Source organism: Streptomyces sp. NPDC104814, from assembly GCF_055583185.1.
The window spans coordinates 968,717-1,084,059 of record NZ_JBVJOL010000001.1 but is presented as its reverse complement, the minus strand read 5'-3'; the positions used below and the strand labels follow the sequence as shown (position 1 = coordinate 1,084,059).

The 115,343-nt window shown below is 71.6% G+C and carries 83 protein-coding genes (2 of these 83 running past the window's edge); 39 read left to right on the top strand and 44 right to left on the bottom strand.

What is annotated here, in order from left to right; all coding sequences use genetic code 11:
• The 3 genes from ACZ64A_RS04520 to ACZ64A_RS04510 form a co-directional block, all read right to left on the bottom strand.
• Positions 1-5,731, bottom strand: partial view of a hypothetical protein gene (locus tag ACZ64A_RS04520; protein WP_469808158.1) — the 5' portion only. It extends 257 nt beyond the left edge of the window; 5,731 of the gene's 5,988 nt are visible here — the first part of the coding sequence; the start codon lies at positions 5,729-5,731; the stop codon falls past the left edge of the window.
• Positions 5,732-5,819: 88 nt separating this feature from the next.
• Positions 5,820-8,078, bottom strand: coding sequence for a hypothetical protein (locus tag ACZ64A_RS04515; protein WP_469808157.1), 2,259 nt, complete (start codon positions 8,076-8,078; stop codon positions 5,820-5,822).
• 68 nt (positions 8,079-8,146) lie between these two features.
• Complete coding sequence (locus ACZ64A_RS04510) at positions 8,147-14,128, bottom strand: DEAD/DEAH box helicase (RefSeq protein ID WP_469808155.1); 5,982 nt, start codon at positions 14,126-14,128, stop codon at positions 8,147-8,149.
• Between the two features lie 633 nt (positions 14,129-14,761).
• Here ACZ64A_RS04510 and ACZ64A_RS04505 point away from each other — a divergent pair.
• Positions 14,762-16,150: a hypothetical protein gene (locus ACZ64A_RS04505; protein WP_469808153.1), complete on the top strand. Its 1,389-nt coding sequence runs from the start codon at positions 14,762-14,764 to the stop codon at positions 16,148-16,150.
• Positions 16,151-16,875: 725 nt separating this feature from the next.
• Here the strand turns inward: ACZ64A_RS04505 and ACZ64A_RS04500 are convergent.
• From ACZ64A_RS04500 to ACZ64A_RS04460, 9 genes are all read right to left on the bottom strand, one after another.
• Positions 16,876-17,535, bottom strand: a complete 660-nt coding sequence (locus tag ACZ64A_RS04500) for a nucleotidyl transferase AbiEii/AbiGii toxin family protein (RefSeq protein ID WP_469808152.1) — start codon at positions 17,533-17,535, stop codon at positions 16,876-16,878.
• Positions 17,532-17,894, bottom strand: coding sequence for a hypothetical protein (locus ACZ64A_RS04495; protein ID WP_352064295.1), 363 nt, complete (start codon positions 17,892-17,894; stop codon positions 17,532-17,534). Before ACZ64A_RS04495 ends, ACZ64A_RS04500 begins: the two co-directional genes overlap by 4 nt.
• Before the next feature lie 611 nt (positions 17,895-18,505).
• Positions 18,506-20,326 carry a TerD family protein gene (locus tag ACZ64A_RS04490; RefSeq protein ID WP_469808151.1) on the bottom strand — a complete coding sequence of 607 codons (1,821 nt, stop codon included), beginning with the start codon at positions 20,324-20,326 and terminating at the stop codon, positions 18,506-18,508.
• A gap of 185 nt (positions 20,327-20,511) precedes the next feature.
• Positions 20,512-20,964, bottom strand: coding sequence for a DUF3761 domain-containing protein (locus ACZ64A_RS04485; protein ID WP_469808150.1), 453 nt, complete (start codon positions 20,962-20,964; stop codon positions 20,512-20,514).
• Positions 20,965-21,110: 146 nt separating this feature from the next.
• A complete protein-coding gene (locus ACZ64A_RS04480; RefSeq protein WP_469808148.1) occupies positions 21,111-21,437 on the bottom strand; it encodes a hypothetical protein in 327 nt (108 codons plus the stop codon).
• 97 nt (positions 21,438-21,534) lie between these two features.
• Complete coding sequence (locus ACZ64A_RS04475) at positions 21,535-22,890, bottom strand: NAD(P)/FAD-dependent oxidoreductase (protein WP_469808147.1); 1,356 nt, start codon at positions 22,888-22,890, stop codon at positions 21,535-21,537.
• Positions 22,891-22,932: 42 nt separating this feature from the next.
• On the bottom strand, positions 22,933-23,628 hold the full coding sequence (locus tag ACZ64A_RS04470; RefSeq protein WP_469808146.1) for a transporter: 696 nt from the start codon (positions 23,626-23,628) through the stop codon (positions 22,933-22,935).
• A gap of 52 nt (positions 23,629-23,680) precedes the next feature.
• Positions 23,681-25,321 (bottom strand): MFS transporter, encoded by a 1,641-nt coding sequence (locus ACZ64A_RS04465; RefSeq protein ID WP_469808144.1) that lies wholly within the window; start codon positions 25,319-25,321, stop codon positions 23,681-23,683.
• Between the two features lie 17 nt (positions 25,322-25,338).
• Positions 25,339-26,238, bottom strand: coding sequence for a phytanoyl-CoA dioxygenase family protein (locus ACZ64A_RS04460; protein ID WP_469808143.1), 900 nt, complete (start codon positions 26,236-26,238; stop codon positions 25,339-25,341).
• A gap of 213 nt (positions 26,239-26,451) precedes the next feature.
• Between ACZ64A_RS04460 and ACZ64A_RS04455 the strand changes: the two genes are divergently transcribed.
• Entirely contained in the window at positions 26,452-27,063 is a 612-nt protein-coding gene (locus tag ACZ64A_RS04455) for a TetR/AcrR family transcriptional regulator (RefSeq protein ID WP_469808142.1), read from the top strand.
• Between the two features lie 13 nt (positions 27,064-27,076).
• On the opposite strand, the gene ACZ64A_RS04450 is transcribed toward ACZ64A_RS04455, so the two are convergent.
• The 6 genes from ACZ64A_RS04450 to ACZ64A_RS04425 form a co-directional block, all read right to left on the bottom strand.
• Positions 27,077-28,540 carry an aldehyde dehydrogenase family protein gene (locus ACZ64A_RS04450; RefSeq protein ID WP_469808140.1) on the bottom strand — a complete coding sequence of 488 codons (1,464 nt, stop codon included), beginning with the start codon at positions 28,538-28,540 and terminating at the stop codon, positions 27,077-27,079.
• 28 nt (positions 28,541-28,568) lie between these two features.
• The gene (locus ACZ64A_RS04445) at positions 28,569-29,666 is read right to left on the bottom strand and encodes a Zn-dependent alcohol dehydrogenase (RefSeq protein WP_469808139.1); all 1,098 of its coding nucleotides are present in this window, start codon (positions 29,664-29,666) and stop codon (positions 28,569-28,571) included.
• A gap of 69 nt (positions 29,667-29,735) precedes the next feature.
• The gene (locus tag ACZ64A_RS04440; RefSeq protein WP_469808138.1) at positions 29,736-32,183 is read right to left on the bottom strand and encodes an AMP-binding protein; all 2,448 of its coding nucleotides are present in this window, start codon (positions 32,181-32,183) and stop codon (positions 29,736-29,738) included.
• Positions 32,180-32,989, bottom strand: a complete 810-nt coding sequence (locus ACZ64A_RS04435) for a gamma-glutamyl-gamma-aminobutyrate hydrolase family protein (protein WP_469808137.1) — start codon at positions 32,987-32,989, stop codon at positions 32,180-32,182. Before ACZ64A_RS04435 ends, ACZ64A_RS04440 begins: the two co-directional genes overlap by 4 nt.
• Positions 32,986-34,386 carry a glutamine synthetase family protein gene (locus ACZ64A_RS04430; protein WP_469808136.1) on the bottom strand — a complete coding sequence of 467 codons (1,401 nt, stop codon included), beginning with the start codon at positions 34,384-34,386 and terminating at the stop codon, positions 32,986-32,988. Before ACZ64A_RS04430 ends, ACZ64A_RS04435 begins: the two co-directional genes overlap by 4 nt.
• On the bottom strand, positions 34,379-35,041 hold the full coding sequence (locus tag ACZ64A_RS04425) for a hypothetical protein (protein ID WP_469808135.1): 663 nt from the start codon (positions 35,039-35,041) through the stop codon (positions 34,379-34,381). The genes ACZ64A_RS04430 and ACZ64A_RS04425 overlap by 8 nt, the downstream gene beginning before the upstream one ends.
• A gap of 167 nt (positions 35,042-35,208) precedes the next feature.
• Between ACZ64A_RS04425 and ACZ64A_RS04420 the strand changes: the two genes are divergently transcribed.
• The 7 genes from ACZ64A_RS04420 to ACZ64A_RS04390 all read left to right on the top strand — a co-directional run bounded on the left by ACZ64A_RS04420 (position 35,209) and on the right by ACZ64A_RS04390 (position 43,572).
• The gene (locus tag ACZ64A_RS04420; RefSeq protein WP_469808134.1) at positions 35,209-36,186 is read left to right on the top strand and encodes an alpha/beta hydrolase; all 978 of its coding nucleotides are present in this window, start codon (positions 35,209-35,211) and stop codon (positions 36,184-36,186) included.
• A gap of 118 nt (positions 36,187-36,304) precedes the next feature.
• A complete protein-coding gene (locus tag ACZ64A_RS04415) occupies positions 36,305-37,966 on the top strand; it encodes a flavin-containing monooxygenase (RefSeq protein WP_469808133.1) in 1,662 nt (553 codons plus the stop codon).
• Positions 37,963-38,343: a hotdog domain-containing protein gene (locus ACZ64A_RS04410; RefSeq protein WP_469808131.1), complete on the top strand. Its 381-nt coding sequence runs from the start codon at positions 37,963-37,965 to the stop codon at positions 38,341-38,343. Before ACZ64A_RS04415 ends, ACZ64A_RS04410 begins: the two co-directional genes overlap by 4 nt.
• A gap of 7 nt (positions 38,344-38,350) precedes the next feature.
• A complete protein-coding gene (locus ACZ64A_RS04405; protein WP_469808130.1) occupies positions 38,351-39,766 on the top strand; it encodes a flavin monoamine oxidase family protein in 1,416 nt (471 codons plus the stop codon).
• A complete protein-coding gene (locus tag ACZ64A_RS04400) occupies positions 39,760-41,307 on the top strand; it encodes a long-chain-fatty-acid--CoA ligase (RefSeq protein WP_469808129.1) in 1,548 nt (515 codons plus the stop codon). The genes ACZ64A_RS04405 and ACZ64A_RS04400 overlap by 7 nt, the downstream gene beginning before the upstream one ends.
• A gap of 104 nt (positions 41,308-41,411) precedes the next feature.
• Positions 41,412-42,038, top strand: coding sequence for an acyl-CoA dehydrogenase family protein (locus ACZ64A_RS04395; protein WP_469808127.1), 627 nt, complete (start codon positions 41,412-41,414; stop codon positions 42,036-42,038).
• A 313-nt stretch (positions 42,039-42,351) separates the two neighbouring features.
• Positions 42,352-43,572, top strand: a complete 1,221-nt coding sequence (locus ACZ64A_RS04390) for a metallophosphoesterase (protein ID WP_469808126.1) — start codon at positions 42,352-42,354, stop codon at positions 43,570-43,572.
• A gap of 105 nt (positions 43,573-43,677) precedes the next feature.
• Here the strand turns inward: ACZ64A_RS04390 and ACZ64A_RS04385 are convergent, their stop codons facing one another.
• The 3 genes from ACZ64A_RS04385 to ACZ64A_RS04375 form a co-directional block, all read right to left on the bottom strand.
• Complete coding sequence (locus ACZ64A_RS04385) at positions 43,678-43,920, bottom strand: DUF5302 domain-containing protein (RefSeq protein ID WP_469808124.1); 243 nt, start codon at positions 43,918-43,920, stop codon at positions 43,678-43,680.
• Between the two features lie 109 nt (positions 43,921-44,029).
• Positions 44,030-45,433 carry a DEAD/DEAH box helicase gene (locus ACZ64A_RS04380; protein WP_469808123.1) on the bottom strand — a complete coding sequence of 468 codons (1,404 nt, stop codon included), beginning with the start codon at positions 45,431-45,433 and terminating at the stop codon, positions 44,030-44,032.
• A 144-nt stretch (positions 45,434-45,577) separates the two neighbouring features.
• Complete coding sequence (locus ACZ64A_RS04375; RefSeq protein ID WP_469808122.1) at positions 45,578-47,794, bottom strand: serine/threonine protein kinase; 2,217 nt, start codon at positions 47,792-47,794, stop codon at positions 45,578-45,580.
• A gap of 582 nt (positions 47,795-48,376) precedes the next feature.
• Between ACZ64A_RS04375 and ACZ64A_RS04370 the strand changes: the two genes are divergently transcribed.
• From ACZ64A_RS04370 to ACZ64A_RS04330, 9 genes are all read left to right on the top strand, one after another.
• Positions 48,377-48,976, top strand: a complete 600-nt coding sequence (locus ACZ64A_RS04370; RefSeq protein ID WP_469808121.1) for an acyltransferase — start codon at positions 48,377-48,379, stop codon at positions 48,974-48,976.
• A gap of 306 nt (positions 48,977-49,282) precedes the next feature.
• Positions 49,283-50,449 carry a hypothetical protein gene (locus tag ACZ64A_RS04365; RefSeq protein WP_469808119.1) on the top strand — a complete coding sequence of 389 codons (1,167 nt, stop codon included), beginning with the start codon at positions 49,283-49,285 and terminating at the stop codon, positions 50,447-50,449.
• Positions 50,446-51,216 carry a WecB/TagA/CpsF family glycosyltransferase gene (locus tag ACZ64A_RS04360; RefSeq protein ID WP_469808118.1) on the top strand — a complete coding sequence of 257 codons (771 nt, stop codon included), beginning with the start codon at positions 50,446-50,448 and terminating at the stop codon, positions 51,214-51,216. The genes ACZ64A_RS04365 and ACZ64A_RS04360 overlap by 4 nt, the downstream gene beginning before the upstream one ends.
• Positions 51,216-52,475: a nucleotide sugar dehydrogenase gene (locus tag ACZ64A_RS04355; RefSeq protein ID WP_469808117.1), complete on the top strand. Its 1,260-nt coding sequence runs from the start codon at positions 51,216-51,218 to the stop codon at positions 52,473-52,475. Before ACZ64A_RS04360 ends, ACZ64A_RS04355 begins: the two co-directional genes overlap by 1 nt.
• 3 nt (positions 52,476-52,478) lie before the next feature.
• Positions 52,479-53,591 (top strand): non-hydrolyzing UDP-N-acetylglucosamine 2-epimerase, encoded by a 1,113-nt coding sequence (wecB, locus tag ACZ64A_RS04350; protein ID WP_469808116.1) that lies wholly within the window; start codon positions 52,479-52,481, stop codon positions 53,589-53,591.
• A gap of 51 nt (positions 53,592-53,642) precedes the next feature.
• Positions 53,643-54,521, top strand: coding sequence for a Wzz/FepE/Etk N-terminal domain-containing protein (locus ACZ64A_RS04345; RefSeq protein WP_469808115.1), 879 nt, complete (start codon positions 53,643-53,645; stop codon positions 54,519-54,521).
• Positions 54,475-55,971, top strand: coding sequence for an oligosaccharide flippase family protein (locus ACZ64A_RS04340; protein ID WP_469808114.1), 1,497 nt, complete (start codon positions 54,475-54,477; stop codon positions 55,969-55,971). The genes ACZ64A_RS04345 and ACZ64A_RS04340 overlap by 47 nt, the downstream gene beginning before the upstream one ends.
• Positions 55,968-56,900: a hypothetical protein gene (locus ACZ64A_RS04335; protein WP_469808113.1), complete on the top strand. Its 933-nt coding sequence runs from the start codon at positions 55,968-55,970 to the stop codon at positions 56,898-56,900. Before ACZ64A_RS04340 ends, ACZ64A_RS04335 begins: the two co-directional genes overlap by 4 nt.
• 11 nt (positions 56,901-56,911) lie before the next feature.
• Complete coding sequence (locus ACZ64A_RS04330; RefSeq protein ID WP_469808112.1) at positions 56,912-57,703, top strand: glycosyltransferase family 2 protein; 792 nt, start codon at positions 56,912-56,914, stop codon at positions 57,701-57,703.
• Here ACZ64A_RS04330 and ACZ64A_RS04325 read toward each other — a convergent pair.
• Both ACZ64A_RS04325 and ACZ64A_RS04320 read right to left on the bottom strand, forming a co-directional pair.
• Positions 57,682-58,599 (bottom strand): glycosyltransferase family 2 protein, encoded by a 918-nt coding sequence (locus tag ACZ64A_RS04325; protein WP_469808111.1) that lies wholly within the window; start codon positions 58,597-58,599, stop codon positions 57,682-57,684. The genes ACZ64A_RS04330 and ACZ64A_RS04325 overlap by 22 nt on opposite strands.
• On the bottom strand, positions 58,596-60,608 hold the full coding sequence (locus ACZ64A_RS04320; RefSeq protein WP_469808110.1) for an O-antigen ligase family protein: 2,013 nt from the start codon (positions 60,606-60,608) through the stop codon (positions 58,596-58,598). The genes ACZ64A_RS04325 and ACZ64A_RS04320 overlap by 4 nt, the downstream gene beginning before the upstream one ends.
• A gap of 71 nt (positions 60,609-60,679) precedes the next feature.
• Here ACZ64A_RS04320 and ACZ64A_RS04315 point away from each other — a divergent pair, with 71 nt between their 5' ends.
• Positions 60,680-61,336 carry a hypothetical protein gene (locus ACZ64A_RS04315; RefSeq protein ID WP_469808109.1) on the top strand — a complete coding sequence of 219 codons (657 nt, stop codon included), beginning with the start codon at positions 60,680-60,682 and terminating at the stop codon, positions 61,334-61,336.
• Positions 61,337-61,347: 11 nt separating this feature from the next.
• On the opposite strand, the gene ACZ64A_RS04310 is transcribed toward ACZ64A_RS04315, so the two are convergent.
• From ACZ64A_RS04310 to ACZ64A_RS04275, 8 genes are all read right to left on the bottom strand, one after another.
• Positions 61,348-62,394, bottom strand: coding sequence for a glycosyltransferase family 2 protein (locus ACZ64A_RS04310; protein ID WP_469808108.1), 1,047 nt, complete (start codon positions 62,392-62,394; stop codon positions 61,348-61,350).
• Positions 62,395-62,461: 67 nt separating this feature from the next.
• Positions 62,462-66,067, bottom strand: a complete 3,606-nt coding sequence (locus ACZ64A_RS04305) for a DUF4082 domain-containing protein (RefSeq protein WP_469808107.1) — start codon at positions 66,065-66,067, stop codon at positions 62,462-62,464.
• Positions 66,068-66,128: 61 nt separating this feature from the next.
• A complete protein-coding gene (locus ACZ64A_RS04300; protein ID WP_469808106.1) occupies positions 66,129-67,247 on the bottom strand; it encodes a DegT/DnrJ/EryC1/StrS family aminotransferase in 1,119 nt (372 codons plus the stop codon).
• Positions 67,244-67,933, bottom strand: coding sequence for an acetyltransferase (locus ACZ64A_RS04295; protein ID WP_469808105.1), 690 nt, complete (start codon positions 67,931-67,933; stop codon positions 67,244-67,246). The genes ACZ64A_RS04300 and ACZ64A_RS04295 overlap by 4 nt, the downstream gene beginning before the upstream one ends.
• Positions 67,930-69,069 (bottom strand): DegT/DnrJ/EryC1/StrS family aminotransferase, encoded by a 1,140-nt coding sequence (locus ACZ64A_RS04290; RefSeq protein WP_469808103.1) that lies wholly within the window; start codon positions 69,067-69,069, stop codon positions 67,930-67,932. Before ACZ64A_RS04290 ends, ACZ64A_RS04295 begins: the two co-directional genes overlap by 4 nt.
• On the bottom strand, positions 69,066-70,040 hold the full coding sequence (locus ACZ64A_RS04285) for an NAD-dependent epimerase/dehydratase family protein (protein ID WP_469808102.1): 975 nt from the start codon (positions 70,038-70,040) through the stop codon (positions 69,066-69,068). The genes ACZ64A_RS04290 and ACZ64A_RS04285 overlap by 4 nt, the downstream gene beginning before the upstream one ends.
• 53 nt (positions 70,041-70,093) lie before the next feature.
• Positions 70,094-71,143: a Gfo/Idh/MocA family protein gene (locus ACZ64A_RS04280; protein WP_469808101.1), complete on the bottom strand. Its 1,050-nt coding sequence runs from the start codon at positions 71,141-71,143 to the stop codon at positions 70,094-70,096.
• Between the two features lie 59 nt (positions 71,144-71,202).
• Positions 71,203-72,549 carry a sugar transferase gene (locus tag ACZ64A_RS04275; RefSeq protein WP_469808099.1) on the bottom strand — a complete coding sequence of 449 codons (1,347 nt, stop codon included), beginning with the start codon at positions 72,547-72,549 and terminating at the stop codon, positions 71,203-71,205.
• A 438-nt stretch (positions 72,550-72,987) separates the two neighbouring features.
• On the opposite strand from ACZ64A_RS04275, the gene ACZ64A_RS04270 reads away from it, so the two are divergent.
• The 5 genes from ACZ64A_RS04270 (at position 72,988) to ACZ64A_RS04250 (ending at position 79,310) form a co-directional block, all read left to right on the top strand.
• Positions 72,988-73,833, top strand: coding sequence for a glycosyltransferase family 2 protein (locus ACZ64A_RS04270; RefSeq protein ID WP_469808098.1), 846 nt, complete (start codon positions 72,988-72,990; stop codon positions 73,831-73,833).
• Between the two features lie 21 nt (positions 73,834-73,854).
• Positions 73,855-75,207 (top strand): MFS transporter, encoded by a 1,353-nt coding sequence (locus ACZ64A_RS04265; protein WP_469808096.1) that lies wholly within the window; start codon positions 73,855-73,857, stop codon positions 75,205-75,207.
• Between the two features lie 101 nt (positions 75,208-75,308).
• The gene (locus ACZ64A_RS04260) at positions 75,309-76,331 is read left to right on the top strand and encodes a TolB family protein (protein ID WP_469809056.1); all 1,023 of its coding nucleotides are present in this window, start codon (positions 75,309-75,311) and stop codon (positions 76,329-76,331) included.
• Positions 76,332-76,396: 65 nt separating this feature from the next.
• Complete coding sequence (locus ACZ64A_RS04255) at positions 76,397-78,535, top strand: ATP-binding SpoIIE family protein phosphatase (protein WP_469808095.1); 2,139 nt, start codon at positions 76,397-76,399, stop codon at positions 78,533-78,535.
• Between the two features lie 109 nt (positions 78,536-78,644).
• Positions 78,645-79,310 (top strand): DUF1345 domain-containing protein, encoded by a 666-nt coding sequence (locus ACZ64A_RS04250; RefSeq protein WP_469808094.1) that lies wholly within the window; start codon positions 78,645-78,647, stop codon positions 79,308-79,310.
• Between the two features lie 36 nt (positions 79,311-79,346).
• Here the strand turns inward: ACZ64A_RS04250 and ACZ64A_RS04245 are convergent, their stop codons facing one another.
• Positions 79,347-80,063, bottom strand: a complete 717-nt coding sequence (locus tag ACZ64A_RS04245; protein ID WP_469808092.1) for a gamma-glutamyl-gamma-aminobutyrate hydrolase family protein — start codon at positions 80,061-80,063, stop codon at positions 79,347-79,349.
• Positions 80,064-80,091: 28 nt separating this feature from the next.
• Positions 80,092-81,558 (bottom strand): ethanolamine permease, encoded by a 1,467-nt coding sequence (gene eat, locus ACZ64A_RS04240; protein WP_469808091.1) that lies wholly within the window; start codon positions 81,556-81,558, stop codon positions 80,092-80,094.
• A gap of 144 nt (positions 81,559-81,702) precedes the next feature.
• Between eat and ACZ64A_RS04235 the strand changes: the two genes are divergently transcribed.
• The 5 genes from ACZ64A_RS04235 (at position 81,703) to ACZ64A_RS04215 (ending at position 87,319) form a co-directional block, all read left to right on the top strand.
• A complete protein-coding gene (locus tag ACZ64A_RS04235; protein ID WP_469808089.1) occupies positions 81,703-83,067 on the top strand; it encodes a glutamine synthetase family protein in 1,365 nt (454 codons plus the stop codon).
• Positions 83,068-83,153: 86 nt separating this feature from the next.
• Positions 83,154-84,509 (top strand): aldehyde dehydrogenase family protein, encoded by a 1,356-nt coding sequence (locus ACZ64A_RS04230; RefSeq protein ID WP_469809055.1) that lies wholly within the window; start codon positions 83,154-83,156, stop codon positions 84,507-84,509.
• Positions 84,506-85,288, top strand: coding sequence for a 3-oxoacyl-ACP reductase (locus ACZ64A_RS04225; RefSeq protein WP_469808088.1), 783 nt, complete (start codon positions 84,506-84,508; stop codon positions 85,286-85,288). The genes ACZ64A_RS04230 and ACZ64A_RS04225 overlap by 4 nt, the downstream gene beginning before the upstream one ends.
• A gap of 153 nt (positions 85,289-85,441) precedes the next feature.
• On the top strand, positions 85,442-86,764 hold the full coding sequence (locus ACZ64A_RS04220) for a haloacid dehalogenase-like hydrolase (RefSeq protein ID WP_469808087.1): 1,323 nt from the start codon (positions 85,442-85,444) through the stop codon (positions 86,762-86,764).
• A 69-nt stretch (positions 86,765-86,833) separates the two neighbouring features.
• Positions 86,834-87,319: a peptidylprolyl isomerase gene (locus ACZ64A_RS04215; protein ID WP_469808085.1), complete on the top strand. Its 486-nt coding sequence runs from the start codon at positions 86,834-86,836 to the stop codon at positions 87,317-87,319.
• On the opposite strand, the gene ACZ64A_RS04210 is transcribed toward ACZ64A_RS04215, so the two are convergent.
• The gene (locus ACZ64A_RS04210; RefSeq protein WP_469808084.1) at positions 87,291-87,941 is read right to left on the bottom strand and encodes a TetR/AcrR family transcriptional regulator; all 651 of its coding nucleotides are present in this window, start codon (positions 87,939-87,941) and stop codon (positions 87,291-87,293) included. The two genes, ACZ64A_RS04215 and ACZ64A_RS04210, sit on opposite strands and share 29 nt — an antisense overlap.
• A gap of 91 nt (positions 87,942-88,032) precedes the next feature.
• Here ACZ64A_RS04210 and ACZ64A_RS04205 point away from each other — a divergent pair, with 91 nt between their 5' ends.
• A complete protein-coding gene (locus tag ACZ64A_RS04205) occupies positions 88,033-88,464 on the top strand; it encodes a DUF4345 domain-containing protein (RefSeq protein WP_469808083.1) in 432 nt (143 codons plus the stop codon).
• Between the two features lie 634 nt (positions 88,465-89,098).
• Complete coding sequence (locus ACZ64A_RS04200) at positions 89,099-89,908, top strand: pentapeptide repeat-containing protein (RefSeq protein ID WP_469809054.1); 810 nt, start codon at positions 89,099-89,101, stop codon at positions 89,906-89,908.
• A gap of 296 nt (positions 89,909-90,204) precedes the next feature.
• Here ACZ64A_RS04200 and ACZ64A_RS04195 read toward each other — a convergent pair whose 3' ends face one another.
• The gene (locus ACZ64A_RS04195) at positions 90,205-92,100 is read right to left on the bottom strand and encodes an ABC transporter ATP-binding protein (RefSeq protein WP_469809053.1); all 1,896 of its coding nucleotides are present in this window, start codon (positions 92,098-92,100) and stop codon (positions 90,205-90,207) included.
• 150 nt (positions 92,101-92,250) lie between these two features.
• Here ACZ64A_RS04195 and ACZ64A_RS04190 point away from each other — a divergent pair, with 150 nt between their 5' ends.
• Positions 92,251-93,225 carry a lysylphosphatidylglycerol synthase transmembrane domain-containing protein gene (locus ACZ64A_RS04190; protein WP_469808082.1) on the top strand — a complete coding sequence of 325 codons (975 nt, stop codon included), beginning with the start codon at positions 92,251-92,253 and terminating at the stop codon, positions 93,223-93,225.
• Between the two features lie 237 nt (positions 93,226-93,462).
• Entirely contained in the window at positions 93,463-94,227 is a 765-nt protein-coding gene (locus ACZ64A_RS04185) for a crotonase/enoyl-CoA hydratase family protein (RefSeq protein WP_469808081.1), read from the top strand.
• A 79-nt stretch (positions 94,228-94,306) separates the two neighbouring features.
• On the opposite strand, the gene ACZ64A_RS04180 is transcribed toward ACZ64A_RS04185, so the two are convergent.
• From ACZ64A_RS04180 to ACZ64A_RS04170, 3 genes are all read right to left on the bottom strand, one after another.
• Positions 94,307-94,780: a molybdopterin-dependent oxidoreductase gene (locus tag ACZ64A_RS04180; RefSeq protein WP_469809051.1), complete on the bottom strand. Its 474-nt coding sequence runs from the start codon at positions 94,778-94,780 to the stop codon at positions 94,307-94,309.
• Positions 94,781-94,984: 204 nt separating this feature from the next.
• A complete protein-coding gene (locus ACZ64A_RS04175; RefSeq protein ID WP_469808080.1) occupies positions 94,985-96,379 on the bottom strand; it encodes an esterase/lipase family protein in 1,395 nt (464 codons plus the stop codon).
• A 48-nt stretch (positions 96,380-96,427) separates the two neighbouring features.
• Complete coding sequence (locus ACZ64A_RS04170; protein WP_469808079.1) at positions 96,428-100,696, bottom strand: AAA family ATPase; 4,269 nt, start codon at positions 100,694-100,696, stop codon at positions 96,428-96,430.
• 100 nt (positions 100,697-100,796) lie between these two features.
• Between ACZ64A_RS04170 and ACZ64A_RS04165 the strand changes: the two genes are divergently transcribed.
• The 5 genes from ACZ64A_RS04165 (at position 100,797) to ACZ64A_RS04145 (ending at position 107,043) form a co-directional block, all read left to right on the top strand.
• Positions 100,797-101,807 carry a translation initiation factor 2 gene (locus tag ACZ64A_RS04165; RefSeq protein ID WP_469808078.1) on the top strand — a complete coding sequence of 337 codons (1,011 nt, stop codon included), beginning with the start codon at positions 100,797-100,799 and terminating at the stop codon, positions 101,805-101,807.
• Between the two features lie 210 nt (positions 101,808-102,017).
• A complete protein-coding gene (locus ACZ64A_RS04160; protein ID WP_469808077.1) occupies positions 102,018-103,109 on the top strand; it encodes a mechanosensitive ion channel family protein in 1,092 nt (363 codons plus the stop codon).
• A gap of 153 nt (positions 103,110-103,262) precedes the next feature.
• Complete coding sequence (locus ACZ64A_RS04155) at positions 103,263-103,667, top strand: DUF4186 domain-containing protein (RefSeq protein WP_469808076.1); 405 nt, start codon at positions 103,263-103,265, stop codon at positions 103,665-103,667.
• Between the two features lie 133 nt (positions 103,668-103,800).
• Positions 103,801-106,020, top strand: a complete 2,220-nt coding sequence (locus ACZ64A_RS04150) for an NADP-dependent isocitrate dehydrogenase (RefSeq protein WP_469808075.1) — start codon at positions 103,801-103,803, stop codon at positions 106,018-106,020.
• 225 nt (positions 106,021-106,245) lie between these two features.
• A complete protein-coding gene (locus ACZ64A_RS04145) occupies positions 106,246-107,043 on the top strand; it encodes an N-formylglutamate amidohydrolase (protein ID WP_469808074.1) in 798 nt (265 codons plus the stop codon).
• 17 nt (positions 107,044-107,060) lie between these two features.
• Here ACZ64A_RS04145 and ACZ64A_RS04140 read toward each other — a convergent pair whose 3' ends face one another.
• The 3 genes from ACZ64A_RS04140 to ACZ64A_RS04130 all read right to left on the bottom strand — a co-directional run bounded on the left by ACZ64A_RS04140 (position 107,061) and on the right by ACZ64A_RS04130 (position 109,734).
• The gene (locus ACZ64A_RS04140) at positions 107,061-107,525 is read right to left on the bottom strand and encodes a hypothetical protein (RefSeq protein ID WP_469809050.1); all 465 of its coding nucleotides are present in this window, start codon (positions 107,523-107,525) and stop codon (positions 107,061-107,063) included.
• Positions 107,526-107,674: 149 nt separating this feature from the next.
• Complete coding sequence (locus ACZ64A_RS04135) at positions 107,675-108,250, bottom strand: RNA polymerase sigma factor (RefSeq protein ID WP_469808073.1); 576 nt, start codon at positions 108,248-108,250, stop codon at positions 107,675-107,677.
• A gap of 62 nt (positions 108,251-108,312) precedes the next feature.
• Complete coding sequence (locus ACZ64A_RS04130; RefSeq protein ID WP_469808072.1) at positions 108,313-109,734, bottom strand: S8/S53 family peptidase; 1,422 nt, start codon at positions 109,732-109,734, stop codon at positions 108,313-108,315.
• Positions 109,735-109,885: 151 nt separating this feature from the next.
• On the opposite strand from ACZ64A_RS04130, the gene ACZ64A_RS04125 reads away from it, so the two are divergent.
• Positions 109,886-112,450, top strand: a complete 2,565-nt coding sequence (locus ACZ64A_RS04125) for a CHAT domain-containing protein (RefSeq protein ID WP_469809049.1) — start codon at positions 109,886-109,888, stop codon at positions 112,448-112,450.
• A 64-nt stretch (positions 112,451-112,514) separates the two neighbouring features.
• Here ACZ64A_RS04125 and ACZ64A_RS04120 read toward each other — a convergent pair whose 3' ends face one another.
• From ACZ64A_RS04120 to ACZ64A_RS04110, 3 genes are all read right to left on the bottom strand, one after another.
• On the bottom strand, positions 112,515-114,299 hold the full coding sequence (locus tag ACZ64A_RS04120; RefSeq protein WP_469808071.1) for a LuxR family transcriptional regulator AbsR2: 1,785 nt from the start codon (positions 114,297-114,299) through the stop codon (positions 112,515-112,517).
• Positions 114,300-114,501: 202 nt separating this feature from the next.
• Positions 114,502-114,948: a GNAT family N-acetyltransferase gene (locus tag ACZ64A_RS04115; protein ID WP_469808070.1), complete on the bottom strand. Its 447-nt coding sequence runs from the start codon at positions 114,946-114,948 to the stop codon at positions 114,502-114,504.
• 45 nt (positions 114,949-114,993) lie between these two features.
• A protein-coding gene (locus ACZ64A_RS04110) for an NtaA/DmoA family FMN-dependent monooxygenase (RefSeq protein ID WP_469808069.1) crosses the window boundary here: on the bottom strand, positions 114,994-115,343 show its end. 1,027 nt of this gene lie beyond the right edge of the window; 350 of the gene's 1,377 nt are visible here — the last part of the coding sequence; the start codon falls outside the window, past its right edge; the stop codon is at positions 114,994-114,996.

Genomic DNA, 115,343 nt, shown 5'->3' with positions numbered 1-115,343 from the left:
ACTGTTCGGCGCCGCTGCCCTGCTCCAGCCACGACGTCAAGTCTGCCAGCACTCGGTCCTGGTTCGGTCGGTGATCACGCAGTTGCAGCGCCTTGTCCAACAGGTACGGCCAGCCACCGGTCGCCTCCGCCAGGCGCGTCAGCCGTTCCTCCGTCTCGCACAGGCTGTGGCGTTGCGTCCAGTCCTTCAGGCTGCGCAGGTCATGCCGGCGCAGCACCACGACGGTGTCATGGTCGGCGTCGGGATCGGTGAGAAGGCCAGACCAGAAGCCGAGCTGTTCCACACCCGACACGAGGACCACTGAGCGGGTCGCCTCGGCGGCGTCGGGCAGCACGGCCCTGGCCAGGTCGAAGGACTCCCGGCAGGACTTCTCACTACTCTGCGAGAGATCGCTGATGAGCAGTCGCCGCTCGCCGGCGCGGCCGACGGCGAGCTCCCTGCGGAACGCCTTGGCGCTCCCGATCGCGGGCACGGACCAGCCCGCCACCCTGCCGGTCACCTCACGCAGAGTCCGTTCCACATCCGCGACGCCGGTCCCCTGCGTACCGAGAACGACGCGGACTTGGTTGACGTATTCGCCCAGCAGGTAATCAATCTGGTTAACGGTAAGCGGGGCCGACCTGCCGTCAGAGAGGTCCGGACGGCTCTCCAGGACAACGGTCTCCTCCAGCCGGGACTCCGTCTCCGCTCGCAGCAGCCGGGCCTCAATCTCCTGGGCGGTACCGATCATGCGCAGCGCGTTGGGCCCCCGCAGATGCCAGCCCTGCCCGTCGTTGTTCGGCGCCAGGACACCGAGGCCGACCATCTCCTGCAGATAAGCACGGAAACCCTCGCTGTCCAGGTGCTCGAAGCCGCGGGGCCACCAACCGGCACATTCCTCCCGCAACTCCCTGTCACTGAGCCGGGTTTCCAGACCGTTGTCCCGGGCATGCTGGGCAAGGACATTGGCGATGACGTGGTAGCGGTCGTCGAGGGCGAGGGTGTCTTTGAAGGCCGCGGTGATGTCGGAGCGCAGCGAGGTGTCCTGCTCCACCGCGTCGACATCGGACTCCTCGATGGTGTATGGAGGCGCCGCGAGTGGTGCGCGCGCCCGCTTGTCCTGCATGACCTGCACCATCCGGCTGCCGAAGATCTGCAGTAGGAAGGGCTGGTACGAGCAGAATCCGAGCACCCGGTTAACAAGGTCAACGTCGGCGAACTCAAAGCCGAGCGCACGCATCGGGTGCACGATCAGGTCGGCGGCGAACTGCGGGGCGAGCGGTCCGACGACCGTCGGGGTCTGCGCCAAGTGGCTGAACGGGCCGTTCCTGGCGAGCCGGGTGAAACGCTGCACCGAGTGCAGCCCGGCAAAGACCACCTTGGCCCGCCCGCGCGAGTCCTCGCCCAGTCCACGCAGCCGACGGGTCTCCGTGCACTCGGGGACGTCTGCCTCGAAGAAGCGGTCGCACTCGTCGAGGAGGATGAGTAGCCGCCGGTCGGGATCCTGAGCGAGCCACCGTGCGATCCCGTCGGTGACCCGCTGCCATGCCTCCTGTTGTGGACCCCGGCGTCGAGGCTCCTCCAGTACGCCCTGCCTGATCAGCTCCTGGTCCAGCGTGGGCCAGATGGCTTCGGCACCGAGTGCGGTGCCCCGGCCGATACCGATCTTGTCCAGGTTGAGGTAGAGCTTGCGGTAGGACCCCGGCCGCTGCTCCTCGAAACGGTCCCCCGCGTCGGCGAGCAGGGCCGACTTGCCGAGACCCCGGCCGCCATAGAGGATTTGGGTCCCCGCAGGATCGTGGATGCTCTTGCGCTCGCGGTCCCGGCCGTAGAACATCTCCCGGCCGATCTGGCCCCGCTTTTCCTTGATGTACGGGTTCACCGCAGAGAACGGCAACAGCGTCTCGGTCGTGGCGTCCACCCGCCGGTTGCCGTGCGCAATGAGGTAGGCCAGCGCGGCGTCGTCCACGACCATGATCGGCTTGGTGTCCTGGGAGGCAGCGGCCAGCTCATTTCGGGTCCTGCTGTCCAGCGTCCCGAAGTGGACGACCAGCAGACTGCTCTCGTCGGGATCCTGTAGGGCGCGGGTGATGAGCAGTTTGGCCGCGGGCCGGCCCCAGATCAACAGGGCGCGGAGCTTGCCGCCACGGTCCTTGATCTGCGATCCGAAGGCGGGCGCCCAGGCACGGCCGGTGACGTGCACGGGTGCGAGTTCGAAGAAGCGGTAGTCCTTGCCGCGCGGTAGGTCGTCCAGAGGCCGTGCGCGCCGGGCCTCGTATCCGAGGAGGGCCAGAGCCGGATTGAGGCTCTCGCGTGGGTTGATGTTGATACGGTCCTTGGTCGCGGCGAGCGTGCTCCACAACTCCAGAGCTGCGGTCGCCCGTTCGGCTTCCTCCTCCGAAAGTCCTGCGTAGTCCAGCGCGACGTTGTCGCCGTATCGGCCACGGGCGCGGACGGCCGCGATCAGCTCCGCGTCGATGCCGCCCGGCAACGAGTCCGGCACGGCGGGAAAGAAGGCTTCCAGATGCGAGTCCTCAGACCTGATCTCCGGCACCGGCTCGCCCAGTTCGAGGAAGTAGACCAGTTCAGCCGCGGTGGCTAGGCTGTCGGTGTCCAGATTGCGCAGGACTCGTTCGCGATCCTCCGCGCTCACCTCCGTCAGCGCGGCCAGCCGGGCACGCAGCCGGTCAGCGGCTTCCTCGCGGTAGCGGGGCAGCAGTTCCTCGACTCGGTCGAGGTTGCGACGGACCGCGGCCAGCTCGCCCGGCCGGTCGTGCTCCAGGTGTGCTCGGGCGTCCGCGAGCAGCTCCTGGAGGCTGACGTCCTGTTCGACGGTGAGCGCCTCGTCAGCCTGGGACCGCCGGAGCCGGGCGGCCAGTTGCCGCTGCTTCTCGGCGAGCGCCGCGTGGCGCTCCTTCTCGAAAGCGCCGAGGTGTGCGCGACGCTCCTCCGAGAGCGACAAGGTGTGGGCCGCAGGAAGGACATCGAGGTCCGCGAGGTCCGTGATGATGCGAGTCACACCGAATTCGTCACGGGCGAGCTGCTGCTCAATCGCGTCGTCCCAGGTACGGTCCACTGCAATCAGCAAGCGGTCCAAGGTCGGCTTCTCGCCCGGCACAGCAGGCTCGGCCTTGTGGAGCTCGACGTCCAAAACCGTCTGAACGTCCGGTTCGGCTCCCGTCTCGACCGGTCCCCTGTTCGCATCCAACCCGTGGAAGACCTCGGCGAACAGGTCCCGCGCCACGTAGGCGGTGGCTTTCGCCAACACGGCGGAGCTGCGTTCGGCCGCGGTGAGGTCGTCGGCGACCCGTTCACGCAGGCCGAGGAGGGAGAGGCGCAGGGATGCGACGGACTGGAACGCCCACACGTTCTCCTCCACGCGTCCTGCTTCCAGATCCCGCTTGACCGCACGCCACTGCCGAACGGCATCCCGGACGCGCTCTAGGCAGTGGCGGACGTTGTTGCGACCCGACCCCTGGATTCCACGACCGCCAGGCCCGCGAAGCGCGGCGTCCATCTCGTCGATCGCGGCCTCGACCTGAACTCGGCGAGCGAGCTTCTCCAGCAGCTCGTCGGCCAGGTGTTCGGCGTCCGGGGCCCCGGCCACGATGGCGGTGAGCACGCTGCCGAGCAGACCGGTCGGCGCCAGCCAGCTCTGCACCATGGCACTGGCCCGTTGGAAACGCAACCGAGGCACGGTAAGCAGAGCCTGGCAGGCATCCACGGCCGCACGCAGTTCGCCCTCGGTGTGGGAGACATCTGCAACAACGGCATGGGGCGGCGCGATGAGTAGTGCTCCCTGCAGTGCGCGCTCTGCAACCATGGTGGCCACTTCGTGCAGGGCATCGGGCAGTTGCGGGGCCAGCGCCCTCAGCTGCGCACCTACGACGGGCGCACCGGTCACGAGGGCCGCACGGACCAGCGTGGGCAGCAGGAGCAAGGACAGCGCGTCACTGTCGCCCTCCTTACGGGCTTCCCACTCGTTCAGTGCTTCCTCAATGACCTGAGCCGCTCGCCCGGTCCTGGAGTGCAGCAGTGTCGCCGCGGCGGCCAGGCGCAGGACCGTGGACTCGGTGTCCGGGCGGTCGGCGGCCTGCGAAAGGTGGGCGGCAAGCCCGAAGCGCTTCTCGGCGATGAGCCGGGCGAGGACGGGTTCAATGTCCTTCGTTCCCGTGTGGTGGGCGGTACCCATGGTGTTGTCGACGGCAGCGGTCACCGCGGGGTCGGCCGCGACCCGCCCTTCCCCCGCCGGTTGCTGCTGGTCGGGGTCGGCGGACCGGGGAGGTAGCTCGGCCATGACAGAGTCGGGAGTGCTGTGGTCCTGCGTCTCAGGCGCGCCGATGTCAGCCTGTGCGGCGGTGGCCGCCTCCGAGGATGTGACCAGTGCCGGCGCTTCGGGAACCTCGGCGGAGTCCTCGCCCTGCGGGGCGGCGGCCGTGTCGTGGGTGGTAGGCCTGTCCTCGGCCAGCGAAATCTGATGGTACAGGACGGCGGCCACAGCGTACGGCGGGTGTGCGACCGACAATTGCTGTTGGAGTTCGATGATCTCCTGCTGTGCGTCCAACCGGTCCTTCATGCCAGCGAGGCGCACCAGCAGCTTGAGAACGTGTGCGTACGCGTCGTCCTGTTCGTCCCACTCTTGCTTCGCAAGCAGTGACTCCGCCCTCAGCCTGGCGTCCGCGATCACCGCGGCCACCGCACTGCCCGGAGAGCAGCCTAGAGCCGTCACCGTCTCGACCACGTGACGGGCCTCGGCATTCCTCTCCTTCCGTTCGACGCGTGCACGAACCTCGTCGGTCGCCCTCAGGACATCGGTGAGGCGATCGGTGACTCCGGTGACGCCGAGTGCGGAGAGTACGCCCCGCGCACGGGAGAACGCCGGGGCGACGGTGGCAAGCGGCGCCAGATCCGTGTCGGCGGGCGGGCACCCATCGAGCAGTGCGGCGCTCACGCGGTCGGCGGCGCCTCGTGCCTGCTCGACGGCGTGCTTGAGCTTCTCCTCGACGAAGGCCAGGTCGTCCAAGGAACACCCCTCACCAGGGGGCTGCTCTCCCTGCTGCGCTGAGGACTCTGCCAGGTCCGGAACCGAGAGGTGATCGGGCCGCCGGGGAACCGGGACAGCAGCGGTCGGCTGAGTTTCCTGAGCCGCCGCATCCTCGTCCAGCGCGGTAACGTGGTCAGACTCGGGAGTCGCGTCGATCACCTGCTGAGCGGCCTTGAGTACGGCGGCCAGTGCCGCCTCGTCCGCCTCCATGCCGAACCAGTCGTGTTCCGCGGCCCATACGAGCAGTCGGGCGTCGTGCGCCGAAGCCTGAAGGTGGGAGAAGAGCGCCAAACGGAGCAGGCAGGTACCCCAGCGGTCTACGAGACCGGGGCTCATGTCGGCGACCCCGCCCTCAGCGACCACGTGATCGATGTCGTTCATGATCCGGGCGGTGAGATGGGACGCGGCATGCCTGTGGTGAGTCGGCTCCATCCGCTGCAGCCGCTTGAGGACCTGCTCACTGAGCACGCGTCCGAATCGGCGCGGCTCGACCTTGCGGAAGCCGAGGCCCCTCATGATGGCCTGACGATCCTTGGGGCCAAGGGAGTTCAACGCGAGTTCCGTCTCGCCGACCGTGAGGGCGTCCAGGGCAGCGTCCAAAACCTGGCCGAGCCCGTCGAGTGTTGCGGCGAGTTCCCTGAGCAAACCAACCGGTGTGCCGAGCGGGGAGTACGGTGGTTTGGCAACCACGGGATAGCTGACGGTCATTCAGTCCCGATCTCTTGTTTCCTGTGATGTGGATGCGGGGGGTGTGGCGTGTGGCGAGCGCATGCCCGGCCGATCCGGCCGGGGCGGATCAGCGCCGGCGGGAGTGTTCCGTGACGAAGGTGTAGCCGGGCGGCAGTTCCCAGCCGTCCGCCTTTCCGACGTGGCGGCAGTGCTCGCGGTAGGCAGCGCGCTGGGCATCCGTCGGATTCGAGCCCGCAGGCAGCCTCCGCAGAAAGCCGTGGACGTAGTGCGCGACACCGTGGACCTGCGGCGGCGCTCCGGCGCCCGAGCCCGGCCGTGGCACCACCACAGGGTTCGGCGCGTAACCGATCAGGGCGATGGGCGGCTCGCCGTCGCGGGCAGGATGGTGGGGCTCGCCGTTTACACCGCGACTGCCGATGGCCGGGTACAGGTGGTCTTCGGCGAGGAGCTCGTCCACAGCCTCCTCCAGTGCGGTGACTTGGTGGGGGGCGGGAGTTGTGCCGTAGACGCCTCGAGGGAGTGCGGCCCTGTCGAGAAGGGCATGTCCGTCGGGCGTGAGGCGGCCGAAGCGACGCACGGCACGCAGGACGAGACGCCGGGTGTCGAGGCCGGCGGACGAGTCACCGTCCCGGTCACTGCCAGGCGCTCCTTCCCGGGTGAGCACTCCCGGATCGTAGCGGTGCGCGATGAGCTGCCCGTGGATGTCGACGGGGTGTTCCAGTTCGACGGTGTGCACCCGGAAAACGGTGCCGCCGCGCGGCCACTGGATGTACAGACACAGCCCGGGGAAGAAGTCGATGGGCCACTGGACGTTCCGGAGCATGCCGGTCTCCCCGGTGAGATCCAGAAGCACCTCCTGGACTTCCTCGGACACGTCGAGCTCGCCGCCGGGGTGGCTGAGCTCCAGGCGTACCCGCACATCCGTGCCGAGATATGCCAACCCGTCCCGGGCCCTGGCACTCAACGGCAGTCGGTCCCCCATGAGGTGGGCGAGACGCAGCGGGATCTGCCAGCAGATCTCGCTGTCGTTGATCCTCAGGTAGTTCGGCGGACCGATCCAGTCACCGTCCACGAGCGGGGTGTCCGCGGGTTCGGCATCGACGTACGGTTTGTCCTCAGGCTGCTCCTCTTGGGGGACGCACTGTACGTGCGGCACCGCGACAGGCCGGGGCGGCGCAGGTGGATGCACCGTGTCATGCCAGCCGCGCCCCGCTGGGCGCAGCGGATCACTGTCGTCCGCCTCCTCCGAGCCCGGGTAGTGGGACCGCCAGATGCCACCGTTCTGGAAATCGTCGTCGAGGGTGATCCGTACGTCGCTCTCGACGCGTAGGCCGTTGTCCGTGTCTCCCCGGACGAAGTCCGCGACCGCCAGGTTGGCGCGGCACACCGTGACCGCGTATTCCACTCCGTTCAGCAGTGGTTCGGCACCGTCGACGCCGCGCAGCCTCGGCCCGATCGCTGTGTACACCGTGCGGGAACCATTCAGGCCGCGCCGTCGGCGGGTGGCAGGGGCCGCACTGCGTTCCAAGGAGCCAGTAAGGGCTCTCAGATCGTCGCCGCCCAGCGGCCCGTCCTGGCCGAGGGCGACCCCGATGCGGGTACGGGTCAGTGCGTAGTGACCCCAGCTGCGCAGGTTGTCGCTGGTGCGCAAGGCGTGATCGATGGTGTCCAGCAGTCCGCTGAGGGCGTTCTTCACCCGCTCCTCCGTGCCACTTCCGGCCAAGTGGGCGACGGACACGGGAACGAGGGGGCTCGCCAGTGCCTCCCGCTGGTGGGTCAGCAGGTGCTGCACGAAAGCGGTGCAGTCGTCGAGCCCGGCCTGCGGCGCCGAGCCGTAGCGGGCGTCAACGACGACGTGGCCGTCCTTGTTAAGCCACTTCTGACGGGCCCGGAAACGCTGCAACTTCACCTCGTCGAGCTGCAGCGCGGAGCCGAAGGCCGCGAGATCAGGGACCAGCAGCTCCCGGCGCACTGGGTCCGGTGCCTCCGATAGTTCGCCCGGTCCTCGGACACCGGCCGGTGCCCCGGACACCCACGCGGGTACGTCGGCACCCTCTTCGACGCCGGGGTGGCGGCCCTCCTTGTAGACGATTTCCGCGTACAGCGGGTCGGATCCGGTTTCGATGCGCACGAGAGCCCCGACGGGCAGGGCCGGTACTTCGTCGCCCAGCGTCAGGGACGGGAACGCGTCTGGGTCGAAGGGGCCCTTGCCGTGGCCTTCACCACCGAGTTCGTAACCGAAATAGGCCGCGTTAAAGGCGACCACGGTGTGCACCGGACACACTCGGTCGGCGACGACCGCCTCCAGATAGTGGCGTAACCGTTCCAGGTCCTCGGCGGGTGTGCTGCCGCGTCCGCCGGTCATGGCAGGAGTGAGCACAGGCTCGCCGTCGAACGGCCGCCAAATGTCCGGTCCAGTGCTGATCATCGTGGTCACGCCAAGCCGTCCTTCCGTTCAGATCCGCTTTCCGCCCAGCGGAGTCTCGTGTGTCGGACCGGGCGGACCGCTCGCCAGAGGCTGTCCGGGCCCTCGACTGCAGCCCCGGCTGCGGCCAGCCGCGTGAGGCTCGGGCTTACTGCTGCATAGGGCAGATCGGCGCGACCGCCGAAGTGGCGGCTTTCCCGGATCGCCCTCGGCAGGGGGATCATCTTTCGATTGATCGGGTTGTAGGAGGATTCGTCGCCGCGCAGTGCGTGCCAGAGCCGGCGCGGGTGTGCGCCCTGCGGCTGGAGCTGCAGCAGCCGGTGGAGCTGAAGGTCGACGCGCTGGTCGCGCAGTAGATTGTCGGCACCGCCTCCCTCGCGGGGCCGCGGGCTGTCGAAGGCCTGGGTGACGGCAGGGCGCCGGTCCTCCACGGGCCAGCGACCGGTGTCCCAGCAGGCCGAGCAGCGGCAGCGGGCCGTGGTGCAGCACCCCTCGGGCAGGTCGCTGACACCGAAGTAATCAGCGAAGACCCGTTGGGCGCAGACCGTGCTCGCGTCAAAGAAATTCCGGAGCCTGGCCAGTTCCTCGGCGGCTCGACGGCCGCGTCGGACGAGCAGCGGGAGGAACCCGTCGGGCACGGTGCCGGTGCGGGTGGTCAGACCGGTGACCAGGCGGCGGCTGGGTGCCGCGGAGACGTCCAGGAGCCCACGGTCGTGGAGGTCGGCGAGCAGTTCCCAGGTCGCCGACGGTCCATCGGCGACCGAGCGGTATTCGGGGTACCGGGCGGCGAGTTCCCGGTCGAGAGCTCGGACGTCGACCTGCCGTGGGGTGTCCCAGGACAGGGCGGTGTCAATGACGGTCTGCTCCAGTCGCAGGGAACCGGCCTCTTCCTCGTCGCGCTCCGGTGCAGTGGTAGGCGTCTGTCCTGCGCCGTGGCCGGCATGGCAGAGGTCGCCGGGCTTGACCGCGCAGAACGGCGGGTGGTCGCCGAGGTCCTCGACGGCGTTAAGGTCGGCAAGCGCGCTGAACGCCCGCATGATGCCGCCCTGGTAGCGCTCCTGGGTGTGCCGGTCGTCCAGCTCTACCTCGCTCAGCGCACCGCTCGCGGCGTCCTCGGCCATGAGCAGGTCGGCCAGCCGTACCGGATCGAGCGTGCCGTCCCGCTGGCCGAGGACAAGGCTGCCCATGCGCCGGAGCAGCGACGGGGGCAGTTCCTGGCCCGTCATGAAACGAACCATGCGCAGACCCCGGCTAGTCGCGAGGGCCAGACCACTGTTGACGGGACCGTCCCCGGCCGTCCCCCGGCCCGCGCCGTCCCGCCCCGCCCGACCCAACTGCTGGTAGAGCGCGGCCAGGTCGGTAGGCGGTGACACGCACATCACGGTGCGTACGTCGGGCCGGTTGACACCGAGCCCGAAGGCGGAGGTGGCCACCACCACGACCGGGGCGAAGCCGTCGTCGCCTTCCCGGGGTGCCTCCCGGAACTCCGTCATGACGGCCGCCTTCTCCGCCTCCGTCAGACGGCCATGGAACCGCAGCACGCGGACGCCGGCGTCACCCACGTACTCGCGCAGGTGGGTGTAGAGAGTGTTGACCTCCTTGACGGTAAGGCAGTAGAGGATGGCGTGACCGTCGAGCGCGTCGACGACGCGCTCGACCAACCCCGCCACACCTCCCTGTCCGAGCCGGTCGAGGGAGCGGCGGAAGACGGCGAGTTCGGGCCTGATCGGGTTCTCGCGCACCGTCAGGAGCCCGCCGACGACTCCGGGATGCTCCGCCTCGGCGGTTGCCTCGGCGGAAGCGGGCTCCGGGACCTGGGCGGGCAGACCGAACAGCCCCTCGCGCAGCGCCTCATGGACGGCCCTGTTGGCGGTGGCGGTCACCGCGGTGACCGCCACCCCGTGGTCCCGGCGCAGCTCGTCCAGGAACCTGCTGACCCGGCGCATGCTCGGCCGGAAGTCCTCCCATTGCGGAAGGGTGTGTGCCTCGTCCACGGCGATCCGGGTCACCCGGCCCGCCGCCGCGGCCGCGCGGACGGTCTCCCGGAAGCGCCGCTGGCACAGACGTTCCGGGCTGACGTAGACCAGGCGGATACCGTGGTCGGCTCGACCGAGGAGCTGGTCCGTCACCTCCGTCTTACCGGTCCTGCTGCTGGACTCGCGCAGCGGGGAGATGAGCGCACGGACCGCGCCACCGATGGACCGGTTCAGTTCAAGGGCCTGGTCGTGCATGAGAGCGATGAGCGGGCTGACGACCACGGTTACGCCCGGCAGGACCAGCGCGGGCAGCTGGAAGGTGAAGCTCTTGCCGAAGCCTGTGGGAAGCAGTCCGAGTACGTTGCGTCCCTCGGCCACGGCGGCGACGACGGCCTGCTGCGCCGGCTTGAGGGCCACAGGTTCGTCGACGAGCCGCAGCAATCCTCCGATACGGGCGCAGCGGTCCTTGAGCTCCTCTACCAGCAGGCCCTGTTCCCGCAACTTCTGAGTCTCCTCGGTGGTCAGTGCCAATTCGCGGATGCGCCTCGTGTGCGGCAGGAGGGTCTGTCGTTCAAGGGCTTCGTTGGTGCACAGCTCCGCGGCCCTGGCGGGATCCAGGAGGTGGTGGGCCGCCATGAATTCCCAGATGCGACGCCATCCTTCGGCCATAGTGACGACGTTGCCACCTCCGACGTCGCCGGTTTCCGGGGCGGGGCGCTGAAGTCCGTCATCGAGGCTGCCGAGGAAGGCACGTCTGTAGGAGCGGCGCAGGCTGCTTGCTCCCGCGAGTTTGCGGTCGCTGATGACGACGACGCCGCGGTGGCGGTCGGAGCGGATGAGCCGACCCACCGCCTGACGCAGCTGGAGCGCGGCGAGCGGCAGGTAGTAGTGCTCGGTGGCGGCACCTTCCGGATCGGGGTGGCCGGCCTGCTCGGCCCGTGCGGCGACCGCCGCGCGCCGGGCCTCCACAATCGGAGCGGCGAAGGGCGCGAAGGGCAGTTTGTTGATCCACACCAAACGCAGCCGCTCGGCGTCGGAGACGTCGACCCCCTGCCAGAGTCCCTTCGTGCCGACGAGAAACCCTCCGCCGTCACGCCGGTCGGTGAAGGCCTGATAGGCCCGGGCGTTGCCGAGAGTGAGCGCCTCGACGACTGGTGTGTCTAGGGCACGGGAGCGCAGCTCCCGTAGGAGGTGGAAGCCGATGCCCGCGGCCGTCGAGCGGGCGGTCGTGAGGATCACGGCGCCGCCGTCGAAGCCATTGCCGTCGGCGCGTACACGCGTCATTTCTGCGGCGAACCCACCGACTTGGTGGGCGACAGTCCGCAAGGCGCCCTCCTCCTGCTCCGCCCAGGAGGGGAAGTCGGAGAAGCACACGACCTCGGCCTGGCTGCGCAGGGCAAACGGAGAAGGCAGGGCCAGCGTCGGCAGATCGTCGGGCAACCCGAGTCGGGTCCGCATGAAGTTCCATTCCCCGGCTACACGCAGAGTCGCGGAGACGTAGTGGACGCGGTCGAAGGACTCTAGGTATCGCCGCCACTCCGGGTCTGCGGGCAGATCGACGGGACTGGTGGCGACACGGAAGCGGTAGGACCGCAGCTCTGCCCTGGGTTCGTCCACTTCCTCCAGATGTATGACGCGGGAAGGGGGAGCCTCGTCCAGGGTGAGGGCGGGGTCGAGAAAGGCGCGGATGTCGGCCGTGATCCGGTCGAGGGCATTGGTGAGGGAGTCGGTGTGCTCCGCGAGCGCGGTCAGGCGCTCGCGTACCAGGGGATCGATTTCGGCAGCGTGCTGGACCACGTACCGCTCCAGCGTGATACGACAGGACACGAGCGCCTTGGCGATGCTCTCCAGCACTAGCGACAGCCGCCGGGTGTGCTTAGTGCCGGAGGTTCCAGCGTAGGGGCTGGCGAGCGTGGTCGACCGGCTGCCGATGCGTACGCCCACGCCCTTGGCCTGGGCGTCGAAGGCCTGCGCCGCCAGTCGCGGAAGGCGTTCATCGTCAAGCAGACGCTCGAGGTCGGCAATCGCTGCAGCGGCCTGCTCCTTAGCGGTGCCCGGGTGCGCGTCCCCTATCCATGCCTGGTACTCCGGCAGCAAGGCTTCCAGGTCCTGGTAGTCGGCGGTCACAGTCAGCGCGGATGTGGCGGCGTTCTCCAGCTCATGCGCCTCGTCAATCACAAGGAGCACGTCGGGTCCGAGGGCACGCAGGTCGTCCAGGTGGGAAAGGACGAGCGCGTGGTTGGCAAGGATGAGGCGGTGGCTGTCGATCGACTCCCGGACGGTGTCGGTGTGCGCGGTGAGCGGGTTGCCTGCGCCGGGGCCGTAGTCGCCGTCGCGCTGCGACAGCGACTCCAGCCAGAGCGGCAGGCCGCGCCCGATGTAGTCGGTGAAAAAGGCGGGCAGGTCCACCGGGTCGACCGATCTGGCCGTCCAAGACTGCGGGGGCTCCTTAGCCGCGAGCAGGCGCAGCGCTAGGAACACGGCGAGTTCGCGGAACCGGCTCCGCTGGGAGATGCGAGCGCGGGCGGTGCCCGCGGAGCTGCGCCGACGCGTGGCCTCGGCAAGGGCCTTCGTCAGGGCTGCGAGGGAGAGCCGGTTGGACTTACCCTTGACCAGGTCGGCGACTCCGAGGATGCCCGGCAGGGCCCGCTCCAGGTCCTGGATGTCCTTCGCCATCTGGCTCTGCAACTGTTTGGTGTACGTGGCGATGACAGCGGTACGGCTATCGCCACCGGCGAGCCAGTCCAGCGCGGCGGCAAGTACGGCATAGCTCTTTCCGGTGCCGGTGGGCGCTTCCAGCATGCCGCCGACGCCGCGGTCGGTCCAGTCGTGCAGCGTCGCCGCCATCTCCTGCTGCGCGGGCCGGGGTTCAACGCGGGAGCCGTGTACGACCCGGGCGAGAGCGGTCGGCTCGACCCGCCCGCCGGCGCTCCGAAAGACGTCCGGCACGTCCACGGCGCCCTTGCCCGGTGCCCTTCCGCCAGAGGTTCGAAGCGGCATGTGCTGTCCAAACTCGGCACCCAACAGGCCGGCCACGCTCGCCTGCTCCCACACCCGCGGCTCTCGATCGTTGGCCGCCTCGCCCTCGGCCAGTTCCCGCAGCAACCGCCAGGCGTCGGAGTCGGGGCAGACGTCGGCAATGAGATCGCGCAATTCGGCCGTCCTGCCTGCGAACTCGGTGGCGGCCCGCTCCAGGAGGCGCACCAGCAGTACCGCATCGCCGTCCGCAGTATGGGCACGGAGGTCCGAACGGGAGACGTCGAGCTGAAGCGCGAGATCCTGAAGTCTGTGGGACTGGGCTGTCGGCCAAATGGCGTGCGTCAGGTACAGGCCATCGACAGGGCGCAGGGCGAAGAGCGGATCGCGGGTACCGGCCTTCTTCGCCGCTTCACTGACAACGGGGAAGTCCAGTGTCGTGCCGTTGTAGGCGACCACCACATCGGCACCCGACAGGAAGTCGCTCAGCTCCGTCCACGCCTGTTGCGGGGATAGCCCCTGGCCGAGGACGGCGTCCCGGATGCTGCCGTCACGCAACTCCTCAGTGTCCCCAGGGAACCTGAGGTAACGCCGCCAGAGGGGGGCCGCAGCGACCCATTCCTGATCGGCGCCGAACCTCACCGCTGCCACCTCGTAGACGTGCCGCTCCAAGTAGGGAACGGTCGCCGTAGTCCGTACGACGGTCTCGATGTCGAGAGCGACGGTCCGCAGCACGGATGCCTCGTCCAACTGTGCAGCGACAGCGGATTCAGCGCCTGGCTGGCGTCGCTTAGGCGCTACCTTTGCCGGGGGCGCAGATTCCTCCAGAACAGCAGGCCGGAGAAGGTCCCCCGAAGCGATCAGCAAACCTCCGCGGACCGCCTCGGCGATCAGCTTGACTAACCGCTGCTCCGGGAGTGTGCCGAACTGTCTCTTGGCCTCGACGACCAGTTCCCGTTCGGAAATTCCGGACGCAAAGGCGAGGACAAGCTCAGCAACCTTCCGCGACGCCGCAGAAACCGTCTGCCCTTCAGGCACGTACACCCCCCTTGCACACGGCCCTGGCCCATGCTCGACCGCGCCGCTCCGTCGACTCTCCCTCCCCTGGAGACCCGAGGCGTGGCCCACATCATAGTTTGATTCGAAAGATTATGGACCTTCCGTAGAAGATTCAGAGACGGCTGTCGGGTACGGGCAGGCGTGAGGCCACCGGCAACGTCAATATGCACGCCTGCTGGTACACCCGCCGGGACACGCCGGTCGAGGACTGTGAGGAACATCGCTTCGCTCGGGCGAGACGGCTTCAAGCCTGGGCTTTCGCGCCGCTCCGGCACCTGTTCGGCAATCTTCCGGGAAGCCCGGTGACTCATGCTGACCGGATGCTGACTTACCTGATGCGCCATCAAGAGTGTGGGAGACCACCCTGCACACGGACGACGTGCCTCCACGCACCGACCTGCCGGGCACCGACATCGCTCTGGTTCGTGGAACACGGTCCCTTTGGCCATCGGCCGGTCGGCGCTCGGCCGCCCCGGAAGCCGGCTCGCTGCCTGCCTCCCGCCCGAGGCGAAGTCCAGGTCACGCGCCCCTGCGCACTTGCGTGCGCCGCTCCTCCCTTCCGTACGGTCCAGCCGATGGCGAACCGCGCTCGCACACCGTGAAGGAGAGCTGTTGAAGCCGACCGAGGAAGTGCTCAAGGACCTGACCCAGCCCTCGAACCTCTCCGTCCACTCGGACGACGCGCTCGTCGGGAAGGTGAAGGACGCCATCGCGGCGGACGACGAGAAGCGCAAGGAGAATGAGGACGAGCCGCTCCGCCGGAAGCCCGCCCTCGTCCCGATCCTGCCGACCGAGCTGCCCCGGCAGTTCGAAGTGACCCTCTGGGACGTGCTCCATACCCTCGCCCGGGCCACTGCCCTGTCGTGGCGCGGTGCGGGCCGGGGGCTGGCGGAGCACTGGGGCGCACTCAAGTACACCCAGGCCCTGGCCGGCGGTCGTGACTCCTTCCTCGGCCTCACCGACGAAGGCCACCGCATCGCGGACCACTACAAGTCGCTGCAGTCCAGCGAGCTCGGCATCGGCTTCGCGCTCACGCTCGCCGAGCACATGCTGCGCAGCCGTTTCCCCGACCATTCGGTGACGATCGTCCCCGCCGACACGGCGTTACGCGCGGGCTGGGCCCTCACCAGCAGGGACAAGGGCGAGAAGGTGAAGTACCGCTATCGTCCCCAGTACTTCGCCGAGGTCTGGCGGCCGGGCGAGCCGTCCCTTGCCATCCCCCTCGCCTGCAAGGGCAACCACAGCGACTCCGCCACCTCCGCCGAGCAACTGGCCTCCGCCTCGGCCCATGTCGAAGCGGTCCACATCGGCGCGTGGAACGAGACCCCCGGCCTGCTGTTCAGCACACAACTCCCGACGGACGGCGGCACGATGACCGTCCACGCCCTCCAGGCGCCGGGCAGTGGCGGTCGGCTGTCCCCGGCAGAGGGCCGGGAAGCGAACCGGAACGCCCCGCCGTTCCAGGCGAACGTGATGCCGGACATCCATCCGCCGGCCGAGGGCCTGGTGGCACCGGAGCCCGTACGGGGCTGCCACGTGCAGCCGAAGGACTACGCCTGGTTCCAGGAGTCCCTGGCCCACACCACCGCGGCGGGCCTCATGGCCTTCACCGGCTCCGGCCACGCCACCGCCCGCCACCTGACCGACCGGCAGGGCCGCAAACGCTACACCGGTCTCGAACACGCGGCCAGCATGAGCATCCAGGACGCCGTCCACACCCTCTTCGGCAACGAGTACGTCGGCACCGACCACGTTTTCCGCCTCAACGGCCCCCGCGTCGAGGCGTTCTCCGGCGTGGACGAGGAGGTCTTCCGACTCCTCGCCAGGGGCGACATCGAGGAGTACCGCGCCCTCGTCCACGCGAGCCGCCACGTCCGCCCCCGCCTCACCTTCGACAAGGACTGGGGCGGTCCGGTCTCCGTCCACGCCGACGGCTCCGTCTTCGCCCTGCGGCTGCTGCCGGGGCAGAACGAGGAACCCTGCGCGTGCTCGTCTCGCTGACGCACCGCTGAGACGACAGGTCCGTCCGGACGGCCTCTGGGCGGACGACCAAACCACATGACGGCCAGGAGCATGGGCCTCGACTCGCGGTGACGGTGTAGGCGCGGGCGATACAGAGCATGGCCTTGCTCACCCGCCCCGAAGGACGGCAGCGTCACCCACGGCAGTGACCGAGCGGCGTACGAGCGGGCAGTGGCCGGCGAGTCCACGTTGTACGCCGTATGGCCCGGGGAGTGGTCCAGCCGCCTTCTCGTGATCGACGATCTGGACGAATACGCCAAGGCTCACGGCATCAAGCACGATGTGCAGCGGACAGGACTGATCGAGCATGTGCACCGGTCCGGTGGACCGAGTCGGACGACAAGCGGATTCCGCGCAGCCCGCGCATCGGCAACGAGGCGTGCTGGACTGCGGGTGCAAGATCGATGCTGGTAGTCAATGGATCCAGCCGGAAGCCTTCCGACCAATTCTTCGAGCTGGCTGTTACCGAGTTCCACCGTCGGGACCCGGACTGGGCCTGGGAATGGGAGCGGGATGCAATGTTTGACCGTTACCACACCCCGGTTTCGCCGTGAGTCCACTGCGGGCTATCGCTCGGCCGCCATGCAAATCCGTCGTGCAGGGCAGCCACCCACCGTGGACGACTCCGGGTTGGAACACCTGCTGGCTACACCGCGTCCTCTCGTTGCAACGGCGGTAGAGGGGATGGACGCGATGACTGCCTCTCAGGCGTTCTCGTCCTGGATGCGCGCACCCAGATCCTCCGCCCACTCCAGCGCCCACGCCTTGAGTTCTTCGATCTGCCGCAAGCTGAGCCCGTACGCGGTGTAGTCCTCGTCCTCGTACCAGTCCGCGCCGATCAGCCGGTCCCGGAGGTCTTCGAGGCTGAACTCGTCAGGGGCGCGACGACGGCCCAGGGATTCGAGGTCGGCGGTGGAGCGGTGGCGGGAGGCAGCCTGGACGTCGATGAGGTCGCGGACGGTGCCGCGGTCGGCGAGGGCACGGACCTTGGTGCCGATCACGTCGTCGAGGGAAAGAACGGGGCCGTAGAGGGTCTGGGCAGGCGGAGCCCAGAACGCCTCCTTGAGGACGTCGACCTCGCACTCCTCGCCGGTGTCCGGATCGGTGACGAGGAACCGGCCGCTGAGCGGATCGCTCTGGACGTGCGTGGTCCGCCATCCGCGCGCGCTGAGGCCGGCTGTGAGTGAGGCGACGATCTCCTGCATCGGAGCGGGGTTCTCGGTGGCGACGTCGAGGTCACGGCTGAAGCGTTCGACCAGGCCGTGGGCCTGCACGGCGTATCCGCCGGTGAGGACCAGAGGGTAAGGGGAGCCGAGGTCGAGGATGTCGGCGAGGAGACGCTCGTGGAGGGGAGTGAGCTTCACGCGGCGGTCGTGTCGGCCGGACCGGTGTGGAGCAGCTCGGGGAAGGCGTCCTCCCAGACCTCGCGGATATAGGGACTGATCAAGCGCCGCAGCACGGGCCACTGCTCGGCGAGTAGCCGGTGATGCAGGAGGGCCACCAGGTCCTCGCGCAGCCCTTCGGCGAGGACAGTCCGGTAGAGCGTCATGCGGGACTTCGGACGGTCCAGGCTGTAGCTCGTCCGCCCGGACCAGACGATGTGGAGCGGCAGGTTCACGTCGCCCTCGATGGGGCCGGTCAGCTCCTGCAAGCGCTCGGGCAGCCGGCTGCGGTAGCGGTCCCGCAGCACCTCGGCGCGGGGCGCGGTGATCGTCGTGTCCATGCATCCAGTATCGCTGCTGGGAGGCGGCGGCATGGCGGATACGGGGCTCCCCTGTCGTACGTACGGGGCGGGCGCCGCCCCCCTTCCCTCGGACATCTCACTCAGTGGGCGCTCAGCGCATCCTCGCCTACCCGTGCAGGCCCCCAGGTGGCGCGGCAACCGGCTGCCTTGCACGCCCGGACCAGCCCGCCTGCGGGCGCGGGTGATCATGACGCATCAGGTCACGCGGAGGGCCGCCGCGGTCGGACCGGCTGCGGCTTCGGTGGGAGCCAGAGACCTGCCGAGGCACCCGTCATGGCGGCCACCTGGTCAGCAAGTGGGGACGCTCCCGCGCCCGATGCTGACCGTTTGCTGACCTGAGCGGGACCAACAAGCCTCTGACCTGCAAAAACACCAAAATGCTAGATCTTGGACTTGAACATGGTGCGCAGCATGTCGGACTCCCGAAAGACGGCTCCCTGCCTGCTTTGTGCAGGTCAAGGGCGGTGTTCACTCTACCGCCGGCGCGCACCGGACTCGCAGACTGTGAGGAACATCGCTTGGCTCCGCCGAGCGGAGTTCCCACCAGGACTGATGCTGACGAAACTCCCGTTGGGAGACGCCGGGCAGCGCTACTCGATGTCGACACCGTGTGCGCGGGCCAGTCCGTCCAGACCATCGGCCCAGCCCTGACCGATCGCGCGCAGCTTCCACACCGGTTGGCCGCCGACGGTGTGCCGGTACAGCTCGGCAACGACCATGGCGCGAATGTCAGGGTCGACGGGTGGCTGGAAGGTCCAGGCCGTCCCGGAGGCACAGGTCACGTGCAGGGCGGCGTGAGTCAGGGCGCCGCAGGTGAGGCCGGCGGCGACATCCATGGTGACGGCGATGGCGACGCGCTGGATGTGCTGGGGCAGCGCGGCGGGGTGAAGGTCCGCGCGGTCCACTGCATACGAGCCCTCGGTCTGCTTGCCCAGGAGGCGGGCGGCGCCCCCGGCAGCCGAGGGCTGGTTGTAGAAGATGAAGTCCTCATCGCACGTGACCCTGCCGCCCGCGTCGGTCAGGAACAGCGTGAGGTCGGCGTCGGCGCCGGCGAAGCCGAAGGCGATGTGCATTCCCTGCAGGGCTTCGTCCGGGAGTACCAGGTTCTGTCCCGGTGCGAGCGCGATGGCACGAGCGTGGCTCGGCGGCGCGGGTGCGAGGCCCGCCATCGTGCCGGTGTGGCCCGGGGCGATGGAAGGCGGCGACAGGGTCGCCTCGCTCTTCCACTCGGCGAAAGGGCGGATGCGGTAGTGATCCGGTGAGTGAGTGGAGTGCACGTCGGGGACATTGGCGCGGAGGTCGCCGTCCAGGCCGGCCAGAGTGGCGTCACCCGGGGCTGGGTCGTCCTGGGCGTGGTCGAGGAGACTCTGCAGCCCGGGAAGCCGCATGGTGTCCAAAGGCTTGATGGTGCTGGACAGGTTCCCGGAAGCGGTGCTGGTGACCGCGCAGGTGACGTCCTGACCGATGTCGAGGAACCGCAGCGCGTCGTTCTCGTCCCGCCAGGGCCCGGCTTCGACGGCCTGGCGCGTCCAGTGGCCGTACAGAACGAAGCCGAGCCGCTGGGTGTCGGGCAAGCGGGTGAGGACGGCGAGGTTGACGGCGGTGATCCCGGGCGCCACGGCGAACGCCTCCTTGAGCGTGGCGACGACGTTCGACCCCATGGAGGTGAGCCACCACAGGGTGCGGTCCTTCTTGGTGAGCTTCTTGAGGGTGGGGCGCCCACTGGGCGTGAGACCGGGCGTCTGATCGGGCAGCGTGTCGATGTCCTGGTGCCGCATCACCACCGACAGGACCGAGTCGTCGACTCCCACCGCGCAGCCTGCGGCGGGGTTGTCGGAGAAGGCGTAGTTGACCATCTCGCACACGGTGTGCTCGTCGTTGGCCAGCAGGCACCGCCACCACTGGTCGGCCTCGGCGACGAGCCGCTGGTGGACACTGTGCAGGCGGGCCTCTTCGGCGGCGAGATAGACCGGCGCGTCCGCCTCTGCTCGCTGCTTGGCGGCAGCACGCTCGGAGCGGGCGAAGATCCCCAACCCGGCGAGATGATGGGCCTGTGCCTCCGCCAGAGCCCAGGCCAGGCTCAGCTGCGGGGGTCCCGGCACCACCGGCGAACTGATGGGGGTGAAGGACTGAAGGTGAACGCTGGTCGTCTGCCGCCGCAGCTCTCGTAGTTCGGCGATCGCGGCGTCGCGCTGTGCCTCCTGCTGAGCCCGTTCGGCCTGGCGGCGGGCCCGGTCCAGCTGCGCCGGTGAAGGGGCTCCAGTCCGCCGCCGGTTCGTGCGGATCGTGCCGGTACGGCGTCCTCCGCCCAGCGAGCTCGAGGCGTAGAGCGGACCCATCCCGGAGGAGATCCGCGTGCCACCGCTGCCCACACTGATACGCGCGGCCCTGGGTCCCACGGATGCGCGCACGCCCCGAGTCGAGACCCGCACGCTCATCCCTGGCACACCTACGCGGAAGCCGAAAGCCATGGTGTCCTCTGCATCCTTGCTGTGATCCGGGTTCCACCGGCCAGGGCACCCCGCACCCACCTGCTACGGCGGCGCGGCCGAGTTGCCGCTCATGGCTCGGCCGGCTGTGCCAGGCGCCTCATCTTCTATCTGTAGAAGACGGCCACACCGCCGTGGTGCGAGCAGGCGCCCTGGTGATGTGCTGCGTAGCTGTACGTGCCGTCGTTGCACAGGGCGGTAGCCCCGCCCGAGTCGGACGTTCCGCCACCGGAGTCGGAGGAGCCTCCCGACGCACTGCCGCCCCCGCTACCGGAGGAGCCCGAACTCGACCGGTGGGTCGCTGTTGACGCGGGGGTGACCGTCTTGGTCACGGTCACCGTGGGCTGCGGCGTGGCCGTTTCGGTGACCGAGACCGTGACCGTGGGAGCCGGCGCGGCCGTCTGGGTCGCGGTCGCGGTCACGGTAACGGTGACTGTGGGGCTCGGCTTGGGACTGGCCTCGCTGGAGCCTGCACCCGCGATGGTGGCACCGATGACGAACAGTGCGAATCCGCCGGCCCACACGCGCTTGCGCTTGTGCAACGGGCGGATGTCAGGCATGCGGACAGGCTCCGGCGGGCGAATGGCCCACGGCGGACCGGGCTGGTTCTGACTCACGTGGCGACCCCCCACTACGGAACATCCGGACGTCATGGCCCGGTCAGTTGAGCACTTTACAAAAATTCCCTGTAACGCACACACATCCGTTACACACTTGAGTCCGAGTGTCTGCTGCCGAGCCACCCCAGGAGGAACGCCACCGGTACGGAGATCAGGCCGGGGGTGCGGAACGGGTACCAGTTGAGGTCCGCGCCCGGCAGCAACGCGTACGCGGATCCCGACACGGTGGGAGAGAACAGCGTGAGGACGGTGCACAGCATCAACCCCCCGCAGCACCACAGCAGTCCTCGGCAGTTGAACCCCTTCCAGAAGAACGAGTAGACGAGCGTCGGGGCCACGCAGCGGTGGGCGGCCGCGGACAGCGTCAGGGCCAGGGCTCCCAGGACGACAACGGTCAGGCGCAGGACCCGCACCGGCCGGGTGTGGCGGCCGAGCGCTCGTCGCGCGCGAAGACGTCGTGCGTGAGACCGACGGCGGCCGCGAAGATCACGCTCGTCACGGTCGGTCCGGTCAGAACCGTCCGGCCACAGGTGCCGCGCCTCGACGGGCGTTGCGCCGGCTTCCGTTGATCAGATCGTTGAAACGGTCGACCGCCCAGAGGGTGCGCAGTCCCAGCGGGCTCATCATCATCGGGCGAGGGAACTTCGGTTCCTTCCTCCACAGTTCCTCGAGGTCCTCGTGCCGCTCGCCGTCGACGATGTGGTCGGCGATGAGGGTCCCGACATAGGGTGCCTGCGCCAGCCCGTGGCCGTTGCAGGCGATCGAGTAGAAGACGTTGTCCTCGATCTGCCCGGCCAGCGGCAGCCAGGACGAGGTGATGGCGATCCATCCTCCCCACGCACGCTCGATCGCGATGTCGGACAGGGCCGGAAACCGCGTCGCGAAGGCTTCGGCGAGTTCTTCGACGAGCTTCGGATCCGGTGTCTTCTCGGGGAGGGGGTACGTCGTGCCCCGCTCGAGCCGTCGGACGCCGCACACGATGGTGTTGCGCGGCGTGAGCCGGTAGTTCTCCATGATGGCGTGCTGGGTGACCAGTCCCGACCGACTGGTCCACCCCAGTGCGGCCAGCCGGGCGGGCTCGATGGGTTCGGTCTCCACCTCGATGACGTAGATGGGCACGGAGAGCCGGGGAGGGGTGATCTCCCACTCGCCGGCGTAAGCGTTGGTCGCCAGGACCACGTTGTTCGCCCGCACCTGGCCCCGCGCCGTGGTGAGGACCACATGGTCGCCGTCGCGCGTGACGTCGGTGACCTTCGTCTGCTCGAAGACGCGCGCGGACGTGCCGAGCAGTGCGCGGCGCAATCCCAGGGTGAACTTGCCGGGGTTCATCAGTCCCCCGACCAGCTCACGCATCCCGCCGAGGAATCCGCGCGGGATTCCGAGCTCTTCGCTCGTACCCAGCTCCACCTGGCAGCCTGCGCGCTTCAGGATCTTGGTCACACGGCGCACCCGGCCCATCTGTCCACGCGACACCGCCGCGAAGCAGTTGCCCGTCGGTTCGTAGTCGCAGTCGATGCCGTGCGTCTTGATGAGGTCTTCCACGTGGTGCGCGGCGTGCTCCGCGAGGCGGATCATGCCGGGCATCCTCTTGCGGTAGAGCAGATCGAGGAGTTGGAGGTCTCCGCCCGGAGCACCCGCCAGTTGCCCCGCGTTGCGGGAGCTGGCGCCGTGTCCGCAGAACTCGGCCTCCAGGAGCACCACTTGCTGACCGCGTTCGGCAAGTCGCAGCGCCGTCGACATGCCTCCGATGCCGCCGCCGACCACCGCGACCTCACAGGTGAGGTCGCCGGTCAGGGCCGGCTGGATGTCTGCCGGCGGATCGACCCAGCCGGTGAAGGTGGTGTACTCCACGTTGTCGGTCTTCATCGATGGTTCCTTCCGAGCGTGCTCTGGTCCCTGGTGTGGCGCTCAGGCCCGAGCAACGCTCTGTTCGTGCGGAGCCGGCTCCGCACCCGTGGCCACGTTGTGGTCGTGCAGTGCGCGGTACGAGCGGAAGTACACGAAGAGCTGGGTCCCCCACGTGGCGAGAGCGAGGGTGTAGAAGATGGTGCGGTACTCGTCGTCTCCCGAGATCGGGAAGAAGTCGTAGGTGATGGCGATGGCGGTCCCCGCAGCGGTGGCGAGCGCCGTGGCGATGGCCGGGCCCTTGGCGCGGATCTTCCACAGCCGCCGCACGAAGCAGGCGAGGAACAGGGTCGTGAGCGCGTTGACGATGACGTAGAACGTCGCCGGGCCGACGTGCAGCTCATGGCCGCGGAACTGCTGGAGGTACAGCCCGGCGGCGATGGCGAGAGCGAACGCGCCGATGTCGGCCGCCAGGGTCGGCTTGTACCGGTGCGTGACGCGCATCAGGCCCAGGACCAGGATCAGGGTGATGCCCACCGATCTGGAGAAGGCGTCGAAGAAATACGCGATGTTGTACAGGAAGCTGCCCGGGTCGCCTCCGAGGAGGGACCAGAGGAGGAAGTTCGAGCCGGACGTGGCGACGATCATCCATTCCAGGCCGAGCAGGTAGTTGCCGTACCGTCGGATGAACTTCCATCCGAAGACGAAGCCGGCGAAGATCATCCAGAGATCGGCCAGCATGAAGAGCAGTTCCTTCATGGTTCTCGCTCCTTTGAGGTGGGGCCCGATGTGCTGGTGAGTGGCCCGGCGGTCAGCCGGCCGTGTGCTGTTCGAGCACGGCCCTGAAGCCACCCTTGTGCCGCAGTCGCGACAGCGCGGTCGCGAGGATGACCAGCGCCGGGAAGATGAGTGAGACGTAGTAGGCCGTGGTGTACGCCTGGGCGCTCGGCATGTGAGCGCCGTCGAGGAGGTAGTCCGACGCCTTGAGGTTCACGAGTGAGGGGCTCAGCTGTCCGGCCGTCAGGCCGGCGACGTCCGTCGAGTGGTACACGAATCCGGAGGCGTTCAGCAGGATCGTGACGACCGCGGCACCGATCGCGATGCCGATGGCCATGACCGTGCCGGGCATTCCGGCCGCCATGCCCGCCTTCTCCTCCGGGACGACGAACTGCGGTATGGCGAAGGCGGCGCTGTAACCGGCCCGGCTTCCCAGGCCGATGACGCCCGAGGCGACGACGTACTCCCACGGCCGGTCGTGAGCAACGGCCAGAAACAGCAGCCCGGCCGCACAGACCGCGGCGCCGCCGGTCAGGATGGCGCCGGGGCGACCGCGCGCGATGAGCCTCTCCGAGTACTTGCCGCTGATGAACATCGTCAGCGCGAACGGCAGCATGATCAGGCTCGTCTTCAGCGGGTCGTAGGACAGGCCGTACTCCGCGAACCTCGTCGACCAGCCCGTCACTCCGCCGTCGGCCGAGACGGGCAGGCCGTTCGGGGTCTGGACGTAGTAGTTGGCCAGCACCAGGAACGCGGCGTCGATACAGCCGAAGAGCCCGGCCGACAGGCAGGCCGTGGTGACGTAGGGCGTGCGCAGCACCCCGATGTCGAACACCGGCTTCGTGGAACGGCGTTCCGCGAAGACCCAGGCGATGGCCGCGGCCACGCCGACGAGGAGGATCACCGCGCTGTTCTCGCCGATGGCGCTGTCCGGCGGCGCGCTGAGGGGCAGCAGGACGAGCGCCACCCAGCCGATCAGCCACATCGTGTTCACGACGCCCAGGCGGCCCTTGGACTGCGGCGGAGAGTTCGGCACGACCACCAGCAGGGCGGCGGTGGTGAGGGCGAAGAGCGCGGCCAGGATGTAGTAGAAGGGTGCGATCGACAGGCTCGGCAGCGAGCCGTCCGCGTTGAGGTGGGTGGGCAGTGGCCAGATCCGCACGGAGATGCCGCCGCCCACCATGCCCAGCACCACACCGCTTCCGGTGGCCATGATGAGGACCATGACCGCCGTCGACACGCCGTTGCCGGGCAAGTGCCGGCGCAGGAAGCTCAGCGGCAGCAGCTGGGCGGCGTTGCCGAAGCCGAGGAGCGCCGATCCGATCACCAGGGCGAGGTAGTTGTCGACGATCGCCGCGATCAGTGCGCCTCCCACGAGGAAACCACCGGCGAGCAACGCCATCGCACGCTCACTGAGCATGTCGGTCAGCCGTGGGATCAGCACGAATCCGGCGCCGCCGCCGAGCGTCAGCGCGCTGAAGATCCAGGTCGCGGCGCTCACCGAGTTGTGCGCGTAACTGGAGGTCATCACGGGCAGGAGCGGCGGCACCATGAACGCCACAGCGTTCGTCACGGTGGCCAGCAGGGCGGCGACAGCGATCAGTGCCTTCTTGTCCGCCGCGACCCGGGCCGGAGCCTGCGCGTCGGTCCGGCCGAGAATTCCTTGGGCGTCCATGGTCTTGGCCGGCTTTCTCAGGAGTGGCCGGGCAGCCCGGCGCCGATGGTTGTGTAGTCGTCGCGGCTCAGCAGGTCCTTGGGGTCGGACATCTGCCCATCGACCTCGACCCAGCCGACGTAGTGCTCCGAGGACCAGTCGAGTGCTCGCTGGATCTCCTCGGGGAACGACCGGAACTGCTCGAGCGTGTAGGTGAGGAAGTGGTTCTCCTCGGGGCGCAGGAACGCGAGGTCGTAGCCCGTCGACAGGCCGAAGCGGTACTCGTCCGAGGTGATGTTGCGGCCACCGCCGTGGTAGGTGGAGCCGATCCAGATGAGCGCCGAGCCGGCCTTCATCTGCGTCGGGACCGCCTCCTCGAGTCGCGGGGCGCGCTCGTCGTCCCACAGGTGCGAACCGGGAATCACGAGGGTGCCGCCGTTGTCGGCGGTGAAGTCGCTGACCGCCACCATGATCTGCACGCGGGCCTCGCGGCCGTAGGCGGGGTGGCGCCACAGCCAGACCGAGTCATCGCGGTGGAGCGGCTGCGAGCCCTGCCCCGGGCCGATCTTGATGGCCATCGTCGCCCCGATGTGCATCCCGGCGGGGAAGGGCACCGACTCCTCACCCATGTGGACATGGATCGGCTTGCTGAGGATGCGCTCGGCGACGCCTCGGAACAACGGGTTCAGGGCGATCGTCGCCATGTGCTCGGTCCGCGCGAACAAGCCGCACGCACGCTTGGTACTGTTGCCGGCGAACACCTCGTCGCGGCCCGTGTCGACCCCGTCCAGCACGGGGTCCAGGTCCTTCTTGATGCCTTCGATCGTGGTCTCGTCGAAGAGTCCTTCGATGATCACGCCACCGTCGCGCATGATCACCTCGACCGCGGCGTCCGCGGCGACGTCGGGAGTGAGACGCGCGAGTTCGTTCTTCGTCATGACAGGGGTCCGTTCTGGGAGGAAGGGGGGGTGGGGCCGCACCGGAGAGGGGGCAGGTCCTGTGATCGGGCTCATACGCTAGAGCAAACTTAGTCACCCGTTCAAGACGTATGACTAAGAAAGTCTCGGCCTGAGAGAGAGGTGACTGTTAAGCTGGGTCTTGACTTAATCAGGCGTCCGACTGTGTGGGGCGCCTCTCAACGGGAGGGTTACGTGGCACGCCGGATCTCCGCCGCCCAGCGGCGCAGCGACTTCATCAACGCCGCCGTGGAAGTCATCGCGACCCACGGCATCGAGGGCGCGACAACCCGACGGATTGCCGAGCAGGCCCAGGCGAACCTGGCGATGCTGCACTACTGCTACGACTCCAAGGAGGACCTCTTCGCCGATGTCTACGACTTCGTGGCCGGCAAGTTCCGCGAGGTGATCAAGGCCAGTGACCCGCACGCGGAGTTGATGGACACCTCTCGCCAACTCCTGCGTGGGGTCATGGAGTTCTATCTGGATTCGGCCAGCTTCACCGCGGCCACCCTGGAACTCATCAGCTGGGCGGGGCGTCAGCACGGTGGCCGCGGTATCGCGGTGTACGACCAGGCTCTGGAAACGGTGCGGACAGTACTGCGGGGCGCCGCCTCCGACCGGCCGGTCGAAGAGGAGACCATCAACCAGATCGCGTATGTCATCGCCACCCTGGCCGACGGCTTCGCCCTGAACTGGTTCACCTACGGGGACCGCGCCGCGGCCATGGAGCAGATGGACGTCTCGGTGTCCGTACTCGACAGCTGGCTCGCGGCTCGCCTCGGATCCGCGCCCGCGGCTCTGTGAGGACGGTGTCGTCTCACAACGGCAGGTCCGGCGAGTCGACGCCGACCACCCGGTCGCCGCAGAAGACACGCACCGACTCAGCCGGTCCGTGGCCGCCGATGCCCGCCGGGCCCCAGAAGCTCTGCGCCGACTCCTCACCGAGGTCGGCGAGCTTGGCGCCGTTCACGCGCACCTCACCGGCAATGACGCGGGAGCCGACGTCGATCGCCCGGTCGGTGTCGGCCCCGAACACGTAGGCATCGAGGCCCGAGGGATTCGCGTTGGCGAAGCGCAGGGCCTCCTCGTCGGAGTCCACGGCGTGCAGGGATGCGACCGGACCGAACAGCTCGGCGGTGGCCCGATCGGGGTCGGCGCCGGCGGCGACCGTCGGCGACAGGAAGAAACCGTCGAGCTCGGGCAGCCGGGCGGGCCGGTGGATGCTCGCCCCGAGGTCCCGCAGCCCCTCGATCCTGCTCTGCAGGGTCCGGAAGTGCGGCTCGTTGGAGATCGGCCCGATCTCGGTGTCCTCGGCGAGCGAGTGACCCACGACGAGCTTGGAGATCCGCTCGGTCAACGCCTCCAGAAGAGGATCGACCAGGCTGCGGTGAGCGAGGATCTTGCCCGGTCCCTCACACCACTGGCCGTTGAGCTTGGTCATGCCGTCGAGGATGCCGTCGGCGGCGACGTCGAGGTCGGCGTCGTCCAGGACCAGCACCGGATTGTTGCCGCCGAGCTCCAGCTGCAGGACCTTGAAGTCCTCGGCGGCGGCCCGCGCGATGGCCCGGCCGGCACCCGGTCCGCCGGTGAACGAGACGACCTTGACGCGCGCGTCGGCGGTCAGCTTGGCGCCGATGTCGCCGCCGCCGTGCACCAGTTGGAGCGCACCGCTCGGCAGGCCCGCCTCGACGAAGCACTCGACGATGATCTGCGCGCTGCCGGGCGCGTGCTCCGAGGGCTTGAGGATGACCGGGCAGCCCGCCGCGATCGCGCTGGAGATCTTGGCCGCGGGAATGAAGCTCGGACCGTTCCACGGCGTGAGGATCGCGGCCGGCCCCCACGGCACCTTGTAGAGGCGCACGTCGCGGCCGCCGGCCGCCAGCGCGGTGACACGCGGAATGTTCACCAGGTCCGACGCCGACGCCCGGATCCTCGCGGGCAGGAACGCCGCGACCTTGCGTGTGACACCGATGGGCGCACCGCTGGTCAGGGAGTCCGTGCGGGCGATGTCCTCGGCGCGGGTCTCGAGGATCGCGGCGACCCGCTCCAGCATGTCGGCGCGCTCACGCCGGGCGTCCTCGTCCCAGCGGCCGATGTCGTACACACGTTCCGCGTGCCGTAGCGCCCGTTCGAGATCGTCGGGTGCCGTGGTGACGAAGCGGTGGACGGGCTCGCGCGTGTTGGGGTCGACGTTCCAGGCGTCGTCGACCGTCTTGCACTCGCTCCACTCGTCGGCGATGTAGTTCACCGGCTGGGGGATCGAGATCTCGTTGCTCGCCATGGAACTCACCTCTGCGTTCACTCGTCGGTCAGTACTGGAGGTCGACGACGATGCGGGTCACGTCACCGGACTTCATCGCCTCGAAGCCCTCGTTGATCTCGCCGAAGGGGATGACCCGCGTCACCATCTCGTCGAGCAGCAGGCGTCCTTGCTGGTACAGGCGCGCGAGCTGGAGGATGTCCTGCCGCGCCTGGCCCGAGCCCATGTAGGAGCCGATGAGCCGCTTCTCCTCGAAGAAGAAGTCCGACGCCGGGAGAGAGAGTTCGGTGCCTCCGGGCGCGATCCCGACCAGGCACGCGGTACCCGTCGGGCGCAGGAGCGCCACAGCCGTCGCCGCGGTACGGGCCGAGCCGACCGCCTCGAAGGAGTAGTCCACTCCGTCGCCCAACTGGCGGTGCAGTTCCGCGACCACGTCGCCGGCCGCGCCGTTGACGACGTGGGTGGCGCCGTAGCCGCGTGCGGCCTTGAGCCGTGCCTCGTCCAGGTCGATCGCGACGATCGCCGACGCTCCGGCGAGCCTGGCCCCCTGGATGATGGCCGATCCGACGCCACCGCAGCCGATGACCGCCACCGTGCTGCCGGGCCTCACGCGGGCGCCGCGGAAGACGGCCCCGACACCGGTGACGACACAGCAGGCCAGCAGGCACCCGACGTGCAGCGGTACGTCGTCGGGGAGCCGCACCAGGGCGTTCTCCCGCATGAGGACGTGCCGGGAGAACGCCCCGATGTCGCCCAGCCGTTCGATCGGCCGGCCGTCCGTGGTGCGGAACGCGGGCCGCGGACGGCGGCGTATCTCCTCGACCCGTCGGCACTGGGTCGAGCGTCCCGCCTCACAGTTGGCGCACAGGCCGCAGGAGGGAGTCAGCGCGCCGACCACGCGGTCCCCGGGACGCAGGCCGGACACCTGTGCCCCGACCGCCTCGACCACGCCCGCCACCTCGTGCCCGACCACGACCGGCAGGCCGGTCGGAACCGTCCCCGTCATGTAGTGCAGGTCGCTGTGGCACAGCCCCACGTTCGTGACCGCGACCCGCACCTCGTGCGGCTCCGGGTCGTCGACCCGGATGACGGTCAGTTCGAGCGGCTCGTTGACCGCGGTGAGCACCGCGGCCTGGGTGTCGATCATGTCGACGTCCCCTCTGTCGGTTCCTGTGGCATGGGTGTGTTGAAGGTGAGGGCGAGGACGGGGCGGGGCTTACGCGCCGGTGCCCCGGGCGGACCAGAAGCCCTTGATCCCCGCACTGAGGACTCCGCTCTCCCACGACTTCCGCGCGGCGAGGTCCTCACGGGCGAAGGCCGCTTCGATCTCCTCCGCCCGGGGGCGCAGGAGAGCCAGGTGGAGGGCCGTCGTGTTGCCCTTGGGCGTCCACTCGATGACGGTGTCGACGGCCCGGCCGATCAGCGCGTCGGGCTCGACGATCTCGTCCAGGAGCCCGATCCGCAGCGCCTCCTCGGCTGCGATGCGGGGCGATCCGAGCACCATGCGCATCGCATGGCTCCCGACGAGGCGCCCGAGCAGCACGCTGGACGCGTTGGAGATCGTGATGCCCCGGCTGTTCTCCGGCTGGTAGTACTCCGTCGCCCGGGTTCCGATCCGGGCGTCGCAGCACAGGGTGATCTCCGAGGCGCCCCCGACGGCGAGTCCGTTGACCGCCGCGACCACGGGCACCCGCGTCTGCAGGATGGCCCGGGTGATGTCGTGGAAGCTCGCGAACGCCTCCTGGAACTCGGCGTCCGTGGACGGCGCGCTTTGCAGGTCCTCCCCCGCGGAGAAGGCACGCCCCTCGCCGGTGAGCACGATCCCGCGCACGCCGTCGCCGGTCCCGAACTCGCGGATGACCGTGGCCAGCCGCAGCCGGGTGGCCACGTCCATGGCGTTGAGCTTCTCGGGACGCCGGAGCGTGAGGACCGCGACGCCCCGCATGACGTCGACGTCGAGGTGGCCGCCGCCGGATGCGGCGGGTGTCACCGTCCTGTTCCGTCGTGCGCCGAGGTCGTAGGTCACGCCGGGCTGCTCCGCGGCGCGCGCCTTGAGAGCCGGCTTGGAGATGCGTTCGGACGGCGTCCGGGGGAAGTCGGCCACGAACTCCACATAGCGCGGCACCTTGAAGCGGGCGAGTTCCTTGCCGGCCCGCTCGACGATCGCCTCGGCCGTCGTACGACTGGCCGGCACACCGGCCGCCAGCTGGACGAAGGCCTTGACCTCCTCACCGAGGGTGTCGTCGGGTTCGGCGACGACCGCGGCCGCGACCACCACGTCGTCCCGCTCCAGGGCGGCCTCGACCTCGACGCTGGCGACGTTCTCGCCACCGCGGCGCACCATGTCCTTGATCCGGCCGACCAGTTGGATGCCCCGGTCGGGCCGGCGGACGACGACGTCACCGGTGTGGAGCCACACTCCACCGGCGGCTCCGTCCTCATGGCCGGGGTGACCCCCCTCGCGCAGGACCCGGGCCGTGTCCTCGGGGCGGTTCCAGTAGCCGCTCATCATGGGCTTGCCCGAGACGACCAGCTCACCGGGTTCGCCGTCCGGCACCTCGTTGCCGTCGGGGCCGATCACGCGGACCTGCTTGGTCGGCACCGGCTGCCCCAGGCTGCCACTGCCGACGGCGTCGACGTCGGCGAGCGGGATGAACAGGTCGACGCCGGACTCGGTCATCCCGTAGATCTCCCGCCACGGCGCGCCCCAGCGCTCCTCCAGCTGCGCGTGCAGGGAGACGGGAATGCCCGAACAGAGAACCTGGCGTACGCAGTTGTCGCGGTCCTCGGGCGTGCGCGGCTGCTTGAACAACAGCGTGGGCATCGATCCGAGGACGTAGAAGAAGGTCGCGCGGTGCCGGCGGACGTCGGCCATGAAGGTCGACGCGGAGAACCGGGGCAGCACGACCAGCGGGGCGCCGATCGTGAGGGCGAGCGCCGTGTTCCACTGCGGGTCCATGTAGGAGAAGGGCTGCGCGGTCAGGAGCACGTCCTCGGTGCCGAGTCCGGTCGCCGCCGCGCAGATCCAGCCCAGCCGGACCCAGTAGTCGTGGGTGAGCATGCACGCCTTGGGGAAACCGGTCGTGCCGGAGGTGTACTGCAGGTTCGCGAGCGTCCCGGCCTCGACCGGCACCGAAGGCGGCGTCGGCGGGAAGGGCTTGGACCCGTCGTTGGCGACGTCGACGACACGGACGTCGGCGAGCCCGTCCTCGGTCGCCAGGACGTCGGCGATCAGCCCGGCCCGTTCGGAGTCGGTGAAGACGACACGTGCGCCCGAGTCCCGGAGGACGAAGGCGAGGTCGCCCCGCCGGTAGGAGGAGTTGACCGGGACGGCGACCGCTCCGGCCTTGAGGGCGGCGAGCCACACGACCGGCCAGTGCAGGACGTTCGGGAGCATGATCGCCACACGGTCGCCCGGCTGTACGCCGTCGGCCTCGATCAGCCGGTGTGCCAGCCTGGAGGTCCATGCGTCGACGGCGGCGAAGGTCCACGACCGGTCGCCGAAGCGCAGGAACTCCCGCCGCGGTGCGTCCTGTGCACGCCGTGCCAGCAACCCCGTCAGGGTCGGGACGGTGGGGTCCTCGCCGAGCTGCTCGGGCTTCACCACCGGCTCGGGACGCGCCCGGGTGCGACCGGCTTGCTCGACTGCCAGGTTCTGAGTCATCGCACGCTCCTGTGCGTCTGTTCACCGCGGTGGGCCGCGAGCAGCTCCGCCGCGGCCTGGACGATCCACGTCATCGTCGGGTCCGCGCTCTTCATCCACTCCGGATGCCACTGGACCCCCAGCACCGGAGCACCGGGCAGCTCCACCGACTCGACCACGCCGTCGCTCGTCCGTCCGGTCACCACCAGGCCGGTACCGCAGCGGTCGACGGCCTGGTGGTGCCAGGAGTTGGTCAGCGCGTGCTCGCCGAACAGGCCGGCGGCGATCGAGCCCTGCTCGAAGACCACGAGGTGATCAGCGGTGCCGTCGGTCGGTGCGGCCTCGGCGGACAGGTGGCTCACGGAGCCGGGCGGGAGATCGGTGATCAGCGTGCCGCCGAGGGCGACGTTGAGCACCTGCAGCCCGCGGCACACCCCCAGCACGGGAATCCCCCGCTCCAGCGCGGCACGGACCAGCCCGATCTCGTACTCGTCCCGGGCCACGTCGTGGACCATCGGATTGGTCCGCGGATCGATGTCGCGGACCACTGCCGTGTCGCCGCCCCAGCACGCCGGATGGACGTCCTGTCCGCCGGTGATCACGACACCGGACAGCCACTGGCAGATGTCCGTCGCGTCGGTGTCGTACGACAGATGCACCGGAAGTCCGCCGGCCTCGGCGATCCGGCTTGCGAAGTCCGACATGTAGCTGTCGGTGCAGCGGTCGCCGTAGCGCTCGTCGGCTCCCTCGATCAGTTGGAGCCGGTACCGCCGCCCGGTGATGCCGATCAGCGGGCGCACGGTCACGGCCTCTTCGGACGCTCTCACGGCAGTTCGAAGTAGCGGACCGACTCCCACTCCGAGAGTTCGGCGAACGGGTCGCCGCCGGCGGTGTGGAACTGCATCCACTCCCACTTGCGCGACGCGATCCAGCAGTCGACGAACTCGGAGCCGAGGAGATCGCGCAGGATCAGGTCGGCCTCCAGGGCGGCAGCGGCCTTTGTGATGGTGTCCGGGATCCGCTCGATGCCCAGGCCCGGCGGCATGCACCACGCCATGTCGGTGACCGGCTCGGGCGGCTCGATCTTCCGCTCGACACCGGCGATGACACCGGCCAGCACGCCCGCGAGCGCGAGGTAGAGGTTCGCGTCCGCGCCCGGGAGGCGGTACTCCAGGCGGGAGTACTTGGGGTGCCCGCAGACGGCGCGCACCGCGGCGGTCTTGTTGCTGATGCCCCAGCTGATCGTGACCGGCGGCCCACTGAGGTCGACCAGCCGCCGGTAGGACGTGATCTGCGGCAGCACGATCGACGTGTTGCCCTCCATCGTCTCCAGCAGCCCGCCGATGGCGTGCAGCATCGTGTCCGACGGCCCGTTCTCGGCGTAGAACGCGTTGGCGCCGTCGCGCTGCAGGGACAGGTTGATGTGCGACGCCTGGCCGTAACCGGCGGTGGGCTTGGCCATGAAGGTGACGCTGTGCCCGCGCTCGAACGCGACCTCGCGCATGATCTGGCGGGTCCGCGCCCAGGCGTCACCGACCTTGATCGGGTCGCCCGGTGCGAGGTTGAGCTCGATCTGACCGGCGGCGTCCTCGTCGCTCCACGCCTCCCACTCGATGCCGACCTCGTCGAGGCGGTCGGCCACGGCGTTCATGTAGTCGATCCAGTCCTTGGACTTGGCCAGGTGGTACGCCGTACCCGCGCTGCCGCCGAGGGGGGTCAGGTCGCGGTACCCGCGGGCGCGGGCCTCCTGGATCGACTCCTGGAAGACGGTCGCCTCGATCTCGACCGCGACGATCGCGGTGAATCCGTGCGTCGCCAGACGCTCGACCATCTTCCGCACGAGGTTGCGCGGACAGATCGGGACCGGCGTGCCGTCCTTGAGCCAGTAATCGCCGATGACCGAGTCGAGGCCCGGCTTCCACTCGACCAGGGTCGACATGTCGGGACGCAGATAGACGTCGTCGAGGTGACCGCGCCAGGCGGGGTAGGCGGCACCGAGCGCGGGAAGGTTGCCGAGGTCGAGGCCGAACAGGAGGTCCGCGAAGGGGAAACCGGCGTCCTTGCCTGCGGCGAACTTCTTGGGCGAGACGTTCTTGCCGAGGAAGCAACCCTCGTGGTTCGTCGCCTCGAGCCGGACGGCCCGCGTGCCGGAGGTGCGGAACGGCGCGCTCGTGGCGGTGGTGCCGAGCGGCGCGCTCGTGGCGGTGGTGCTGAGCTCAGACATCGAAACGGACCTTCCAGGAGGCGCCGGTCATCACCGACAGCTGGGACAAGGTGCCCTGGATGCCCAGGGCGCCCGAGGACAGGACGGCGAAGAGGTCGTCGGCTCCGGAGAACACGCCGGCGAGCGTCTCGGGAGCCCCGGCGATCAGGTACTGCGTGGTGCCCTCGCCGAGCACGGCCTGCTCCAGGCCCTCGGGCCCTTCGGTGACCGCGATCAGCACGTCGGGGATGCCCGGCAGGGAACGGGTCGCGTCCCAGAAGTGCTGAGCGGCTTCCCGCCACCCGGGCAGCGGCGGGTTGAGCGCCCGCAGGACGCCTTCGGCCAGGTCTGCGTCACCGGCAGGGTCGGCCGTCGCAGCGAAGCGCGCGTTGAGGTCGACGGTGACGGCGGCGTCCGGCTCGATCAGTACGCCGCTGGAGACGTCGATGCCGTGCTCGCCGAAGGTGATCGTCGCGGCCTGGGGCGTGTCGTGGGAGCGAACGGCCACGGTGCCGGTCGACCGGGTCAGGGTGTCGGCGGCATGCCCGGTGCGGGCCGAGTCACGCAGCGTGCGGCCGATCAGCCGCACGAGCGGACTGGCATCGTCCTCGATCCTGACGTCGGTCTCCGCGGCACCCGCGGAGGCCGACGCGGGAGCCGTCATGGTTCCGGTCATCCTTCGGTCCTTTCGACTTTCAAGAGCCAGGTGACGCGTGCGGTCGCCGCACGGCCCGAACAGATACGGGATTTCTTAGTCACATGACTCGGTCGGATGACTAGGATGGTGGGGCACGGTTCACACCGTGTCAACACCTCTTTCATCTCGCTGGAAGGCCCACGCACATGACCGAGCACGTCCCGCCCAGCTGGGAACGCCTCGACGCAGCCGCGCTGCCCGTCGCCCTGGCGATCACCGAGGCCCTGAAGACACCCGTCCGTGAGCTGGGCGCCAGGGCGGCCCGCGAGCTCCTGGCGAGCGCACCCCCGGACCAGCCGCTGACACCCCTCGACCGGGTCGACACGGTGACCGTCCCGACCCGTTCCGGAGAACTCCGGGCGCGCCTGTACCGCCCGGCGGGCTCGCCGGACACCGGACCGCGGCCGGCGCTGCTGTATCTCCACGGCGGTGGGTTCGTCCTCGGAACCCTCGACGGAGTGGACGAGGTCTGCCGAGCCATCGCCGCTCGCTCCGGGTGGGCGGTGCTCTCCCCGGAGTACCGGCTCGCCCCGGAGCACCCCTATCCGGCGGCCCTGGAGGACTCGCTCGACACTCTGGCCTGGCTGCGCGAGTCAGCCCTGGATGCGGGCATCGACCCGGACGTGATCGCCGTCGGCGGCGACTCCGCGGGCGGCAACCTGGCCGCCGCGCTCTGCCTCCACCTGCGAGATCACGGACTTCCGCTCCCGGTGTCGCAGGTCCTCGCCTACCCCGCGGTCGACGACCGGTTCGCCACGCCGTCCTGGACCCGGTTCGCCGACGCGCCCCTGCTGACCGCGGCCGACGCGCGCTGGCTCTGGGAGCAGTACATCGGCGCCGGCCGCGCCGACCAGTACGCGGCGCCCATGAAGGCGACGTCCCTGCGCGGGCTGCCGCCGGCGCTGGTCCTCACCGCCGAGGTCGACCCGCTGCGCGACGACGCCGAGGCGTACGCCGAACGACTGCGGCACGACGGCGTACCCACGACCGCCGTTCGCCACTCGGGCGTGTTCCACGGCTTCTTCACCGAGGTCGGTGTCTTCCCCCAGACCGACGCGGCGATCGACGACGTGGTGCGGCATCTGCGAGGCGCGACCGCCGCCCGCGCCGCATCCGCTTCCTGACCGCCGCCGGGCATTGACGAGGTCACGGTCCGTAGCTACATTCTTGGTCATTCGACCTAGACACATGACTAGGTCCGTGCCGTCCGCCGGCCCCCTGGACCACGAGAAGGCAGAGACCATGACCGACACCCCCTCCACCGCCCCGGCCGTCGACATCCTGTGCGTCGGCGCCGGGTTCTCCGGCCTGTACGCCGCCTACAAGGCGGCCGAACAGGGCTGGACGTTCGCCGGGTTCGAGACCGCCCCCGATGTCGGCGGCACCTGGTTCTGGAACACGTATCCCGGCGCCCGATGTGACGTCGAGAGCGTCTACTACTCGTACTCGTTCAGCGAGGAACTCCAGCAGGAGTGGACCTGGAGTGAGCGCTTCGCCCCGCAGGCGGAGATCCTGAGCTACATCAACCACGTCGCCGACCGCTTCGACCTTCGCCGGCACTTCCGGTTCAACTCCAAGGTGGTCGCGGCCCATTGGCTTCCGGACGAGCACCTGTGGGAGCTGACCCTCGACTCCGGCGACACCCGCCGTGGCCGCTACCTCCTGGCCGGCTCGGGCGGGCTGTCGACGCCGAAGGACTTCGACGTGCCCGGCCTGGAGAACTTCGCCGGGCTCACGGTGTCGACGAGCCGCTGGACGATCTCGCTCGACGACCTCGCCGGCAAGCGGGTCGCCGTCATCGGCACGGGATCGTCGGGCGTGCAGTGCATCCCGCTCATCGCCCAGGTGGCCGAGCACCTGACCGTGTTCCAGCGGACCCCCAACTACGTCTTCCCCGCCCGCAACGCTCCGCTGCCCGAGGAGACGGTCTCCGAGATCAAGAGCAAGTACCCCGCCATCCGCGAGGAGTGCCGGCAGTCCCCCGGCGGAATCCCGGACCGCCCCGTGACCGACTGCGCCTTCGACGTGTCCGACGAGGAACGTCAGGAGCGCTACGAACGCGCCTATGAGCGCAGCGGGTTCCTCGGTGTCGGCGCGGAGTTCGCCGACCTCCTCACCAATCCGGAGGCCAATGAGACCGCGGCGGAGTTCGTGCGTCAGAAGATCCGTCAGATCGTCCACGATCCGCGGACCGCGTCGCTGCTGGAGCCCCGGTTCCACCCGCTGGGCGCCAAACGCAGCTGCTTCGGAACCGACTTCTACGAGACGTTCAACCGTCCGAACGTCTCGCTCGTCTCACTGCGTGACGAGCCGATCGCGACCATGACCTCCGGCAGCATCATCACCGAGGGCGGCTCCTACGACGTCGACGCCATCGTTCTCGCGATCGGTTTCGACGCCTTCACCGGACCCCTGTACGCGCTCAACGTGACAACGCCTGAGGCAGGCCGGCTCCAGGACGCGTGGAGCGACGGCGTGCGCACCTACCTCGGCGTCATGACCGCCGGATTCCCCAACTTCTTCATGATCGGCGGTCCCCAGAGCCCCGCGCTCGCGAGCAACGTCGTCGTGACGATCGAGCAGGCGGTCGACTGGATCGCCGACCTGATCGCCCATGTCAAGGAAGAGGGCGCCGACGTCGTCGAAGCCACCCCCGAGGCACAGGACGACTGGGTGACCATCACCGAGGCGACGGTCAGCCAGACGCTGTACGCGACCACCGACTCCTGGTACCGCGGCTCCAACGTGACCGGCAAGCCGACCACCTTCATGGGCTATGTCGGCGGCGTCGGCAAGTACCGCCGCATGTGCACCGAGATCGCCAAGCGCGGCTACCCCGGAGTGAAGATCGGCGGAGAGGCGGTTGCCCGCCGCATCGGCCGCATCGACGAGGAGATCGCGTGAAGGTCGTGCACCAGCGGTACGTCGCCTACTCCGACGCCCACTACGCGGGCAACCTCGTCGACGGCGCGTTCAGCCTGAAGCTGTTCGGGGACGCCGGTACGCACCTGGCGATCGCCGTCGACGGCCACGAGAGTCTGTTCGCCGGATACTCCTCGGTCGAGTTCCTCGCTCCGGTCCGCGGCGGGGACGTCATCGAGGTCGAGGCGCGCCTCGCGGCCAGAGGCAGACGGAGCCGGACGATCGAGTTCGAACTGCGCGTCATCTGCCGGTCCTTGGACGAGACCGGCCGGGCGGAGGTACTGGCCGAACCCATCGTCGCCACGCGCGCCCGGGGGACGGGTGTCGTCCCCGCCGACGCAACCAGGAACGTGAGGTGAGGACGCCATGAGCACATCCGGCGACGTACGCGAAGAGGCGTGCGAGATCGTCGTGATCGGCGCCGGCATGGCCGGGTTGATGGCGGTGACCACCCTGTCCGATCGGGACGTCGTCGTCCTCGAAGCCACCGGCCGGGCCGGAGGACGCGTCGAGTCGGTGCGTCAGGGCGACTACTGGATCAACCTCGGAACCCAGTTCACCGAGGGAACCGGCACCTTGATCGAAGCCCTCGAACGCCACCGGATCCCCATGGGGACACTGGCCGGCAAGAAGGTGGCCCTCGCGCTCAACGGAAAGCAGGTCGACACCTCGAATCCGTTCGGCCTGATGTTCCGGTCCCGGATGAGGTTCATGGACCGGGTCGGAGTCGCGGCCGTCGGAGCTCGCATCGTCGCGGCCGTACCGTTCCTGGCGATGAACCCCGACAACGCCCTGGCGAAGCGGGTCCGGGCGGCACTCGACGCCCGCCCCGCGTCGTACGTGCTGCGCGGCATCCACTCCGACGTGGCGCGGGACATGGTCCGGTCCTGGTCCGGGCAGTGGATGGGATGCGAGCCGGAGGAGACAGCGGCCACCCAGTTCGTGATCTCGATGGGGATTCTCCTGACGGACCCGGCGAAGGTTCCCAACTTCTCGCTGCCGGCGGGAGGAAACCAGACCCTCACCGACATCCTGGCCGCCGACCTCGGCGACCGGCTGTGGCTCAAGTCGCCGGTGACGTCGGTGCAGTGGACCGAGGACGGCGTCGTCGTGGACTACGAGGACGACAGCGGACCGGCGCGGATACGCGCCCGCCGTGCCATCGTGGCCGTTCCCGGAGACGTGGCTGTGAAGATCATGCCCGGCCTCCCTCCCGGGTACCGGGCGGCGTTCGACGACATCCGCTACGGCCGGTACGTGGTGGTGGGCTACTTCACCCATGAGGAAGGCCCGCAGCGGTGGGACGACCACATCGCCGTGTCGACGCCGCAGCTGTCGTTCCAGGCGATGTTCAACCATGCCGCGGCGCAGCGCGGTCCCGGCCCGCGAAAGCCGGGCGGCGCGCTGGCCTGCTTCGCGGGCGGCGCGGTGGCCGACCGCCTGTTCGAGCTCACCGACGAGGAGATCGTCACCCGGTTCACCGCGGACCTCCTGTCGCTCTACCCCGAGCTCGAGGGCAAGCTCGGCGAGGGGATCGTCCGGCGTCACCACCGGGTCGTGCCGTTCTGGGCACCTGGCGGACGTGCCTCGCTGCCCACGCTGCGCCGGCACTTCGGCCCCGTCCACCTGGCCGGCGACTACCAGCTCGACATGCCCTCACTCGCCGACGCGGCCACGTCGGGCGAGCGGGCCGCGCAGCAGGTTCTGGCGAGCCTGACCCGCCCAGCCCCTCAGGCGGACCGGCTCCACCACCCACCGACACCGAGAGAACGCCCATGCTGAACCTGTCAGTCCTGCTCGAGGACTCCGCCCGCTCGTTCCCCGACCGTGACGCGTTGGTCCTCGGGCCCACTCGGCTCACCTACGCCGAGGTGGACGCCGCGGCCAACCAGGTCGCGAACCTGTTGGTCGCGCGCGGTATCGGACGGGGCGACAAGGTGGCTCTGAGCTGCCCGAACCTGCCGTACTTCCCGATCGTCTACTACGGGATCCTCAAGGCCGGCGCGGTCGTCGTACCCCTCAACGTGCTGCTCAAGTCCCGCGAGGTCGCCTACCACCTGGCCGACGCGGACGTGAAGGCGTACTTCTGCTTCGAGGGCACGCCCGAGCTGCCGATGGCGGCGGCGGGCCACGCCGGTTTCCAGCAGGTCGACGGCGTCGAGCACTTCTTCGTCATCACCTCCGACCCGGCTGCCGTGAGCCCGATCGCCGGCATCGAGACCCTGGGCCGGGCCGTCGCCGGGATGAGCCCTGTCTTCGAGTCCGCGGTGACGGAGCCCGGCGACACCGCGGTCATCCTGTACACCTCCGGCACCACCGGGCAGCCCAAGGGGGCCGAGCTGTCCCACGCGAACACGATGATGAACGTGATCGCCAACAACCGGCTGTTCCAGAACGAGCCGGCCACCGACAGTCATGTCGTCTGCCTCCCGCTGTTCCACACCTTCGGCGCCACCGTGCAGATGCACGCCGGCTTCTCGATGGCGGCGACGCTGCACCTGGTCCCCCGGTTCGACGCCGGCGCGGTGCTCGAACTGATGAACAGGGAGACCATCACCTTCTTCGCCGGCGTGCCGACCATGTGGTGGGGTCTGCTGAACGCGCTCACCGACGCCGTCGACGTACGCCGCATTGCGGACAACCTCCGCATCGGCATATCGGGCGGCGCCGCCCTGCCGGTGGAGATCCTCCACCAGATCAAGCAGCACTTCGGCGTCAGTGTCGTCGAGGGATACGGGCTCTCCGAGACCTCTCCGGTGGCCACGTTCGGCGACCGCGCGCTCCCGCCCCGTCCGGGCTCGATCGGCACCCCGATCTGGGGTGTCCGACTCAAACTCATCGCGCCCGACTGGACCGAGGTGACCGAGGCCGGCGAGGTCGGTGAGATCGCCATCAAGGGCCACAACGTCATGAAGGGCTATTACAACCGTCCCGCGGCCACAGCCGAGGTGATCCGCGACGGCTGGTTCCGCACCGGCGACCTGGCCCGTAAGGACAAGGACGGCTTCTATTACATCGTCGACCGGTCCAAGGACCTCATCATCCGGGGCGGCTTCAACGTCTACCCACGTGAGGTCGAGGAGGTTCTGATAGCCCACCCGGACGTCAGCCTGGCCGCCGTCGTGGGCGTACCGCACGACAGCCACGGCGAGGAGATCAAGGCCTTCGTCATCCTCCGGCCCGGCGCCTCTCTCACCCCCGGCGAGCTCGTCGCCTGGGGCAAGGAGCAGATGGCGTCCTACAAATACCCGCGCGTCGTCGAGTTCGTGCCGAGCCTGCCGATGACGGCCACCGGAAAGATCCTCAAGCGCGAACTGGCCTGAGCCCGCCGAACGCATCGACTCCCTCGGCTCCGCCGGCCAACTCCCCGGTCGCCGGATTCATCGTCACCCTCGCTCGGACCGGCGACCGGCTGTCCATGTTCATCGTGGACACCTCACTCCCCGGTGTCCGCGTGGGCGAACCCGACCTGAAGATGGGCAACCGCGGCCAGCTCACCGCCGACGTCCGGCTGGAGAACGTCGAGCTGAGCGACGAGAATCTGCTCGGCGGCGTCGAGGGACAAGGACTGCGTCACGCGCTGGCCACCCTCACCCTGGGACGCATCGGCATCGCGGCCGCCGGTGTCGGGATGGCGCAGGCCGCCTTCGACCACGCTGTGGCGCACCTTGCCAGGCGGCACGCCTTCGGACGACCGGTGGCCGCCAACCAGCACTGGCAGTTCCTGATGGCCGAGCGCGCCACGCAGATCGAGAACGCACGCTCGCTGTATCTCAAGGCCGCCCTGCGCCGGGACGGCGGCGAGACGTTCCCGGAGCCAGCGGCGGCGATGGCGAAGTACTACGGAAGCAGGCTGGCCGTCGACCTGGCCCGCGACGCCGTCCAGGCGTTCGGCGGACTGGGTTTCGCCAGGGAGCTCAGTGCCGACGGTACCCAGGGCCCGGTCGAGGCCCTCTACCGGGACAGCAAGATCGGCGAGATCTACGAGGGAACGAACGAGATCCTCAAGTGGGTCATCGCCCGCACCATCTTCGGCAAGGAGATCACGAAGTGAGCCTTCGGCAAGGAGCAGGCGATCAGGACATGTCCCTGGCCGGCCGGACCATGCTCATGTCCGGCGGCAGCCGGGGCATCGGTCTGGCGACATCTTCATCGACCATCGGCTTTGAGCGCCCCCGCGGAACGGTGTGGTGACCACCGGTCCGGGCTGAGGGTGACCGCCGGTCCGGCCGGCCCCAGGTGACCACCGGTCCGGCCCGAGGGTGACCGCCGGTCCGGACTGAGGGTGACCGCCGGTCCGGTCGCTTCGACGGTGACCGGATACAGTGCGCGAGAGGTCATCCCGGCCAGGGAAGGGAAGCGCGCGCGTGACCGACACCAGCAACACCCGGCCCGCCGAGGGTGAGGCGCGGGCGCCCCGGCCGAGCCGGCTGCGGCGCGTGATGCGCTACCTCCCCCTGGTCGCCCCCGTCCTGCTGTGGGCCGTGCCCTGCGGGGTGCTCCTGTACACCGGCCAGCACTGGCCGCTGCCCGTCACGTCGGCCGGCACCGTCCTGTTCGTCCTCGGCCTCGCCGGTATGCCGCTCGCGATGGCGCGCGGCCACGGCCGGCGTCAGCAGGACCGGGCGGCGATCGTCGGTGACACCCTGCTGGGCGTGAGCTGGGTCCTGTTCACCTGGTCCGTTCTGCTCGGCGTCTTCCTGCGCCTCGCGCTGGCCTTGGCCGGCGTCGGCGGGAGTGAGGACCGGGCCCGCATCGTCACGTGGGCTGTCCTCGGTGTCACCGCCGTCCTGCTCGGCTGGGGGTACACCGAGGCCCGCCGCGTGCCACGGGTGCGCCGACTGGACGTACGGCTGCCGCGGCTGGGCGCCGGACTGGACGGGCTGCGTGTCGTCCTCATCACCGACACGCACTACGGTCCGCTCGATCGTGCCCGCTGGTCGGCGCGGGTGTGCGACCAGGTGAACGCCCTGGAGGCCGACCTGGTCTGTCACACCGGTGACATCGCGGACGGCACGGCCGAACGCCGCCGCGCCCAGGCCGTCCCCCTCGGTACCGTGCGGGCCGCCCATGCCCGGGTGTACGTCACCGGCAACCACGAGTACTACAGCGAGGCCCAGGGCTGGGTCGACCTGATGGACGAGCTGGGCTGGGAGCCGCTGCGCAACCGCCACCTGCTGCTCGAACGCGGCGGCGACACCCTCGTGGTCGCCGGCGTGGACGACGTCACCGCGGAGTCCTCCGGCCTGGCGGGCCACCGCGCCCACCTCGCCGGAGCCCTGAACGGCGCCGACCCCGGTCTGCCCGTCCTGCTCCTGGCGCACCAGCCCAAGTTCATCGACCGGGCGGCAGCCGCCGGCATCGATCTGCAGCTCTCGGGCCACACCCACGGCGGTCAGATCTGGCCGTTCCACCACCTGGTCCGCCTCGACCAGCCCGTCCTCGCCGGTCTCAGCCACCACGGCACGCGGACCCTCCTCTACACCAGCCGCGGCACCGGTTTCTGGGGCCCGCCGTTCCGCGTCTTCGCACCCAGCGAGATCACCCTGCTCGTGCTCCGCAGCCCGCAGCCGCCCACCTCGCCGTAGCACCGGGAGGGCATGCCCCCCCATCACAGGATCGGGAACGGCCGCCCTCCGGCCCGCTGCTGACCGGAAGGCGGCCGTTCCCGAACCCGCGAGAGGCAGGTGGACTCAGCCGCCGCTCTTGCGCCGGAACGACCGCTGGCTCGCGGCCGGACCGTGTGCCGAGCGCACCTTCGACGCATCCGGGTTGGCGGAGACGTCGGCCGCGTCCGCCTGCGCGCCGCGCTTGCGGGCCAGGGCCTCACGGAACTTGCGCTTGAGGTCGTAGTTGCCGTCGCTGTCCGGCGCCAGAGAGGGCGTCTGCGGGGCAGCCGGCTCCGAACCTTCCGGCGATACGGGCTCTGCGGTCATGGTGACCTCCTGGGTCCGGGGGGTGAGCAAGCACAGCTTGTCATGCCGGACGAGGAGCGGGGCGCCGACAACATCATTTGGTCCGTTTCGGCGGGCGCCCCGTCGGCTGTCAGCCGTTGCGCCGCACGAGCGCGGCCTTGCGGGCCTCGGCGAGCTTGCGTGCCTCGCCGGCCTTGCGCGACTTGCCGCCGCTGCCGCGGGAGGGGTCCTTGCTGGTGCCGAGGCCGCGGAAGGGGGCGTTGCCGTTCTTGGGCCGGGGAAAGGCGGACCCTGCGTCGAGGGGGACGCCCGAGGGGGCCTTGGCGCCGGTGATCCGGCTCAGCTCGGCCTCGCCCGAGCGCACCTTGGTGACGGTCGGCTCGATACCGGCCTCGGCCAGCATGCGGCTGGTCTCGCGGCGCTGGCCGGACAGCACGAGGGTGACCACGCGGCCGGATTCGCCGGCGCGGGCGGTGCGGCCGGCGCGGTGCACGTAGTCCTTGGGGTCGGTGGGCGGGTCGACGTTGACCACGAGATCGAGGTCGTCGACGTGCAGGCCACGGGCCGCGACGTTGGTCGCCACCAGAACGGTGATCCCACCGTTCTTGAACTGCGCCAGGGTCCGTGTGCGCTGCGGCTGGGACTTTCCGCTGTGCAGGGCCCCGGCGTGCACCCCGTTGGCCCGCAGATGCCGGGTGAGCTGGTCGACGCCGTGCTTGGTGTCGAGGAACAGCAGGACGCGGCCGTCGCGGGCGGCGATCTCCGTGGTGACGGCGTACCGGTCGGGGCCGTGGACGACCAGCACGTGGTGCTCCATCGTCGAGACCGCGCCGGCGGAGGGGTCGACCGAGTGGACGACGGGGTCGTGGAGGTAGCGGCTGACCAGCTGATCGACGTCGCGGTCGAGAGTGGCCGAGAACAGCATCCGCTGGCCGTCGGGGCGCACCTGGTCGAGCAGGTCGACGACCTGCGGGAGGAACCCCAGGTCGCACATCTGGTCGGCCTCGTCCAGCACGGTGATCCGCACCCGTCCCAGGCGGCAGGCGTTGCGCTCGATCAGGTCGTGCAGGCGTCCGGGGGTGGCGACGAGCACCTCGGCCCCCTCACGCAGCGCGGCGACCTGCCGGCCGATCGACATGCCCCCGACGACCGTGGCCATCCGCAGCCGCAATGCCTCGGCGTACGGCGTCAGCGCCTGCGTGACCTGCTGGGCCAGCTCCCGGGTGGGCACGAGGATCAGGGCGAGGGGCTGCTTCGCTTCCGCGCGCCGCCCGGCCGTACGGGTCAGCAGCGGCAGACCGAAGGCGAGCGTCTTGCCCGAGCCGGTGCGCCCGCGCCCGAGGACGTCGCGCCCTTTCAGGGCATCGGGCAGGGTGGCGGCCTGGATCGGGAAGGGCTCGCGCACCCCGAGTCCGCTCAGCGTCCGCAGCACCGCCTCGGGCAGTGCCGAGTCGGCGAAGGAGACGACCGGACTCGTGGCCGGGGACTGGGCGGCAGCGCCGTGAGTGATGCCGGAGCCATCGGGATGCTTCATGAACAGCCTTCCGCAGGGGAACGTACCGAGGAAGGCCCGGCAGGCTGGAACAGCCCACGCACCAGCGGAACCGACCAAGCAGAATCGCCCACCGCGACGACCACGCAAACGCATGAGACTAGCACAGGGCAGAAACTCACGCCGTCAGGCGGCCCAGTCCGGCAGGCGCGGATTCCTCACTTCCCCAGGGATGTCACACCAGGGGCGCAGTTCCTTGTAGGCCTTCGCCTCGTCGTACGCGGGGTAGGAACCGTACCCGCCGTAGGCCTCGACGAGGGCGATGCACGCGGCTTCCGTCTTGGTGTGCACCGTCCCCGGGTCCAGTTGTTCGGCGCCGTGCGCCGCCGCCTCGTAACAGTTGGTGAGGGCGCCGTGATCGTCCGTCTGGTCACCGCTCGCGGCGGCCTTGTCCAACGCCACGACGGCGTCCGCGCAGTCGCGCGGCATCTCCGTGCCCTCGAAGCCGATCGTCTGGATCAGCTCGTCCACGGCGGCGTCGGCGGCCTTGTCGTGCTTCCCGTAGGTGTAGAAGAGGTACTTGCTGTACGGCAGCCACCACACGCGGTGGCTGCTCTTGCGGGAGCCGTCGTAGTCGGGCAGCACATCCGTGCCGAACGTCCAGCTCATGGCTTTCTTGCCGCCGACTTCGGTCAGTGGCCCCTCCTTCACGGAGATCACCGACTCGTCCGTGACGGTGTCACTGTCCTGGCTCTCCACGGACCACATGGAGCCGGAGCCCGTCTGGCCCTCCTTGATCTCGTCCAGGGTCAGGCTCGGCGCGTAGACAAGGCGTACACCGCTGTCGGAGTTTCCGTGCAGGACGAAGTCGGCACTGGTCGCGTCGGCCGTTGCCGTGCTCTGCGTGGTCTCCGTGGTCCCCCACGGCGATCCGGTGTCCGCAGCCTCGTCGCCCGACCGGAAGAACTCGAGCTCCGAGTCGGCGGGAAGCGTGACACGCAGGCCCCCGAAGAGGGCCACCGGTTCCGGTTCCTGTACGGGTGTTGCCTCGGCACTCGGGCTCTCGGGCGCGGAGGGAGACGGGGCGACCGGGGGCCGGCTCGCCGTCGTCCGCTTCGGCTCGGCCGTCGAGCCGGCGACGGGATGCCGGGCGGCGTCATCCGTCCCGTTGTTGCGGGCCGCCACGGCGCCGGCCACGACGCCCAGCACCGCGGCGCCGGCCACCGTGCAGAGGACAACGCGACGTCGTCGCGTACGGCGCCCGGGTGGTGTGGGCCCTGAAGCAGCGGTAGGCGGTGCCGGGGCATACGAAAACGGGGCGACCGGAGGGACGTCCCGGCGTGCGCCCTGTCCGGTAGGCGACGGCTCTTCGGGAACCAGGGGAAGAAGGGGCTTGGAGGGGAGCGCCGGAGCGGCGATCTCGTCGTCGTGCGCGGGCTTCTCGCCGGCAGGCCCCTCGGTGGTGGAGGGCTCGGCGGGCAGAGCGACGTTCCAGCGCACACGGTCCAGCGGCACGGTGACCTCGGCTCCGGCCCGTTCGAAGGACCGCGTGTAGGCCATGGTGGGGAAGACGGCGGTCCCCGTCGGCCCGTAGACGGCGGCCGCCCGCTCGGCGAGCTCCGCCGCACTCGGTCGCTCGGCGGGGTCCTTGCGCAGGGCGTCATGGACCAGGGGCAGCAGGGCTTCGGGTACGCCGTGGAGCGAGGGCGTGGCATTGATGATGCGGTGGTCGATCCCGGTGGGAGCTCCGAAGGGGTGGGCCGCGGCCGCGGCGTAGGCGACGAGCAGCCCCCAGGAGAAGATGTCGCAGGCCGGGAGGGTGGTGCCGTCGGTGAGTTGCTCCGGTGCCATCCAGCCGGGAGTGCCCGTCGTCACCGATGTCGCGGTGATGGCGGTGGCGTCCAGGTGGTGGGCGATGCCGAAGTCCACGACGCGCGGACCGTCGGCTGCCAGAAGCACGTTGGTCGGCTTCAGGTCGCGGTGGGCGACACCCGCGCCGTGGACGCAGGCCAGCGCGTGGGCGACGGCGGCCGCGAACGTCAGGAGGTTGTCCGCGCGCAGCGGGCCGGTGTCACGGACGTACCGCTGCAGGGTGTCGCCCCGGACGTAGGCGGTCGCCAGCCAGGGCAGCGGAGCGTCGGGGTCGGCGTCGACCAGCGGTACGAGGTAGGGGCCGGTGACCTTGCGCAGCGTGGCGGTCTCCCGGCGGAACCGGGCCCGGTGCGCGGGGTCGTCGGCGAAGCCCTGGTGAAGGACCTTGACGGCGAGGGGACGCCCGCTGCCGGGGTCGATCGCGTAGTAGACCGTGCCCATACCGCCGGTTCCGAGGTGCCGGACCGGCCGGAAGGGGCCGATGCGCTCGGGCAGGTTCACCGGCACGAGCAACGCCCCGATGCCGGGCACGGCCGTACGGACGGCGCCGTCCGTCCGCGGAGACCACACCGCGGACCGTGCTGACGCTTCATGTACCCCCCTGGTGTTCTGCGCCGTCACGACCGATCAGGACGGTGCGGGCGCGGCCGTCTCCGGGCGCCGGCGAACCTGTGGCGGCGGCCGTGCGATGAAGCCCCCCTCATCAGCGGATGACACTCTAATACCGGAACACCCGGCTCCAGACCGGCGACAGAGGAACCGTCAACTCCCCCGACCTGTGACCCCGGGGATCAGCCGACACCTGAGTGTCCTTCGGGCCGGGTGATGACGAGGCCGGCTCCCGCTGCCGGAAAGCGAACCCCTGTCTGACTGAGTACGGTCTGGTTCGGCGGGCGCTGGGGCGGTACTTTCGGCGGCGCGGCGATCAAACGGGCCGTTCGGCCGGTCCGGTGCGGCACCGGGACGTTTCGACGGGTTCAGTGCGGCGCAGGCCGTTCGGTGCGGCGGTCGGCTGCTCGGCGCGTGCCCCGCACGTGGGTGGTCCGCCGCCGTCACCGCGTGTGCGCGGGGACGCGGCGTTCGGCCCGCTCCAGGAGAGAAAGGTTCAGCGCCATGAGTTCCAGGATCCAGCCGACCGCGCAGGTCGACGAGGCCGCGACGATCGGGGACGGGACGACCGTCTGGGACCTCGCCCAGATACGTGAGGACGCGGTGCTGGGCAGCGGGTGCATCGTGGGCCGGGGGGCCTACGTGGGGCCGGGGGTGCGGATCGGGGACCACGTCAAGCTGCAGAACTACGCGCTGGTGTACGAGCCCGCGGTGCTCGGCGACGGGGTGTTCGTCGGTCCGGCGGCCGTGCTCACCAACGACTACTTCCCGCGGTCCGTGGACCCGGAGGGCCGGCTCAAGCGCGGCGCCGACTGGGAGGCGGTGGCCGTGACCGTGGGCGAGGGGGCTTCCCTCGGGGCGCGTTCGGTGTGTGTGGCGCCGGTGCGCGTCGGGCGCTGGGCGCTGGTCGCCGCGGGGGCGGTGGTCACCCGTGACGTGCCGGACTTCGCGTTGGTGGCGGGCGTTCCGGCGCGCCGGATCGGCTGGGTGGGCCGGGCCGGCGTACGACTGGTGGAGCGCGACGGTGAGCCGGGCGCGTGGGAGTGCCCGCAGACGGGCGCGCGCTACGACGAGAAGAACGGCGAACTTTTCGAGCGCGTATGACTTTCTGATTTTCGCAAAACGCCATTCCTCGAACATCCGCAGGCATAACATGTGTGCGTACTGTGGAGGCGGGGCACAGTGAGCACACAATCCAGCGCCCAGGGGGGGTACCGGGTGGGTACATCTGTGTCCGACGCGAGGAGCGAGCGCCGCTCCGGCACCTGACGTCCGACGATCGGCATCCGCGGATCCACATCCGCGCTTCGACGTCCGACGACCGGCGTCCGACGTCTGTTTCCGCCGTGCGGCCCCGTGTCCCGGCGATCACAAGTCTGTGCACAACTGGGGGGTTGGTGTGTCCACACGATGACCACTTCACGTCTCGCGGCGCTCGGCCAGGAGGAGCCGCCGCTTCTCTCCCTCGCCGGGCGGCTCCTCGCGCTCGCCGAGTCGGGGCTGCCGAAGATGCTGCTGCCCGGCGGTGAGGCCTTCGCCTTCACCATGGCGGGGCAGCAGCGCCCCGACGGCTCCTGGGCCCTTGAGCGGCGCGGGATCAGCACCCGGTACGCGGCCATCACCGCGCTCGGTGTCCGGTTCCTCCCCGAGGACCGCCAGCGCGCGGTGCTCGGCGGACGCACGGCCGAGGAGTTCGTCGGTCTGCTGGTCGAGTCGCTGCCCGCGGTGACCAACCTCGGTGACGCGGCGCTCATCGCCTGGGCCGCCGCCGACACCGGCCACCCCAAGCTCTCCGACGCCCTCGCCCGGGTCGAGGACCTGGACACAGCGGGGCGGCCGCAGTACACCGTCGAGGCGGCATGGGTGCTGTCCGCGCTCGCCGCGGCGCGCGAAAGCGCCGACGTGGAGGCCCATTTCGCCGCCGCCCGCACGCGTCTGCTGCGCGCCCGCGTCGGCGACAGCCCGCTGTTCCCGCACGCCACCGGGCCCGGCCTGCTGCCCTGGTACCGGGAGCACGTGAGCTGCTTCGCCGACCAGACGTACCCGCTGCAGGCCCTGGCCCGGGCGCACGCGAGCAGCGACGGCGGAGACCCGGAGGCGCTCGCCGCGGCCGAGGCGTGCGCGGAGCGCATCTGCGCGCTGCAGGGCGAGGGCGGCCAGTGGTGGTGGCACTACGACGCGCGCACCGGCCGCGTCGTGGAGGGCTACCCGGTCTACAGCGTCCACCAGCACGCGATGGCCCCGACCGCCCTGTTCGACCTGGCCGACGCCGGCGGCACCGACTTCGGCGCGGCGATCCGCAAGGGCCTGCGCTGGATGACGGACGTGCCCGAACTGGCCGGTGCCGCGCACCGGGAGCCGGTGATCCTGGACGAGCTCGGCGTGACCTGGCGCAAGGTCTTCCGGGGCGACCCGAAGAAGGCCGTACGCGCCGCCCGCGGGCTCGCCACCCGCGTCGCGCCGAACCTCCGGCTGACGGCTCTGGACCGGGTGTACCGCCCGCTGTCCGTGGACCGCGAGTGCCGGCCGTACGAGTTCGGCTGGATGCTGCACGCCTGGCTGGGGGGCCGTATATGAGCACGCGTCAGTCCCTGTTCGGGGTCGAGCTGGACGCGCTGACCATGGACGAGACGGTGGAGCGCTGCCTCGAAGCGGTGCGCGAGGGCCGACAGCTGGAGATCGGCGTGGTCAACGCCGCGAAGCTGGTGAACATGCGGCGCGACCCGCGCCTCGCCGACGCCGTCACCGGCTGCGATCTGGTCCTCGCCGACGGGCAGGCCGTGGTGTGGGCCGGCCGCGTCCTGCGCGCCCCGCTGCCCGAACGGGTCGCCGGCATCGACCTGTTCCTGCGGCTGCTGGCCGAGGCCGAGACGCAGGGCATCTCCGTGTACTTCCTCGGTGCGAAGGAGGAGGTGCTCGCCGAGATGCTGCGCCGGGTCGCGGTCCGTTTCCCCGGGCTGAAGGTCGCCGGCAGCCGCAACGGCTACTTCGACGACTCCGAGCAGGAGGCGATCGCGGACGGCATCGCCCGCAGCGGCGCCCGGATGCTCTTCCTCGGCATGACCTCGCCGAAGAAGGAGATCTTCACCGCCGCGCACGGCGCCCGCACCGGCGCCCGTGTCGTGCACGGCGTCGGCGGCTCCTTCGACATCCTGGCCGGGGTCACCAAGCGGGCCCCTGAGTCCTGGCAGCGGTGGGGGCTCGAGTGGCTCTACCGCGCGCTGCAGGAGCCGCGCCGCCTGGGCAGGCGCTATGTCACCACCAACGCCTCCTTCCTTCTCATGACGGCGCGCGAGTTCGTCCGGCTCACCCCGTCGCCCGCTTCCGCGAACAGGAGTCACTGATGCGCGTCGTCGTGGTTGGACAGGGTTACGTCGGCCTGCCGCTGGCCGTCCGGGCCGCCGAGGTCGGACACGAGGTGATCGGCTACGACGTCGACGCCCGGCGGATCAAGAGCCTCGCCGCCGGTGAGTCCTTCGTCGAGGACGTCTCCTCGGAGCGGATCCGCGCCGCGCTGGACGAGGGCACCTACAGACCGAGCGATCTGGCGCGCGACTGCGGCGGTTTCGACGTCGCGGTGGTCACCGTGCCGACCCCGCTGCACGAGGGCACGCCCGACCTGCGCTACATCAGGGAGTCGGCGGCCACCCTCGCCCGCTATCTGCGCCCCGGGGCCACCGTCGTCCTGGAGTCGACGACGTATCCCGGCACCACCGAGGAGCTGTTCGCGCCGATCCTGGAGGACGGTTCCGGCCTGAAGGCGGGCGCCGACTTCCACCTCGGCTACTCCCCCGAGCGGATCGACCCGGGCAACGCCGTGTGGGGTCTCCAGCAGACCCCGAAGGTGGTCTCCGGTGTCGACGCGGCCTCCCTGAAGGCCGTGCAGGACTTCTACGGGCAGCTCGTCGACACCACCGTGCCGGTGCGCTCCCCGAAGGAGGCCGAACTCGCCAAGCTGCTGGAGAACACCTTCCGGCATGTGAACATCGCACTGGTCAACGAGATCGCGATGTTCGCCCACCACCTGGACATCGACGTGTGGCAGGCCATCGACGCGGCCTCCACCAAGCCGTTCGGCTTCATGAAGTTCACGCCCGGTCCTGGCGTCGGCGGCCACTGCCTGCCGATCGACCCCTCCTACCTGTCCTGGCGGGTGCAGCGTGAACTCGGCCAGTCCTTCCGGTTCGTGGAGCTGGCCAACGACATCAACAGCCATATGCCGGAGTACGTGGCCCGCCGGATCAGCGACCTGTTCAACCAGCGACGCCGGTCCGTGAACGGCTCGCGCATCCTGCTGCTGGGCCTGGCGTACAAGAAGAACACCGGTGACGCCCGGGAGTCGCCGGCGCTGCGTATCTCCCAGCTGCTGCTCGACATGGGCGCGCAGGTGCGGGCGGCGGACCCGCACGTCGTGGAGGACCTGCCGGTGGACGCACGGCTGGTGCGGGTGGAGCCGGTGCCCGAGGAGCTGGCGGCCGCCGACGTGGTCGTCCTGCTCACCGACCACGACAGCTTCGACTACGAACTGATCGCCGAGTACGCCCCGTTCGTGCTCGACTGCCGTCGGCGCCTGGCGGCCGGCCCCACGATCGAGGTGCTCTGAGACATGCGAGCCGTCTGCGTCGCCGGGGCGCGACCCAACTACATGAAGATCAAACCGGTGATGGACGCCCTGGAACGCCGCGGCGCCGAGGTGGTCCTCGTCCACACCGGTCAGCACTACGACCCGGCCATGAACGACGTGTTCTTCGCCGACCTCGGCATCCGCCCGCCCGACCGCTTCCTCGGGGTCGGCTCGGGCAGCCACGCCGAGCAGACGGGACGCGTGATGACCGCGTTCGAGCCGCTGCTGGACGAGGTGTCCCCGGACATCGTCGTCGTGGTCGGCGACATCAACTCCACCCTGGCCTGCGCCCTGGTGACGGCGAAGGCCGGGCCGCTGCTCGCGCACGTCGAGGCCGGTCTGCGCAGCCGGGACTGGAGCATGCCGGAGGAGGTCAACCGGGTCGCCACCGACCGGGTCAGCGACTATCTGCTGGCCCCCTCGCCGGACGCCGTGGAGAACCTGCGCGCGGAGGGCTACCGGGACGACCAGGTCCACCTCGTCGGCAACGTCATGATCGACACCCTGTTGGCCAACCTGGAGCGGGCGAGGAACTCCGGTGCCCTCGACCGGTACGGCCTGACCCGGGGCGCGTACGGGCTGGTCACGCTGCACCGGCCGGCCAACGTGGACGACCCCGAGGTGCTCGCCGGGCTGCTGAAGGCGCTGGGGGAGATCGCCGGGCGCTGCCCGCTCGTGCTGCCCGTGCACCCGCGCGCGGCCGGGCGGCTGGCCGAGATCGGTGTGCCCGGAGGGGTGCGGCTGGTGCCGGCCGCCGGCTATCTGGACTTCATCGCCCTGCAGGAGGGCGCCCGGCTCGTGCTGACCGACTCCGGCGGGGTGCAGGAGGAGACCACCGCACTCGGCGTGCCGTGCGTGACCCTGCGGGACAACACCGAGCGTCCCATCACCGTCGAGCAGGGCACCAACGTGCTGGCCGGCCGGGATCCGGAGCGGATCGTCGCCACCGTGCACCGGGTGCTGGACGCCCCGCCCGCGCCGCGCCGGCCCGAGTTGTGGGACGGACGCGCGAGCGACCGTATCGCCGAGGTGCTGCTGGAGGGAGGCACCGCGCGCACCCGGCCGCGGCCGACCGACCGGACACTCCCCGAATGATCCGCTCGCACCATATGCTCGGGGCACATCGGGTCGCGAGGGGGGACCGCCATGGATCTCGCTGAGATCTTCCGTGTCATGCGCAGGCGCTGGAAGGTGCTGCTGCCCGGACTGCTACTGACCGCTGCGCTGACCGCGGCCGTGGCACTGACGGTGCCGGTCACCTACCAGTCACAGAGCACGGTGGTCCTGCTGAACTCGCAGAAGGCCACCGTCGCCTACGACGGCAACCCGTTCCTGAGCACGCAGACCTCGCTCACCGGCATGGCCGACAGCCTGGCCCGCAATCTCAACTCCGACGGTTCGCTGCGGGAGCTGAAGTCCCGTGGCGCGACCGGCACGTTCGAGGCGAAGCTCGCCGACAACGCGCAGGGACCGCTGATGTGGCTCACCGTGACCGGCGACGACAAGGCCGGTGTCCTGTCCGCGGACCGCATCCTGACGACGTACGCGCAGGAGCGGCTGGAGCAGTTCCAGCGGCAGCAGCGGGTCGATGCGAAGGCCATGATCCGCATGACGACCATCGTGCCCCCGCAGGACCCGGTGGCGCAGACCAAGACGCGGCTGGAGTACATGATCATGGCCGGTGGCCTCGGTCTGGTGCTGAGCCTGGTGGCCGTGTTCTTCGTGGAGGCGCGCCGGCGGCCGCGGCCCGCGCCTCCCACGCCCGGGGAACCGGTCGTGGAGCAGACGATGGCGCTGCGGACCGCGCCCAGCTGGTCCCGGGCCACCGACCACCGGCCCACGGACAACAGGGCCACCGACAGCCGGGCCACCGACAGCCGGTCGGCCGGGTCCCCCGACGCCGGGTCCGCCGCGAGGGCCGGGCGGTCCGTCATGACCGTGGAGTCCGCCGCCGAGCCGCTCGACGAGGAGTCTGCGCATGGAGAGCATGGACAGCGTCCGCACACCGGACAGCGACACCGCTGAGCCGGGCGGCGCCCCGGCTCCCGCCTCGATCGGTCACCAGGTCCGTTCCGCGGCCCGCTGGAGCCTGATCAACACCGTCGTCATGCGCCTGGGCAACTTCGCCACGGGCATCCTCCTGGCGCGCTTCGCGCTGGGACCGGCCGAGTGGGGCGTCTACGGCATCGCCCAGACCGTCCTACTGGTCCTGCTGTCGGCGAACGAACTCGGCGTCAGCCTGGCCCTGGTGCGCTGGGAGGGCGACCCGCGCCGCTTCGCGCCGACCGTGCTGACCCTCGCCACCGCCTCCAGCGGCCTGCTGTACGCCGCCCTGTTCGTGGCGGCGCCGACGGTCGCCGTGCTGCTGGACTCGCCCGACGCCAGTGGTGTGCTGCGCGTGATGTGCCTGTGCCTGGTGATCGACGGTGTGGCGCAGGTCCCGGCCGCCATCCTCACCCGGGAGTTCGCCCAGGGCCGGCGGATGGCCATCGACGCGCTCAACTTCGTCCTGAGCACCTCCGTGACCCTGGCGCTGGCGTTCACCGGCGGGGGCGCGATGAGCTTCGCCTGGGGCGCGGTCGCCGGCAACATCGCCGCCCTCGTCGGCTGCGCGCTGGCCGCCCCGGGCACCCTGCGCTTCGGCTGGGACCCCGTGCAGGCGCGCGCGCTGCTGAAGTTCGGGCTGCCGCTGGCCGGTGCGAGCCTGCTCGCGCTCGCCGTGGTGAACGTGGACACCCTGGTCGTCGGCTCCGCCCTGGGCGGGGTCTCGCTCGGCTTCTACGTGCTGGCGTTCAACATGTCCGGCTGGCCGGTGCGCATCATCTCCGAGGCGGCCCGGCGGGTGTCCTTCGCGGGCTTCTCCCGTCTCGCCGACTCCCCGCAGGCCCTCGCCCAGGGCTTCAGCCGCGCCCTGGGTGTCCTGGTCACCGGGACCGTCCCGCTGTGCGTGCTGCTCGGAGGTCTCGCGGCCCCGGTCGTCCGCCTGGTGTACGGCAGCACCTGGGTGCCCGCCGCGGCCGCGCTGCCCTGGCTGATGGCCCTGGGTCTGGTCCGCATCGGCTGCGAACTCGCCTACGACTGCCTCGTCGCCGCAGGTCAGCGCCGTTCCCTGATCCTCACACAGGGCCTGTGGGTCCTCGCCCTGATCCCCGTGCTGGTCGCCGGGGCCCGACTGAACGGCATCGTCGGCGTCTCCCAGGGCCATGTGCTGGTCGCCGCCGGTCTCGTCGTGCCGGTCTTCCTGTACGCGCTCGGGCGGGCCGGGATAGGCCTCGCACCCATCGCCCGTGCCTGCGTCTGGCCGTTCCTCGGCGGCGCGGTGATGACCGTGGCCGTGCTCGTCGCCGAGCGGCTCCTCGGCGACGGCCTGCTCGCCCTGTGTGTCACGGCCACGGCCGCCCTGGCCTGCTATGTAGTGTGCGTCCTGCCGAGCCGCGGGTTCCTGCTCGGCTCGCGTACCCCGGAGACCGTATGACGAGGCTGCGCCTCCTGCTCGCCGGCCTGGCCCTCGTGCTGTGCGCCGCCTGTTCGGCGGGCGGCGATCCCGCTCCGGCCCGCTCGCCCCTGCGCACGGCGGACGCCAAGCCGCCGCCGCCCGGGGAGGCCGGCTTCCCGGACGCCCGCACGACCGGCCCGCGCACCGCGCTCACCCCGCACTCCTCGAAGAGCCTCAGCATCCGGACCGACGGCACGGTCATCAAGGGCTGGGACCTCACCGGCTCCCTCGACATCTACGCGAACGACGTGACCGTCGTCGACTCGAGGATCACGTCGACCAACTGGTGGGGGATCAACCTGCGTCCCGGCTACAGCGGCCTGAAGGTGCTGCACAGCACCATCACCGCCGTCCCCGGCAAGGGCCCGGACAACGGCGGAGTGGACTACGCCGTCTCCAACATGGGGACCAGTTCGATCGAGGTCGGCTGGTGCGACATCTCCGTGTTCGGCAACGCCCTGTCCATGGGCCAGGGGTACCTGCACGACAACTACGTCCACGACCTCGTGCCGTTCCGCAACACCGGCGGCGAGTGGCAGCACACCGACGCGGTGATCAGCGGCGGCGGCAACACGGGCGAGCTGGTCGTCCGGCACAACACGCTCCTCAACCCGGTGCCCGTCGACCGGGGCGCGTCCGCCGCCATCGGGCTGTTCGCCGACAGCGGCCATGTCTCCCGGGTCACCGTGGAGCGCAACCTGCTGGCCGGCGGAGCGTACGCGCTGTACGGGGGCGGGCCGGGCGCCACCCGGGTCAGGGTCACGGACAACGTCTTCTCCCGCCGCTACCACCGCAACTCCGGTGTCTACGGGGCCGTCACCGCCTGGAACGAGGGCGGGAGCGGGAACGTCTGGCGCGGCAACCGGTTCTCCGACGGCACCCCGATCGTCCCCAAGCCGGCCGGCTGAGGAAGAGGATCATGCGACGCATCGTCCGCGCCCCCTGGGACATACTCAAGCGCGCCTTCGGCTGGCTCGTCCTGTTCGAGCTGCGCAACAAGGTCCTGCTCGCCCCCTCGGCGCTGCGCCTGCGCCGCTGGGAGAGGGCGGAGGTCCGCCGGCTCGCGGCCGGTGCCGCTCCCCCGCCCCCCGCGCTCGTCGCCACCGTCATCGCCACCCACCGCCGGCCCGACGCGCTGCGGGCGGCCGTCCGTTCGGCTCTCGCCCAGACCGTACGCGACCACGTCGTGATCGTCGTCGACGACGGCGCCGGGCTGACCGAACTCCCCGACGACCCAAGGCTGTTCGCGGTGTCACTGGCCCGCAACACCGGAGTGGCCGGCGTCGTGCGCAACGTGGGCATCCGGCTCACCCGCTCGCGGTACGTGGCGTTCCTGGACGACGACAACCTGTGGGAGCCGGACCACCTGGAGCGGGCGCTGGCGGTGCTCGAAGCGCCGGGCGGCCCCGACGGCGTGTACACCGCGCTGCGCCGCGTGCTGCCGGACGGCACCGAACGGGACGTGCTGTCGGTGCCGTTCGACCGCCGCCGGGCCGCCCGGGAGTCGTTCCTGGACACCAACGCGTTCGTCGCCCGGCGTACCCGGGCCCTGCACTTCAGCCGGCTGCGGCGCACCCCCGAGGTGATGCCGCGCGAGGACTGGGAGCTGATCCGCCGCTACAGCCGCGGCCACCGGGTGCGCCATGTGCCGCACGCCACGGTGCGGTACCTGGTGAACCCGGGGAGTTTCTACACGACCTGGTCGGCCTGAGGCCCGGGCGTCGCCCGCAGCGCCCCCGGGGTGAGCAGCGCACCGGCCGCGGCGCGGCTGGCGGCGCGGCCGAGGGCGGCGCGTGAGGCCTCCCGCAGCAGGACGGCCGCACGGAAACAGGCGGTGGCGAGCGGCCCGTGGCGCCGCCGGTACAGCCGTACCCGGTTGAGTGTGAGCAGGCTCCACAGCCAGGGCGACACCTGCGAGTCCCCGCCCAGGTGGACGGCCTCGGCCGCCGGCTCCAGTTGCGTGGCGTGTCCGAGGTCGCGCGCCCGCAGGCAGTACTCGGTCTCCTCGGAGTAGAGGAAGAAGGACTCGTCCCACGGGCCGCACGCGGCCAGGCAGCCGGCCGAGATCGCCATGAGGGCGCCGGTCGCCCAGTCCGCGCGGGTGGACCGCCGATAAGCGGCCGGGTCGGTGACGAGTTCGCTCAGCGCCGGGAACCGCCCGGCCCGGCGGTTGCCGATGACGGCCTCGCCGAGGGCCCGCAGCACGCTCGACTCCCGGCGCAGCGAGTGGTGCGGGGTGTCCCCGCCCTCCTCGTAGAGCAGGGGTACGGCGATGCCGACGCCGTCGCCGAGGCTGTCGACCAGGCGTCTGGCGCAGCCCCGCCGCATGCGGATGTCGGGGTTGCAGATGAGGACGGCGTCGTGGCCGTCGGCGGCGGCCAGGGCCGCGTTGACCCCGGCGGCGTATCCGGCGTTGCGTCCTGTCTGCACGACGGTGGCGTCGGGGGCCAGGGTTTTCAGGACGTCGACGGTGTCGTCGGCGGAGTCGTTGTCGGCGACGACCAGCTGCCAGTCCAGGCCGGTCATGCCGTCCGGGAGCGCGGCGAGGAACCCGGGGAGCACCGCGGCGCTGTTGTAGGTGACGACGATGACGGCGACGCGGCTCATCGGGACTCCACGAGGTCGGGAAGCCGGGCTTCGGTGGGCATGCTGCGGCTGACGACGGCGGCGGCAGCGGCCTCGCGGCGGATGAACCCGAGGTAGCTGCCTCCGGCGCCGAGCAGCAGGAAGAACATGCCGGCGAACATGGGGAAGCTCAGCGAGTCGAAGGTGGCGCTGATGACCAGGGCGACCAGGCTGGAGGCGAAGAACGCCTGCCCCAGTTCCCGGTCGGCCTCGGTGCGGGCGAGGCGGCGGATGGCACCGCCCTGGTGGATGCCGGTGACGAACAGGGTGAGCAGGGCGAGCAGCCCGACCACGCCCATCTCGGCGAGACCGAGCATGTACTGGTTGTCGGTGAAGAAGTACAGGTCCGGGGTGAAGGTGCCGAAGCCCCGCCCGAACAGCGGGTGTTCCTTCAGATACGGCACGATCGCGCTGTACTTGACCGTGCGGGCCTGGGTGCTGCTGTCGGAGTTGGACAGGAACGACGCGAACAGGCCGGTGATCGTGCCGATCAGCCCCGGCACGAGGACCTTGAAGACGGCCACGGACGCCGTCATGACGCCGATCGCGGCCCAGCGCCGGGCCGGCTTCCAGCGCACCACCATCACCACGGCCACCAGCAGCAGGCCGATGATCGAGGTCCGCGACACCGACAGCGGCAGCGCGCCGGCCAGCAGCACCACCGGCGCCCAGCGGCGCCAGGGCCGCAGATGACGGCGTACCGGATCGAAGGCCTGCTGGATCGCGAAGGGCAGCAGGATGGCCAGCACCCCGGCGAACTCCAGGGGCTGGGCCGTGGTGGAGCGGGGCCGGGTGAAGGCGCCGCGGTCCATGACGGACACCTGGGCCACACTGGTCTGCAGGCCGGGGATGTGCAGGGAGTCGGCGATGTTGGTGGCGGCGAAGAAGTCGTAGAAGCCGATCGCGGCGACGACGGAGGCGAGCACCACCACGCGGCGCAGCAGTACGTCCAGCCGGCCGCGCTCCTGCACGGCGGCGGAGGTCAGGACGACCAGGGACACCCACACCAGGTAGCCGATCAGGCCGCGGTCGGCGCCGAGGACCTCCTGGTGCGAACTCTCCCGCATGGCGTCGGCGATGTACGCCAGCAGGACGGCCACGCCGAGCACGCACATCGCGACCCGGACGAGCCGGGTGCCCGGGGCGGGCAGGATGCGGCCGCCGAGCCAGGTCGCGAGGTACCACAGCAGACCGAGCAGGGCGAAGACGTTGGCCGGGGTGCCGACGCCGCCGAGCGCGGGCAGGGCGAGGTTGGACGGGATGAAGAAGGCCAGCGCCAGATAGACGGTGAGGATCGCCGTGGCGTCGACGCGCCGGGCGAGCACGCCGGCCCGGCCCGGGTTCGCGGTGCGGGTCTCCTTCGGCCGGGGCTCGGCGCGCCGGCGGCGGACCACCGCGACGCCCTCCATCAGGATCGACAGCAGGAACGCGCTGACGACACCGAGGATGACGACGGCCGCGACGTCCTGGTAGCGGCTCTTGGACTTCGCCACGGGCGTCTGCGGCAGGACGACGGGCGCCGTCTGCACGAGGTAGGCGGGCGGTACCTTGGCGGCCTCCTGCAGGGCGGTGAGCTGCTCACCGGCGAACGCGGTCAGGGTGTTGGTCTCCGCGAGCACCTTCGCCCGGTCGGTTCCGGTGACGCTGAGCGAGAGCAGCGGGCTCTCGCTCTGCGGCGCGAAGCCCGCCGTGTACGGGTCGGTGACGCCCCGGCCGCGCAGTTCCCTCGCCGCGTCGCTGGATTCCAGGGTGCGGATCAGCACGTCGGCCGTGACGATCAGCGAACCGCCCGCGTTCGAGATGGGGTTGCCGAACGTCGGGGCCAGCCGTGCGACCGCCGAGGAGTCCAGCAGTGCCACCGAACTCTGCGACTGGTAGGAGACGGGCACCGTCATGTACAGATAACCGCCGCCGAGCAGACTGAGCAGGGTGAAGGGCACCATGAAGTACCAGCGTCTGCGCAGGATGGCCCATATCTCACCAAGGCTCATCTACCGTCCCCCCAATCGGTGGCATCACGCCGCGCGTCCTGCCAGTATCGGGGGTGACGGAAGGATCTCCTATGTCGCCCGGGAACGTCGCCGACGCACTGCTGCGGCGGTGGTACGTCGTGGTGGCCGCGCTGCTGCTGACGGCCGCCGGTGCCTGGCAGGTGGTGCGCCCCGCGCCCCAGTACGTCGGCTCCGCGGTGGTCGTGCTCAAGCCTCCGGTGACGCGGAACCAGCCCAACCAGCTGACCAATCTGCAGCCGCCGCTGGCCCTGGTCTCCTACTCGGTGATCCAGCAGCTCCAGTCTCCCGCGGGTGACCGGGAGTTGCGCGCGGCAGGCGTCGAGGGGACGTACCACCTGGTGCCCCGCAACAGCGGCACCAGCGCGACGCCCCGCTATCTGATCCCGTCGCTTCAGGTGCAGGCGCAGGCGTCGGACTCCGGCACCGCCGTGGGCGCCGTACGCCGGATCGTCGACGTCTACACCCGGCACGTCGAGGCGTTGCAGACGTCCCAGGGGGTGCCCGACGGGTCGCGGATCACCGCCTCGGTGCTGGTGTCCCCCAGCGCCGCCCAGGTGCAGGGCACGCCGAGCCGGGGCCTGGCCGGTGCCGCCCTGCTGGGCCTGGCCGGTGGTGTGGTGGCCGCGTTGTGGTTCGACCGGTATCTGATGGGCCGGCGCAAGGTCACGCCGGGACGGCACGCGGGCCCGCTTCCCGTGGCCTCCTGAGAACGGTCGCCTCACAGGCCGCGGCGCTTCCAGGACTGCCACCACAGCCACTCCCGGCCGCGGTCGGCCACCGCCGACCACACCAGCGGCTGGAGGTAGGGCATCGCCGCCGGCCCGATCCGCCGCCGCAGCCGCAGCGCGCGGTACTCCGGCAGCGCCCGGTAGCCCGGCAGGCACTCCTCGGCGAACGCCACGCACTCCTCGACCGGGACGACATCGGTACGTCCTCGGTCGTAGGCACGGTAGGCGCGGCGCAGGGCGTAGCGGGCGAGCCGGGTGTGGACCTGCTCGGCGAGGCGGTCGCGGTGGGGCAGCCGGTCGGCGCACTTGGCGAGCACCGAGTCGAAGGCGACGAGGCGCTGGCGCAGGTCGTCGAGCTGGCCGCCGAAGTCGGTGGTGGACATGTTGTCGCCGTGGACCCGGTAGAAGGCCTGGTCCGCGCCGCGTATGTAGCCGACGTCGGCGTGGGCGGCGAGCCGCATCCACATCTCGATGTCACCGGCGTGCGGGAGGGCGGGGTCGTAGCCGCCGACCGTGCGCTGGAGGCTGGTGCGGACGACGACCTCGGGTGAGGTGATGCAGCCCGTGCCCTCCGAGAAGCGCCGCTCCAGCCACCACTGGCCGGGGTAGACGACCGAGCCGGTGGAGCGGGTGCGGGCCTGCGGCAGGGGGCCGCCGTGCCGGAAGCGCAGGGGGCGGCCGTAGGCGAAGCCGGCTTCCGGGTGGGCGTCGAGGAGGGCTGCGGCGCGGACCAGGGCGCCCGGCACGAGCCGGTCGTCGGCGGACAGCAGAGCGACGTAGTCGCCGTCGGCCCAGTCCAGCAGGCCCTCGTTGTAGGTGGCGATGTGGCCCTTGTTGGTCTCGTGGACGTGGACCTCGATGCGCGGGTCGGAGGCGGCCAGCTTCTGCGCGACCTCGGCCGAGTCGTCGGGCGAGGCGTCGTCGATGATGAGGACCCGGACGTCCACGCCGTCCTGCTCGTCCAGGACGCTGCTGACGCAGTCGGCGAGGAAGTGGCCGTACTTGTAGCAGGGGATGACAACACTGACGGTGCTCATCGGGGCGGCAGCCAATCCCCGGTGGTGGTCCGCGCGGTGCGGGACCACCACCGGTGCGCTCGGTCGGTCAGTTCTTCTTCTTGCGGACGGTCTTGCTGGTCAGGGTCCAGCTGTGGGGCGTCACCGCGTGGCGGTGCGTGTCCCGGGCGCTGATCGTGACCGTGAACCGCGTGCCGTCCGGCAGCGGGGCCGACAGATGGACGGACACCTTGCGGGTGGCCCGGTCGTAGGAGGTGACGGCCGTGACGTGGAGCTTCCTGGCGGCGGCTGCCGTGGGGCCGGGCAGAACGGTCACGGTCGCGGTGACGGAGGACAGCGCGGTGCCCGCGGGCAGGGTCGCCACGAGGGGGGTGGCCGCGTCGGCGGTGTGGGACACCGAGGACGTGGTCACCTCCGAGGCGGTGGCCGGGGCCAGCATGGCGCTCGGGTTGTCGGCGGTGAAGACGGGGCCCACCCAGTAGTTCGCGGAACCGTAGGAGCTGTTCGGGAAGGCGGGGCCGGCACCGTACCGGTAGAGCCCGTTGTGGTGCGTGGTGGTGTCGGCGGTGGCGGTCAGCGGGTACGACTGGTGGGCCGCCGTGAAGTAGCCGCCGTCGACGGCGTAGTTGCCCTGCGGGGCGTGGTAGGAGACGACGTACGGGGTGCCGGCCGTGATGGCCACGGGCGTGGTGAAGGTCAGCGTCTGCCAGCCGGAGGGCGACTCGTTGGTGAAGGTGCCGCTGCCGAGCAGGGTGCCGTCGTCGCTCCACAGGCTGCCGGTGTGGGTGCCCGTGTTGCCGGTGCCCTTGTAGAAGGTGACACCGGTGACCCAGCCGTTGGTGGACGAGGTGAAGCGGGTGCCCAGTTCGACGGAGTTGGCGTCACCGGTCACGTCGGTGGTGGCGGGGACGGTGGCCGCGTTCCACAGCGTGCAGGGGCAGGTGACCGCCGGCGGGGTGGAGCTGGTGGTGAAGCTCCAGGTCACCGGGTTCGCCATGGCGTTGCCCCATAGGTCGGAGGCCTGCACGGACGCCGTGTAGGTGGTGTGCAGCGCCAGTTCGGTCGACGGGGTGAACGTCGCCTTGTTCGCGGCCGGAAGCGTGAGGGTGCCCGGTACGGCCGTGCCGTCGGGGTCCTTCACGGTGAAGGTGAGGCTGTCCGCGTCGACCGACGCGTTGAAGGTGGCCGACACCGGGGCCGTGATCGAGGAGTTGGTCGCGCCGGACGTCGGGGACGTCGCGGTGACGGTGGGCGGGGCGGTGCTGGCCGTCGAGGTGTCGAGGACCACGTCGACCCAGTAGTTGCTGCCCGAGGACTGCGAGGACGGGAAGGCGCTGGTGGAGCTGTACTTGTAGACGCCGTTGCCGCCGTCCGTGCCGGACTTCAGCGCGGTGAGCGGGGCGAGGCCCGCGTCGCCGTTGGTGAAGTAGCCGCCGTCGTAGGAGTAGCCGCCGTTGGGGGCGAAGTACGAGGCGACGTAGGTGGTGTTCGCCTTGACCGCCACCGGGGTGGAGAAGTTCAGCTGTTGCCAGCCGGAGGCCGACTCGGCCGTGAAGGTGCCGGTGGCCAGGCGGGTGCCGGAGGCGCTCCACAGGCTGCCGGTGTGGGTGCCGGTGTTGGCGGGCGCCTTGTAGAAGCGCACACCGGTGATCGAACCGGCCACCGTGGTGCGGAACTTGACGCCCAGCTCCACCGAGCTGCCGTCGCCCGCGTTGACCGTGCCGGGCACGGCCGAGGCCGGCCAGACGGTGCAGGGGCAGGTCTGCGGACCGACGGTCACCGCCAGGGTCGTGACGGCGCCGATGTTGACGCTGTCGTCGACCGCGCGGACCTTGATCGACGCCGCGCCCGGAGAGGTCGGCGTCCAGGTGTACTTCCAGGAGGTGAGGCCGGTGGCGGCGTTCCATGTCGTGCCGCCGTCGGTGGACACCTCCACGCGGGCGACGACCCCGCCGCCGGTGTCGGTGGCGGTGCCGGTGATGGTGACCGGCTTCAGCGCCGGCAGGGTGGCGCCGGAGGCGGGGCTGGTCACGGTGACCGCCGGACCGGTGGTGTCGGTGGAGGCGCCGGTGGCGACGAGGTTGCTCTGCAGCGTCTTCGGCTGGACCCCCATGTCGGCGAGGATGTTCACGGTCGCCTGCTGCATGCGGGCGTCCTCGGTGACGACGGTGTCGGCGGGGTTGTAGGTGGGGACGTTGGTCAGGCCCCACGACCACTGCACGGTGCCCGAGCCGAATACCAGCGCACCGGAGTCCTGGTCACGGAAGGCGACGAGGTTGTGCGTCGCGGTGCCGTTGCCGTACACGTTGCCCCAGTCCATGCGGAGCTTGCCGTCGTTGATGTCCACGGTCGTGGACGACAGGTCGATCGCTCCGGCCGGCCGGGTGCCGTTGCCGATGTCGCTGTCCCACTCGTAGCCGAGCGTGCCGGCCGGGAAGGTGGCGGTCTGGCTCGGTGAGAGGTTGGCGATGGAGGTGTTGCGCCACAGCCGGTTCTTGCCGTAGGAGCCGGGGACGGTGATGGCGTCGGCGCGGTAGCCGTTCACCGTGAACATGGAGCCGGTGAGGATGTTCGGCGGCTGGTAGGTCTGCCCGTACTGGGTGCTGGTCGGGTCCATCCAGGTGCCGGTCCAGATGCCGCTGGGGTCGGCGATGCCGTTGTTCTGCGCCATCTTGGTCATCTTGTAGCAGACCAGGGTGCGGTTCGCCGTGTTCGTGCCGTCGATGCTCGGGGCGAGGCGGGTCTTCCAGAAGACCTCGTTGCCGCTGAAGAAGGCCTCCCGCAGCCCGGCCTTGCGGGCCGCCAGCACATTGGAGTACTGGCTCTGCGTCCAGTACTCGTCGTGGCCGGAGGACATGTACACCTTGTGGTTCTTCAGCAGGGTGGCGCCGTTGGTCGACACGTCCACGCCGGACAGGTAGCTCACGTCGTAGCCATTGCGTTCCAGCCACGACAGCATCATGAACTCGGAGCCGTAGATGCCGTTGTCGCCGCCGATGTCCAGCGGCCGGTTGTAGCTGACCTCGTAGGCGCGGCCGTCGGGCGCGGGCCCCGCCCCGCCGTACAGGTCCTGGCCGCCGTAGTCGTTGTACGCCTGCCAGGTCTGGTCGCTGGTCTGCACGACGACGTCGGAGGTGCTGGAGTCCTTGCGGACGACGAACGGGTACGGCATCAGGCCGTCGCCGTCGGTCTGCGTGATGTTCGCGATGTACAGGCCGGACACGGCGTCGCCGGGCACGGTCCAGCTCGCCGTGACGGGCCAGTTGCCGCAGTCGACCAGGCCGGTGGCGCTCTTGGTGGTGCAGCTCTTGGGGCTGGTGATGTAGTTCGCCGGGTACGTCACCGCGGCCTGCGCCGCCGTCGACATCTCCCGGGCGCCGTCACCGCCGTACCAGCCCAGCCGGTAGATCTCGATGCGGTACGGGGTCTTCGACTGGACCTTGAACTGGACCGTGTCGCCCGCCTGGACGCTCTCCTTGGTGGTGAACCCCTTGATGTCACCGTAGGCGTTGGCCGAGAACCAGTCGGACTTGGGGCTGCCCGGCTTGGAGTTCTCGCAGACGACCGGGTTCGACCCGGCACCGCACGGATCGGTCACCGCCTGGGCGGGGACGGCCTGTGGCAGCACCGCCCAGATCAATGCTGCGACGACGGCGAGGCGCCCGCCCCGCAGCCGTCTGCTCCAACTGTTCATGTGTACCTCTCAGCGGTGCTGTGCCGGCCGACCCGTGCGGTCGGTGTGGAGCGGGGATCGTTCAGCCGGTGAGCGCTGCGGTGAGCGCGTCCACGACCTGCTGCTGCTGGTCCGGGGTGATCTGCGGGTAGAGCGGGAGGGACAGCATCCGCCCGGCCGCCCTCTCGGCGTTCGGGAAGTCGCCCGGGCCGTGGCCGAGATGGCGGTACGCCGGGGTCAGGTGGACGGGTTGCGGATAGTGCACGCCCGCGCCGATGCCCTCGGCGTTCAGCTTGCCGACGACCTCGTCGCGGTCCGCGCCGGTGACCTGGACGACGTACAGGTGCCAGACGTGGACGTTGCCGGGCTCCGTCACCGGAAGCACGAGCCGGCCGGCGGCCGCGAGAGCGGCGAGCAGCGTGTCGTAGCGGGCGGCGGCGGCGCGGCGGGCAGCGTTGCCGTCCGCGAGGCGGGCCAGCTTCGCGCGCAGGACGACGGCCTGCAGTCCGTCCAGGCGGCTGTTGAACCCGGGGACGTCGTGACGGTACTTCGCGACGCCGCCATGGTTGGCGATCGCACGGACCAGGCCGGCGCGTTCCTCGTCGTCGGTGAGGACCGCGCCCGCGTCGCCGTAGGCGCCGAGGTTCTTGCCCGGGTAGAAGCTGGTGGCGGCGATGGTGCCGCTGCCCGGCGTGCGGCCGTCGCGGGCGGCGCCCTGGCACTGCGCGGCGTCCTCCACGACGCGGACGTGGCCCGGGAGTTGCCCGGCCAGTGCGGTCACGTCGGCCATCTGGCCGTACAGGTGGACGGGCACCACCGCGCGGGTGGCCGGGCCGACCGCGTCCAGCGCGGCCTGCGGGTCGAGCAGGTGGCTGCCGGGCAGGCAGTCCGCGAGGACGGGGCGCGCGCCGATCCGCGCGACGGCGCCCGCGGTGGCGATGAAGGTGTTGGCGGGCACCACGACCTCGTCGCCGGGCCCGACCCCGCTCGCGCGCAGGGCGAGTTCGACGGCGTCGGTGCCGTTGGCGACGCCCACGCAGTGCGCGACGCCGCCGAAGCCGGCGTACTCCCGCTCGAAGAGGCGGACCTCCTCGCCTCCGACGAACGCCGTGTCCGCCAGGACGCGTTCGAAGCCGGCCCGTACCTCGTCGGCGACCTCCGCGTGGGCCGCCTTCAGGTCCACCAGCGGAATCCGGTTCATGCGCTTCGTCCCCCCATTGCCGTTGTCGCGAGTTCGTCCCGTGCGGGGGCGGCCGCCGGGCGCAGCCGCCGGGCCGGGCTCCCCACCCAGACCTCGCCCGGCGGTACGTCGCCGAGCACCGTGCTTCCCATCCCGATCTGCGACCACGCGCCGACCGTCGTGCCCTCCCGGACCAGGGCCCCGGCGCCCACATAGCTGCCCGTGCCCAGCCGCACTCCCCCGCCCAGGCGCACACCGGACGCGACGGTGACGTAGTCCTCGACGACGTCGTCGTGGGTGAGGACGGTCTGCGGCATCACCGCCACATGCGCGCCCACGTGGACGGCGGCCGTCAGCACGCAGTGCGCGAGCAGCACCGAGCCGGGGCGGACGTGTGAGGTCGCCGAGACGGCCGCGGTCGGATGGACCACGGTGGCGTAGCGGTCCTCGGGCAGGCCGAGGCGGCGCACCAGGCGCGCGCGGGCGCCGTAGTCGCGGGGGTTTCCCACGCAGATCACCACGCGGGCGTCGGGCAGGTCGTGGACCAGGTCCGTGCCGCCGAGGACGGGCACACCGTCGACGTCGGTGCCGTGCAGGGCCCGGTTGTCGTCGAGGTGCCCGAGCAGCGTGGCGTCGCCCGCGTCCCGCACGGCCTGTGCGGTCTCCCGGGCGAAGCCGCCCGCGCCGATGATCAGCAGCGTGTTCATCGTGCGGCCTGTTCCCGCAGGACCGCCAGCACGCGGTCCTGCTGGGCCTCGGTCATGGTGTGGAACAGCGGCAGGATCAGCGAGTCGCGGCTGATCCGCTCGGTGACCGGGAGCGGTGCGCCGGGGTGGCCTGAGTAGGCGGGTTCGAGGTGGGCGGCCATGATGCCGCGGCGGGCGGAGACACCGGCCGCGGCGAGCGCGGCGAGCAGGTCGTCGCGGCCGACGGGGAAGCCGGGCTCCAGCAGCACCCAGTAGGACTGGAAGTTGCTCTCGCCGTGCTCGGGGTCGCGGACCGGGGTGAGGCCGGGGATGTCCCGCAGTGACGCCTCGTAGCGGGCCGCCAGTTCGCGGCGGCGGCCGATCATCGCGTCGAGCTTGCCGAGCTGGACCAGGCCGACCGCGGCCTGGATGTCCGTCATCCGGTAGTTGTAGCCGACCTCGAGGTAGCTCTCCAGGACGGGCTTGTCGCTGGCGTGACGCTCGGCGGCCGAGGCGTTCATGCCGTGTTCGCGCAGCCGGCGCAGGCGGGCCGCCCGGTCGGCGTCGTCGGTGGTGATCATGCCGCCCTCGCCGGTGGTGACGATCTTGCGGGGGTGGAAGGACCAGGCGGCGATCAGCGCGCCCTGCCCGACGGGCTTGCCGCCCGCGGTGGAGCCGATGGCGCAGGCCGCGTCCTCGACCAGGGGCAGCTGCCAGTCGGCGCAGGCGGCTCGCAGGGCGTGCACGTCGGCCGGGACGCCGCCCTGGTGGACGACGAGCACGGCCCGGGTGCGCGGGGTGCGCACCGCGTCGACGGTGGCGGTCGTCAGGTTGCCGGTGGCCGGGTCCACGTCCGCGAACACCGGCTCGGCGCCGACGTAGCGCACCGCGTTGGCGGTGGCGATGAAGGACAGCGAGGGCACCACGACCTCGTCGCCGGGCCCGAGGCCGAGGGCGACCAGGGACAGGTGCAGTGCGGTGGTGCAGGAGCTGACGGCGACGGCGTGCTCGGCGCCGACCCGCTCGGCGAAGGCCCGCTCGAAGGCGGCGACCCGGGGGCCCTGGGCGACCCAGCCGGACAGCACGGCCTCGGCGGCGGCGTCGGCCTCCTCCCGGCCGAGCCAGGGGATCATCACGGGGATGCGGTCGGTGCTCACTTGGCCGCCTCCCGCTCCGCGCGCCACCACTGCACCAGGTCCTTGAGGCCGGTGCGCAGGTCGATGTGCGCTCTGAAGCCGAGCCGTTCGGCGGCCCGGGAGGTGTCGGCGAGGCGCCGCACGACCCCGTTCACCGTGCGGGCGGGGCCGTACTCGGGCTCCAGACCGGTGGCGCCCATCGCCTCCAGCAGGCCCTCGGCCAGCTCCTTCAGCGAGGTCTCGGTGCCGCTGGCGACGTTGAACACCTCGTCGGTGACGTCGGACTCGGCGGCCAGCACGTTGGCGCGGGCGATGTCGCGGACGTCGACGAAGTCCATGGTCTGGCTGCCGTCGCCGAGGATCAGCGGCGGTTCACCCGCCTCGATGCGCTCCATCCAGCGGATGAGCACCTCGGTGTACAGGCCGTGGATGTCCATCCGGGGGCCGTACACGTTGAAGTAGCGCAGCGCCACGTAGTCCAGCCCGTACATGGCGTGGAAGCTGCGCAGCATGCCCTCGTTGAAGGCCTTGGCGGCGCCGTAGAACGTGTCGTTGTGGTACGGGTGGTGGCGCTCGGTCGTCGGGAAGGTCTCGGCCATGCCGTAGACGGACGCCGAGGAGGACGCGACGATCTTGGAGACACCGGCGTCGACCGCGGCCTCCAGGACGTTGAAGGTGCCGTCGACCATCACCTCGTTGGCGAGGCGGGGTTCCTCCGCGCACTGCGTGATACGGATCGCGGCCAGATGGAAGACCAGGTCGGCGCCCTCGGTGACCTTGCGGACCAGGGCGGCGTCCCGGATGTCGCCCTCGACGACCTGCACGGTGCCGCTGCCCAGCGCCTGGGCGAGGTTGGCCATGCGCCCGCGCACGAAGTTGTCGAGCACGACGATCTCGCGGGCACCGCCCTCGGCCAGGAGGTCGACGAGGTTCGAGCCGATGGTGCCCGCCCCTCCGGTGACCAGGATCTTCTTGCCTCGTACGCTGCTCAACTGCTTAGCCCTCTCGCTGATGTGGAACGTCGGTGCCCGGCACCGGGGGGACGTCAGTGACCGGCGCGCAGGCCGACGACGGCTCCCTTGAACTGCAGGCTCCGGGAGGCCGCTTCGAGGATGTCCAGCACGCGCAGGCCCGCGTGGCCGTCGGTCAGCGGCGCCCGCCGGTGCCGGATCGCGTCGGCGAACTCCTCGGCCATGCCCCGCAGCGCCTCGCGTTCGGCGATGGCGGGGGCGACCATGTCCCCGGAGCGGTAGGAGACGAGCATGTCGCGGCGTTCGTCCGCGCCGATCTCCTGCGGAGCGGCCAGGTCGACGCCCCGGTCGTAGATCGCCACCCGCTGCAGCGGGTTGAGGTCGTCCCACACCAGGGTGCGTTTGGCGCCGCCCACCATGGTGGTGCGCACCTTCGTCGGGGAGAGCCAGTTGACGTGCACGTGGGCGATGGCCCCGGTGTTGAGCTGCAGCGTCAGATAGGCCACGCAGGCCTGGCCCGCGCCGATCGGGTCGGCGCCGTGGGCGGCGACGGCGACGGGCTCGACGTGGTCGGGGAGGATGAAGTCCAGGATGGACAGGTCGTGCGGGGCGAGGTCCCACAGCACGTCGATGTCCTTCTGGACGAGCCCGAGGTTGATGCGGACCGAGTCGACGAAGTGGATCTCGCCGAGTTCCCCGGAGTGGACCGCCTCCCGGATACGGCCCACGGCGGGCGTGTAGCAGTAGGTGTGGTCGCACATCAGGGTCAGGCCGCGCTCCTGCGCCTCGTTCACCAGGCGCAGGCCGTCGGCGTAGGTGGCCGCGAGGGGTTTCTCCACCAGGACGTGCTTGCCGGCCCGCAGGGCGGCCAGGGCGATGTCGAGGTGGGTCCCGGCGGGTGTGGCCACGGCGATGGCGTCCACCTCCGGGTCGGCGAGGACGGCCGCGTAGTCCGAGGTGGCCTGCACGGTCGAGTAGGCGCCGAGGACCCGCTGGGCGCGGTCCACGTCGAGGTCGCACAGCCAGCGCAGCCGGAACCGGTCGCTGGCCTGGAAGTTGCGGACGAGGTTGGGGCCCCAGTAGCCGGCCCCGACGACGGCGACCCCCAACGGCTGCTGCGTCACAGTGTTCCTCTTCTCCTGGCTCATCAGTGGGCCCCCGTTGTTCCGTGTGCGCCGGCTCATCAGTAGGCCCCCGTTCCGCGCACCACGGCCGAGCCGGTGCGCAGCAGGATCGAAAGGTCCAGACCCATCGACCAGTTGTCCACGTATCCGAGATCGAGCCGGACCGCCTCGTCCCAGGGCAGGTCGGAGCGTCCGCTGACCTGCCACAGCCCGGTGAGGCCGGGTTTGACCAGCAGCCGGCGCTTGATGTCCGCCGTGTACTCCTCCACCTCCTCGGGCAGCGGAGGGCGGGGGCCCACGAGCGACATGTGGCCCTTGACCACGTTGATCAGCTGCGGCAGTTCGTCGAGCGAGCTGCGGCGCAGGAACGAACCGACGCGGGTGACGCGCGGGTCCTGCTTCACCTTGAACAGCAGTCCGTCGCTGTTGCTGTTGAGGTGCTCCAGTTCCGCCCGCAGGGCGTCCGCGTCGGGCCGCATCGTGCGGAACTTCAGCATGGTGAAGTGGTCGCCGTAGCGGCCCACCCGCTGCTGCCGGTACAGGGCCGGTCCGGCGCTGTCCAGGCGGACGATCAGGGCGATCAGCAGCATGGGCAGGCCGAGGAGCAGCAGGAACAGCGCCGCGAGCGTGCGGTCCAGTGCCTCCTTGGGCAGCCGGGACAGCCGGGAGAGGTTCGGCGCCTGGACCCGCAGCAGCGGTACGCCGTTGGTGGGACGCACGGTCAGGCGGGCGGCGGACACGTCGGTGAGGACGGGCGCCAGCAGGAAGTCGGTGTCGTGGACGGCGGCCGTCCAGGACATGCGGCGCAGCACGGCGGCGTCGAACTCCGGGGCCGGGAGCACCACCACGGTGCCGATGCCCATGGCCCGGATCACGTCGTCCAGGTCGCCGGCGCCGCCCAGGACGGGCACTCCCAGCCGGCGTATCTGCGCGGTGTGCTCGGTGTCGCTCACACACACGCCGGCGACGTGCAGGGCGCGTGCGCCGCCGGCCCGCCGCAGGACGGCGGCCAGCTCCAGAACCCCGCGTGAGGGCCCGACCAGGAGCGTCGCACTGCGGTCGCGCCCGCGCGCCCAGCGCCGGTGCAGCCGGCGGCGCAGCGCGTGGCGCAGCGGCAGCGTGAAGGCGAGGGCCGGCACGGTGGCCGTCGTCATGTCGTGGAGGAACCCGGCGTCGTGGGTGAACACCCAGTACGTGCCCGCGAGTGCGGGCAGCAGAGCGGCGCCGCGCAGCACGCGCAGATACTCCTCGGCGCCCAGAGGAAGGGCGCCGCGCTCGTAGCCGCGGTGGGCGAACATCGCCGCGATCCACAGCGGGGGCAGCAGCAGCGCCACCACCCAGCGGCCGTACACCCCGTGGATCACCAGGGCGGCGGCCAGGGCCGCGGACACGTCCGCGACCAGCAAGGCTCTTCGGTACGTGCGTTCCCAACGTCTTCGGCGAGCATCTGGACGTCTGTGTTCCACAACCAGGTGCTCATGCGTGATCTCAATGGTCATGGACCCCCCACCACCACATGCGCAGCTAACCTGAGCCAACGAAAACCGGGCATGCGGTCGCGAGGTCCGCAGCCGGGACTGGATCGGCGCCGCAGTGTCTCCTCAGCACAACGGCACTGAAAAACAAGGAAGTTTCAGCGGTTCCCCAACCGCTTCATGCCCCCCGCGTGTCGGCGGCCGCCTCTCGGCACCCGGCGCACAACGCCGTTCCCTGACCTGCAGCCAGGGACTGGTTCCCCTCCCAAACCGGTCCGGCGGACCTCAATCTAGACCACGGGACGCAGTCGCGGGAACAGTTGGACGAAACACGCAGCACAACGGCGTCACCCGGGGCATACTGCCCGCGTGACGAGCATCGTGATCCCGGCGCACAACGAGGCGCGCGTCCTCGGCCGGCTCCTCGATTCGCTGCTGGACGGCGACGCCGGGGACGAGACCGACATCGTGGTCGTGTGCAACGGGTGCACGGACGACACCGCGCGGGTCGCGGCCGCTCGTGGTCCTCGCGTGCGGGTGGTCGAGCTGCCCGCCCCCTCCAAGCACGCCGCGCTGCGGGCGGGCGACGACCACGCGCGGGGCTTCCCGCGCCTCTACGTGGACGCCGACGTCGTGCTCACGGCCGCCGACGTACGGGCGCTCGCCGCGCCCCTGGACGACGGCACCGGGCGGGTCCTCGCCACCGCGCCGCGACGGCACATCCCGCTGGCCGCCTGCGCCTGGCCGGTGCGCGCCTACTACCGGGTGTGGCAGCGGCTGCCCGCCGTGCGCGAAGGGCTGTTCGGCCGGGGGGTCATCGCGGTCTCCAAGGCGGGGCACGCCAGGATCGCGGCCCTTCCGCCGCTGATGGCGGACGACCTGGCCGCGTCGCTGGCGTTCGCCGCGGACGAGCGGCGCGTGGTCGGCTCGGCGCAGGTGGTGGTCCATCCGCCGCGCACCTGGCGGGACTTGATCAAACGGCGGATCCGGGCGGCGGTCTCCACCGCGCAGGTCGAGCGGCAGGGCCCGCAGGGGGCCTCGGCGCGCACCGGCCGGTCGGACCTGACGGCGCTGCTGCGTGCGGAGCCGTCGCTGCTGCCGGGGGTCGTGGTCTTCGTCGTCGCGGCGCTCGTCGCCCGCCGTGGGGCCCGCAAGGCCATCCGCGCCGGGGACTTCGGCACCTGGCTGCGCGACGAGAGCAGCCGGCGGAACTGAGCGCACCGGGAGCCCTGGCACATGTACCTCACCGACCGCTCCGCGCCGGCCCGGGCGGACGCCGACGCGGGTCGCATACGGGGCCGGCGGCCCACCGTCGCCCCGGTCGTGCTGGTGCTCGGCACGGTCAGCCTCATCACCGACATCTCCTCGGAGATGGTCACCGCCGTCCTCCCGCTCTACCTCGTCAGCACCCTCGGCTTCAGCCCCCTGGGGTTCGGCACCCTCGACGGCATCTACAACGGCGTCAGCGCGCTGGTCCAGCTCACCGGCGGCCACATCGCCGACCGGGTGCGCGGCCACAAGCTGATGGCCGGGCTCGGCTACGGCCTGTCCGCCGCGTGCAAACCGCTGTTGCTGCTCGCCGGCAGCCTCGGCACCCTCGGCACGGTCCTGGCGCTGGACCGCACCGGCAAGGGACTGCGCACCGCCCCGCGCGACGCGATGATCTCCCTGTCCACACCGGCCGCGCACCAGGGCCGGGCGTTCGGCGTGCACCGGGCGATGGACACCACGGGTGCGATGCTCGGCCCGCTGGCGGCCTTCCTCATCCTGCGCGCGGCGGCCGACGGCTACGACGCGGTGTTCGGCGTGAGCACCTGCGTGGCCGTGCTGGGCGTGCTCGTCCTGCTGCTGTTCGTGCCGGGCAGGCGGCAGGGCGCGCGGACGGCGGAGACGGGTGCGGGGGCGGACGCGGGAGGGTACGCGGGAGGGGCCGGGGGCGCGGGAGAGGGCGCTGGAGGTGTCGAGGGCGCGGCGGAGACCGGCGCCGGGCGGCGTCCCGTACGCGTGCGTGAGGCCCTCGCCCTGCTGCGCCTGCCGCGGCTGCGGGCGCTCGCCGGGTGTGCCGCGCTGCTCGGGCTGACCACCGTCAGCGACGCGTTCGTCTATCTGCTGCTGCAACGGCGGGCCGGGGTCGGCGACGCCTGGTTCACGCTGCTGCCGCTGGGCACCGCCGTCGTGTTCCTGCTGCTGGCGGTGCCGATGGGCGCGCTGGCCGACCGGGTCGGGCGGCGCACCGTGTTCCTCGCCGGGCACCTGGCCCTGCTCACCGCCTACGCCCTGCTGCTGTGGGCGCCGGCCACACCGGTCCTCGCGCCGGTGGTCCTCGCCCTGCACGGCACGTTCTACGCCGCCACCGACGGTGTCCTCCCGGCCGCGCTCGCCGGTGTCGTGCCCGAGCACCTGCGCGCCAGCGGCCTCGCCATCGTCGGCACCAGCCAGGCCCTGGCCCGCTTCTGCTGCTCGCTGGCGTTCGGTGCCGCGTGGACCCTGTGGGGCGACGGCCCGGCGCTGGCCGGTTCGGCGGCCGGCCTGGTGTGCTGCGCCGCCGTCGCGGGCCTGGTGCTGCGGCCGGCGGACGGCACCCGATGACCACGCCGGGGACCGGCGCCGACGAGGAATCACGCACCGGCACCCGCACGGGAACCGGCACCCGCACCCGCACCACCGCACCGACGAACGCAAGGACCGGAATGACACCGCTGCGCCGCCGTCTGCTCATACTCCTCGCGGCGGTGCTGCTGCTCGCCGGCCTCGGCACCGGTGTCGTCCTGCACGCCGCCGCCCGCGCGGACCGGGCCGGCCAGGCGCAGTCCGGCGGCCCCGCCGTCACCGCGGGCACGCCCGCCCTCGACGACAAGGGCCGCCTGCTGTTCGTGAACGCGGCCGCCGGCCCGCACCGGGGCGCTCTCGCCTCCGTGCCGTCGAAGGACCCGGGCGGCGGGCGGATCGCGGCGGACCTGAAGTGCGTCCGCTTCTACGCGGCGGCCGGCACCGGCATCTGCCTCCAGTCCACCCCGGGTGTCCTGAAACAGAGCAACCGCGCCCTGATCCTGGACTCCCGCCTGCGCACGGTGCGCACGTTCCCGCTGGCGGGCACCCCGAGCCGGGCCCGGGTCTCGCCCAGCGGCCGCTTCGCCGCCTGGACCGTCTTCGTCTCCGGCGAGTCGTACTCGTCGGCCTTCTTCTCCACCCGCACCTCCGTGCTGGACACCCGCACGATGCGGCTGACGCCCAGCCTGGAGACGTTCTCGGTGATCAAGGACGGCAAGCCGTACCACGCCTCGGACGTCAACTTCTGGGGCGTCACCTTCGCCGCCGACGACGACACCTTCTACGCCACCCTGAACACCGCCGGCCACACCCATCTGGTCCGCGGGTCCCTCTCCCGGCGTACGGTGACCACCCTCGCCGAGAACGTGGAGTGTCCGTCGCTCTCCCCCGACGGGACCCGGGTCGCCTACAAGAAGCGGGTCCTGTCCGGTGCCTCGCTCTGGCACGAGTACGTCCTCGACCTCAGAACCCTGCGCCAGACGCCGCTCGCCGAACGCCACAGCGTCGACGACCAGGCCACCTGGCTCGACGACCGCACCCTCGCCTACGCCCTGCCCGCCGACGGCAAGGTCGGGAGCAGCGACCTGTGGAGCGTGCCGGCGGACGGCACGGGCACCCCCCGGCTGCTGATCGCGGGAGCGTCGTCCCCGGCGCCGCTGTAGCCCGCACCCCGCCCGCCGGACCCGCTGGAGGGGCGGGGACCGGGGAGCTTCGGTACGTTTCCGGTATGGGCATCGATGTCGACGCGTTCCTCCGTCGTCTGGCTCAAGAGCTCAGACCCCGGGCGGAGGAGTCGGCCGACCTGCTGCTGCAACGCCTGAGCGTCGAGATGCCCGACCTGTTGGAGCACGAGGAGATCGCCGCGCTGGCACTGGAGGAGACGGCCGGGCACATCCTCAGGTTCCTCGACGTGCTCGAAGGGCGTTTTGACGTCACCGAGGTCGAGGCGCCTCCCGAGGCACTGGAGATCGCCCGCCAGGCCGCCCGGCGCGGGGTGCCGATCAGCCGGCTGCTGCGTTCCTACCGCCTCGGCCACATGATCCTGGTGCAGCTGTTCCAGGGTGAGGCGGTCCGGCTGACCGACGACTGGGAGCTGATGAACGCCGCGGCGATGCGGCTGATCGGGGCGGCCTTCGCCTACGTCGACCGCGGGTCGGAGCAGGTCGTCACGGCCTACCAGGAGGAGCGCGACCGGCGGCTGCAGCGACGGCTGCTGCTGGCCAATGAGGCGAGCCGGCGGATCGGGACGTCCCTGGACACCGCCCGGACCGCCGAGGAGCTGGCGGAGTTCGGCACCGACGACTTCGCCGACCTGGTCACCGTCGACCTCCTCGACTCCCTCCTCCACGACGGCGACGCCCATCCTCCCGCTGCCCCGGGACGCACGCCGCTGCTGCGCCGTATCGCCCGGCGTTCGGCGCTGGACGACGACGTGGACCTGCCGGTCGCGGCCGGGCGGACGCACACCTATCCGGCAGAGTCGGAACCCGCGCGCGCACTGGCGTCGGGACAGCCGCGTCTGCACCCCGCCGCCGCGGCGTCCTTTGGCCATCACTCGGCCCTGCTGCTCCCCCTGCGGGCCCGCGGCAACACCCTCGGCCTGGCCCAGTTCCTCCGCCGCCGCACCGCGGCGCCCTTCGACGACGACGACCTTCTGCTGGCCCAGGAGATCGCGGCGCTGGCGGCGGTGTCCATCGACAACGCCCGCCGGTACAGCCAGGAGCGCGCCACCGCCCTCACCCTGCAGCGCAGCCTGCTGCCGCAGCGCACGGTGGAGCAGTCCGCCGTCGACACGGCGTCCCGCTATCTGCCGAGCGGTGCGCGGGCCGGCGTGGGCGGCGACTGGTACGACGTGATCCCGCTGTCCGGGGCGCGGGTCGCGCTCGTGGTCGGCGATGTCGTCGGCCGCGGTCTGCACGCCGCCGCCACCATGGGCCGTCTGCGCACGGCCGTCCGGGCGTTCGCGGACATCGATCTGATGCCCGATGAACTCCTCACGCACCTGGACGACGTGGTCATCCGTCTGCAGCGCGAAGAGGCGCGGGAGGACGGCGAGTTGAGCGCCACCTGCCTGTACGCGGTCTACGACCCGGTGTCCCGTCTGTGCACGCTGGCCAGCGCCGGCCATGTGGCGCCGGCGGTGGCGACTCCCCCCGAGACCGGTGACGTCGGCGCGACATGGTCGGTCGACTTCCCCGAGATGGAGATCGGTCCGCCCCTGGGGCTGGGCGGACTCCCCTTCGAGACGGCCCAGTTCGAGCTGGCTGAGGGCAGTCTGCTGACCCTGTACACCGACGGTCTCATCCAGAGCCGTGACCGTGACGTCGACTCCGCGCGCGCCGCCCTGTGCGACGCCCTCACCGACGGGCCGGACACCCCGGAGGACATCTGCGACCGGCTGCTGGCCGCCGTACTGCCGCCCAACCGCTCCGACGACGTCGCCCTGCTGGTGGCGCGGACCCGGGCCCTGGACCCCGGGCATGTCACCACGCTCGACCTCCCCTCGGACCCGGCGGCCGTCGCCGGTGCCCGCGTGCACACGTCCCGGACGCTGACCGCCTGGGGGCTCGAGGAGCTGTCCTTCGCCACCGAGCTGATCGTCAGCGAGCTGGTCACCAACGCGATCCGCTACGGCAAGGGCCCGATCCAGCTGCGGCTGATCCTCCAGTCCACGCTGACCTGCGAGGTCTTCGACGCGAACAGCACCTCGCCGCACCTGCGGCACGCCCGCACCTTCGACGAGGGCGGGCGCGGTCTGCTGCTGGTGGCCCAGCTCGCCGCGCGCTGGGGCACCCGGCACAGCCGCGAGGGCAAGGTCATCTGGGCGGAACAGTCCCTGCCCGCCGAGGCGGACGGCTTCCCCTGAGCGACGAACGGGTGGCCCCGTCGCGCCGGTGCTGCGCGGCTGCTCCGCCGGTCAGGTGCGCCGCCGTACACTGCTGCCCCGCCGAGTCCGCGTTCGAGGGAGTCCGTTGGTGCGTTCCTGGCTCTCCGAACGGCGGCGCGCGGCGGTGAGCGCGGGTACGGCGGCGGCGGTGCTCGTGGTCGCCCTGGTGCTCAACAGCCGCTCGCCGTGGATCTCGGGGGCGGACGTCGGCGTCCTGGTGATGTTCGTCTATCTCGCCTGCTATCTCATCCTCACGATTGCGGCGTTCGCGTCCGCCACCCCGGAGCAGATCGGTACCTGGGCCGACCGTTCCACGCGGGGGACCGTGCTCCAGCGCTACGTCCTCGGCACGGCGCCCGGTCCGGGTGTCTCGCTCTTCATCGGGGCCTGCGCGCTGGTGGTGGCGGTGGTGTGGCGGCCGGGTCATCTCGGCTCGGCGCTGCCCGAGGGCGTGCGGGTGCTGGCGACGCTGGCCCTGGTGGTGTGCGCCTGGATCTGCGTGATGCTGTCGTTCGCGGTCGCCTTCCACGCGGACAACCTGGTGGAGGACGAGCGGGCGCTGGAGTTCCCGGGGGAGGGCTCCCCGGCCTGGGCGGACTACGTCTACTTCGCGCTGTCGGTCATGACGACGTTCGGCACGACCGACGTCAACGTGACCTCCCGGGAGATGCGCCGCACGGTGGCGGCGAACGCGGTCATCGCCTTCGTCTTCAACACGGTCACGGTGGCGAACCTGGTGGCCGCCCTGACGTAGTCCTCCAGCTTGGGTCCACGTCGGCCAGGCCCGCGCCTACGGCTGCCGCCGGGAGCATGCCGCGGTGATCAGGGCCTGCATGACCCGTGCGTCGGTTCCGGCCTCCGGGTGCCACTGCACGCCGAGGGCGAAGCGGCCCGGGCCCGGCAGCTCGACGGCCTCGACGGTGCCGTCCTCGGCGTGGCAGCTCACCGTCAGGCCGTCGGCGAGCCGGTCCAGGGCCTGGTGGTGGTAGGTCGGCACGGCGACGGCCTCGGGCAGTGCCGCGGCCATCAGGGTGCCCGGCACCGGCTTGACCACGTGCCGGGCGAACACCCCGGGCGGGCCGCAGTGCCCGCCGTGTCCGACGACGTCCGGCAGATGCTGCACGAGGGTGCCGCCGAGGGCCACGTTGAGCAGCTGCATGCCCCGGCACACGCCGAGCAGCGGCGTGCCCCGGTCCAACGCCGCCGCGATCAGGGCGAGTTCCCAGGCGTCCCGCCGCTCGTGGGCGGGGCCGGTGCGCGGGTCGCGTTCGGCGCCGTAGCGGACGGGGTCGACGTCGGGGCCGCCCGCGACGACCAGGCCGTCCAGGCGGGCGACGGTCTCCTCGGCGGCGCCCGGGGCGTCCGGCGGCAGCAGGACCGCCAGCCCGCCGCACCGCTGGACCAGCTCGTGGTAGCCGGCCGGCAGGACGGCGGCGGGCTGGTCCCACACGCCCCAGCGCACGGAGGACTCGAGATAGGTGCTGATGCCGATGAGGGGCGTGGGCACGGGTCTTTCCTTCCGGGCGTCGGGCGGGTCAGTCGCGTTCGAGTTCGGCTTCGGCGGCCGCCAGCGCGGCGAACTCCTCCTCGGGGGCGGAGGCGACCAGACGCTGCCGACTGTAGAGGGCGAAGTAGGCGAGGGCGACCGCGTACACGGCCAGCGCGATCAGCGCGGCGGTCTTGTCGACCAGGAAGGTCGCGGCGAGCGCGGCGCAGGCCAGGACGAGGGCCACCGAGGAGGTGACCACGCCGCCCGGGGTGCGGTACGGCCGGGGCAGCTGGGGTTCGCGGCGGCGCAGCACGAGGTGGGAGAGCGCCATCAGGGCGTAGGAGATGGTCGCGCCGAACACGGCGACGTTGAGCATGCGTGCGCCGTCGCCGGTCGCGGCGGCGAGCGCGAAGCCGAGCGCGCCGGGCACCAGCAGCCCGAGGTAGGGCGCCTTGCGGCGGCTGGTCAGGGACAGGAAGCGGGGCAGGTAGCCGGCCCGGGAGAGGGCGAACAGCTGCCGGGAGCCCGCGTAGATGAGGGAGAAGAAGGAGGCGACGAGCCCTGCGAGCCCCGCGTAGTTCACGAACCGGCTCAGCGCGGTGGGCCCGTCCTCCCCTTCCAGCGCCGCGACCAGCGGATTGCCGGCGTCCTTGATCGCCGCGGAGCCGTGCGCGCCGGTGGCGGCGAGGAAGGTGACCAGTGCGAGGACGAGCAGGATGCCGATGGACAGGGCCATGGCCTTCGGCAGGGAGCGCGCCGGGTCCTTCGTCTCCTCGGCGGCCAGCGGTACCCCTTCGACGCCGAGGAAGAACCACATCCCGAACGGGAACGCGGCCCAGATGCCGAGGAGTCCGTACGGCAGCCAGGAGTTCGCGGCGAAGGCCGTGGGGTCGACGGGGATGTCGTCGAGCCGGCCGGCGTCGAAGTGGGTGAGGGCGCCGACGGCGAAGACGATCAGCGCGGCGACCGCGATGCCGGTGACGACGAAGCTGAAGCGCAGCGCCTCGCCGACGCCCCACAGGTGGATGCCGATGAACAGGGCGAAGCAGGCGAGGTACACGGGCCAGCCCGAGGTCAGTCCGAACAGGTGCAGGGACTCGACGTAGTCGCCGATGAAGATGGCGATGGCGGCGGGGGCGAGCACGTACTCGATGAGGATGGCGGTGCCCGTGAGGAACCCGCCCCAGGGGCCGAGCGCCCGCCGGGCGAAGCCGTAGCCGCCGCCTGCCGTGGGCAGCACCGCGGCCATCTCGGCCTGGGAGAAGACGAGACAGGTGTACATCACGCCCATCAGCAGGGCGGCGGCGGCCAGGCCGCCGAATCCGGCCTCGGCGAGGCCGAAGTTCCAGCCGGCGTAGTCGCCGGAGACGACGTAGGCCACGCCGAGTCCGGTCAGCAGCAGCCAGCCGGCGCTGCCGCGGCGCAGGGTGCGCCGCTCCAGATAGGCGTCGTCCGGCGACGGGGGCGCCGTGGGGGAAGACGGTGTCACGCGTGCGTCGGTGCCCTCGGTCATGGGCCGCTCCCTACCTCGAAGAAAGGTACGGGTGCACACCTTTGCGGTCCGGAGAGCGGAGCGCAAGACCCATGGGCTCTTCCCTTTCAAAGGTCTGTGTGCGTACCTTATGGCTTCCGTCCGCACCGACAGGAGGCCCCTCCCGTGGCTGACCGTACGCCCCCGCTCAGCGTCGACGACCTGGTGACACTCGTCGACACCGGGGAGATCCACACTGTCGTCCTCGGCTTCACCGACATGCAGGGAAGGCTCCAGGGCAAGCGGTTCGCCGCGCGCTTCTTCCTCAACGAGGTCCTCCGCCACGGCACCGAGGGCTGCAACTACCTGCTCGCGGTGGACACCGACATGAACACCGTGGGCGGCTACGCCATGTCGTCCTGGGAGCGCGGCTACGGCGACTTCGCGATGCACGCCGACCCCGCGACCCTGCGCCGCACGCCCTGGGACGCGGGCACCGCGCTGCTGCTCGCCGATCTGGCCTGGCACGACGGCTCCCCGGTAGTGGCCTCCCCGCGCCAGATCCTGCGCCGCCAGCTGGACCGGCTCGCCGAGCACGGCTGGACCGCGTACGCGGGCACCGAGCTGGAGTTCATGGTCTTCAAGGACACCTACGAGGCGGCCTGGTCGCGCGGCTACCGCGAGATGACCCCGGCCAACCAGTACAACGTCGACTACTCGCTGCTCGGCACCGCCCGCGTCGAGCCGCTGCTGGCCCGTATCCGCAACGAGATGGGCGCGGCCGGCCTGACCGTGGAGTCCGCCAAGGGCGAGTGCAACCTCGGCCAGCACGAGATCGCCTTCCGCTACGACGAGGCCCTGACCACCTGCGACCAGCACAGCATCTACAAGACCGGTGCCAAGACGATCGCCGCCCAGGAGGGCGTGTCGCTCACCTTCATGGCCAAGTGGGACGAGCGTGAGGGCAACTCCTGTCACATCCACCTCTCGCTGCGCGACGAGGCCGGCCGTCCCGTTCTCGCGGGCGACGGGCCGTACGGGATGTCCCCGCTGATGGAGCACTTCCTGGCCGGGCAGCTGGCGGCGATGCGGGACTTCACCCTGCTGTACGCGCCGGGCATCAACTCCTACAAGCGGTTCCGCCCCGGCTCGTTCGCACCGACCGCCGTCGCCTGGGGCCCCGACAACCGCACCTGCGCGCTGCGCGTGATCGGCCACGGCCCCGGGCACCGCATGGAGAACCGGCTGCCCGGCGGCGACGTGAACCCGTATCTGGCGGTCGCCGGCATGGTCGCGGCCGGGCTGTACGGCGTCGAGCACGAGCTGGCGCTGCCCGAGGCGTGCACCGGCAACGCGTACACCGGCGATGCCCGGCATGTGCCCGGCACCCTGCGGGAGGCCGCCGAGCTGTGGCAGTCCTCCCCCATCGCGCGGGCCGCCTTCGGCGACGAGGTGGTCGAGCACTACCTGAACATGGCCCGCGTCGAGCTGGACGCCTTCGACGCCGCTGTCACCGACTGGGAGCGTTTCCGTTCCTTCGAGCGCATGTGAGGAACCCCTTGTCCCACCACTCCGACCGCTCCGGACAGACCGAGCACTCCGAACAGTCGGCGCGCTCCGTCCACTTCGAGCACGAGATCGTCAATCCGGCGACCGAGGAGGTCGTCGCCACCGTGGCGGCCACGAGCGCGGCGGAGGTCGCCGAGGCCGTCACCCGCGCGGCGCGCGCCCAGAGCGCCTGGGCCGCTCTCGCGCCCGGCGACCGGGCCCGGCTGCTGCGCCGCTTCGCCGCCGTCATCGACGACCACCTGGAACAACTGGCGAGACTGGAGGTCCTGGAGGCGGGCCACCCCATCGGCAACGCCCGCTGGGAGGCCGGCAACGCCCGCGACCTGTTCGAGTACGCGGCCGGCGGCGTCGAGCGCCTGACGGGCAGTCAAATCCCGGTGGCGAGCGGTCTGAACGTCACCTTCCACGAGCCGCTCGGGGTCGTGGCGGTGATCGCGCCGTGGAACTTCCCGATGCCGATCGCCTGCTGGGGCGCGGCCCCGGCGCTGGCCGCGGGCAACGCGGTGCTGCTCAAGCCCGCCGAGACGACCCCGCTGACGGCGATGCGGCTGGCCCGGCTCGCGTTGGAAGCCGGCCTGCCCGAGGGACTGTTCCAGGTGCTGCCCGGCGCAGGCCCGGTCACCGGCGCCGCACTCGTCGAGCATCCGGGCGTCGCCAAGGTGGTGTTCACCGGGTCCACGGCGGTCGGCAAGCAGGTGCTGGCGAAGGGCTCGGCACAGCTCAAGCGGGTGACCCTCGAACTCGGCGGCAAGAGCCCGAACATCGTCTTCGCCGACGCCGACCTGGAGCAGGCCGCCGCCGCGGCCCCCGGTTCCTTCCTCGACAACACCGGCCAGGACTGCTGCGCCCGCAGCCGCATCCTCGTCCAGCGCGAGGTGTACGACCGCTTCCTGGAACTGCTCGAACCCGCCGTCAAGGACTGGCGGGTGGGCGATCCCGCCGACCCCGGCACCCAGATGGGCCCGCTCATCTCCGCCGCCCAGCGCGAACGGGTGCGTTCCTACGTTCCCGACAGCGTGCCCGTCGTCATCCGCGGCGAGGCACCCGAGGGCAAGGGCTTCTGGTATCCGGCGACGGTCCTGGAGGGCCGCCCCGGCGATCCGGCGGCAACGGAGGAGATCTTCGGACCCGTCGCCGTCGTCCTGCCCTTCGAGGACGAGGCGGACGCCGTACGCCTGGCCAACGCGACCGACTACGGCCTGTCCGGCTCCCTGTGGACCCGGGACGTGGGCCGCGCGATCCGCGTCTCGCGGGCGGTCGCCGCCGGGAACCTGTCCGTCAACTCCCACTCCAGCGTCCGCTACTGGACCCCGTTCGGCGGGTTCAAGCAGTCCGGCATCGGCCGGGAGCTGGGGCCCGACGCGCTGGCCGCCTTCACCGAGACCAAGAACGTCTTCATCAGCACCGAGGAGAACCGACCGTGACCGAGTCCACCATCTGCCGCCGCCTGGTCGGCCGCACCGCCGTCGTCACCGGAGCCGGCAGCGGCATCGGCCTGGCCACCGTGCGCCGTCTCGCCGCCGAGGGCGCGAACGTCGTGTGCGCCGACATCGACGCGGCCGCCGGCAAGGCCGCCGCCGACGAGGTCGGCGGGCTGTTCGTGCAGGTCGACGTCACCGACCCGGAGCAGGTCGAGGCGCTGTTCAAAACCGCGTACGACACCTACGGCAGCGTCGACGTCGCCTTCAACAACGCGGGCATCTCACCGCCCGACGACGACTCCATCCTGGAGACCGGCCTGGAGGCATGGAAGCGCGTCCAGGAGGTCAACCTCACCTCCGTCTACCTGTGCTGCAAGGCCGCCCTGCCCTACATGCGCCGCCAGGGCAAGGGCTCCATCATCAACACGGCCTCCTTCGTCGCGGTGATGGGCGCGGCGACCTCACAGATCAGCTACACCGCCTCCAAGGGCGGCGTGCTCGCCATGTCCCGTGAACTCGGCGTCCAGTTCGCCCGGGAGGGCATCCGCGTCAACGCGCTGTGCCCCGGACCGGTCAACACCCCCCTGCTGAAGGAGCTGTTCGCGAAGGACCCCGAGCGAGCGGCGCGCCGCCTGGTGCACATCCCGGTCGGCCGGTTCGCCGAGCCGGAGGAGATGGCGGCCGCCGTCGCGTTCCTCGCCAGCGACGACTCCTCCTTCGTCAACGCCGCCGAGTTCCTCGTGGACGGCGGTATCGCGGGCGCGTACGTCACCCCGCTGTAGGCCCCGCCGGCGGGGCCGGGCAGCGCACCCGCGGCGCCCGGCCCGCCGTACGGGACGGCCGCCGGTCCGCTCTCACGGCCGGCGGCCGTCCGCGTTCCGCGCACATTCCACGAGCGGCCGCCCGCGTTCCGCGCACCCCAGGAGGCGTATCCCATGTTCGGCAAGAGCCGTCGATGGCTGGTGGCCGGTGCGGCCCTCGCCCTGACCGGCGGGTCCCTCGCGGCCGGCCGCCCGGCCGTGGCGCAGCCCGCACCCCGTGCGTGCCCCGTCCTCGCTCCCTCGCCCGGCTGGTACGGCGACAACCGGGCCCTGCTCCAGCAGCTGATCGACCGTCATGGCCGTTGCGGAGCAGGGTCGCACGGCGCGAAGGACAAGCCGGTCGCCGTGTTCGACTGGGACAACACGGTCGTCAAGAACGACGTCGGTGACGCGACGATGTTCTGGCTGCTGCGTCACGACAGGATCCGCGAGCCCGCCCACCGGGACTGGCACACCACCAGCCGCCACCTCACCGAAGCCGCCGCACGGGCCCTCACGACCGCCTGCGGCACCTCCGCCCCGGCCGGTGCGCCGCTGCCCACCGCCACGGACACCGGCTGCGCCGACGAGATCCGCACGGTGTACTCCGACGGTGTCACGACCGGCGGCGAGCGCGCCTTCGCGGGCTTCGACCACCGCCGCACACAGCCGCAGTACGCCTGGCTCGCGCAGTTGCTGCGGGGCTGGACTCCCCACGAGGTCCGGCAGTTCGCCGCCGCGGCCCGGACGGAGAACCTCACGGCGCCGGTCGGGGCTGAGCAGCGGGTCGGCAGCGGACGGGAGACCGGCTGGGTGCGCTACTACACCGAGCAGCGCGACCTGATCCGCACGCTCCAGCGGTCCGGCTTCGACGTGTGGATCACCTCCGCCTCACCCGAACCGGTCGTCGAGGTGTGGGCGCGCGGCGCCGGCGTCGACGCCGCGCACACCATCGGCATCCGCAACGTCACCGCCGCCGGCCGGCTCACCGCGCACCTGGAGGGCTGCGGCACGGTCCGCGACGGCGCGGACACGCTGATCCCGTACATCGACGGCAAGCGGTGCTGGATCAACACCGTGGTGTACGGCGTACACGGCGCCGCGGCCGAGCGGCCCCTGCCCGCGGACCGCCGGCAGGTCTTCGCGGCCGGCGACTCCGACACCGACGTCACCTTCCTGCGCGACGCCACGGTGCTGCGCCTGGTGCTCAACCGCAACAAGACCGAACTGATGTGCCGGGCGTACGACGGCGACGGCCACGGCGGCGGCGACCGCGACCGCGACGGCCGCTGGATCGTCAACCCGATGTTCCTGCAGCCGAAGCCTCGCCGGGCCGACCCCTACCCGTGCGCCACGACCGGATACGAGAACCCCGACGGCACGCGCGGGCCGGTGCTCCATCAGGACGGTTCCGCCGTGCCGGACCAGTGGGACACGGTGTACCCGGAGGGCCTGTGAAAGACTGACGTGTTTCCCGTGCCTGTTCGGGCAGGGGAGAGACGACGTACAGCGAGTGGAGAAGCAGTCATGACCAACGTCCGCCTTTCGACGACGATGGGCGACATCGTCCTCAGCCTCGACGACGCCAAGGCCCCGAAGACGGTCGAGAACTTCCTGGAGTACCTGAACAGCGGCCACTACGCAGGAACGATCTTCCACCGGGTGATCAACGGTTTCATGATCCAGGGCGGTGGCCACGGCACCGACATGCGCATCAAGCCCGCCCCGCGCACGGTGGAGAACGAGGCCAAGAACGGCCTGAAGAACGTCAAGTACAGCGTCGCCATGGCGCGGACGTCCGCTCCGCACTCGGCCAGCGCGCAGTTCTTCATCAACGTCAGCGACAACAAGTTCCTCGACTACCCGGGCCAGGACGGCTGGGGTTACGCGGTCTTCGGCAAGGTCGTCGAGGGCCAGGATGTCGTCGACGCGATCGCGCAGGTCCCGACGGGTGCGCAGGACGTGCCCACGGATCAGGTTGTGATCAACTCCGCCGAGGTCGTGCAGGCCTGAGCCACGGCGGCTCTCCGTACGGCCGGCCGGGCGCCGGGTCCTCCTGAAGCAGGGGACGCAAGGCGCCCAGCACGGCACCCACGCACACGTCCCGCAGTTCGGTGCGGGTGCACGTCGGCTCGGTCAGCCAGTCCACGCACAGGACCTGGACGAAGACCAGCCAGCTCTTCAGCACGCCGGAGACGGCCTGCCGGGTACCCGGGTCGGTGACCGGCAGGACGCCGAGCAGGCGCTCGCGCAGGGCGTCCAGCTCGCCGGTGATGATCGTCTGGATCAGCCGGTCGCCGGCCAGGACCCGGTTGGCCGCCAGGACGGTGTTGCGGTTCTCCGCGAAGTACGCGATGTGCACGTCCAGGCCCTGGGCCAGCTGGTCCGCCAGGTCGTCGGCGGGGTCGAGCCGGGTCAGGTCGAGCAGCCGCTCGGCGACCTGCCGGTAGAGCGCGGCGAACAGGTCCCGCTTGCTGGGGAAGTACCGGTACAGCAGCGCGCGCGAGACACCCGCCCGCTCGGCCACGTCCTCCATCAGCACCTCGTCGTAGGGGCGCTCGGCGAACTGCCGCGCGGCGACGGCGAGGAGTTCGGCCCGGCGTTCATCGGGGGTGAGGCGGCGGCGAGGCGGCATGCGCGGCATGTTACTTGACATGTGTCTACTAGCAGCGCCTACGCTGAGTGCGTTACTGGACGTGTGTCTACTAAGTGACGGGGGCATCGGCATGACGAGGGTCGGAGCGCTGCGGGGACTGGCCTGGGCCATGGGGTACGCGTGCGTGGCCATCGGTCTCTTCCACGTGCTGCTCGGGAACGCCGCGATCCCCGGCGCCGGTTCGGCCGGGCCGACGGTCGACAGCTTCGGGCGGTTCATGGGCGCGGTCTTCGCCGGGTACGGGCTGGCCTGGCTGTGGGCGGTGCGGCAGTCCCCCGTCCCCGCGGCCGCGGTGCGGGTGCTGACCGCGGTGTTCCTGCTGGGCGGGGCCGCGCGGCTGCTGTCCCTCGCCGTCGAGGGCCGCCCGCACTGGTTCCAGCTGCTGCTGGCGGCCGTGGAACTCGGGCTGTCCCCGCTGCTGTGGTGGCTGGCGAGCGCCGAAGAGGAGACGCCGGGTGCGGGCGTCACCGACGCCGACGACACCCGCACGCCGACGGCCTGACGGCCGAGCGCCGGAACAGGCGGGAGCGCGCCTGAGGGAGGGCGGCGCGGACAGGCCGAGCGCCGGAAGCACCGGAGCCCGCCCGAGCGAGGTCGGCGCGGACCGGTGCCCGGTCCGGGGCGACAGGCCGTGAGCGCTGCGCGCTCTGCGAGAATGGCAGGCCGGTCTACCGAGCGCCGCAGACCGGCGGCGCTCGTCTCGCCCTTGGAGAGCACGCACGGTGTCCCGACAGCACGGAACCCCCTCCCCCGCCGGGGGCGGCCGCAAGCGCCCCACCCCGTCCACCCGCCGACGCGGACCCGACGCGACGGGCGGCGGACGCGGAGCCAAGCCGGCGGCCGGCGGACGAGGGACCGATCCGGCGGGCGCCGGACGCGGAGCTAAGCCGGCGGATGGCGGGCGCGGAGGCAAACCGGCGGGTAGCGGACGCGGACCCGATCCGGCGCGCGGCGGACGCGGAACCGACGCGACGGGCGGCGGGCGCGGGGCCAAGTCGTCGGATGTCGGCGGCGGTGGACGTCGGGCCGCCGATCCGGCCGGTGGCGGGCGACGTGGGCGGCGGTCGGCGCAGGCTCCGTCGGTTCGGGAGGCGGCGGGCGGCAAGGACGGGGCGGCCACCGCTGGTGGCCGGGCGCTGCCCGCGCCGCGCCGGGCGGACCTGCAGGCCGACTGCGCGTCGTGCTTCGGGCTGTGCTGCGTCGCGCTCCCCTTCGCCCGCTCCGCCGACTTCGCGGCCGACAAGCCGGCCGGTAAGGCGTGCGGGAACCTCCAGGCGGACTTCCGCTGCGGGATCCACACCGACCTGCGCGAGCGGGGCTACCCGGGCTGCACCGTCTTCGACTGCTTCGGCGCGGGTCAGAAGGTCTCCCAGGTCACCTTCGGCGGCACGGACTGGCGGAGCGCGCCGGGCACGTCCGGGGCGATGTTCGCCGTCTTCCCGGTGATGCGGCAGCTGCACGAGCTGCTGTGGTACGTCACCGAGGCGCTCGGCCTCCCTGAGGCCCGGCCCGTGCACCGGGACCTGCGCCGCGCGTCGGGCCGTATCGAGGAACTCACCCGGGGCAGCGCCGAGGAGATCCGCGCGGTCGACGTCAACGCGCTGCGCGGCGAGGTGAACGAGCTGCTGCTGCGGGCGAGCGAGCTGGCGCGTGCCGGGCTGCCCGGCACGCGCCGCAACCACCGCGGGGCGGATCTGATCGGCGCCCGGCTGGCCGGTACCGATCTGCGGGGCGCCAGTCTGCGCGGCGCGCTGCTGATCGCGGCCGGCCTCCAGCGCGCCGACCTGCGCTCGGCCGACCTGATCGGCGCGGACCTGCGCGACGCGGACCTCTCGGGCGCCGACCTCTCGGGCGCGCTCTTCGTCACCCAGGCCCAGCTGAACGCGGCCCGGGGCGACGCGTCGACGGTGCTGCCCGCGGGACTGGAGCGCCCCGGGCACTGGTGACGCCGGGCGCGGGCACCTAGGGCCTGTCGTTTGGATCATCCCGGCGTCGCGAGAGCGCCAAGGTCTCGCCGAGGAACGCACGGCTCGGCCCGTGCCGGGAGTCGCCCGGCCGCCGGGAAGTCGGCCGTTCGGTGCACTGGAGATGCGGCGGGCGAGCGGGCGCTGTTGACTGAAGTCACCGGCCCCGCACCGGAATCCACGACTCCGGCCGGGCCGCGTCCGGAACCCCGAGACGGATCGCGGCCCGGCCGGTGCTCCGGCACCGACCGGGTCCGGAAACCGCCCGGACGCCGCCCTCACCCCACGGTCTCCCCCGTCAGCCGCTCTGCCGCGCCCTGCGCCCGGGCGAACTGCGTCCGGTGCAGTTCCGCGTACCGTCCGTCCGCCGCGAGCAGCTCCTCGTGCGTGCCGCGCTCCACGATCCGGCCCGCCTCCACCACCAGGATCACGTCGGCCGTCCGCACGGTGGACAGCCGGTGGGCGATGACGACGGCGGTGCGGTCGGCGAGGGCCTCGGTCAGCGCCTCCTGCACGGCCGCCTCCGAGGTGTTGTCGAGGTGGGCGGTGGCCTCGTCGAGGATGACGACGCGCTGGCGGGCGAGCAGCAGCCGGGCGATCGTCATGCGCTGGCGTTCGCCGCCGGAGAGCCGGTAGCCGCGCTCGCCGACGACGGTGTCCAGTCCGTCGGGCAGGGAGTGGACGAGGTCGTCCAGGCGGGCCCGGCGCAGCGCGTCCCACAGGTCGTCGTCGCTCGCCCCGGGACGGGCGAGCAGCAGGTTGGCGCGGACGCTGTCATGGAAGAGGTGGCCGTCCTGAGTGACCATGCCGACGGCTCCGTGCAGCGAGCGGAAGGTCAGGTCGCGCACGTCGACGCCGCCGATTCTGACCGCGCCCGCGTCGGCGTCGTACAACCGCGGCAGCAGCTGGGCGATGGTCGACTTGCCGGCGCCGGAGGATCCGACGAGGGCGACCGTCTGGCCGGGTTCGGCACGGAAGGAGATACCTTGCAGGACCTCGGCGCCGCCGCGGGTGTCGAGGGCGGCCACCTCCTCCAGGGAGGCGAGGGAGACCTGGTCGGCGGCCGGGTAGGCGAAGCGGACGTCATCGAACTCGACGCCGACCGGTCCGTCGGGCACCTCGCGCGCGTCCGGCTTCTCCTCGATCAGCGGCTTCAGGTCGAGCACCTCGAAGACCCGCTCGAAGCTGACCAGCGCGCTCATCACCTCCACCCGGGCCCCGGCCAGCGCGGTGAGCGGCGCGTACAGCCGGGTGAGCAGCAGCGCGAGGGAGACGACGGCGCCCGCCTCCAGCGTGCCGCGCAGGGCGTAGTAGCCGCCGAGGCCGTAGACCAGGGCGAGGGCGAGCGCGGAGACCAGGGTCAGGGCGGTGATGAACGCGGACTGGGCGGTGGCGGTGCGGATGCCGATGTCGGCGACCCGCCGGGCGCGCAGCGCGAACTGCACCGACTCCTCGTCGGGCCGCCCGAACAGCTTGATCAGGGTGGCGCCGGGGGCCGAGAAGCGTTCGGTCATCCGCGTGCCCATGGCCGCGTTGAGCGTGGCGGCCTCCCGCTGCATACGGGCCATGCGGCTGCCCATCCGCCGCGCCGGGATCACGAACACCGGCAGCAGCACCAGCGCGAGCAGGGTGATCTGCCAGGACAGCGTCAGCATGACCGCGAGGGTGAGCAGCAGCGTGACCAGGTTGCTGACCACACCGGACAGGGTGTTGCTGAAGGCGCGCTGGGCGCCGATGACGTCATTGTTGAGCCGGGAGACCAGCGCTCCCGTACGGGTCCGTGTGAAGAACGCGACCGGCATGCGCTGCACATGATCGAACACAGCCGTCCGCAGATCGAGGATGAGCCCCTCGCCGAGCGTGGCCGACAGCCGCCGCGAGAGGATGCCCAGCGCGGCCTCGGCCACCGCGATCAGCGCGATGAGCAGGGCGAGGCGTACGACGTGACCGGCCTCGCCGCCCGACACGATCGAGTCGACGACGCGTCCGGCGAGGATCGGGGTCGCCACGGCGAGCAGCGCGGTGCCCACCCCGAGGACGACGAACAGGGCGATGCGCCGGCGGTGCGGGCGGGCGAAGGCGCCGATGCGCCGCAGCGTCGCGGGGTCGAAGGGGCGCCGCTCCTGCTGAGCGGTCATGACGCTGTGCAGCTGCGTCCAGGCGGTGGTTTCCATGCTCATGGACAGAAACGTAGAACCTCAATCATCGTTGAGGTCAATGTCCGCCGTCCGTCCCCCCGTTCGAAGGATCCGATGACCGTACGCAATGTGCCGGCCGCGCTTCCGCAACCCGCCGTTGGCGGGGTGCGGGGAACCTCTCCGGATGTGACCGCCGTCCCCCTTCCGCCGCTGCCGCAGGGACGACTCCCCCGTCGCGTCCCCGTCCGGCAGGTGCTGTGTCTGCTCCCGCTCCTGCTCGTCGCCGTCGTCGCCGTACAACACCGTGCCACACTCGCCGAAGGGTTCGGCCAGCTGCGCACCGCCGAGTGGCCGTGGCTGGTCGCCGCGGCCGGCGCGACGTGTCTGACCTGGGTGGCGGCCTCGTTCACCCGGCAGGGCGCGGTCGTCGAACGGCTGCCGCGGCGGCGGCTGCTGGCCACCCAGTTCGCGGCCGGTGCCGCCAACCATCTGCTGCCCACGGGGCTCGGCGCGAGCGCGGTCAATCTGCGCTTCATGACGGTGTGCGGGGTGCCGCTGGCCCGCTCCTCGGCGGCCCTCGCGCTGTACATGCTCGCCGAGTGCGTGGGCCGGCTCGCCCTGCTCTCGGCGCTGCTGATCGCGTTCCCCGACGCGCTGCGTCTCGGCCCGCTGCTGCCCGGCGGCGCGCTGCTGCCGCTGCTGGCGGCCGCCGCCGCGCTCGCCCTGGCCGCGGCCCTGACGCTGCTCTGCGTCCGGCGGCTGCGCACGGCCGTGCGCGGCTTCCTGCGCACCGCACTCGGCGAGGCCCGCTCGGTGCACGCGCGGCCGGCCCGCGCCCTGGCGCTGTGGGGCGGCTCGCTGGCCTTCCCGGCGCTGCAGGCGTCGGGGCTGGTCCTGGTCGGGCAGGCACTGGACCTTCCCGTGTCGCCCGCGCACATCGCGGTGGCCTACCTCGCGGCGACCGTGGCGGTGGCCCTGGTGCCCACGCCGGGCGGGGTCGGCTCGGTGGAGGCAGCGCTGGTGGTGGCCCTGGTCGCGGCGGGCGGCCCGGCGGCCGTGGCGACGGCGGTGGTGCTGGCCTACCGGATCCTCACGGTGTGGCTGCCCCTGCTGCCGGGCGCGCTCACTCTTGGGGCACTGGTCCGCCTGAAGGTGATCTGAGCGGGGCACTGGTCCGCCTGAAGGCGATCGAAACGGGCGACCGCCCGAAGGCAACCCGAGACGGGCGACCGCCCGAAGGCGACCCGAGAAGGGCGACCGCCCAAAGGCGACCCGAGAAGGGCGACTGCCCGAAGGCGATCAGATGCCCTTCGACCGCCCGAAGGTGATCCGAGACCGGCCAACTCGCGAGTAACCTGCCCCCGTCGCCGTACTGCGCCGCCCAGAGGGGGTTCCGTCATGCCGGTCCGCGTCGAACGACGAGATCACGTCACCACGGTCGTCCTCTCCCGTCCCGAGACGCGCAACGCCGTGGACGGGCCGGCGGCCGCGGAACTGGCCGCCGCGTTCCGGGCGTTCGAGGCGGACGACGAGGCGCGGGTGGCGGTGCTGTGGGGGGAAGGCGGGACCTTCTGCGCGGGCGCCGACCTGAAGGCGATGGGCGGAGAGCGCGGCAACCGGGTCGCCGAGGACGGGGACGGGCCGATGGGGCCGACCCGGATGCGGCTGTCCAAGCCGGTGATCGCCGCCGTAGCCGGGCACGCGGTGGCCGGCGGTCTCGAACTGGCGCTGTGGTGCGATCTGCGGATCGCCGAGGAGGACGCGGTGTTCGGCGTGTTCTGCCGCCGCTGGGGCGTGCCGCTGATCGACGGCGGAACGGTACGGCTGCCCCGGCTGATCGGCACCGGCCGCGCGCTGGACATGATCCTCACGGGCCGCCCGGTCCCGGCCCGCGAGGCGTACGAGATGGGGCTGGCCACGCGCGTGGTGCCCACCGGCACCGCGCGCGCCGCCGCCGAGGAACTGGCCGCCGCCCTGGCCCGCTTCCCGCAGGACTGCCTGCGTTCCGACCGCGCCGCCGTCCTGGACCAGGAGGGAATGGACGAGGGCGCGGCACTGCGCGCCGAACTCTCCCACGGCACGCGCGTGTTGGAGGAAGCCATGAAGGGCGCCGGCCGTTTCGCGTCGGGCGCGGGACGGCACGGCGCGTTCGACGAGGACTGACTCCAGGCCCCGGATGCCGTGAAAGCGGCGCGCGATCGCCGCCGGCCGCCCCACGAACCGCGGATCGCCGCCGGGCCGCTCAGGGGGCGGTGTGGTAGCCGCCGTCCACGCGGATCGCGGTGATGCCGCTCACGTACCGGCCGCCACAGCGGTCGTGGGGCAGGACCAGTTGCGGTCCGTTCCGGTCGAGCGGCGCGCCGTCCGCCGCGACCGCGAGCAGCACGGGGGCCCGCCCGAAGTCCGGGTCGATCTCCGCCCAGGACAGCAGGACATGATGGCCGTCGGTGCCGGTCAGGGCGATCAGGAAACGCAGCCGGTCCTTGCGGCGGGCCGGGTCGAACCCGGGACCGGCGTCGGACAGCACGTCGTAGAGCAGCGGACCCTCGAACGTGTGCTCCTGCATCCCGCTGGTGGCGCATTCGAAGCTGACCCGCGCCGCGTGCAGGGGCCAGCTGAGCAGATCGGACACGGTGATCCGGGCCGGACGCGCGAGATCCCCGCTCAAAGCGACCTCGGCAACCGGCCCGGCCGCCGCGACGTCCGTCCCCGTCATGGATGGGCTCACGGAGTACCACCTCCCGGGGGACCGTACCCGGACGGCAACCCGAGGGAAACGCAGATGCAACCCAAAACAGGCGAATGTTGTCGCTTGTGCGATGCAACAAGGACCTCGAATCCAGTATGCGCGTCAAGTGCCGCCGGATCGCGGGTCGGGGCGCAACGGGCCGGTACCTCCGGATGGCCTACCGCCGCCGGGTCAGTCCAGGACCAGCACCGCCTCCCGCTGCACCGGGGCGCCGGTGTGCTGAGCGGTCCTGGCCTCCACGGTCCATACGCCGGGCGGCGGCGAGAAGGTGGCGTGGTAGCCACCGTCCCCGTCCGGGACGAGCCGGCGCCGCTCGACGGTCTCCCCGCTGTCCGGTGCGACCAGGCGGCCCTCCAGCAACAGGCCGGGCTCCTCCGACACCGCGGTCACGGGCAGCGCCGTTCCGGCGGCCACCGCCTCGGGGACGTCGATGCCGAAACCGGTGCCCAGCATCTGGTACGGGCGATGGTCCAGGGCCTCGTAGCGGTCGTACAACTGCCGGTGCAGCAGGGCGTCGTTCGGCAGGGCCGTGTGACCGAGACGGAACCAGTCGACCCGGGCGCCGTCCGCCCACTCGGGCGGTGTGGCGGACAGGCACGGCACGGTGCCGTCCCCCTGCCAGCGGTCCGTGCCGGGGAGGCGGTCCGCGTACGTGACGGTCCCCGCCGACAGAGCGAGCGCGACGTCGGTCGGCTCGCCCTTGCCGCCCGAGGCGAACACCCGGTACGGGGCGGGGCGGCCGGCGAGCAGGTCCGCCGCGGTGTTCTCGCGGGCGGCCGTGTCCACCTCGCGGCGGAAGGCGAAGGCGTCGTCGACCATGGCGGTGTCGAGGTCCGGAAGCGGCACCGCGTCCAGCCGGGTCCCCGCGGTGTGGTCCGTCACGCACTGGTAGGTGGGCAGCAGTTGGTGGACGGACGGCATGGTGCGGGCGGCCGACACCAGGACCTCGCGCAGCCTGGTCCCGATGCCGAGAAGCTTGCGGCCGGACAGCGTTCCGGTGAGGATACGCACGGCCTTCACGGCACCCGAGTACGGCGTTCCGATCGTCACCAGCGACCGGCAGGTCTCGCGTCCGCCCAGGACCTCGAGGTAGTAGCGCGTGACCAGGCCGCCCATGGAATGGCAGACGAAGACGACCCGCGGCTCCTCCTCGTCGCCCGCCGCCCGCCGCTCCTCGCGCCACCGCTGGAGTTCTCGCTCCACGAACTGCTTCAGCCGGGCGGCGGAGTGGCGGTTGGACAGCCTCCAGTCGTAGGGGAAGACGGCGACCCGGCCCTCGGCCAGCTCGCCCAGGTGCCGGGCCAGCTCCCGGTAGGCCACGTGGGGCAGCAGCCCCGGGTAGATGCGCGGTTCGCGCAGCAGGCCGGCCGGCATCAGCGCGTGGGGGCCGTCGGGCGCGGCGTCGCCCAGGCCGGGAGGGAGAGCCAGCCGCTCGAAGAAGCGCTGCATGCCGACGGCCAGCCGGCCGCCGACGCCGAGCGACAGGTTCCACACGTCGTGACCGTCCGTGTCGCGCAGGACGCTTCCCATCACTCCGGGTACGAACACCACAAGGTCGTGTGCCACCTGCCGGCTCTCCTTCGCTCTTTATTTCCTGGGCTGCGGTCGTGCGGGTCACGCACCGGGCGGACGCAGGGTCAGGACGTCCATGCGCTCCAGCCCGACGGACGCCACGACGAGCCCCGATCCGTCGGGCTCGGGCCGGGCCATCACGTGGTAGACGGCGTAACCGCGATCCGGTACGCCCGCGGTGTCCCGCTGCTCGAGCGCGTCCCACACGTGCAGCTCGTGCGAGGCGTCGGCGGCCAGGACCAGCACCCGGTTGCCGGGAAGCGCGCGACAGACCAGGGACCGCACCGCCGTCACCGTGGTGCTCAACGGCCGTGGTTCCACGGCGTCACGTGGTGCGTCCGCCGCGGGGTGCGCGACGAAGACGCCCTTGTCGGTCGCCACGGCGACATGGCGGCGCCCTTCGTCGTCATGGGTGCCCGACACGGCGCGCACGGGTGCCCGCAGGGCGGGGTCCGCGGGCCTGAGGGGCACCGGGGTGCCTGGCTCGTCCCCTTCCCACAGCCATACGGTGTCGCCGGCGCCGGCCAGCAGGAAGGGGCGACCGCGGCAGGACTCGACGTAGGCGAGGTTGCGCACCATGTCGTTGGGCACGTGCAGCCGCGGCAGGGCCGTGGCGGACCGCACGTCCCAGCGCCGTACGTAGCGGTCGTCGGCGGCGAAGACCTGCACGGCTCCCCGTGCGGCCAGTGCCACGGCCTCCACGGCGCCGTCCTCCCCGGGGGCGACGTGCAGGGCGGTCGCCGGCCCGTCGCCGAGCCGGCGGACCATGACGGTGGGCCCGTGCTCGGTGCTGCGGCCGCCGGCCGCCAGCCACAGTCCGCCCGTGGTGTCGGCGCGCAGGTCCACGGCCTTGTAGGCGGCGAGCCCCGACTCGTCGTGGACGACCCGGCCGCGCAGGTTCCACACCCGTACGACGCCACGGGCGGCGAGTACGACGGCGCCTTCGGACGGACCGGTGCACACCAGCGCTCCGGCGTGTTCCATGCCCGGCGCGGGCAGACCCTCGCGGCCGGTGGAGGAGGCGGCGTCCGGCCGCGTCCCGTGTTCCCAGACCCGCACGCGGCTGCGGTCGGCGACGGCCACCCGGCCGCGCCGGTCGCGCAGCACGGCGACCGAGGTGGGCCGTGACCGGTGTCCGGTGAGCGGGGCCAGCTCATGGCCCGCGGCCACGGACCACTGGCGGATCCGTCCTCCGTCCACGGCGAAGAGCAGCGGTTCCTCCGAGTCGGACAGGGCGACGGTCGCTCCCGAGGGGTGCCGCAGCCTGGCCGTGAGTGCGCGCTCGGCCCGTAACGGTTCGCCGTCCGCCAGGCGCCACACCCGGATCTGCGGGCTGGAGCTGGTGACCGCGGCGACCCAGGGGCGCTCTCCCGCCGTGGTGACGGCGAGGCTTTCGACCCGGCCGGAGCCGGAGCCGAACGTGCCGCGGCACTGGCCGGTCCACGGGTCCAGCGCGGCCACTCCCCGGTCGCCGCCGAGCAGCAGGCAGGGTGCGGCCCCGGCGGTGGTCACGGCTGCGGCGAACACCTCGCCCACACCGCTCTGCCAGAACCCGCGATGCCGGTGCCGGTCGTCGCACCGTTCCCAGACGGCCACTTGGTGGCCGAAAGCGGCCGCGACTACCTCCCGGCCCGCCACGATCCCCGCGGCGACGGCGCTCACGGGCGCCGCCCAGCCGAACGCGTCGACGAGCCCCGTGCCGTCCGCGGGCCAGATCAGCACCCGCTCGGTGTCCGTCGCCACCGCCGCGGTCCCGCCCCCGGGCGGGGGAACGGCCAGCGCCGTCAGGCGGCGGGGCGCTCCGCCGAGCGCACCGGGCACGTGACCGCGTACGAGGTCGGGTCTGCCGCCGGTGCTGCGCCAGTGCCACAGGCGTTCACCGGCGGCGTACAGGCCGCCGTCGGGACTGGCCGCCACCACGAGGACGTTGCCGAAGGGCACACCGAGGCTGCGTTCGGGGGCGGAGCGCTCGGCGGTGGTCCACCGATCGCTCCAGTGCAGAGGCGCCGCGGAACGCGCCCAGGGCATCAGCTCCGGCTGCTGTCGCAGGGCCTCCGCCTGCAGCAGGGCGGCGCGTTCGGCGGGCGGCTTGGGCGTCAGGTCCTCGGCGACGGGCCGGTACAGTCGCGCCTCGGCCGAGGCGGCAGCGCCGGGGCGGTCGAGCTGGGCCACCAGCCGTTCCGGATCGAGCCGGACGAGCAGTTCGGCGTCCTTCAGGAGACCGGCCAGCTCACCGGCTCGTGCGGCGTGCGCCGCCGCGTAGCGCGCGATGTAGGGGTTGGTCGCCCCGCGTCCTCGGTACAGCGTGTCGTGAACGCGGCGGAGCACCGTCAGCAGTGTGGTGTGCGCCCGCTGTGCGGGGAGCCCGCAGGCGCGCAGCACATGGCTCGCGAGCGCCTCGTGGTTCAGCCGGTACACGGGTTGGCCGGCCTCGCCGTGCGCCACGATGTGCGCGCCGCCGGCCGCGCGGATCGCGACGATGTCGTGGGCCTCGTAACTTCTGTCGTCCCCTCGCTCGGCGGCGAGGGCCCGCGCCGCGGTGAGCCAGAGCCCGTCGTTCTCGGGCAGTCCCGCTCCGAAGGACAGCGCCAGTGGCAGGAGCAGACCGAGGGCCCAGCCGGCGGTGGGAGCCGGGCCCGGTGCGGCGGTGTCCAGCGCCCGCACCTCCTGCGCCAGGGCTTCGTCCAGTCCGGAGGCCAGTGCCTGGCGGAACTCCTCGTCGTCGGGGCCCACCACGCGCCCCAGCCGCAACAGGGCGGAGCAGTGCAGCTTGGCCACCAGAAAGGTGCCCTGGCTCTGTGTAACCAGGGCGCGGCACACGGCGTCCAGCGTCTCGCCGGCACCGCGGTAGGGCCCCGCGGAACCGCCGAGGCGGGCGCGCACATAGCCGGCGATGTCGTCGTGCCGGTCCGGCGCCTCGTCGAGGTCGAAGCAGGCGGCGCCGTCCAGGAGCGCTGCGGCGCCTCCTTGGGGCAGGGGCCGGGTGCCGATCAGGACACGGACGTTCGGCTCGTGGGAGAGCGGGACCAGGACGTCGGCGACGAGCGGGTCGAGCTGGGCGGGGTCCGCCTCGTCGAGTCCGTCGACCAGGAGGGTCGTCGACGCGGACGCGCGGCACCGGCGCAGCAGGTCGTCCATCACGGCCCGCAGGTCCGGCCGGCCACCGGCGGGTTCCGGGCATTCGAGCCCCTCGGCCAGCTCGCGCGCGCACTCGAGGGCGCTGCGGCCTCGGCACTGGATGCCGGCGTCGATGGCGCTGAGCAGCATCCTCTGCCGGGACCGGGACAGGCTGCGGTACTGCGGGGTGCCTGCGATGGTCATCAGGGCCAGCTGGGCGAGCAGGGCCGACTTGCCGGTGCCCGGGCCGCCGGTGACGATCAGCGCGCCGTTGCCGCCCGGCGCGCCGATCCAGTCGGCGAGGCGGTCGAGGTAGGCGCGTCGCCCGGTGAAGAAGCCGGTGTCGTCCTCGAGGAGCAGCCCGGTGAAGCGGCTTTTGAGCATCGACTGCACATGCGCGTCGAGCAGTTCCTGGCGGCGTGAGCGGGCGGCCGTGGACAGGGGGCGGGCCAGGGCGTCGTAGTACGGGTTGGCGAACAGGCCGACGAGCCTGTTGCCGCCGTGGAGTTGCGGGAACACGAGCTCGTCGGCGAGTTCGCTGCCGACGGCGTCGAGGACCTCGGCGGCGTGCAGGGCCTGTGCGTAGGGCGTCCACAGCAGCCGCTCGCGGAACTCCCGGCGCGGGTCGTCGCAGACGCGGCGGAAGGCGCTCAGCCAAGCGCCGAGTTTCGCCGGCTCGTTGCCGTGCACCGTGCCGAGGACGCCCACGCCGCGGAAGTCCGGCGACCCCTTGCCCGCCGGCTGCGGCCCGTGGTGGTCGTCCTCCCGGTCGAAGAACCCGGCGTGCACCTGACGTGCGATGTCCGAGGCGTGGCAGGTGTCGATGACCAGCAGGACGTCGCCGGTCACCTGCCGGAGCAGCCTGACCAGCCTGTCCGCGGTGAGATAGCCGTCGCCCTGGTCCGGCGTGAAGTCCCGGCAGGGCAGGAAGGCGGAGTTGCGGCCGTCCTTGAACCCGTGACCGATCCAATAGATGATCTTGCGCGGGGCTGGGGAGGCAGCGAAGCCCCGCAGCCCCTGCCAGACCTCCCGCTCCGTGCCGGTGACGGGCGGGCCGTCGGCCGTGAAGCCCAGCCGACGGGCCAGGGAGCGGAACTGCTCGGCGTGCTCGGGGGCGCCAGGAAGGTCGAAATGGGGGTGGTGGTCGTAGCTGTCCAGGCACACCACGAGGGCTTCACCGTGGTCCCCGCCCATACCCGCGCGCCTCTCCCCCGTCCGTGGAGCCATGTTGCCGCCCCTCGCATCGGTGTGCAACCGTCGTGTCCCGAAAGCACTTTGAGGGATGGGGGCACCCTTGCACGACCGGGAACACTTCCGTATCGGGCCGCTGCGCACCACGTGCTACGTCTACGAGGGGGACGGCACGCGGCCGATCACCGAGCGGAACCTCAGGGTCTACTACGAGGCGGACGAACCCGTGTACGTGCCGGAGGAGGTGCGACGCTGGCGTCAGGAGATCGAGGACGAGCAGCGCACCCGTGCGGTGGCGGGTCACGACCGGCGCTGGAACCATCCGCGGTTCGCGGTGGAGTCGGTGGCCGTGACCCGCAGCGACGACCGTGAGGACCCGATCGTGGAGATCAGATTCTCGCCGACCGACTACTTCACCTTCCTCGCCGCCCAGCAGCTGGACCGACGGCTCGAAGAGGGCGAGGGCGCGGGGACGACGCTGCGGGAGCACTACCTCGACGGCCGGGACCCCATCCTCGTCAACGGCTTCCTCTCCGCCAGCTTCGGCGCCAATGTCGCCGTGGTGACCGGCCGGGACGGCAAGATGCTGTTCTCACGGCGCAGTCCGACCGTCGGCGGCAACGCCGGGAACTGGAACTCCTCGGCGAACGAGGGGCTGTCCGGCGAGCACGACCTCAAGGACGGGGTGCCCGACCTGTTCGGCGCCGCCCGGCGTGCCCTGCGCGAGGAGCTGGCCGTCCACGAGGGCGACCGCTGTGAACTGGAGCTGCTCTCCTTCGCGATGGACACCGACCGCCACCAGTGGGCCGCCTTCTTCCTGGCGGTACTGCCGGACCTCGGCGAGGACCAGTTGCGCGACCGCTGGAGCCGGGGCATCGACGACAAGTGGGAGCACAGCGAGTTCCGTTTCGTCCCGGCGGAGCCCGACGACGTACTGGCGTTCATGCTCAGCCCCGAGGTGCGTGGCCACTGGACGCCCTGCGGCCCGGCCCTGTTCCAGCACGCGCTGGTCCGTCTCATGACGCGCCGGCTCGGTGACGCGGGCAAGGGCCGGCTGGCCGTGGAGCGGGCCATCGAGCGGGCCGTGGCCGATCCTGCCGACGCGCAGGCGTGAGCGACCGCAAGGTCCCTCGCCCACCCCGCCCGGTTTCGAACTGCTGTCTGTCATGCGGCAGGATGAGCGCTCGCGCCGTGCTCTGACGCCCCGTCGGGGGCCGGCGGCGCGCATCCCCGTACGAGCAGTTCGAGCAGGTGACAACGTGATGAGACTTCACATCCCGCCGTCGGCCGCGGGCGCCGGCGACCGTCCTCGTGGAGGCGGCCGGTGAACCGCGCGCTGACCCTGGACGACCTGGTGCTGGCCGGCATCGCCCTGGCAGCGGGCTTGGTGGCGGCGTTCTTCTCGCGCACCCTGCTGCGCTGGCTGGCCAAGCACGCCAAGCGGACGAAGTGGAGCGGCGACGACGTCGTCGTGGACGCCCTGCGCACCGTCGTGCCGTGGGCGGCCATCGCGGGCGGTGCCGCGTCGGCGGCGGCCGTGCTGCCGCTGACGCGGACCGTGCAGCGGACGGTCAACCAGTCCCTGACGGTGTGGCTGATCTTCGTCGTCACCCTGTCGGCGGCCCGGGTGATCGGCGGGCTGGTTCGCGCGCTCACCCAGTCGCGCTCCGGCGTCGCCGGGTCCGCGACGATCTTCGTCAACATCACCCGGGTGCTGGTCCTGGCGATCGGCTTCCTGGTGGTGCTGCAGACCCTCGGCATCTCCATCGCGCCCCTGCTCACGGCCCTCGGCGTGGGCGGTCTGGCGGTCGCGCTGGCCTTGCAGGACACGCTGGCGAACCTCTTCGCCGGCATCCACATCCTCGCCTCCAAGACCGTGCAGGTCGGCGACTACATCCGGCTCAGCAGCGGCGAGGAGGGCTACGTCGAGGACATCAACTGGCGGCAGACGACCGTGCGGGCGCTGTCCAACAACCTCGTCGTCATCCCGAACGGCCAGCTGGCCAAGACCAACATGACCAACTTCTCCCGGCCCGAGCAGGACCTGACGATCCTGGTGCAGGTCGGCGTGGCGTACGACAGCGACCTGGACCATGTGGAGCGGGTGACCAACGAGGTGATCGCCGAGATCATGACCGAGATCACCGGCGCCCTTCCGGACCACGAGCCCACCATCCGCTTCCACACCTTCGGCGACTCCCGGATCGGCTTCACGGTGATCCTGGGCGTCGGCGAGTTCAGCGACCAGTACCGGATCAAGCACGAGTTCATCAAGCGCCTGCACAAGCGCTACCGCGCGGAGGGCATCCACATTCCGGCCCCCGCCCGCACGGTCACGCTCCAGCCGGGCACGGTGACCATCCCGCACCAGCGGGCGAGCGAGGACACGCGGCCGGTCATCGTCCCCGGGGAGTAGAAGCGCCCCAAAGGGGCGCGGGGCCCCTTTCGACATGCGACTGCCGCCGCGTGGGCGCGACGAGCCACGACAGACGGGCGGTCGCCGGACCACCCATACCCCCCGAGCTGTGAAGCGCCTGCCCTGAGCACCGCGCCGTAGGCTTTACGCGGCATGACCTCCCCCACCGACACCCGCCTGATCGACCGACGGCTGGACGCCCTGGCGCGCCAGCCGTTCCGGTCGAAGTTCCACCTGCGCGGCCGCGACCGCGCCACCGCCGAGCTGAAGGGCCCGGCGACGATCCGCAGGCACGCCCACGACCTGATCGCGAAGCGCCTGGCACCGGCCGAGCCGTACAAGGACGGCAAGCAGACGCCGTACCGCGGTCACCCGGTGTTCGTCGCCCAGCACGCGACCGCGACCTGCTGCCGGAGCTGCCTCCAGCGCTGGCACGGGATCGGCAAGGGCCGTGAGCTGAGCCACGCCGAGCGGGACTACGTGGTGGAGGTGATCTGCCGGTGGATCGGGCGCGAGATGACCGGCGGTACCGGCCCGGACACGGTCCGCCGCCGGTGAGCCGGGCCAGCGCGGCCGGGCCGCGCGCTGGGCGCCCACGGCGCCGAATCCGGCCAGGACCCTTGTCGAGCCGGACCGCATCACGAGATATCTTGATGTCGAGCAATGTTGCAGACGTGGAGCGGAGCACCCGGTGACTGACTCGACCATCATCTATACGCACACTGACGAGGCCCCGGCCCTGGCGACGTATTCCTTCCTGCCGGTGGTCCAGGCGTACGCCTCGCAGGCCGGTGTCGATGTGAAGACCCGCGACATCTCGCTGGCCGGGCGCATCATCGCCGTGTTCCCGGAGTACCTCACCGAGGACCAGCGCATCCCGGACGCGCTGACCGAGCTGGGCGAGCTGGCCAAGACGCCGGCCGCGAACATCATCAAGCTGCCGAACATCTCGGCGTCCATCCCGCAGCTCAAGGCCGCGATCGCCGAGCTGCAGGGGCAGGGCTACGCGCTGCCGAACTACCCGGACGAGCCGAAGACCGACGAGGAGCGCGAGATCCGCGCCCGCTACGACAAGATCAAGGGTTCCGCCGTGAACCCGGTCCTGCGTGAGGGCAACTCCGACCGCCGCGCCCCCGCCTCCGTCAAGAACTACGCCAAGACCCACCCGCACCGCATGGGCGCCTGGACCGCCGAGTCCAAGACCGATGTGGCGACCATGGGCGAGAACGACTTCCGCTCCACCGAGAAGTCCGTGATCATCGAGCAGGACGGCACGCTCAAGATCGAGCATGTGGCCGCCGACGGCGCCACCACCGTGCTGCGCGAGTCCGTACCCGTCCTCGCCGGCGAGGTCGTCGACGCGTCCGTGCTGCGCGTCGCCCAGCTGCGCGAGTTCCTCGCCGCGCAGGTCGCCCGCGCCAAGGCGGAGGGTGTGCTGTTCTCCGTGCACCTGAAGGCCACGATGATGAAGGTCTCCGACCCGATCATCTTCGGCCACGTGGTGCGCACCTTCTTCCCGAAGACGTTCGAGAAGTACGGCGAGAAGCTCACCGCGGCCGGTCTGACGCCGAACGACGGTCTGGGCGGCATCCTCAAGGGCCTGGACGCCCTCCCCGAGGGCGACGAGATCAAGGCCTCCTTCGACGCGGAGCTGGCCGAGGGCCCCGAGCTGGCCATGGTCGACTCCGACAAGGGCATCACCAACCTGCACGTGCCGTCCGACGTGATCATCGACGCGTCGATGCCGGCGATGATCCGCACCTCCGGTCACATGTGGGGCCCCGACGGCCAGGAGCACGACGCCCTCGCCGTCATCCCGGACTCCTCCTACGCCGGCGTGTACCAGGCCGTCATCGAGGACTGCAAGGCCAACGGCGCGTTCGACCCGTCCACCATGGGCTCGGTGCCGAACGTCGGCCTGATGGCGCAGAAGGCCGAGGAGTACGGCTCCCACGACAAGACCTTCGAGATCGCCGCCGCCGGCACGGTGCGCGTCGTCGACGCCTCCGGTGCCGTGCTGATCGAGCAGAGCGTCGAGGCCGGTGACATCTTCCGCGCCTGCCAGACCAAGGACGCGCCGATCAAGGACTGGGTGAAGCTGGCCGTCACCCGTGCCCGCGCCACCGGCGACCCGGCCGTCTTCTGGCTGGACGAGACCCGCGCCCACGACGCCAACCTGATCGCCAAGGTCGAGCAGTACCTGCCCGAGCACGACACCGAGGGCCTGGACATCCGCGTCCTGTCCCCCGTCGAGGCCACCAAGCTGTCGGTGGAGCGCATCCGCCGCGGCGAGAACACCATCTCGGTGACCGGCAACGTGCTGCGCGACTACCTGACCGACCTGTTCCCGATCCTGGAGCTGGGCACCAGCGCCAAGATGCTGTCGGTGGTCCCGCTGATGGCGGGCGGCGGCCTGTTCGAGACCGGCGCCGGCGGCTCCGCGCCCAAGCACGTGCAGCAGCTGGTCAAGGAGAACTACCTGCGCTGGGACTCCCTGGGTGAGTTCTTCGCGCTGGTCCCGTCCTTCGAGCAGTACGCCGAGGCCACCGGCAACACCCGCGCCAAGGTCCTCGCCGACACCCTCGACCGCGCCACGGCGACCTTCCTCAACGAGGACAAGTCCCCGACCCGCCGCGTCGGCGGCATCGACAACCGCGGCAGCCACTTCTACCTGTCCCTGTACTGGGCGCAGGAGCTGGCGCAGCAGAGCGACGACGCCGAGCTGGCCAAGGCCTTCCAGCCGCTCGCCGAGACGCTCGCCGCGAACGAGCAGAAGATCGTCGACGAGCTGAACGCCGTCCAGGGCAAGCCGGTCGACATCGGCGGCTACTACCAGCCCGACCCGGCCAAGGCCGCCGCGGTGATGCGCCCCTCGGCCACCTGGAACGAGGCCCTGGCGTCCCTGAGCTGAACGCCCTGAACGTTCCGCACCCGGCGCCGGTCACCTGACCGGCCCGGGACACCACCTCCGCCCCGACCGCGCACCGCCCGGCCGGGGCGGAGGTGTCTCCGGGCGCGCACCGCCCGGCCGGGGCTGAGGTGTCTTGCGAGGGGCCGGGTGCGCCCTCGGCTGCGTCCTCGGCTGTGGCACCTTGATCATGCACACCGTCCCGACAACGCCCCCCGGAGCCGCCCCGTGACCCCCGTCGAGCCCTCGTTCGCCCTGCTCCCCGGTGCCGCCGACTCGCCCGTGCTCCTGCATGTGCCGCACTCCGCGCGGGAGATACCGGACGACGTGCGCGCCGGGATCGTGCTCGGTGATCCCGCGCTGGAGCAGGAGCTGGACCACATCACCGACGCGCACACCGCCGAGATCGCCGCAGAGGCGGCCCGGGCGGCCGGGGTGACGCCGTGGCGGTTCGTCAACCGGCTGTCGCGGCTGGTCGTCGACCCCGAGCGGTTCCCGGACGAGCGGGAGGAGATGCGGGCCGTCGGCATGGGCGCCGTATACACGCGGACCACGCACCGCGAGGTGCTGCGACCCGACGGACACGACCCGGAGCCGCTGCTGGAGCGGTACTTCCGGCCCTACGCGCAGGCCATGACCGAGGCCGTCGCGCAGCGGCTCGACGCCGTCGGGCGGGTCGTGATCGTCGACGTGCACTCGTACCCGGCCGCGCCGCTGCCGTACGAGCTGCACGGCACCGGACCGCGCCCGCCGGTGTGCCTGGGCACGGACGCCTTCCACACCCCGCCCGCCCTGCTGAAGGCGGCGCGCGAGGCGTTCGCCGGGTGCGGGGAGACCGGGCTGGACAGCCCGTTCAGCGGGACGTACGTACCGTTGGACTTCTACGGCCGTGAGCCGCGCGTCTGCGCGCTGATGGTGGAGATCCGCCGCGACACCTACATGAGCGAGCCGGGCGGCCCCGCCGGGCCGGGGCTCGGCAGGCTCGCCGACGCCCTGGCCGCTCTCGTGGACGCCGTCTCCGGCTGACCCGCGGCGCGCACGGATCAGGCCCGCAGCCACTCCGTGACGACGACGTCCCCGCCGGTCCGCAGCCGCAGGGCGAACGGGCCGGCGGGCGGCGCGGCGGCGCTGAAACGGCCCATCGTGTCGGCCGTCAGCGCGGCCCCGGCGTGCGGCCCGCTCAGCACCTCCACGCTCGCCGGCTGCGGCGGCAGTACCTGCCCGAACAGCCCCTCGGCGCCCACCTCGACGTCGACCGTCAGCTCCCCGGCCTGGAAGGTCAGCATCCGCGGCACGTCCGTCGCCCCGCGCACGGGCAGAGCGCCGGTCAGCGAGTCGAAGGTCAGCTCCGCGATCCGGGCGTCGAGGTCGTACAGGGCGTACGCCTCCACGGCGATCGCGCTCAGCGCGGCCGGCAGCGGATCCAGCACGTCGGCGGCCGCGCGCAACTCCCCTTCCAGCCGGTCCAGTTCCCCTTCCTCGGCCGGTCCGGGGCCGTCGCCGTCCACCGTCCCGAAGTCGCCGTCCACCGGCCCGAAGTCGCCGTCCACCGGCCCGAAGTCGCCGTCCGCCGCCCGGGAGTCTTCGTCCCCCGGCTCGAACTCGTCGCCCGTCGCCCCGAAGTCGTCGTTCCCCGGCCCGAGGCCGTCCCCGTTGTTCACCGCACCCCCCGTGCGTCCAGTCGCGCCCGCAGCCGGCGCAGGCAGCGCTGGCGCAGCGGGCCGATGCTGCCCACGGCGATGCCGAGCGCCGCGGACACCTCCTGATAGCTGGGCGGCGGCGAGGCCATCAGCACCCGCAGCAGCCCCTGGCACCGCTCCCCCAGCGCCCCCAGCTCCCGCCGCAGCCGGCGGATGCGCTCGCTCTCGGCGGCCGCCTCCTCCGCCTGCAGCAGCGACTGCTCCGGCGTGTACTCCTCGCTGGCCCGGTCCAGCAGTCGTGGATCGTCGGTCAGGGTCAGCCGTTGCAGACTCCTGATCACCTTCAGCGACTCGTGCCGCGCGGTGCTCGCCAGCCACGACCCCGCCTTGTCGGGCTCGCGCAGACGCCCCAGGTGCTGGGCGAAGCGGAACCACACGGTCTGGTAGACCTCGTGCGCGTCGGCGTCCGAGAGCCGGTGCGCGCGCACCACGGACCAGACCAGCGGGCTGAGCCCTTCCACCAGCGCCTTCCAGGCCGCGCCGTCACCGTCGACGGCGGACCGGACCAGCGTGCCGACCTCTGCACGGTCCACGACTGCCCCACTCCTCGTGTACGGCACGTCATGGTACGCCGTACGCAGGGCGGCCCCGCTCGTCATGACGCCGGGGCGGCCGCCGGACGCCAGGTGGGCGGCCGCAGTGCCGGCACGTGCGCCCCGCGTACCTCGGCGAACTCCCGGTTCGCGGCGAGCAGTCGGTCCCGCGCCGCACGCGGGTCGGTCTCCTGGTGGGCGCTCATGTGCGCGGCCACGAGCCCGGCGGCGACCGGGGTGGCGAAGGAGGTGCCGCTCCAGTGCGCGAGACCCTCGAACATCACCTGGTCCGGCTTGGCGCCGGTCTCCCCGTCGTCGCTGAGCAGTCCGGTGTGGCTCGGCGTGGTGCAGGTGCAGGCGTAGCCGAAGCCGTAGCGGCAGGCGTCGTAGGTGGAGTGGTGGTAGACGTACGGCACGGGCGTGCCGAAGCCGGTGAAGGTGCTGGTGAGGCGTTCGCCGGGGGCGTAGGCGCGCACCCAGGGGCCGTGGTTGGTGAAGCAGGCGCCGAACTCGCCGTCGTCGCGCAGCGCGCCGACGCTGAGCACCGCGTCCTCGAAGCCCGGCACGGTGGCGTAGGCGGCCGGCCAGAACGGGGCGGCGCTGGAGTTGTTGCCGGCCGCGGCCACCAACAGGGTGCGTTGTTCGCGCAGTTCGCGCAGGAAGGCGTCGACGCCGAGCAGGCCGTCGGTGCGGCCGTTGGAGGTGCCGGCCGACAGGCTGAGGATGTCGGGCCAGCCGTGCCGGTCGACGGCCTCGAAGAGCTTGTCCCCGAACTCGGACTCCAGGATGGCGCCGGCGTCGTTGAGGGTGCCGAGGACGGTGATGTCGGTGCTGGGCGCCACGGCGGCGAGCAGCCCGGCGATGAAGGTGCCGTGGCCCATGTACTGGCGCAGCACGCCCGACTCGTCGGTCTCCTGGGGGTGGGTGTCGCCCCGGGTGTGGGCGAGCAGCGGGTGGGCGCGGTAGTCGTGGCTGAGGCCGTTGTCGATCACCAGCACGCCCACGGCCCGCTCCGGGGCGTAACCGGCGTCCTCGGCCGCCGGGTTGAGGCGTGCGGCCCGTCCTGCGGGCACGGGCTCGTCGCCGGGGCAGGAGTTCACCGCGATGGACACCACGTGGTTGCGGCTGACGAGCCGGCGTCCGGTGCGGTCCTCGGCCTGCCGTACGGCGCGCAGCGCGTGACCGACGACGGGGTCGACGGGGTGGCTGCCCCGGCCGGGGTCGCCGACCTGGACGCGGGTGATGCCGGAGCGGTTGGCCTGCGGGCCCGCGCGCCGCACAGGGGCGGGGTCGAGGCCGTCGGTGGCGGTGAAGTGGGCGCGGACGGCGTCCTCGACGAACGCGGCGTCGTCGCCGTCGCGCACGAGGACCACGCCCTTTTCGAAGACGAACTCCGTCGCGTCGTCCGGGCCGAGGGCCAGCGCAACGCCGGGCATGGAGCGCTGGATCTGGTCGAACTGCTCGCGGAACCGCTGTGGTGGCATGTCGTGTTCCTCCCCCTCGGGGCGACCGTCGTAGGTGAGAGCCGCCGGGTCGCCGCTTGATACAGAGGCACACCGGTGGGGATGCGGTTCCCGGTCCCCTACCATCCCTAGGGTGACCTCGGGAAGCGACTCGGTGTTCGACCTGCTGCCGATGGTGTTCGCGGCCCCCCACGAGGCGCTGGCGCGGGCGCGGGAGGTGCTGGAGGCGGACCCCGGCCCGGTGCGCGCCTCCGTGGCGCACCAGGTGATCGGCATCTGGCAGCGGGACTGGGGCGACCTGCGGCTCGCGCTGCGTCATCTGCGGCGCGCCCGGGACTTCGCGGCCCGGGCGGAGCTGGCCGACCGGGAGGCGGACGTGCTGGCCACGCTCGGGGTGGCCCTGGTGCACGCGGGCCGCACCCGGCAGGGTCTGGCGGCGCTGGAGCGCGGCGTCGAGCGGGGCAGCGGGCACACCAGGGCGCAGGTGCTGTTCCGCCGGGCCTATGCCCGCTGGGTGCTCGGCCGGCACCGGGAGGCGCTGGAGGACGTACGCCGCGCGATCCCCGTGCTGCGGCAGGAGAACGACGTCATCTGGACGGCGCGGGCGCTGACCCTGCGGGCCACCGTGCATCTCGCGCTGGGCTCGGTGGAGCGGGCGGACGCCGACTTCACGGCGGCCGAGGCGCTGTGGGACACCACCGGCCAGGAGCACGACAAGGCCGACGCCGTGGAGAGCCGGGGACTGGCGGCGTTCCGCGCCGGCGACGTGCCGGTGGCGCTGCGGCTGCTGGACGAGGCGGAGCGGCGGTACGCGGAGCTGGGCACGCCCCCGTTCATGCTCGCCGTCCGGCGCTGCGAGGTGCTGATGGCGGCGGGGCTCGCGCCGGAGGCGCGGGCCGAGGCGGACGCGGCGATCCGGGCGCTGGACGGGATCGGGGGGCAGCCGACCCGCAAGGCGGAACTGCTGCTGGCCGCCGCTCGGGCCGCCCGCCCGGCCGGTGATCCGCACACCGCGATCGCCCGGGCGGCGTTGGCGGTACGGCTGTTCGCTGCGCAGCGGCGCCCGTGGTGGGAGGCGCACGCCCGGCTGGTGCTGATCGAGGCGCGGTTCGCCGCCGGGCGGGCCTCGGGGCGGCTGGTGGCGGACGCGGCGCGGGTCGCCGAGCGGCTGGCGTCGTTCGGGGCGCCGGCCGCGCCGGAGGCGTCCCTGCTGGCCGGGCGTATCGCGCTGGCGCTGGGCCGGCCGCGGGACGCCGAACGGCACCTGGCGCTGGCGGCGCGCAGCCGGCACGGCGGGCCGCCCCTCGCCCGGATCACCGGCTGGGCGGCGCAGGCGCTGCGCGCGCGGGCCGCCGGGTCGAGCCGGGGCGTGCTGCAGGCGTGCCGCAGCGGCCTGGCCGTGCTGGACGCCCACCGGATGACGCTCGGCGCCTCGGAGTTGCGGGCCCGCGCCACCGAGCAGGGCGCGGAGCTGGCGGCGCTGGCGCAGCGGGCGAGCCTGGACTCCGGCGGGCCGCGGCGTCTGCTGGAGTGGAGCGAGCGGTGGCGGGCGACCGCGCTGAGCGCGCCGCCCACCCGTCCGCCGGCCGACCCGGCGCTGCTGAGCAACCTGACGGCGTTCCGGGAGATCGCGGCCCGTGCGGAGGAGGCCCGCGCCGAGGGCCGGGCCGTGCCGGCGCTGGAGCGCGAACAGCGGCGGCTGGAGCGGGAGATCCGCTCCCGCACCCTGCACCTGCGCGGGGACGCGCCCGGCGGCGCCGACCGGTTCGACGCGGGGCGGCTGCTGGAGCGGCTCGGCGAGGGGCGGCTGGTCGAACTCGCCGTGGTGGACGGACGGGTGCACGTGCTGCTGGCCGGGCGGGGCCGGGTGCGGCGGTTCACGGCCGGGCTGCTCGCCGAGGCGGAGGCGGAGGCGGAGCATGTGCAGGCGGGGCTGCGCCGGCTCGCGCACCCGGGCGGCCAGGCCCGGCTGCCGGTGCTGCTGGCGGCGGGGCGGCGGCTGGAGGAGCTGCTGCTGGGCGAGGCGGCCCGGCATCTGGGCTCGGGCCCGCTGGTCGTCGTACCGCCGGGGCGGTTGCATCGCGTGCCGTGGGCGGTGCTGCCGTCGCTGAGGGAGCGGGTGGTGAGCGTGTCGCCGTCGGCGAGCAGCTGGCTGCGCGCCCGGGACACCGAGCCGCCCGCGGACGGCCGGCACATCCTGGTCCGCGGGCCGGGGCTGGCCACCGGCGGGGCCGAGGTGCCGGAGCTGGCCGGGCGGTACGGCGCGCCGACCGTGCTGGAGGACGACCACGCGCGCACGGCGCGAGTGCTGGCGGAACTGGACGGAGCGGCGCTCGCCCACATCGCCGCGCACGGCGCCTTCCGCGCGGACAGTCCGCTGTTCTCGTCGCTGCGGATGGCCGACGGGCCGCTCACCGTGCACGACTTCGAACGCCTCGCGCGCAGTCCGTACCGGATCATCCTGTCCTGCTGCGACACCGCCCGCTTCGCCTCGGTCGGCGCCGACGAACTGCTCGGTCTGGTCACGGCGTTGCTGCCGCTGGGCACCGCCGGTGTGGTGGCGGCGAGCGCGCCGGTCAACGACGCGGCGGTGGTGCCGCTGATGCTCGCGCTGCACAAGGGGCTCGGCGCGGGCCTGTCGCTCGCGGAGGCGCTGCGCGACGCCCGCGCCGCCGTCCCGGACGACGCGCTGCACCAGGCGACGGGCTGGTCGTTCACCGCGTTCGGCGCGGCGTGACGGCGGCGCTTTTCGAGGATGCGGCAGGCACCGCGCCTCGCAGCAGGGCTGCGACCGGACATCCCTAGGCGGACCGCTGTTCCCGTGGCGGTTCCACGAGCCGGGGCAGGGCGTCGCGGTCGCCGGTGCCGAGGCGGGTGTAGGCGCCGTAGAGGTGGTTGCCGACGGTCCGCACGGACAGGGTGAGGCGTTCGGCGATCTGCCGGTTGCTGAGGCCGGCGGCGGCGAGGGTGACGATCTGCCGCTGGCGGGCGGTGAGTTCGCCCAGCGCCAGTGCGGACAGGGCCGGGGTGCGTGCGTCCGGGCAGCGACGGGCGAGGGCGGCGGCCCGGGTGCGTGCGGTGCGGGCGGCGGCCGGGTCGCGGTGTACGGGGACGGCCTGGGCGTACGCCTCGGCCGCGAAGAGCAGGAAGCCGCGTTCCGCCAGTTCCCCGGCCACCCGGTCCAGGGCGGGGCCGTCCGCGGCGGCGAGGGCTTCGGCGTGCCGCGCGAAGACGCTGCCCGGTGGGAGCAGAGCGAGGGCCCGCTCGGGGGCACCGAGCCGGACGGCGTCGTACGCGTCGCCGGGCCCGACCGGCGCGAGCGCGGCGCCCTGCTTCCCGAGCGCGGTGGCGCACCACGCGGAGGTTTCCCCGTCCGGCACGGGCTGCCCCGACTGGGCCGCGGCAAGGGCCAGTTCGGCATGGCAGGCCGGGTCGTCGGGGCTCAGCCGGGCCCAGGCCATCGCCTCGCGCAGGGCTCCGCGCAGGCGGGCGAAGCGGGCGCGCAGCGCGGCGTGGGCGGCCGGGACTCCGGTGCCCTCCGTCGCGAGCCAGTCCCCCACCGGGGTGGGCAGAGCGGTGACGTCGTCGGCGTCGATGCGCCGTTCGAGCGCGGCCGTCTCGTCCTTCAGGGCGAGGGCGACGTCGTCCGCCGCGGGCGCCAGGCGGCGGGCCCGCAGCCGGCCGGCGGCGGCGCGCAGCACCGGTCCGTGCAAGGGATGGGCGAGGCGTACGGCGTCGTCCTCGTCGACGTCGATCAGCCCGGCGGCCTCCAGGCGTTCGAGGGCCGGCAGGTCCAGGGCGCCGGTGTCCAGCGACAGGGGCTCGGCGAAGGCGAGGCGGTCGAGCGTCTCGCGCTCGGCGGGGCAGGTCCGGCCCAGCGGTGTGGCGGCGTGTTCCCGGATCGCCGGGGTGACCGGCAGCGGCCCCCGCCAGGCCCAGGTGCCGGTGCCGGGCACGGGGGTGAGCCGCTCGTGGGTGCGCAGCGTGTCCAGCAGGTCGCGCAGCAGCCGCAGGTCACCGTCGGCGAGCCGGTGCAGACGGGCCGCGGTCAGCGGTTCCGGGGCGCGGCCGGCGCCGGCCGTGAGCAGGGTCGCGGTGTCGTCGGCGGGCAGGGGCGCGAGGGCGAGGCGGGGCAGCAGGTCGCCGGTCCACAGCCGGGCGATCGGTGCCGGTGCCGGGTGGCCGTCGGTGAGGAGGACCAGCAGGCGGGTCCGGCCGTGCACGGCCAGCTGGTGGACCAGCGCGGCCGAGGCGTCGTCCAGCCACTGGGCGTCGTCGACGAGCAGCTGCCGTACGCCGCCGAGCCGGCGCAGCGCCTCCTGCGGGGAGGCCACGTCCGGCAGCAGAGGGGCGAACGCGGCGTAGGGCATTCCCTGGGCGCCGGGGGTGCCGGCGATCCGCGGGCAGTCGGTGCCGCGCAGGGCCTCGGTGGCCAGCCGGGTCTTGCCGCAGCCGGCACCGCCTGTCACCACCAGCCCGGGGCGGGCGCCCGACAGTGAGCGGCGGACGAGTTCCCGTTCGTCCTCGCGGCCGGTGAACGGCCAGGGCAGCCGCAGGGTGCGCGCGTCGCGTTCGTAGGTCGTCACGACAGCAGGAGCGCGCCTACTCGGTTTTGATACAGGGCGACTTGAGTACCCCCCGACTCAGGCGGCCGGGCGGCGGCCCCGGGCAGGCTGGGACGCCTCAGCCGGCGTGTACGACATCGTCCGAACCACAGTCCGGCGCCGGGGGAAAGCGGCCGGCACGCCATCCTCGGGGGAGGTGACGTGCCGGCCGCGGCCGGCGCTGTCAGGGCGGCAGGAGGCGGGTGAACACGATCCTCGCCACACCGGGTCCGTCGTAGTCCTCCTCCACGCGCGCCTCGAAGCCGAGGCTGCGGTGGAAGGCGAGCGAGCCGCTGTTGCCGACCGAGGTGATCGCCTTCAGCCGGAGTGCGCCCTGGCCGCGGGCCGCCTCGGTGAACGCCTCGTACAGCCGGCGGCCCAGGCCCGTGCCCCGGCTGTCGTCGCGGGTGGCGATCAGATGGACGTAGCCGGTGCGGTCCGGGGTGACGAAGCCCACGAGGTAGCCGCGGATGCCGTCGTCGGCGCGGGCCACCAGGCAGGTGGCGCCGAACTCCTGGACGAACACCGGCTGGTGCAGGGCCCGCAGGTCGCGCTCGCCCCAGTAGCGGGGGTGGTCCGCCACCACCTGGTGCAGGTCCCGCACCGTGGCCCGGGTGATGTCGAGTGTCATGGGCCGATCATGGCACCCGGGCCCCGGTGGCCGCCGTGGAGGAGATCAGGAAGCCGCCCGCTCGCCCCGTACCGTGTCGTCGGGGTGGGCGAGGCCCAGGTGGTCGCGGAGGGTGGTGCCCTCGTAGTCGGTGCGGAAGACGCCCTGTTCCCGCAGGAGCGGGACGACGGTGTCGGCGAACTCGTCCAGGCCGCCGGGGGTGATGTGCGGGACGAGGATGAAACCGTCGGAGGCGTCGGACTGCACGAACTCGTTGATCGCCGCCGCCACGGTGGCCGGGGAGCCGACGAAGTTCTGCCGGTTGCCGGTGTGGATGACGAGGTCGCGGATCGACCAGTTGTTCGCCTCGGCCCGTTCCCGCCACTCGCGGGCGGTGGCCAGCGGGTCGCGGTACA

What these genes read in the sequence shown, in the direction of transcription:
- ACZ64A_RS04515 (WP_469808157.1), bottom strand. Translation starts at nt 8,078, where the DNA reads ATGACCGGCGGACGCGGCAGCACACCCGCCGAGGACCTGGAACGGTTA.
- ACZ64A_RS04495 (WP_352064295.1), bottom strand. Translation starts at nt 17,894, where the DNA reads ATGGACACGACGATCACCGCGCCCCGCGCCGAGGTGCTGCGGGACCGC.
- ACZ64A_RS04485 (WP_469808150.1), bottom strand. Translation starts at nt 20,964, where the DNA reads ATGCCTGACATCCGCCCGTTGCACAAGCGCAAGCGCGTGTGGGCCGGC.
- ACZ64A_RS04475 (WP_469808147.1), bottom strand. Translation starts at nt 22,890, where the DNA reads ATGAAGACCGACAACGTGGAGTACACCACCTTCACCGGCTGGGTCGAT.
- ACZ64A_RS04470 (WP_469808146.1), bottom strand. Translation starts at nt 23,628, where the DNA reads ATGAAGGAACTGCTCTTCATGCTGGCCGATCTCTGGATGATCTTCGCC.
- ACZ64A_RS04465 (WP_469808144.1), bottom strand. Translation starts at nt 25,321, where the DNA reads ATGGACGCCCAAGGAATTCTCGGCCGGACCGACGCGCAGGCTCCGGCC.
- ACZ64A_RS04460 (WP_469808143.1), bottom strand. Translation starts at nt 26,238, where the DNA reads ATGACGAAGAACGAACTCGCGCGTCTCACTCCCGACGTCGCCGCGGAC.
- ACZ64A_RS04450 (WP_469808140.1), bottom strand. Translation starts at nt 28,540, where the DNA reads ATGGCGAGCAACGAGATCTCGATCCCCCAGCCGGTGAACTACATCGCC.
- ACZ64A_RS04445 (WP_469808139.1), bottom strand. Translation starts at nt 29,666, where the DNA reads ATGATCGACACCCAGGCCGCGGTGCTCACCGCGGTCAACGAGCCGCTC.
- ACZ64A_RS04440 (WP_469808138.1), bottom strand. Translation starts at nt 32,183, where the DNA reads ATGACTCAGAACCTGGCAGTCGAGCAAGCCGGTCGCACCCGGGCGCGT.
- ACZ64A_RS04430 (WP_469808136.1), bottom strand. Translation starts at nt 34,386, where the DNA reads ATGTCTGAGCTCAGCACCACCGCCACGAGCGCGCCGCTCGGCACCACC.
- ACZ64A_RS04425 (WP_469808135.1), bottom strand. Translation starts at nt 35,041, where the DNA reads ATGACCGGAACCATGACGGCTCCCGCGTCGGCCTCCGCGGGTGCCGCG.
- ACZ64A_RS04420 (WP_469808134.1), top strand. Translation starts at nt 35,209, where the DNA reads ATGACCGAGCACGTCCCGCCCAGCTGGGAACGCCTCGACGCAGCCGCG.
- ACZ64A_RS04415 (WP_469808133.1), top strand. Translation starts at nt 36,305, where the DNA reads ATGACCGACACCCCCTCCACCGCCCCGGCCGTCGACATCCTGTGCGTC.
- ACZ64A_RS04405 (WP_469808130.1), top strand. Translation starts at nt 38,351, where the DNA reads ATGAGCACATCCGGCGACGTACGCGAAGAGGCGTGCGAGATCGTCGTG.
- ACZ64A_RS04400 (WP_469808129.1), top strand. Translation starts at nt 39,760, where the DNA reads ATGCTGAACCTGTCAGTCCTGCTCGAGGACTCCGCCCGCTCGTTCCCC.
- ACZ64A_RS04385 (WP_469808124.1), bottom strand. Translation starts at nt 43,920, where the DNA reads ATGACCGCAGAGCCCGTATCGCCGGAAGGTTCGGAGCCGGCTGCCCCG.
- ACZ64A_RS04380 (WP_469808123.1), bottom strand. Translation starts at nt 45,433, where the DNA reads ATGAAGCATCCCGATGGCTCCGGCATCACTCACGGCGCTGCCGCCCAG.
- ACZ64A_RS04370 (WP_469808121.1), top strand. Translation starts at nt 48,377, where the DNA reads ATGAGTTCCAGGATCCAGCCGACCGCGCAGGTCGACGAGGCCGCGACG.
- ACZ64A_RS04365 (WP_469808119.1), top strand. Translation starts at nt 49,283, where the DNA reads ATGACCACTTCACGTCTCGCGGCGCTCGGCCAGGAGGAGCCGCCGCTT.
- ACZ64A_RS04360 (WP_469808118.1), top strand. Translation starts at nt 50,446, where the DNA reads ATGAGCACGCGTCAGTCCCTGTTCGGGGTCGAGCTGGACGCGCTGACC.
- ACZ64A_RS04355 (WP_469808117.1), top strand. Translation starts at nt 51,216, where the DNA reads ATGCGCGTCGTCGTGGTTGGACAGGGTTACGTCGGCCTGCCGCTGGCC.
- wecB (WP_469808116.1), top strand. Translation starts at nt 52,479, where the DNA reads ATGCGAGCCGTCTGCGTCGCCGGGGCGCGACCCAACTACATGAAGATC.
- ACZ64A_RS04345 (WP_469808115.1), top strand. Translation starts at nt 53,643, where the DNA reads ATGGATCTCGCTGAGATCTTCCGTGTCATGCGCAGGCGCTGGAAGGTG.
- ACZ64A_RS04340 (WP_469808114.1), top strand. Translation starts at nt 54,475, where the DNA reads ATGGAGAGCATGGACAGCGTCCGCACACCGGACAGCGACACCGCTGAG.
- ACZ64A_RS04335 (WP_469808113.1), top strand. Translation starts at nt 55,968, where the DNA reads ATGACGAGGCTGCGCCTCCTGCTCGCCGGCCTGGCCCTCGTGCTGTGC.
- ACZ64A_RS04330 (WP_469808112.1), top strand. Translation starts at nt 56,912, where the DNA reads ATGCGACGCATCGTCCGCGCCCCCTGGGACATACTCAAGCGCGCCTTC.
- ACZ64A_RS04325 (WP_469808111.1), bottom strand. Translation starts at nt 58,599, where the DNA reads ATGAGCCGCGTCGCCGTCATCGTCGTCACCTACAACAGCGCCGCGGTG.
- ACZ64A_RS04320 (WP_469808110.1), bottom strand. Translation starts at nt 60,608, where the DNA reads ATGAGCCTTGGTGAGATATGGGCCATCCTGCGCAGACGCTGGTACTTC.
- ACZ64A_RS04315 (WP_469808109.1), top strand. Translation starts at nt 60,680, where the DNA reads ATGTCGCCCGGGAACGTCGCCGACGCACTGCTGCGGCGGTGGTACGTC.
- ACZ64A_RS04310 (WP_469808108.1), bottom strand. Translation starts at nt 62,394, where the DNA reads ATGAGCACCGTCAGTGTTGTCATCCCCTGCTACAAGTACGGCCACTTC.
- ACZ64A_RS04305 (WP_469808107.1), bottom strand. Translation starts at nt 66,067, where the DNA reads ATGAACAGTTGGAGCAGACGGCTGCGGGGCGGGCGCCTCGCCGTCGTC.
- ACZ64A_RS04300 (WP_469808106.1), bottom strand. Translation starts at nt 67,247, where the DNA reads ATGAACCGGATTCCGCTGGTGGACCTGAAGGCGGCCCACGCGGAGGTC.
- ACZ64A_RS04295 (WP_469808105.1), bottom strand. Translation starts at nt 67,933, where the DNA reads ATGAACACGCTGCTGATCATCGGCGCGGGCGGCTTCGCCCGGGAGACC.
- ACZ64A_RS04265 (WP_469808096.1), top strand. Translation starts at nt 73,855, where the DNA reads ATGTACCTCACCGACCGCTCCGCGCCGGCCCGGGCGGACGCCGACGCG.
- ACZ64A_RS04260 (WP_469809056.1), top strand. Translation starts at nt 75,309, where the DNA reads ATGACACCGCTGCGCCGCCGTCTGCTCATACTCCTCGCGGCGGTGCTG.
- ACZ64A_RS04255 (WP_469808095.1), top strand. Translation starts at nt 76,397, where the DNA reads ATGGGCATCGATGTCGACGCGTTCCTCCGTCGTCTGGCTCAAGAGCTC.
- eat (WP_469808091.1), bottom strand. Translation starts at nt 81,558, where the DNA reads ATGACCGAGGGCACCGACGCACGCGTGACACCGTCTTCCCCCACGGCG.
- ACZ64A_RS04220 (WP_469808087.1), top strand. Translation starts at nt 85,442, where the DNA reads ATGTTCGGCAAGAGCCGTCGATGGCTGGTGGCCGGTGCGGCCCTCGCC.
- ACZ64A_RS04215 (WP_469808085.1), top strand. Translation starts at nt 86,834, where the DNA reads ATGACCAACGTCCGCCTTTCGACGACGATGGGCGACATCGTCCTCAGC.
- ACZ64A_RS04210 (WP_469808084.1), bottom strand. Translation starts at nt 87,941, where the DNA reads ATGCCGCCTCGCCGCCGCCTCACCCCCGATGAACGCCGGGCCGAACTC.
- ACZ64A_RS04205 (WP_469808083.1), top strand. Translation starts at nt 88,033, where the DNA reads ATGACGAGGGTCGGAGCGCTGCGGGGACTGGCCTGGGCCATGGGGTAC.
- ACZ64A_RS04195 (WP_469809053.1), bottom strand. Translation starts at nt 92,100, where the DNA reads ATGGAAACCACCGCCTGGACGCAGCTGCACAGCGTCATGACCGCTCAG.
- ACZ64A_RS04185 (WP_469808081.1), top strand. Translation starts at nt 93,463, where the DNA reads ATGCCGGTCCGCGTCGAACGACGAGATCACGTCACCACGGTCGTCCTC.
- ACZ64A_RS04180 (WP_469809051.1), bottom strand. Translation starts at nt 94,780, where the DNA reads ATGACGGGGACGGACGTCGCGGCGGCCGGGCCGGTTGCCGAGGTCGCT.
- ACZ64A_RS04170 (WP_469808079.1), bottom strand. Translation starts at nt 100,696, where the DNA reads ATGGGCGGGGACCACGGTGAAGCCCTCGTGGTGTGCCTGGACAGCTAC.
- ACZ64A_RS04155 (WP_469808076.1), top strand. Translation starts at nt 103,263, where the DNA reads ATGACCTCCCCCACCGACACCCGCCTGATCGACCGACGGCTGGACGCC.
- ACZ64A_RS04130 (WP_469808072.1), bottom strand. Translation starts at nt 109,734, where the DNA reads ATGCCACCACAGCGGTTCCGCGAGCAGTTCGACCAGATCCAGCGCTCC.
- ACZ64A_RS04125 (WP_469809049.1), top strand. Translation starts at nt 109,886, where the DNA reads ATGGTGTTCGCGGCCCCCCACGAGGCGCTGGCGCGGGCGCGGGAGGTG.
- ACZ64A_RS04115 (WP_469808070.1), bottom strand. Translation starts at nt 114,948, where the DNA reads ATGACACTCGACATCACCCGGGCCACGGTGCGGGACCTGCACCAGGTG.